99 protein-coding genes and 1 tRNA gene (1 of these 100 running past the window's edge) are annotated in these 115,343 nt (G+C 60.9%); 53 read left to right on the top strand and 47 right to left on the bottom strand.

The window, feature by feature from the left end:
- The 4 genes from AA0535_RS05070 to AA0535_RS05055 all read right to left on the bottom strand — a co-directional run.
- A protein-coding gene (locus AA0535_RS05070; RefSeq protein ID WP_373319280.1) for a TonB-dependent receptor crosses the window boundary here: on the bottom strand, positions 1–1,205 show its 5' portion. It extends 1,027 nt beyond the left edge of the window; only the first 1,205 of its 2,232 coding nucleotides appear in the window; the start codon lies at positions 1,203–1,205; its stop codon lies beyond the left edge, outside the window.
- Positions 1,206–1,501: 296 nt separating this feature from the next.
- Complete coding sequence (locus tag AA0535_RS05065) at positions 1,502–2,263, bottom strand: amino acid ABC transporter ATP-binding protein (protein WP_264814824.1); 762 nt, start codon at positions 2,261–2,263, stop codon at positions 1,502–1,504.
- Complete coding sequence (locus AA0535_RS05060) at positions 2,253–3,839, bottom strand: ABC transporter substrate-binding protein/permease (RefSeq protein WP_264814823.1); 1,587 nt, start codon at positions 3,837–3,839, stop codon at positions 2,253–2,255. Before AA0535_RS05060 ends, AA0535_RS05065 begins: the two co-directional genes overlap by 11 nt.
- Positions 3,833–4,816, bottom strand: a complete 984-nt coding sequence (locus tag AA0535_RS05055; RefSeq protein WP_264814822.1) for a LysR family transcriptional regulator — start codon at positions 4,814–4,816, stop codon at positions 3,833–3,835. Before AA0535_RS05055 ends, AA0535_RS05060 begins: the two co-directional genes overlap by 7 nt.
- A gap of 231 nt (positions 4,817–5,047) precedes the next feature.
- Between AA0535_RS05055 and AA0535_RS05050 the strand changes: the two genes are divergently transcribed.
- From AA0535_RS05050 to AA0535_RS05035, 4 genes are all read left to right on the top strand, one after another.
- Positions 5,048–5,914 (top strand): dimethylarginine dimethylaminohydrolase family protein, encoded by an 867-nt coding sequence (locus tag AA0535_RS05050; protein ID WP_264814821.1) that lies wholly within the window; start codon positions 5,048–5,050, stop codon positions 5,912–5,914.
- A 61-nt stretch (positions 5,915–5,975) separates the two neighbouring features.
- Positions 5,976–6,926 carry a 2-hydroxyacid dehydrogenase gene (locus tag AA0535_RS05045; RefSeq protein ID WP_264814819.1) on the top strand — a complete coding sequence of 317 codons (951 nt, stop codon included), beginning with the start codon at positions 5,976–5,978 and terminating at the stop codon, positions 6,924–6,926.
- An 88-nt stretch (positions 6,927–7,014) separates the two neighbouring features.
- On the top strand, positions 7,015–7,743 hold the full coding sequence (locus AA0535_RS05040; RefSeq protein ID WP_264814818.1) for a glycosyltransferase family 25 protein: 729 nt from the start codon (positions 7,015–7,017) through the stop codon (positions 7,741–7,743).
- A 177-nt stretch (positions 7,744–7,920) separates the two neighbouring features.
- Positions 7,921–8,610: a hypothetical protein gene (locus tag AA0535_RS05035; protein WP_264814817.1), complete on the top strand. Its 690-nt coding sequence runs from the start codon at positions 7,921–7,923 to the stop codon at positions 8,608–8,610.
- A 61-nt stretch (positions 8,611–8,671) separates the two neighbouring features.
- Here the strand turns inward: AA0535_RS05035 and AA0535_RS05030 are convergent, their stop codons facing one another.
- Positions 8,672–9,511 carry a MurR/RpiR family transcriptional regulator gene (locus AA0535_RS05030; protein WP_264814816.1) on the bottom strand — a complete coding sequence of 280 codons (840 nt, stop codon included), beginning with the start codon at positions 9,509–9,511 and terminating at the stop codon, positions 8,672–8,674.
- A gap of 210 nt (positions 9,512–9,721) precedes the next feature.
- Here AA0535_RS05030 and AA0535_RS05025 point away from each other — a divergent pair, with 210 nt between their 5' ends.
- The 10 genes from AA0535_RS05025 (at position 9,722) to AA0535_RS04980 (ending at position 22,154) form a co-directional block, all read left to right on the top strand.
- Positions 9,722–11,647: a bifunctional 5-dehydro-2-deoxygluconokinase/5-dehydro-2-deoxyphosphogluconate aldolase gene (locus tag AA0535_RS05025; RefSeq protein ID WP_264814815.1), complete on the top strand. Its 1,926-nt coding sequence runs from the start codon at positions 9,722–9,724 to the stop codon at positions 11,645–11,647.
- Between the two features lie 22 nt (positions 11,648–11,669).
- Positions 11,670–13,526, top strand: coding sequence for a 3D-(3,5/4)-trihydroxycyclohexane-1,2-dione acylhydrolase (decyclizing) (gene iolD / locus AA0535_RS05020; RefSeq protein ID WP_264814814.1), 1,857 nt, complete (start codon positions 11,670–11,672; stop codon positions 13,524–13,526).
- 37 nt (positions 13,527–13,563) lie between these two features.
- On the top strand, positions 13,564–14,463 hold the full coding sequence (iolE, locus tag AA0535_RS05015; protein ID WP_264814813.1) for a myo-inosose-2 dehydratase: 900 nt from the start codon (positions 13,564–13,566) through the stop codon (positions 14,461–14,463).
- On the top strand, positions 14,460–15,260 hold the full coding sequence (gene iolB / locus AA0535_RS05010; protein ID WP_264814812.1) for a 5-deoxy-glucuronate isomerase: 801 nt from the start codon (positions 14,460–14,462) through the stop codon (positions 15,258–15,260). The genes iolE (AA0535_RS05015) and iolB overlap by 4 nt, the downstream gene beginning before the upstream one ends.
- Positions 15,261–15,284: 24 nt before the next feature.
- Positions 15,285–16,298 carry a Gfo/Idh/MocA family protein gene (locus AA0535_RS05005; protein ID WP_264814811.1) on the top strand — a complete coding sequence of 338 codons (1,014 nt, stop codon included), beginning with the start codon at positions 15,285–15,287 and terminating at the stop codon, positions 16,296–16,298.
- Positions 16,299–16,471: 173 nt separating this feature from the next.
- Positions 16,472–17,938, top strand: coding sequence for a sugar porter family MFS transporter (locus AA0535_RS05000; protein WP_264814810.1), 1,467 nt, complete (start codon positions 16,472–16,474; stop codon positions 17,936–17,938).
- A gap of 16 nt (positions 17,939–17,954) precedes the next feature.
- Positions 17,955–19,076, top strand: coding sequence for a Gfo/Idh/MocA family protein (locus AA0535_RS04995; RefSeq protein WP_264814809.1), 1,122 nt, complete (start codon positions 17,955–17,957; stop codon positions 19,074–19,076).
- A 59-nt stretch (positions 19,077–19,135) separates the two neighbouring features.
- Positions 19,136–19,525 carry a tautomerase family protein gene (locus AA0535_RS04990; protein ID WP_264814808.1) on the top strand — a complete coding sequence of 130 codons (390 nt, stop codon included), beginning with the start codon at positions 19,136–19,138 and terminating at the stop codon, positions 19,523–19,525.
- Between the two features lie 28 nt (positions 19,526–19,553).
- Positions 19,554–20,405, top strand: coding sequence for a TIM barrel protein (locus tag AA0535_RS04985; protein WP_264814807.1), 852 nt, complete (start codon positions 19,554–19,556; stop codon positions 20,403–20,405).
- 288 nt (positions 20,406–20,693) lie between these two features.
- A complete protein-coding gene (locus AA0535_RS04980) occupies positions 20,694–22,154 on the top strand; it encodes a catalase (RefSeq protein WP_264814806.1) in 1,461 nt (486 codons plus the stop codon).
- Between the two features lie 167 nt (positions 22,155–22,321).
- On the opposite strand, the gene AA0535_RS04975 is transcribed toward AA0535_RS04980, so the two are convergent.
- Positions 22,322–23,398, bottom strand: a complete 1,077-nt coding sequence (locus AA0535_RS04975) for a tyrosine-protein phosphatase (RefSeq protein ID WP_264814805.1) — start codon at positions 23,396–23,398, stop codon at positions 22,322–22,324.
- A 528-nt stretch (positions 23,399–23,926) separates the two neighbouring features.
- Positions 23,927–24,967, bottom strand: a complete 1,041-nt coding sequence (locus tag AA0535_RS04970) for a LacI family DNA-binding transcriptional regulator (protein WP_264814804.1) — start codon at positions 24,965–24,967, stop codon at positions 23,927–23,929.
- Positions 24,968–25,216: 249 nt separating this feature from the next.
- Between AA0535_RS04970 and AA0535_RS04965 the strand changes: the two genes are divergently transcribed.
- Genes AA0535_RS04965 through AA0535_RS04955 form a run of 3 tightly spaced genes read left to right on the top strand, consistent with a single transcriptional unit; the run spans position 25,217 to position 28,814 of the window.
- A complete protein-coding gene (locus AA0535_RS04965; protein ID WP_264814803.1) occupies positions 25,217–25,774 on the top strand; it encodes a sorbitol dehydrogenase family protein in 558 nt (185 codons plus the stop codon).
- 7 nt (positions 25,775–25,781) lie between these two features.
- Positions 25,782–27,392: a GMC family oxidoreductase gene (locus AA0535_RS04960; RefSeq protein WP_264814802.1), complete on the top strand. Its 1,611-nt coding sequence runs from the start codon at positions 25,782–25,784 to the stop codon at positions 27,390–27,392.
- Between the two features lie 3 nt (positions 27,393–27,395).
- A complete protein-coding gene (locus AA0535_RS04955; RefSeq protein WP_264814801.1) occupies positions 27,396–28,814 on the top strand; it encodes a cytochrome c in 1,419 nt (472 codons plus the stop codon).
- A gap of 210 nt (positions 28,815–29,024) precedes the next feature.
- Here the strand turns inward: AA0535_RS04955 and AA0535_RS04950 are convergent, their stop codons facing one another.
- Positions 29,025–30,038 carry a LacI family DNA-binding transcriptional regulator gene (locus AA0535_RS04950; RefSeq protein WP_264814799.1) on the bottom strand — a complete coding sequence of 338 codons (1,014 nt, stop codon included), beginning with the start codon at positions 30,036–30,038 and terminating at the stop codon, positions 29,025–29,027.
- Positions 30,039–30,240: 202 nt separating this feature from the next.
- Here AA0535_RS04950 and iolE (AA0535_RS04945) point away from each other — a divergent pair, with 202 nt between their 5' ends.
- From iolE (AA0535_RS04945) to AA0535_RS04935, 3 genes are all read left to right on the top strand, one after another.
- On the top strand, positions 30,241–31,179 hold the full coding sequence (iolE, locus tag AA0535_RS04945; protein ID WP_264814798.1) for a myo-inosose-2 dehydratase: 939 nt from the start codon (positions 30,241–30,243) through the stop codon (positions 31,177–31,179).
- 406 nt (positions 31,180–31,585) lie between these two features.
- On the top strand, positions 31,586–31,921 hold the full coding sequence (locus tag AA0535_RS04940; protein WP_264814797.1) for a carboxymuconolactone decarboxylase family protein: 336 nt from the start codon (positions 31,586–31,588) through the stop codon (positions 31,919–31,921).
- Positions 31,918–32,658, top strand: a complete 741-nt coding sequence (locus AA0535_RS04935) for an SDR family oxidoreductase (protein WP_264814796.1) — start codon at positions 31,918–31,920, stop codon at positions 32,656–32,658. The genes AA0535_RS04940 and AA0535_RS04935 overlap by 4 nt, the downstream gene beginning before the upstream one ends.
- A 48-nt stretch (positions 32,659–32,706) precedes the next feature.
- On the opposite strand, the gene AA0535_RS04930 is transcribed toward AA0535_RS04935, so the two are convergent.
- Positions 32,707–33,600 (bottom strand): LysR family transcriptional regulator, encoded by an 894-nt coding sequence (locus AA0535_RS04930; protein WP_127103332.1) that lies wholly within the window; start codon positions 33,598–33,600, stop codon positions 32,707–32,709.
- 112 nt (positions 33,601–33,712) lie between these two features.
- Between AA0535_RS04930 and AA0535_RS04925 the strand changes: the two genes are divergently transcribed.
- Together AA0535_RS04925 and AA0535_RS04920 are read left to right on the top strand one after the other, a co-directional pair.
- Positions 33,713–34,102, top strand: a complete 390-nt coding sequence (locus AA0535_RS04925) for a (R)-mandelonitrile lyase (RefSeq protein WP_264814795.1) — start codon at positions 33,713–33,715, stop codon at positions 34,100–34,102.
- Between the two features lie 79 nt (positions 34,103–34,181).
- Positions 34,182–35,165 (top strand): aldo/keto reductase, encoded by a 984-nt coding sequence (locus AA0535_RS04920; RefSeq protein ID WP_264814794.1) that lies wholly within the window; start codon positions 34,182–34,184, stop codon positions 35,163–35,165.
- A gap of 52 nt (positions 35,166–35,217) precedes the next feature.
- On the opposite strand, the gene AA0535_RS04915 is transcribed toward AA0535_RS04920, so the two are convergent.
- Positions 35,218–37,629 (bottom strand): TonB-dependent receptor, encoded by a 2,412-nt coding sequence (locus AA0535_RS04915; protein WP_264814792.1) that lies wholly within the window; start codon positions 37,627–37,629, stop codon positions 35,218–35,220.
- 86 nt (positions 37,630–37,715) lie between these two features.
- Positions 37,716–38,144 (bottom strand): winged helix-turn-helix transcriptional regulator, encoded by a 429-nt coding sequence (locus AA0535_RS04910; RefSeq protein ID WP_306310218.1) that lies wholly within the window; start codon positions 38,142–38,144, stop codon positions 37,716–37,718.
- Positions 38,145–38,243: 99 nt separating this feature from the next.
- Here AA0535_RS04910 and AA0535_RS04905 point away from each other — a divergent pair, with 99 nt between their 5' ends.
- The gene (locus tag AA0535_RS04905; RefSeq protein ID WP_264814790.1) at positions 38,244–39,308 is read left to right on the top strand and encodes an SDR family oxidoreductase; all 1,065 of its coding nucleotides are present in this window, start codon (positions 38,244–38,246) and stop codon (positions 39,306–39,308) included.
- A 16-nt stretch (positions 39,309–39,324) separates the two neighbouring features.
- On the opposite strand, the gene AA0535_RS04900 is transcribed toward AA0535_RS04905, so the two are convergent.
- Positions 39,325–40,572 carry a DUF1501 domain-containing protein gene (locus tag AA0535_RS04900; RefSeq protein ID WP_264814789.1) on the bottom strand — a complete coding sequence of 416 codons (1,248 nt, stop codon included), beginning with the start codon at positions 40,570–40,572 and terminating at the stop codon, positions 39,325–39,327.
- Positions 40,573–40,575: 3 nt separating this feature from the next.
- Positions 40,576–41,889, bottom strand: a complete 1,314-nt coding sequence (locus tag AA0535_RS04895) for a DUF1800 domain-containing protein (protein WP_264814788.1) — start codon at positions 41,887–41,889, stop codon at positions 40,576–40,578.
- A gap of 221 nt (positions 41,890–42,110) precedes the next feature.
- On the opposite strand from AA0535_RS04895, the gene gmk reads away from it, so the two are divergent.
- Both gmk and tcuC read left to right on the top strand, forming a co-directional pair.
- Positions 42,111–42,749: a guanylate kinase gene (gene gmk / locus AA0535_RS04890; protein ID WP_264814786.1), complete on the top strand. Its 639-nt coding sequence runs from the start codon at positions 42,111–42,113 to the stop codon at positions 42,747–42,749.
- 185 nt (positions 42,750–42,934) lie between these two features.
- Entirely contained in the window at positions 42,935–44,251 is a 1,317-nt protein-coding gene (gene tcuC / locus AA0535_RS04885; protein ID WP_264814785.1) for a tricarballylate/proton symporter TcuC, read from the top strand.
- 74 nt (positions 44,252–44,325) lie between these two features.
- Here tcuC and AA0535_RS04880 read toward each other — a convergent pair whose 3' ends face one another.
- From AA0535_RS04880 to sdhC, 4 genes are read right to left on the bottom strand one after another with little or no spacing between them, the layout of a single operon-like run.
- A complete protein-coding gene (locus tag AA0535_RS04880) occupies positions 44,326–45,105 on the bottom strand; it encodes a succinate dehydrogenase iron-sulfur subunit (RefSeq protein ID WP_264814783.1) in 780 nt (259 codons plus the stop codon).
- Between the two features lie 11 nt (positions 45,106–45,116).
- Positions 45,117–46,919, bottom strand: coding sequence for a succinate dehydrogenase flavoprotein subunit (gene sdhA / locus AA0535_RS04875; protein WP_264814781.1), 1,803 nt, complete (start codon positions 46,917–46,919; stop codon positions 45,117–45,119).
- Complete coding sequence (gene sdhD, locus AA0535_RS04870) at positions 46,916–47,323, bottom strand: succinate dehydrogenase, hydrophobic membrane anchor protein (protein ID WP_127103624.1); 408 nt, start codon at positions 47,321–47,323, stop codon at positions 46,916–46,918. The genes sdhA and sdhD overlap by 4 nt, the downstream gene beginning before the upstream one ends.
- Positions 47,320–47,781, bottom strand: coding sequence for a succinate dehydrogenase, cytochrome b556 subunit (gene sdhC, locus AA0535_RS04865; protein WP_264814780.1), 462 nt, complete (start codon positions 47,779–47,781; stop codon positions 47,320–47,322). Before sdhC ends, sdhD begins: the two co-directional genes overlap by 4 nt.
- 248 nt (positions 47,782–48,029) lie before the next feature.
- On the opposite strand from sdhC, the gene zapE reads away from it, so the two are divergent.
- Positions 48,030–49,154: a cell division protein ZapE gene (zapE, locus tag AA0535_RS04860; RefSeq protein WP_264814779.1), complete on the top strand. Its 1,125-nt coding sequence runs from the start codon at positions 48,030–48,032 to the stop codon at positions 49,152–49,154.
- Positions 49,155–49,703: 549 nt separating this feature from the next.
- Complete coding sequence (locus tag AA0535_RS04855) at positions 49,704–51,038, top strand: Hint domain-containing protein (RefSeq protein ID WP_264814778.1); 1,335 nt, start codon at positions 49,704–49,706, stop codon at positions 51,036–51,038.
- Between the two features lie 487 nt (positions 51,039–51,525).
- Here the strand turns inward: AA0535_RS04855 and AA0535_RS04850 are convergent, their stop codons facing one another.
- The 11 genes from AA0535_RS04850 to pspA form a co-directional block, all read right to left on the bottom strand.
- Entirely contained in the window at positions 51,526–53,649 is a 2,124-nt protein-coding gene (locus AA0535_RS04850) for a M3 family metallopeptidase (RefSeq protein ID WP_264814777.1), read from the bottom strand.
- 95 nt (positions 53,650–53,744) lie between these two features.
- A complete protein-coding gene (locus AA0535_RS04845) occupies positions 53,745–54,362 on the bottom strand; it encodes an IMPACT family protein (RefSeq protein WP_264814776.1) in 618 nt (205 codons plus the stop codon).
- A 103-nt stretch (positions 54,363–54,465) separates the two neighbouring features.
- Positions 54,466–55,845: a hypothetical protein gene (locus AA0535_RS04840; protein ID WP_264814775.1), complete on the bottom strand. Its 1,380-nt coding sequence runs from the start codon at positions 55,843–55,845 to the stop codon at positions 54,466–54,468.
- Between the two features lie 261 nt (positions 55,846–56,106).
- The gene (gene radA / locus AA0535_RS04835) at positions 56,107–57,489 is read right to left on the bottom strand and encodes a DNA repair protein RadA (RefSeq protein WP_264814774.1); all 1,383 of its coding nucleotides are present in this window, start codon (positions 57,487–57,489) and stop codon (positions 56,107–56,109) included.
- Between the two features lie 209 nt (positions 57,490–57,698).
- Positions 57,699–58,487: an ABC transporter ATP-binding protein gene (locus AA0535_RS04830; RefSeq protein WP_264814772.1), complete on the bottom strand. Its 789-nt coding sequence runs from the start codon at positions 58,485–58,487 to the stop codon at positions 57,699–57,701.
- Complete coding sequence (locus AA0535_RS04825) at positions 58,484–59,269, bottom strand: MlaE family ABC transporter permease (protein ID WP_127103639.1); 786 nt, start codon at positions 59,267–59,269, stop codon at positions 58,484–58,486. The genes AA0535_RS04830 and AA0535_RS04825 overlap by 4 nt, the downstream gene beginning before the upstream one ends.
- Before the next feature lie 231 nt (positions 59,270–59,500).
- The gene (locus tag AA0535_RS04820) at positions 59,501–60,883 is read right to left on the bottom strand and encodes a DUF2807 domain-containing protein (RefSeq protein ID WP_264814771.1); all 1,383 of its coding nucleotides are present in this window, start codon (positions 60,881–60,883) and stop codon (positions 59,501–59,503) included.
- A gap of 72 nt (positions 60,884–60,955) precedes the next feature.
- A complete protein-coding gene (locus AA0535_RS04815) occupies positions 60,956–62,149 on the bottom strand; it encodes a DUF2807 domain-containing protein (RefSeq protein WP_264814870.1) in 1,194 nt (397 codons plus the stop codon).
- Entirely contained in the window at positions 62,149–63,657 is a 1,509-nt protein-coding gene (locus AA0535_RS04810; RefSeq protein ID WP_264814770.1) for a hypothetical protein, read from the bottom strand. The genes AA0535_RS04815 and AA0535_RS04810 overlap by 1 nt, the downstream gene beginning before the upstream one ends.
- Positions 63,654–63,908, bottom strand: coding sequence for an envelope stress response membrane protein PspB (gene pspB, locus AA0535_RS04805; protein WP_122038574.1), 255 nt, complete (start codon positions 63,906–63,908; stop codon positions 63,654–63,656). The genes AA0535_RS04810 and pspB overlap by 4 nt, the downstream gene beginning before the upstream one ends.
- A 40-nt stretch (positions 63,909–63,948) precedes the next feature.
- Positions 63,949–64,635 carry a phage shock protein PspA gene (gene pspA / locus AA0535_RS04800; protein WP_264814768.1) on the bottom strand — a complete coding sequence of 229 codons (687 nt, stop codon included), beginning with the start codon at positions 64,633–64,635 and terminating at the stop codon, positions 63,949–63,951.
- A gap of 133 nt (positions 64,636–64,768) precedes the next feature.
- Here pspA and pspF point away from each other — a divergent pair, with 133 nt between their 5' ends.
- Positions 64,769–65,875, top strand: coding sequence for a phage shock protein operon transcriptional activator (gene pspF / locus AA0535_RS04795; RefSeq protein ID WP_264814767.1), 1,107 nt, complete (start codon positions 64,769–64,771; stop codon positions 65,873–65,875).
- Between the two features lie 400 nt (positions 65,876–66,275).
- Here the strand turns inward: pspF and AA0535_RS04790 are convergent, their stop codons facing one another.
- Together AA0535_RS04790 and AA0535_RS04785 are read right to left on the bottom strand one after the other, a co-directional pair.
- Positions 66,276–67,601, bottom strand: coding sequence for a UDP-glucose dehydrogenase family protein (locus AA0535_RS04790; RefSeq protein ID WP_264814766.1), 1,326 nt, complete (start codon positions 67,599–67,601; stop codon positions 66,276–66,278).
- Positions 67,602–67,703: 102 nt separating this feature from the next.
- The gene (locus AA0535_RS04785) at positions 67,704–68,390 is read right to left on the bottom strand and encodes a hypothetical protein (protein WP_264814765.1); all 687 of its coding nucleotides are present in this window, start codon (positions 68,388–68,390) and stop codon (positions 67,704–67,706) included.
- Positions 68,391–68,814: 424 nt separating this feature from the next.
- On the opposite strand from AA0535_RS04785, the gene AA0535_RS04780 reads away from it, so the two are divergent.
- Positions 68,815–70,065 (top strand): multidrug effflux MFS transporter, encoded by a 1,251-nt coding sequence (locus tag AA0535_RS04780; RefSeq protein ID WP_264814764.1) that lies wholly within the window; start codon positions 68,815–68,817, stop codon positions 70,063–70,065.
- A 27-nt stretch (positions 70,066–70,092) separates the two neighbouring features.
- On the opposite strand, the gene AA0535_RS04775 is transcribed toward AA0535_RS04780, so the two are convergent.
- From AA0535_RS04775 to AA0535_RS04760, 4 genes are all read right to left on the bottom strand, one after another.
- Complete coding sequence (locus AA0535_RS04775) at positions 70,093–71,544, bottom strand: sugar porter family MFS transporter (RefSeq protein WP_264814763.1); 1,452 nt, start codon at positions 71,542–71,544, stop codon at positions 70,093–70,095.
- Between the two features lie 75 nt (positions 71,545–71,619).
- A complete protein-coding gene (gene aroE / locus AA0535_RS04770; protein WP_264814762.1) occupies positions 71,620–72,477 on the bottom strand; it encodes a shikimate dehydrogenase in 858 nt (285 codons plus the stop codon).
- Between the two features lie 97 nt (positions 72,478–72,574).
- A complete protein-coding gene (locus AA0535_RS04765; RefSeq protein ID WP_264814761.1) occupies positions 72,575–73,612 on the bottom strand; it encodes a LacI family DNA-binding transcriptional regulator in 1,038 nt (345 codons plus the stop codon).
- A 48-nt stretch (positions 73,613–73,660) separates the two neighbouring features.
- Positions 73,661–74,140 (bottom strand): cupin domain-containing protein, encoded by a 480-nt coding sequence (locus AA0535_RS04760; RefSeq protein ID WP_264814869.1) that lies wholly within the window; start codon positions 74,138–74,140, stop codon positions 73,661–73,663.
- 141 nt (positions 74,141–74,281) lie between these two features.
- Here AA0535_RS04760 and AA0535_RS04755 point away from each other — a divergent pair, with 141 nt between their 5' ends.
- On the top strand, positions 74,282–75,109 hold the full coding sequence (locus AA0535_RS04755) for an alpha/beta hydrolase (protein ID WP_264814760.1): 828 nt from the start codon (positions 74,282–74,284) through the stop codon (positions 75,107–75,109).
- Between the two features lie 130 nt (positions 75,110–75,239).
- Here the strand turns inward: AA0535_RS04755 and xylB are convergent, their stop codons facing one another.
- Entirely contained in the window at positions 75,240–76,694 is a 1,455-nt protein-coding gene (gene xylB, locus AA0535_RS04750) for a xylulokinase (RefSeq protein WP_264814868.1), read from the bottom strand.
- Positions 76,695–77,067: 373 nt separating this feature from the next.
- Between xylB and odhB the strand changes: the two genes are divergently transcribed.
- Both odhB and lpdA read left to right on the top strand, forming a co-directional pair.
- Positions 77,068–78,396, top strand: coding sequence for a 2-oxoglutarate dehydrogenase complex dihydrolipoyllysine-residue succinyltransferase (gene odhB / locus AA0535_RS04745; RefSeq protein ID WP_264814867.1), 1,329 nt, complete (start codon positions 77,068–77,070; stop codon positions 78,394–78,396).
- Positions 78,389–79,810 (top strand): dihydrolipoyl dehydrogenase, encoded by a 1,422-nt coding sequence (gene lpdA, locus AA0535_RS04740; protein ID WP_373319277.1) that lies wholly within the window; start codon positions 78,389–78,391, stop codon positions 79,808–79,810. Before odhB ends, lpdA begins: the two co-directional genes overlap by 8 nt.
- A gap of 86 nt (positions 79,811–79,896) precedes the next feature.
- On the opposite strand, the gene ampC is transcribed toward lpdA, so the two are convergent.
- The gene (ampC, locus tag AA0535_RS04735) at positions 79,897–81,042 is read right to left on the bottom strand and encodes a class C beta-lactamase (protein ID WP_264814758.1); all 1,146 of its coding nucleotides are present in this window, start codon (positions 81,040–81,042) and stop codon (positions 79,897–79,899) included.
- Between the two features lie 186 nt (positions 81,043–81,228).
- The gene (locus AA0535_RS04730) at positions 81,229–82,611 is read right to left on the bottom strand and encodes a Hint domain-containing protein (RefSeq protein WP_264814757.1); all 1,383 of its coding nucleotides are present in this window, start codon (positions 82,609–82,611) and stop codon (positions 81,229–81,231) included.
- A gap of 243 nt (positions 82,612–82,854) precedes the next feature.
- On the opposite strand from AA0535_RS04730, the gene AA0535_RS04725 reads away from it, so the two are divergent.
- Positions 82,855–83,772, top strand: a complete 918-nt coding sequence (locus AA0535_RS04725; RefSeq protein WP_264814756.1) for a LysR family transcriptional regulator ArgP — start codon at positions 82,855–82,857, stop codon at positions 83,770–83,772.
- Between the two features lie 32 nt (positions 83,773–83,804).
- Here the strand turns inward: AA0535_RS04725 and AA0535_RS04720 are convergent, their stop codons facing one another.
- Together AA0535_RS04720 and AA0535_RS04715 are read right to left on the bottom strand one after the other, a co-directional pair.
- A complete protein-coding gene (locus AA0535_RS04720) occupies positions 83,805–85,259 on the bottom strand; it encodes a Hint domain-containing protein (protein ID WP_264814755.1) in 1,455 nt (484 codons plus the stop codon).
- Positions 85,260–85,317: 58 nt separating this feature from the next.
- Positions 85,318–85,935, bottom strand: a complete 618-nt coding sequence (locus AA0535_RS04715) for a LysE/ArgO family amino acid transporter (protein ID WP_264814754.1) — start codon at positions 85,933–85,935, stop codon at positions 85,318–85,320.
- Positions 85,936–86,032: 97 nt separating this feature from the next.
- Between AA0535_RS04715 and AA0535_RS04710 the strand changes: the two genes are divergently transcribed.
- Complete coding sequence (locus AA0535_RS04710) at positions 86,033–86,929, top strand: LysR family transcriptional regulator ArgP (protein ID WP_264814753.1); 897 nt, start codon at positions 86,033–86,035, stop codon at positions 86,927–86,929.
- A gap of 267 nt (positions 86,930–87,196) precedes the next feature.
- Here AA0535_RS04710 and AA0535_RS04705 read toward each other — a convergent pair whose 3' ends face one another.
- The gene (locus tag AA0535_RS04705) at positions 87,197–90,082 is read right to left on the bottom strand and encodes a 2-oxoglutarate dehydrogenase E1 component (RefSeq protein ID WP_264814752.1); all 2,886 of its coding nucleotides are present in this window, start codon (positions 90,080–90,082) and stop codon (positions 87,197–87,199) included.
- A 272-nt stretch (positions 90,083–90,354) separates the two neighbouring features.
- On the opposite strand from AA0535_RS04705, the gene AA0535_RS04700 reads away from it, so the two are divergent.
- The 9 genes from AA0535_RS04700 (at position 90,355) to AA0535_RS04660 (ending at position 97,189) form a co-directional block, all read left to right on the top strand.
- Positions 90,355–90,699 carry a hypothetical protein gene (locus AA0535_RS04700; protein WP_264814751.1) on the top strand — a complete coding sequence of 115 codons (345 nt, stop codon included), beginning with the start codon at positions 90,355–90,357 and terminating at the stop codon, positions 90,697–90,699.
- 45 nt (positions 90,700–90,744) lie between these two features.
- Positions 90,745–91,383, top strand: a complete 639-nt coding sequence (locus AA0535_RS04695; RefSeq protein ID WP_264814750.1) for a 2OG-Fe(II) oxygenase family protein — start codon at positions 90,745–90,747, stop codon at positions 91,381–91,383.
- 30 nt (positions 91,384–91,413) lie between these two features.
- Positions 91,414–92,439 carry an aspartate-semialdehyde dehydrogenase gene (locus AA0535_RS04690; protein ID WP_264814749.1) on the top strand — a complete coding sequence of 342 codons (1,026 nt, stop codon included), beginning with the start codon at positions 91,414–91,416 and terminating at the stop codon, positions 92,437–92,439.
- Positions 92,440–92,566: 127 nt separating this feature from the next.
- On the top strand, positions 92,567–92,689 hold the full coding sequence (locus AA0535_RS04685; RefSeq protein ID WP_264814748.1) for a hypothetical protein: 123 nt from the start codon (positions 92,567–92,569) through the stop codon (positions 92,687–92,689).
- Between the two features lie 42 nt (positions 92,690–92,731).
- Entirely contained in the window at positions 92,732–93,778 is a 1,047-nt protein-coding gene (gene hemH, locus AA0535_RS04680) for a ferrochelatase (protein ID WP_264814747.1), read from the top strand.
- 74 nt (positions 93,779–93,852) lie between these two features.
- Positions 93,853–94,953 (top strand): DNA polymerase IV, encoded by a 1,101-nt coding sequence (gene dinB, locus AA0535_RS04675; RefSeq protein WP_264814746.1) that lies wholly within the window; start codon positions 93,853–93,855, stop codon positions 94,951–94,953.
- Positions 94,954–95,202: 249 nt separating this feature from the next.
- Positions 95,203–96,402, top strand: coding sequence for an MFS transporter (locus AA0535_RS04670; RefSeq protein WP_264814745.1), 1,200 nt, complete (start codon positions 95,203–95,205; stop codon positions 96,400–96,402).
- A gap of 73 nt (positions 96,403–96,475) precedes the next feature.
- The gene (locus AA0535_RS04665; RefSeq protein ID WP_264814744.1) at positions 96,476–97,057 is read left to right on the top strand and encodes an LOG family protein; all 582 of its coding nucleotides are present in this window, start codon (positions 96,476–96,478) and stop codon (positions 97,055–97,057) included.
- A gap of 55 nt (positions 97,058–97,112) precedes the next feature.
- Positions 97,113–97,189: transfer RNA gene (locus AA0535_RS04660), tRNA-Pro, on the top strand.
- Between the two features lie 107 nt (positions 97,190–97,296).
- Here the strand turns inward: AA0535_RS04660 and AA0535_RS04655 are convergent.
- On the bottom strand, positions 97,297–98,016 hold the full coding sequence (locus AA0535_RS04655; protein ID WP_264814743.1) for a dihydrofolate reductase family protein: 720 nt from the start codon (positions 98,014–98,016) through the stop codon (positions 97,297–97,299).
- A 279-nt stretch (positions 98,017–98,295) separates the two neighbouring features.
- Between AA0535_RS04655 and AA0535_RS04650 the strand changes: the two genes are divergently transcribed.
- From AA0535_RS04650 to AA0535_RS04640, 3 genes are read left to right on the top strand one after another with little or no spacing between them, the layout of a single operon-like run.
- Complete coding sequence (locus tag AA0535_RS04650; RefSeq protein ID WP_264814742.1) at positions 98,296–99,282, top strand: FecCD family ABC transporter permease; 987 nt, start codon at positions 98,296–98,298, stop codon at positions 99,280–99,282.
- A gap of 1 nt (position 99,283) precedes the next feature.
- Positions 99,284–100,051: an ABC transporter ATP-binding protein gene (locus AA0535_RS04645; protein WP_264814741.1), complete on the top strand. Its 768-nt coding sequence runs from the start codon at positions 99,284–99,286 to the stop codon at positions 100,049–100,051.
- 3 nt (positions 100,052–100,054) lie between these two features.
- Positions 100,055–101,059 (top strand): ABC transporter substrate-binding protein, encoded by a 1,005-nt coding sequence (locus AA0535_RS04640; RefSeq protein WP_264814740.1) that lies wholly within the window; start codon positions 100,055–100,057, stop codon positions 101,057–101,059.
- Positions 101,060–101,065: 6 nt separating this feature from the next.
- Here the strand turns inward: AA0535_RS04640 and AA0535_RS04635 are convergent, their stop codons facing one another.
- Positions 101,066–101,650 (bottom strand): YqgE/AlgH family protein, encoded by a 585-nt coding sequence (locus AA0535_RS04635; protein WP_127101001.1) that lies wholly within the window; start codon positions 101,648–101,650, stop codon positions 101,066–101,068.
- A gap of 125 nt (positions 101,651–101,775) precedes the next feature.
- Here AA0535_RS04635 and AA0535_RS04630 point away from each other — a divergent pair, with 125 nt between their 5' ends.
- On the top strand, positions 101,776–102,528 hold the full coding sequence (locus tag AA0535_RS04630) for an SDR family NAD(P)-dependent oxidoreductase (RefSeq protein WP_264814739.1): 753 nt from the start codon (positions 101,776–101,778) through the stop codon (positions 102,526–102,528).
- On the top strand, positions 102,521–103,423 hold the full coding sequence (locus AA0535_RS04625) for a PPK2 family polyphosphate kinase (protein WP_264814738.1): 903 nt from the start codon (positions 102,521–102,523) through the stop codon (positions 103,421–103,423). Before AA0535_RS04630 ends, AA0535_RS04625 begins: the two co-directional genes overlap by 8 nt.
- Positions 103,424–103,569: 146 nt before the next feature.
- On the opposite strand, the gene AA0535_RS04620 is transcribed toward AA0535_RS04625, so the two are convergent.
- Positions 103,570–104,340, bottom strand: a complete 771-nt coding sequence (locus AA0535_RS04620; protein WP_264814737.1) for a DsbA family protein — start codon at positions 104,338–104,340, stop codon at positions 103,570–103,572.
- Between the two features lie 201 nt (positions 104,341–104,541).
- Here AA0535_RS04620 and AA0535_RS04615 point away from each other — a divergent pair, with 201 nt between their 5' ends.
- On the top strand, positions 104,542–105,975 hold the full coding sequence (locus AA0535_RS04615; RefSeq protein WP_264814736.1) for a gamma-glutamyltransferase: 1,434 nt from the start codon (positions 104,542–104,544) through the stop codon (positions 105,973–105,975).
- A gap of 182 nt (positions 105,976–106,157) precedes the next feature.
- Positions 106,158–107,201, top strand: coding sequence for a recombinase RecA (gene recA / locus AA0535_RS04610; protein WP_264814735.1), 1,044 nt, complete (start codon positions 106,158–106,160; stop codon positions 107,199–107,201).
- 397 nt (positions 107,202–107,598) lie between these two features.
- Here recA and AA0535_RS04605 read toward each other — a convergent pair whose 3' ends face one another.
- Both AA0535_RS04605 and AA0535_RS04600 read right to left on the bottom strand, forming a co-directional pair.
- On the bottom strand, positions 107,599–108,630 hold the full coding sequence (locus AA0535_RS04605) for an alpha-E domain-containing protein (protein WP_264814866.1): 1,032 nt from the start codon (positions 108,628–108,630) through the stop codon (positions 107,599–107,601).
- Positions 108,627–110,093, bottom strand: a complete 1,467-nt coding sequence (locus tag AA0535_RS04600) for a circularly permuted type 2 ATP-grasp protein (protein WP_264814734.1) — start codon at positions 110,091–110,093, stop codon at positions 108,627–108,629. Before AA0535_RS04600 ends, AA0535_RS04605 begins: the two co-directional genes overlap by 4 nt.
- A gap of 266 nt (positions 110,094–110,359) precedes the next feature.
- Here AA0535_RS04600 and AA0535_RS04595 point away from each other — a divergent pair, with 266 nt between their 5' ends.
- Positions 110,360–111,223 (top strand): transglutaminase family protein, encoded by an 864-nt coding sequence (locus tag AA0535_RS04595; protein WP_264814733.1) that lies wholly within the window; start codon positions 110,360–110,362, stop codon positions 111,221–111,223.
- Between the two features lie 41 nt (positions 111,224–111,264).
- Positions 111,265–112,350 carry a zinc-binding metallopeptidase family protein gene (locus AA0535_RS04590; protein WP_264814732.1) on the top strand — a complete coding sequence of 362 codons (1,086 nt, stop codon included), beginning with the start codon at positions 111,265–111,267 and terminating at the stop codon, positions 112,348–112,350.
- Positions 112,351–112,394: 44 nt separating this feature from the next.
- On the opposite strand, the gene AA0535_RS04585 is transcribed toward AA0535_RS04590, so the two are convergent.
- Together AA0535_RS04585 and folD are read right to left on the bottom strand one after the other, a co-directional pair.
- Positions 112,395–113,141 carry a methylenetetrahydrofolate reductase gene (locus tag AA0535_RS04585; RefSeq protein ID WP_264814731.1) on the bottom strand — a complete coding sequence of 249 codons (747 nt, stop codon included), beginning with the start codon at positions 113,139–113,141 and terminating at the stop codon, positions 112,395–112,397.
- On the bottom strand, positions 113,138–114,049 hold the full coding sequence (gene folD / locus AA0535_RS04580) for a bifunctional methylenetetrahydrofolate dehydrogenase/methenyltetrahydrofolate cyclohydrolase FolD (protein WP_264814730.1): 912 nt from the start codon (positions 114,047–114,049) through the stop codon (positions 113,138–113,140). The genes AA0535_RS04585 and folD overlap by 4 nt, the downstream gene beginning before the upstream one ends.
- Positions 114,050–114,127: 78 nt before the next feature.
- On the opposite strand from folD, the gene AA0535_RS04575 reads away from it, so the two are divergent.
- Positions 114,128–115,174 (top strand): threonine aldolase family protein, encoded by a 1,047-nt coding sequence (locus AA0535_RS04575; RefSeq protein WP_264814729.1) that lies wholly within the window; start codon positions 114,128–114,130, stop codon positions 115,172–115,174.
- Positions 115,175–115,343: the final 169 nt, after the last annotated feature.

Genomic DNA, 115,343 nt, shown 5'->3' with positions numbered 1-115,343 from the left:
AGCAGAAAGGAGCGGTAACTCGTATAGGCCCCGTTGATCTTATCCCAGGATTCGTAGACGCCCACCGTCAGGTGGAAGCGCTTTGCCAGATCCATCCTGAGATGCATGTCATGGGACTGGGCGAGGGACGTGTCGTTCCAATGATAATCACCGACGTTGATTGATTCACCATCGTAATTATCATAATCGCTGCGACGGAAGGCGTCGAACGCAGTGGTCGAAACAAACTGCCCCCAGTTGAAATCATGCGTGTAATTGATCGAGACGCCGCCGCCATTCTCGTTGCGGCCCACACGGTTCGTGCCCACATTGACCGCGTTATAGGCGGCGTTCGGCCCCACACCCACCGTTCCGGTCGGAAAGCCGTTGACCGCATCGCCATCCGTATCCTGCGGCGACATCGAAATACCCTTGTCGCGCGTGTAATGGATGTTCAGCAGCAGGCTAGAACGGTCATCAATCAGAAAGCGCGTGAGATTGCGCAAGCCGAGCTGATCCTGCGAGCCATAGCGTTTGTTCGTGTGGATATCGCGCTGCCAGCCATCGCCATTGATATAGGAAAAGGCGGTGCGGTTCTGGATACGGTCGGTAATTGGCACATTGACCGCTGCACTCGCCGTGTTGGTACCATAGCTGCTATAGCCCCAATCCACATAGCCGCCGAATTTGCCATCGGGCTTGACCGTCTCGACCGCAATGTTCCCGCCCGTGGAACTGCGCCCGTAATCGAAACCCTGCGGCCCCTTCTCGACGGCGACGGACTGGGTGTCGAACATCTGCCCCGTATAGAATACAGGATAGGGGGCAAAGACGCCGTCCTGATAGATGCCGATCCCGCCCATATTATTGCCGGTATAATCGTCCAGCCCGATCCCGCGGATCGAGAAGACAGGCGTGCTGCCCGAAGTGGCATTCACCGCGGTAAGGCCGGGCGTATAGGCGGCAATATCCTTGGGGCTGGTGATGTGCAGTTCCTGCAATTCGCGGCCACTCAGCACATTGACCGTCGCGGCCGTGGTCAGGAAGCGCTGCGCCCGCGAGCCCGTGACCTGAATGGCCTCCGGGTCGGAATGGGGCGCTGCATGACGCCGTGAACGAATGCCACTGCGCGACGCCTGACCGACCCGGGACGACACCGCGCGATGAGTGGCATTCTTCTGGGCCGCGACACTTGGCGCGGTGGCTGCATGGGCCACACCGCCCATACAGGGCGCGTTCAATCCCGAGCCAACCAGCACGATTCCGGCGGAGAGCGAAAGCGCCGTGCTGGTCAGGCGGCGAAATCCTTTGGGCAGGCGCGTCATCATGAAAAGGACTCCCGTCAGTGGCTTCCCTGTCATTGAAGAGGCGAAACGACATCATGGTCGATTGGAAAAAACCAAACCTCACTTTGTCAGATCATTACCCATTTCGCGCCTTCCTTGAAATTTGACGCAAGAGCGCACGAGCTCTCCCGTTCTCCTGGGGCGGAGAGGAGGAAGCCTGAATCTCGTGCCTTGGTTCAGGCGTGATGGATCATCTGGTCCAGAAACTGGCGTGCACGCGCGCTTTGCGGAGCCGTGAAGAATTGCTCGGGCGGCGAGGCTTCGAGTACGACGCCCTTGTCCATGAAGACGACGCGATCGGCGATGTGACGGGCAAAGCCCATCTCATGGGTGACACAGATGGTGGTGATCCGGCGCTCGGCCAGACTATCGATGATCCCGATCACACCCTTGATGGCCTCGGGATCCAGAGCAGCGGTGGGCTCGTCGAAGAGGATGATATCGGGGGCCATGCACAAGGCGCGTGCAATGGCGACGCGTTGCTGCTGACCGCCTGAAAGCTGGATCGGGTATTTATCGGCCTGTTCGCCGATACCGACCTGATCCAGATAGGCACGCGCGAGGCTTTCGGTCGCATCGCGATGGGCCTTGCGCACTAGACGCGGGGCCAGAATGCAGTTTTCCAGCACGGTCAGATGCGGGAACAGATTGTAGTTCTGGAATACCATGCCCACCGCCCCGCGCAGCAAAGGCAGGCTGGTCTTGTCGTCAATCACCTCGCCATCGATCATCAGCACACCGCTATCATGCGGCTCGATCCGGTTGAGCGTGCGGATGAAGGTCGATTTTCCCGAGCCCGAAGGGCCAAGCACGACGATCTTCTCCCCATGGGCGATATCGAGGCTGATCCGGTCCAGAGCCAGAAACTCGCCATAGAATTTGCTGAGCTTGCGCAGGCTGAGCGCGCAATCCGGATCGGGAGGCAGATTATGCAGCATGGCGCGACGCCTCCGTTCCGTCTGTTGGGCTCTCGATACGCGGTCCTGTCTTTCCTCCGGCACTGGCGCGACTGGCCCAGACGAAGCGGGTCTCGATGCGTTTTTGCAGATGCAGGAAGGCGAAGACCATAGCCAGATAATAGACCAGTGCCGCCGCGTAATACTCGGTGAACTCGAAGCTGCGCGCCACCTGGACCTGGGTAATGAAAAGCAGTTCCTGCAGGGAGATGACCGAGGCCAGCGAGGTGGTCTTGAGCAGGGAGATGAACTCGTTGATGGTGGGCGGCAGGGCCACGCGCAATGCCTGCGGAAAGATCACATGGCGGTAGATTTGCGACGGACTCATGCCCAAAGCCTGCCCGCCTGCCAGTTGCCCGGGGTCGATGGCGCTCAACGCGGCACGGTTGATCTCGACCTGATAGGCCGATTCATTGATCGACAGGCAGATCCAGGTGGCAAGAAACGGCGAGAACCATCCTTCACGAAATATGGGAAAGAATTGCGGCAGGGCATTCCAGATGAACAGTAATTGCAGCAGGGTCGGCGCGCCCCGGAATACGGCGACATAGGCGCGCAGGAAGGGATGCCAGAGGGAGCGCGGCGCGTTGAGCTTGAGCGCGATGGGAATGGAAATCACGATGGCGGCGGCATGGGAGGCCAACGCAATGACCAGTGTCATCACGGCGCCTTTGAGAAATGCCATGGAAAACAGCGCCGAAAAGAAAGTGGCGGTATTGAAACGCGGCCTTTCGCTCGTCACGCCGAGGGCGGCGCGCGCGGCTTTACCCACATTCCATTTCTTCTCGAGGGCCGTGATTTTGCCTTGTCTCTTCAGCGTGTCGATGGCAGCGGCCAGAAGCGCCTTGTCCTGACCGGAGCGGCGCAGATAGAGCGCGAACTCGGAATAGCCCGGCAGGCTGGGACTGAAGATCACGTGGAGCTTCCCGCCAAGCTGGGCCTGACGATAGAAAAGCTCGACATCCTGACTGAGGAAATTCTGCGAGCGCCCGACAAGCACCTGCTGCACCACCTGATCCTCGCTCGGATATTGCTGCAAGGCGATGGGGGGCTTGCCGCGCGAGATCAGGGTCCGGTTGATCTCCTCGATACGGGCCGCATAGCTGGTCCCGGATTCGACGGCGAGGCTCTGGCCGGCCAGAGCCTCGAAACTCGTAACCGGCGCAATCTGGCTCGGGGCCACGATAACCGGTGAGGTGTCGAGATAGGCAACGGCGTCGAAAAGATGCTCGCGTGCCGCCTGCTTCAGCACCCCGCTGATGACCAAGCTGCACCGCCCGGCGGCCAGACTCGGGAACAGCCCCGTAAAATCCATGGTCTTGAAGGTGACCGGCACATGCCACAGCGCACCGAGCTCCCTGGCCAGTGCGATATCGAACCCGTCAATCGCCGAGAGATCCGCCCCATTGACAAAGGTCATGGGCGGCAGGGTCGGGTTGGTGCACACACTCAGCGTGTTGTTCTCGATGAAGGAGGGGCGCTCCTGCGCCCTGACAGACGCGCTCGACAGAAGAGCTGCGAGGCAGAGGAGCAGGCAGGTCAGAAGCCGCATCAGCATGTCTCTTCGAGAATGGAGCGGAATGTTTCGGCCATGAGACCGTTTTCCGGCGTGGGGCGTATCAGGAAATAGAAGTGATTGACCAGATGCAGGTCATTGAAACGGATATGACGCAACCGGTCCTGCTGGACCATCTGGGTGACGAACAGCTCAGGCAGGAACCCGACATACATGCCTGACAGGATCAGCAGCGCGCGGGAATCGATGTTCTCGGCTTTCGCGGCGAAATTCATGGCGGGGCGTAATTCGTCCCAGCGCGGGGACGAAGCGGCATCGCTCACGCTGATCATGCGTGCCTGCGCCAGAGCCGCGATATCGATAGCCTCTTCCGGCACTTCGAAAAGCGGATGACGTGGGCCGCAATAGAGATTGGACCGCTCGCTGAACAACGCGGTCGCTTCCATTTCCGGCTGCTGATGGGGGTAGAGCGTGATCCCTGCGGTTGCCGTGCCGTTGCGAACGGCGAACTCGACATCGCGTGTCGAGGCGGAGCGCACATCCAGTTCGACCGCCGGATAACGGCTGGTAAAGATCTGTATGGCGCGCAAAAGCGCCGTCTCCCCATGGAACTGGATGTTATCGGGCAGATAGAGGCAGAAACGGCCTGACAGCGTGCCGCTCACGTCATTGATTCGCTGCTGAAACAGATCGAGATCGTTGAACAGACGCGTCGTGGCATCGAGCACGCCTTCCCCCTCGCTCGTGAGCGCAAATCCTGCCCGACCGCGATGGCAAAGCACCATGCTGAGGCGGTTTTCGAGCGCGGCAATATCGATGCTGATGGAGGATTTGCTCTTGCCCAGCGCAAGCTCGGCCGCGGCAAACCCGCCATGTTGCGCCACGCAGGCAAAGACCCGCAGCAACCGCAGATCGACCTCCGCAATGCGGCCCTGAAATCCGCTGGCACGGGGGAGGCGTCGAGGCTGGTTGGGCGTACGCGCACGGGACAAGGGCAGGAATCCTGATTCAGACAGCATGATATGATATCCCCCCTGTCATCGTGATCAACCTGCCCTTTTCGATTGCCCATGCTGTGGGATGACGGTTTCTTCGAGCAGTATGACGGGGTTTGTCGCGTCTTTTAATTTATGAAACGCCAAACCAAACTCCATCTCATTATGATTGAGCAATGGCGTGCGGCCCCCTAGCGTTCTTTCAGCCCGTTCGAGGCCTTTCATTCCTGCCTGATAGATCAAGGGGAGCCGCGCATGACCGCCAATCGCTGGTTTGTCGATAGTGAAACCGGAACGCTGACGGATGTGCTGCTCTGCCCACCCGATTTCTATAGCTGGAACCCCAGCAACGATATCGCCATACGCAGCCTTGCCAGTGGCGCACGCCCCGACCCGGCAAAGCTGCGCGCCCAATTCGATGGTCTTGTGGCCGTGCTGAAGGAGGCAGGCGTCCATTGTCACTTCCTGACGCCTAGGGAAGGGCAGATCTATCAGGTCTATACCCGCGATTCCTCCCAGACCACGCCATGGGGCACGGTGGTCACCCGCCTGATGCGCCCCGAGCGCCAGCCTGAAAGCGAGGGGATCGAGGCATTTTACGGCGAGGATGAAATCATCGGTCGTTGCACCCAAGGCTATGTCGAGGGTGGGGATATCCATATCATCCGCCCGGGCCTGGTCGTGGTCGGCGTGAGCGGGGGACGCACCGACGTGACGGGCGCACAGGAATTCCTGAAGCCTTTCGAAGCGGCGGGATGGACCTGCCGCATGATCCATTTCCCCGAGCATTTCCTGCATCTGGATGTGATCTTCACCATGGTGTCCGAAGGGCTGGCGATTGGCGTGACCGATGTGCTCGAGGATGAAGACCTGGCCTGGTTCGAGGCGCAGGGCATCCGGATCTTGCCGGTAAGCTACAAGGAAGCCATGCGGGATATGGCCTGCAACGTTCTGGCTCTGGGTGACGGCCGCGTGGTCAGCCCCCGTCATTCGCGCCGGGTCAACGCGCTGCTGCGCGATCATGGGCTGACGGTTTATGAGCCCGAACTCGACCAGTTTTCCCAGGGCGGCGGCAGCATTCATTGCATGACGATGCCGCTCAGACGTGCCAGTCTGGCCTGATCCGCCACAAGGTCTCCGGGCCGGAAACCCGGTGCGATTCCGGGAACAGGAGAGACAGATCATGGCCCCAAGGTTGATAATCAGTGCGGATGGACCCGAGGCTTATGCGGGGTGGCGCGATTCCTTCGCGCAGCATGCCCCGGAAATCGACGTCGTCTCCTGGTTCGATACCCAGACCCCGCGAGAAGAGGCGCAATATGCGCTGGTCTGGGAAGCCGATGATCATGATCTGCGGGCCATGCATCACATGCGGGGCATTCTCTGCACTGGCGCTGGCGTGAACCATCTGGTGAGCAGTCCCGATTTTCCCCACCATGTGCCTCTGGTGCGTATGGGTGGCGGCGATACCGGAACGCTCATGGCCGATTACGTGCTCTGGGCCTGCATGACCCTTCTGCGCGATGCACGCACCTGGGCATTGCAGCAGGAGCGTCATGTCTGGGCGCGCAACCTAGTCTCGCGCACCTCTGCCAGCACGCATGTGACAGTGCTGGGCTATGGGCAGATCGGCTCGGTCGTGGCGCAAAGACTGGCGCGGGCAGGGTTTCAGGTTACGGCCTGGCGTCGCGCTTCGGGTGAGACCCGCGATGGCGAGGTTCGGCTCCTCGGCGGTGAGGAGGGGTTTGCTTCCGCTCTGGCTGGCACCGATCTACTGGTCAATCTGCTGCCAAGCACGCCCCAGACCCGCCAGATCCTGAACCGCGGAAGCCTGTCTCTGCTCAAGCGCGGAGCGGGGCTTATCAATGTCGGGCGCGGCGATCATCTGGTCGAGGCCGATCTTCTGGCTCTGCTGGAGGCGGGACATCTCGCCGGGGCCGTGCTCGATGTCGTTGCGCAGGAACCGCTCTCACCAGTCTCGCCTCTCTGGGATCATCCTGCCATCACGCTCACGCCCCATGTCGCCTCTGAAGCGTCAAGAGAGGCTCAGGTGCGCTATCTGGCCCAGAGTATCGCCCAGCTTGAACGCGGCGAGATGCCTGCGCTTCTTTTCGACCATCGGCGCGGTTACTGAAACGCTGCGCTTCGCCCTCACGGCCTGTTTTGCAGTAGAAAAGCCCGGATGTGATAAGCCATCTCGCCGAACAGGAGGGGGGGAGATCATGCGTAAACTGGTCATCAACAGGGCCTGCGATACGGCGCGTCTGAGCGCATTCATGGCCAGCAATGCCCATATTGCGTCGATCAAGCGCGTGGAGGGTACGGAGGGCGCAAGCGTTCCGCTGGCGAGCCTCGTTGAGCGCGGCATGGCCGATCCGGGGCTGGTCTATACGCCGGGCGCCATCGGGGCGGCCCTGTCTCATCTTGGCCTGTGGAGCCGGGCGGTACAGCAGGGCGAGCCCTTGATGATTTTCGAAGATGACGCCTTGCTCTGCCAGAATTTCGAGACAGAGAGCGCGAGGCTGATCGCGACCTTGCCCCCGGATTGGGACATCGCGCTGCTGGGCTATAATTTCAACGCGCCCATCACGCTGGATGCGCTCCCTGGCGTCACCAGAAGCGTCGTGACGCTGGATGAAAAGCGCATGCAGAAAAACGCCGCTTTCTTCCCCTTGCAGGACCGCCACGCAAGTTTCTTCCGGCTGTTGCAGGGGTTCGGGCTTTGCGCCTACGCCATTTCACCCAAAGGCGCGCGCCGTCTTCTGGAATGCTGCCTGCCATTACGCGCACAGGAATATCAGCAACTCGGTCTGGACCGTATGGTGCGCAATGTCGGTATAGACGTCGTGACGTCCTATTATTTCAGCCAGATCGACGCCTATGGCGCTTTTCCGCCACTTGCTATCTCGCCGAATGACAAGACCCTCTCGACCATCAGCCGGGCTTCGTAAGGCGACACGTCCAGAGCGCAAAGGACCATGGCACAACAGGCTTGCCCAGTGACCGGGTGGCCCCAACGAGCGGGCGAGCGTTTTTACTCGGGCACGCTGTAACCCTTTGCGCTCCGGCGTCGAAGAGCCGTGCAGGGACGCGCCCTCCTGGTGGCGGCCTGAGAGGAAACAAACATCATGCGTATACTGGCCCTGGGCTCCTGCCTTGCCATCACTCTCCTGTCTCTCCCCGGTATTGCTCTGGCAGGCGCCCCCCAGCGTATCCGTGGCGTCATCACCTCAGTCAGTGGAAACGAGGCGGTCATCAGCACCTTCATGGGACCTGTCACCGCGCATCTCACCGCCACAACCGGCTATGCGGGAGTCAAACCGGCGCATCTGGACGATATCCACCCTGACAGCTTCATCGGCACGGCGGCCGTTCCCTCAGGCGACGGCCGTCTCCGCGCTCTGGAGGTCACGATCTTCCCCAATTCCATGAGGGGCATGGGGGAAGGCAATTATCCCTGGGATTTGGGAAAAGCGGGTTCGATGACCAACGGCGCAGTCACTTCCATGACCAACGGGACGGTGGCGCCGGCCAGACCGGCCGGGTCGATGACCAATGGCGTGGTCGGCGCCATGGGGCCAGGGAACGGCATGGGGAGGGACCGTCAGATCACGGTCACCTATAAGGGCGGTTCGCAGAGTGTGACGTTGCCCACGACAATACCGGTGGTCATGCTCGAACCGGGTGACAAGTCTCTCCTCACCCCCGGTGCAAAGGTCGTGGCGTTCGGCCCGGTTTCAGGCAACGCAAAGGGGGAAAACGAGATTGAGGCCATGCGCATTGTCGTGGGCGAAGGCGGGATAAAGCCACCCATGTGAGAGGCCACCCGAACAATCCGCGTGCGGTTCTCCCACCACGGGATGGGCAGCAGGGGGCGTTTCAGCCCCGCCTCTCCGCGATGGCGGCGGCCAGGGTCGAGACGAGCACCATCGAGGCGGCATTGGATCGGAAACCCTGAAAATCCGCCTCATGCACTTCGAGCCACAGCCCCGATTGCGGGATGACAGGGCTCGCTGCATTGTCTGTCATGCTGATAACTGGCACGTGGCGCGCTTCGAGCGCCTGAAACAGTTCGATCGTCCGGGGGGCGTAGGCCGTATAGCTCAGCACGAGTGCCGCATCCTGCGCTCCGGCATGGGCAAAGCTTTCCTCTTCCATTCCGGTTTCCAGCCCGATGATCTGATGGCGTATATCGAGCTTCGCCAGAAGGTAGGACAGATACCGTATGACCGGCATGGAGCGGCGTAGCCCCAGCAGATAGAGGCATTGCGCCTGGGCCAGTGTCGTGACCGCCGCTTCCAGCCTATCGGGTAGAAGATGCGCCTGCAGGGCGCGCAGGGAGTCCAGAGCAGCCTCATAGAAACCGTTGAAAATAACCGATGCTTCGAGCGGCTCCCCATCCACACGATGCAGCGCGTTGACCCGATCGCGATAGGCGACATTGCGTACACGCAGCCTGTCCCGGAACACTGCCTGCATGTCCGAAAAACCCGCAAACCCAAGCGTGCGCGCGAAACGCACCACCGTCGAAGGCTGCACTCCGGCTTGTCCGGCCAAAGAGCTCACGGTTCCGAGCGCCACCTCATCAGGCGAGGCCGTTACAAAATCGGCAAGCTGAACCAGGCGCTTGGGCAAATCGGCATAGCAGCCGCGCAGACGCTGGTGAAACGCATCGAAATCCGTTTGGGGGGGCGAGGCGTCTTCGGGAAACTCGGTCAAGGCAGCGCAATCCAGAAAGGGAATGAATATTCCATACCAAAGCGGGGCGTCTCCGCGAAGAGGCCCGAGCCGCAAGGGCGGGTCACCCGAAGCTTAATCACATCCCCGTGCGAAATTAAAGAATATTAGGGAATGTACGTTCTATGACGTGACCAAGAACAGAATGTATGTTCTTATCATGGGCAACGTAACATGCTGCAGGAGTCGGGGATGCGCGGACAGGATCTCGATATCATCGCAATAGGACGTTCTTCGGTCGATCTGTACGGACAACAGATTGGCGGCCGTCTGGAAGACATGGCGAGTTTCAGCAAGGCCGTGGGCGGATGTCCCGCCAATATCGCCATCGGCACCTCACGCCTCGGTCTGAAATCCGGGATCATCACCCGGGTGGGTCACGAGCATTTCGGCCGCTTCATCACCGAGCAGTTGCAGCGTGAAGGGGTTTGTACCGATGGCGTGCGCGTCGATCCCGATCGCTTTACGGCGCTCGCCATTCTCGGCGTACGCGATCGGGAGAATTTCCCGCTCCTGTTCTATCGCACCGATTGTGCCGATGCCGCCCTAGACGAGGATGATATCGACCCGGCACTGATTGCGCGCACCAGAGCGGTCGTCGTAACCGGCACGCATTTCTCGCGCCCGGCCTCGGCCAGGGCACAGCGCAAGGCAATGGATCTCGTGCATGAGCATGGCGGCAAGGTCGTGTTCGATGTGGATTATCGCCCCAATCTCTGGGGGCTTGCCGGTATCGGGGACGGGGAATCACGCTATGTGAAATCCGATAACGTCACCCGTCATCTCATGACGATCCTGCCTCATTGCGACCTGATCGTGGGTACGGAAGAAGAACTGCATATAGCGGGTGGGAGCGAGGACACGCTTGAGGCTATCCGCGCCATCAGGGCTGTCTCGGATGGGACCATCGTCTGCAAGCGCGGCCCCATGGGCTGTGTCGTGTTCGAAGGGCCTATTCCGCAATCGCTGGAAGACGGTATTTCTGGCCCCGGTTTTCCGGTCGAGGTCTATAACACGCTGGGCGCGGGCGATGCTTTCATGTCCGGCTTCCTGCGGGGCTGGGTGCGCGGCGAGAAGATTGTCGAATGCTGCCGCTTCGCCAATGCCTGCGGTGCTTTTGCGGTGTCGCGTCTTCTCTGCTCGTCTGAAATCCCGACCTGGGAAGAGCTGAGCTATTTCCTCCAAAAGGGTAGCACCCATCGCGCCCTCCGCCGTGACGAGGCCATCAACCATCTTCACTGGGTCACGACACGTCGCGCACAGACCACGCCCATCATGGCGCTCGCCTGCGATCACCGTCTCCAGCTCGAGGAAATTGCAACGGCCGTCGGCGCTTCTTTCGACCGTATCCCGAAATTCAAGACGCTGGCAGTTGCAGCCGCGAAATCCGTGGCGCAGGGACGCCCGGGTTTTGGCGTGTTCATGGATGGGCGCTACGGTCAGGATGCCTTGTTCGAAGCGTCCCATGCCGGGCTCTGGACCGCCCGTCCGATCGAGAAGACGGGGTCGCGCCCGCTCGATTTCGAATGTGGTGGCTCCCTTGGCGCGCATCTGGTGGAATGGCCCAGCGAACAGGTCATCAAATGCCTGTGCTTCTACCATCCCGATGATTCCGAGGAGCTCAAGCAGCGTCAGGAGCGTGAACTGGTCCGCGCGCAGGATGCCTGCCGCAAGCTCGGCAAGGAAATTCTGATCGAGATTATCGCGGGCAAGAACGGCACCCTGACCTCCGAGACCGTCTCGTCCATTCTCTCGCGTCTCTACGATGTCGGGCTGCGTCCAGATTGGTGGAAGCTCGAGGGCCAGCGCGACCCCAAGGCCTGGGAAAAGATCGGCGCCGTCATCGAGGCACGGGACCCGCATTGCCGTGGGGTCGTGATTTTGGGGCTCGATGCCCCGGCGGAAGAGCTGATGGAGGCTTTCAGGGCCTCGGCAGCCACACCCTGGGTCAAGGGCTTCGCCATTGGTCGCACGATCTTTGCCCAGCCCGCACGGGACTGGCTGGCCGGCAAGACCAGCGACGAGCAAGCCGTGGCCGAGATGGCCCGCCGGTTCCAAGCCTTCGTAAATGCCTGGGAGTCCCGCGATCAGGCGGTGCTCTCCGGGGCCAGCGTGTGACGTCAGGGAAGAGTATACGGATATGAAAACCATTCGTCTGACCATGAGCCAGGCTCTTATACGGGCCATGATCGCGCAGAAGACCGAGATCGAGGGGCGTATCGAGCCCTTCTTTGCGGGGGTCTGGGCTATTTTCGGCCATGGTAATGTGGCGGGTATCGGCGAGGCCCTGCACGGCGCACGCGATACTCTGCCAACCCTGCGCGGGCATAACGAGCAGGGCATGGTTCATGCGGCGACAGCCTTTGCCAAGGCATCGCGCCGCCGTCAGGTGATGGCCTGCACGAGTTCGATCGGACCGGGCGCGCTGAACATGGTGACAGGCGCTGCCGTTGCGCATGTCAACCGCCTGCCGGTTCTGCTTCTGCCGGGTGATGTGTTCGCCAATCGTATCCCCGATCCCGTGCTGCAACAGGTCGAGGACTTCGGCGATGGCACGGTGAGTGCGAGCGATGCGTTCCGCTCGGTCTCGCGCTATTTCGATCGGATCACCCGGCCGGAGCAGATCATTCCGGCCTTCCAGCGCGCCATGGCGGTTCTGACCGACCCGGCCGAATGCGGCCCTGTCACCTTATCGCTGTGTCAGGACGTGCAGGCCGAGGCCTTCGATTACCCCGAGAGCTTGTTCGCCGAGCGTATCCATCGCGTTCGTCGCCCGGGTGCCGATGAACGTGAGCTGGAAGAGGCGATTGCCCTTATCAGCCAGTCGCGCAAGCCGATGGTCATTGCCGGGGGCGGGGTGCTCTATGCCGGGATCGAAAAGCAGCTTGCGGCTTTTTGTGCGGCCAAGGGTATCCCGGTAGGCGAGACGCAGGCCGGGCGCTCCTCCCTGCCGACCTCAAACAGCCTGAATATGGGCGGGATTGGCGTCAGTGGCAGCTCGGCGGCCAATGAGATGGCGGCTGAGGCCGATCTGGTGATTGCGGTGGGCACGCGCCTGGCCGATTTCACGACCGGGTCTTGGGGGCTGTTCTCCAATCCTGACATGAAGATCGTCTCGCTTAACGTGCAGCCCTTCGATGCGACCAAGCATCAGGCCCTTGCCGTGGTGGGCGACGCAGGCAAGTCCCTTTCTGCGCTCGAAGCCGGCCTGACAGGCTGGAAGGCCGAGAGCAGCTGGACCGGCAAGGCCGAACGTGCCTATCGCCACTGGATGGAGATCTCAGCCCGTTATCAGGCGCTGCCCGATGGCAGCCAGACGGGACTGCCGACCGATGCACAGGTTATCGGGGCCGTACAGCGCACAGGGCGGCCCACCGATACGGTGGTCTGTGCGGCGGGCGGTCTGCCTGCCGAACTCCAGAAGCATTGGCAGGCCGAGCAGCCGGGCGGCTACCATATGGAATACGGTTTTTCCTGCATGGGCTACGAGTTGGCGGGTGCGCTGGGCGTCAAGATGGCCTGCCCCGATCGCGAGGTGATCGTGATGCTGGGCGACGGGTCCTGGCTCATGCTCAATACCGAGATCGCCACCTCCGTATTGCTCGACCGGAAGCTGATCGTCGTGCTTCTCGACAATCACGGCTATGGCTGCATCAACCGCCTGCAGCAGGAATGTGGTGGCGCGCCGTTCAATAATCTCTGGGAAGATTGCCGCCAGGTTCGTCCCTTCAAGATCGATTTCGTGCAACTGGCCCATGGGCTGGGCGCGCATGCCGAAAAAGTGCCTGATCTCCCCTCCCTGACGGAGGCAGTCGAACGTGCCCGCTCTGCCGACCGCACCACGGTCATCGTGATCGATACCGATCCCGCTCCCACCACGACCGATGGTGGCGCCTGGTGGGATGTGGCCGTACCGGAGGTTTCGGAGCGCGCCCAGGTTACGACAGCACGCGAAGGCTATGAGCGCCAGCGCGGCACGCAGCGCATCGGCAACTAGAACAATCTGGCGAATTCCCCTGTTTCAGGAGGCAGACATGACCATCAAGATCGGCGCCAACCCCATCATCTGGTCGAATGACGACATGCAGTCGGTGGGGGCAACCACCACGCTCGAAATGTGCCTTGCCCAGGCTAAGAAGGCCGGTATTCAGGGCATGGAGCTGGGGCATAAATTCCCCCGGACCGTGTCCGGGATGAAGGCCGCGCTTGAGCCGTTCGGAATGGAATTCATCTCCGGGTGGTGGTCCACCGAATTGCTCACCCGCAGTGCGGATGAGGAAATTGCTGCACTCAAGCCTCGTCTCGAACTGCTCAAGGGCATGGGATGCAAGGTCTGCATCGCCGCCGAAACCTCGAATGCCATTCACGGGCAGATCGACACACCGCTATCGGCGCGTCCCTATCTTCAGGCCAGCGAATGGACTGAATTTGCCAAGCGCATGACAGTGGTTGCGGGCTTCCTGGCCGATCACGGCATCGACCTCGTTTACCACCATCACATGGGCACGGTCGTACAGTCGCGTGAGGATATTGCGCGTTTCATGGATCTGACAGGCCCCTCGGTGAAGCTGCTGCTCGATACCGGCCATGCGCTCTGGGGCGGCTCGGACCCTGCTGAACTGGCGCGCTCCTATCGTGAGCGTATTCGCCATGTTCATGGCAAGGATATCCGTCCTTTCAAGCGCGCCCAGGCCGACGTTTATGACTGGAGCTTCCTGCGCAGCGTCTTGTCGGGCGTTTTCACCGTGCCCGGCGATGGCTGCATCGATTATGCCCGGGTGATGCGCGAATTGCCGGATTATGCCGGCTGGATCGTGCTGGAAGCCGAGCAGGATCCCGAACTCGCCAATCCGCTCGTCTATGCCCGTATGGGCCGCAATTATCTGGTGGATACGCTGATTGCGACCGGCCATATCAAAGGGGCCGTGTCATGAGTTCGAAGCTTCTGGTTCATTCGCATCAGCGCGATGACTCGAAATGTACCGTCTCCGTCACGCCGGAGAGCGCGGGCTGGGGCTATATCGGTTTCAATGTGCGAGCGCTCGAGGCAGGAGAACGGATATCCGATCGTACCGGGCCGAATGAGGTCTGCCTTGTGCTTGTCAGCGGCAAGGCGCGTATCATCGGCGCCGGAGAGGATTTCGGTGTTCTGGGCGAGCGCATGGACCCTTTCAGCGGCGCGCCCTGGTCGGTCTATCTGCCCTCCGGTGCAGAATGGCGCGTCGAGGCCGAAACCGCGGTGGAACTTGCCGTTTGCGCCTCACCTGCAAAAGGAAAATACCCCGCCCGCGTGATCCGCCCCGAGGATGTAGGGGAACTGACGCGCGGCACGGGTACGAATCAGCGCTTTGTGCGCAATATCCTGCCCGATACGGCAGAGGCCGAAACGCTTCTGGTGGTCGAGGTGATTACGCCCGGCGGCCACTGGTCCAGCTATCCGCCGCACAAGCACGACACGGATGATTTTCCGAACGAGACCTATCTGGAAGAGACCTATTACCACCGCCTGAAACGCGGCAGCGGGTTCGCGCTTCAGCGGGTCTACACCAAGGAAGGGTCGCTCGATGAGGCCATGGCCGTGGCCGATCGCGACGTGGTGCTGGTGCCCAAGGGCTATCACCCTGTCGGCGCGCCACACGGGTTTGATCTTTATTATCTCAACGTTATGGCGGGTCCGCGCCGGGCATGGAAATTCTCCATGGATCCCGACCAGGCCCATCTTCCCTACTGATCCGGAAAAGCGGAGTGCGCTGACATGACCCTCAAGATTGGTGTTATCGGCACGGGTGCCATCGGTGAAGACCATATTCGCCGCTGTATGCAGGCCCTCTCGGGCGCGCAGATCGTGGCCGTGACCGACGTGAATCTGGATCGCGCCCGGCAAGTGGCCGATCAATACGCGCCCGGTGCGAAAGTGCCCGAAGATGGGGAGTCCCTGATTGCCCTCCCCGAGGTCGAGGCGGTGATTGTCACCTCCTGGGGTGGTACGCATGCGCGCTATGTGCTCGAGGCGATCAGACACGGCAAATATGTTTTCTGTGAAAAGCCGCTGGCAACGACAGCCGCAGATTGTCTGAAGATCGTCGAGGCCGAGGCCGCCCATGGCAAGCGCCTTGTGCAGGTCGGGTTCATGCGCCCCTATGATGCAGGGTATCGCGCCCTCAAGGCCCTGATCGACAAGGGTGAGATCGGCGAAGTGCTGATGATTCATGCTGCCCATCGCAATCAGCGCGTGGGGGCCAATTACAAGACCGATATGGGCATCACCGATACGCTGGTGCACGAGCTCGATGTATTCCGCTGGATGCTGGGCGATGACTATGTCAGCGCGCAGGTCATTTTCCCACGGCGCAGCGGTATGGCCATGGAGCATATGCGCGATCCGCAGATCGTGCTGCTCGAGACGAAAAAAGGCATCCGTATCGATGTCGAAATATTCGTGAACTGTCAGTACGGCTATGACATCAAATGCGCAGTGGTCGGTGAACTGGGCGAGGCAAGCCTGCCCATGCCGCCCGCCGTCGAATTACGCAAATCTGCCGCGCTTTCCACTGAAATCATGACGGACTGGAAGGAGCGTTTCATCGCAGCCTATGACGTCGAGCTTCAGGATTTCATCAATGGCGTGAAGGCAGGCAAGCTCAACGGCGCAACGTCATGGGACGGTTATTGTGCTTCGGTGGCCGCCGATGCCTGCGTGAAGGCGCAGGAAAGCGGTCGGATCGAGCCGATCGAAATGTCGGCCCGTCCGGCCCTCTACACGGTCTGACCTTTCCGGAAAAAGGAGAGTCAGACCCGAAATCGAGCCGAACGGATCTGCCGCGTCATACAGGGAGCGGCCCGCTTGCAGCACAGGGCGCACAGGATCCGGCAAGGGCTCATCTCACCCCGTTCAATGAATATCCCGCCCGGCGATGAAGCGCCGGGGAAGGAGAATCTTCGATGAGAAGAGTAAAAGACGTGGTCATGGTGTCTTCGGAGCGCCATGATGTGGGCTATGTGCTGCGTATCTGCGCCATCGCTGCCCTGGGCGGTATCCTTTTCGGTTACGATACCTCGGTGATCTCGGGGGCGATTTCCCCCCTGCAGGAATATTTTCACCTCTCTCCCGCACAGACTGGCTGGGCGGTGTCCAACGTTGTCATCGGCTGCATGGTCGGTGCGATGATCTCGGGCACCATGGCCGATCGTCTGGGTCGGCGCATGACCCTTTTCATCTGCGCCCTTCTGTTCAGCCTGCAATCCGTGGGAACGGCGCTCGCGACCGATTTCACATGGTTCGTGGTCTATCGCATGCTGGGCGGTATCGCCGTCGGCGTCGCCTCGGCGGTTTCCCCCATGTACATGTCCGAGGTTTCGCCCAAGGACATGCGTGGCCGTGCGCTCAGCATGGAGCAGTTCGCGATCGTGTTCGGTCAGGTCGTGGTGTTCATCGTCAATTACCTGATCGCGCGCTCTGCCACGCCGGAATGGCTGCTCGATATGGGGTGGCGCTGGATGTTCGGCTCGGAAATCGTGCCCTGTATTCTGTTCTGCGCCACGATCTTCTTCATTCCGGAGTCACCGCGCTGGCATGTGCTCAAGGGACGGCATGACGAGGCACTGAAGACGCTCACCCGTATCTCCAACGAGCATCACGCCCGTAACCTCCACGCCGAAATCAAGCAGTCCCTGGGTGCCGTCGCGCAATCCTCGCTTGGCTTTACCAAGGTTCTGGGCGATGCGCGTGCACGCTGGATCATTTTCGTGGGTGCCAGCATTGCTGCGCTGCAGCAGGTCACGGGCATCAACGTCATGATGTACTACGCCCCGATGGTGCTGAAATCGACCAGCGGCAGTCTTCAGGCCGCTCTGTTCCAGACGATCTGGATCGGTTTCGCCCTGCTGGCCGGCTGCATTATCGGTGCCTGGATTGTCGATCGTCATGGCCGCAAGCCGCTCATGCTCTGGGGCTCGATTGGCATGGTGCTCGGTCTGCTTGTGGTGTCCTGGGGGCTTTACACCCAGTCCACCGGGCTCATGGCGCTCTCGGGCATGCTCGTCTTCATGCTCATGTTCGGCCTTTCCTGGGGCCCTGTATGCTGGATCCTGATTTCCGAGATCTTCCCCAATCGTTTCCGGGCCGTCGGCATCAGCCTGGCCGTGACATCGCAATGGGGCATGAATTTCGTGGTCAGCCAGTTCTTCCCGATGCTGAGCGAGAATAAATATCTCTCCGAGCAGTTTCATGGCGCCTTCTCGATGTGGCTGTTCGCAATCCTTGGCTTGTTCGCCCTGTGGTTCGTGATGAAGTTCGTGCCCGAAACCAAGGGCGTTGCGCTGGAAAAGATCGAGGACACGATGATCAATCATCGCACGCTCTCTGCGGCATCCTCCTCGGTTGCCCGCAATTCCACCCGTCACGTCTGAGCAGGAGAACAGGATCATGCGCAAATCTCTTCGCGTCGGTCTGATCGGCACCGGTTTCATGGGCAAGGCACATGCCTTGTCCTATCAGGCCGCCGGCAGTGTCTTCGATGATATTTCCAGACCCGTTCTGCATGCGGTGGCCGATATCGACGGTGCCCGGGCCGAGCAGTTCAGGAACCAGTTCGGCTTCCAGAAAGCCATGACGGAATGGCGGGATCTGGTTGCGGACCCAGAGATCGATATCGTCTCGATCACCACTCCGACCCTGTTCCATAAGGAAATGGCGCTTGCCGCCATCGCCGCAGGCAAGCATGTGCATTGTGAAAAGCCGCTGGCGGTCAGCGCCGCCGATGCACAGGACATGATGCTTGCTGCCGAGAAGGCGGGGGTGCGGACCGCCAGCGGGTTCAATTACCTCAAGAACCCTCTGCTCAAATATGCGCGCGAGATGATTGCTTCGGGGGAACTGGGCGAAATCACCGATTTCAATGGGATCCATGCCGAGGGTTTCATGGCCGATCCTGAAACGCCCTGGTCATGGCGCTGTGACCCGGCGGGCGGGCAGGGGGCGATAGCCGATGTGGGCAGCCATATCATCGCCATCGCACGCTTTCTGCTCGGACCGGTTTCGCAGGTTTTCGCCCAGCTCGACACGCCCTTCAAGACGCGACCGGTGAGGCAGGGGGCTGCCGAGCGCAAGGAGGTGGGGGTGGATGACATTGCCCGCATGATCGTGTCGTTCGAGCGCGGGTGCTCGGGAACGCTGCAGGCCAACTGGCTGGCGACAGGACGCAACATGCAACTCGCCTTCCAGATTTCCGGTAGCAAGGGAACGCTCGCCTTCAGTCAGGAGCGCATGAACGAGCTGCACTACTACAAGGTTGGCGAGAACTCCCGCAGCAACGGGTTCCGGGTCATCGAGTCCGGTCCGCAGCATGCGCCCTACGGCGCCTTCTGTGTCGCGGGTGGCCATCATCTGGGCTTCAACGATCTCAAGACGATCGAAATGGCAGAGTTCATCCGCGCCATCGATCAGAACCGCGCGGCAAGCCCGGATTTCCGGGAAGCCTGGGAGGTGCAGCGCCTGATCGATGCGGCCGTGATGTCCCATAAGGACCGTAGCTGGCTCACGCTCTGAGCGACGCCTCACCCCCGTGCACGGCACGGGGGCATGAATTCTGAAAACAGGGAAACACAATGCCACTTCTGCATTTCCATGTCGTCGAAGGGCGCAACGAGAGCGATATCAAGGCCATGCTCGATGCAGCGCATGAAGCCATGCTAGAAACCTTCGAGGTCCCCCGAGGGGATCGCTATCAGATCGTCTCGGAGCACAAAAAGACCCATCTGATTGTCGAGGATACCGGGCTGGATATACCGAGAACCGAGAAAGTATTACTTCTGCAGATGTTCACACGCCCACGTGGCGATCAGAAGAACGCCGAATTCTACAGGAATTTGACCGATCGTCTGCAGGCAAGCTGTGCTATGGAGCCTTCTGACGTCATGGTCTCGGTTGTCGAGAATAACGATGCGCACTGGTCGTTCGGCCATGGACGCGCTCAGTTTCTGACGGGCGAGCTGTGAGAGTTCTCCAGCAGGAAACATAGTCCCTATGTCGTCTAACACCCGCCTCGATCCTGTTCCTTCATTTGTGCACAGCACGGAGCGCTATTTCGCTCTCGCGGTATGTGCCGAGATGCAGTTTCTCGACCTGCCCTTCATAGAGCGCGTGAGGCACATCGCCCGGGAAGGATTCATGGTCGAGATCTGGGACTGGACCCGGCACGATCTGAAACGACTTGCCGCGACAGGGGCCATGTTCTCCTCAATGACCGGTTATGTACGCGGTACACTGGCCGATCGTGACGGTGCCTCGGAAATGGTGCGAACCGCCATGCAATCCATCCATGCTGCGAAGGAACTGGGGGTTCCAAGGCTCAATCTGCACGGTACGGGGCTGGGTCCTGATGGATTGCCCGTCCTGCCCTGCATGGGGCCCGCCACAGGGGCCATGTGGATGACTGCGCGCGACACGTTATGCCGCCTCGCGGATCTGGGAGCGAAGCATGATGTCATGTTCGTTCTCGAGAACCTCAATGCGCAGGTCGATCATCCCGGGGTACCGTTCGGGCGCGCGGAGGACTGCCTCTCTCTGGTTCAGAGCGTCGATCATCCCGCGCTCCGCCTGATGCTCGACCTGTATCACGCCCAGATTGGCGAGGGGAACCTGATTGCCCTGATCGAGAAGGCCCTGCCCTTTATCGGCGAGATCCAGGTAGCCGATGTTCCGGGCCGTTGCGAACCGGGGACAGGCGAAATCAATTACAGGGCCGTAGCGCGTGCGCTGCAGCGCCTCGATTATCGTGGAGTGATCGGTCTGGAATCCTGGGCGGCAGATGGCAGCAGCGAGAGGGCACTCCAGCGTTTTGCCGCAAGCTTCGAACTGGACGAGATCGACCCCTGACCTTAGAGATGATTGCCTTATGGCCAGCCTCGAGTGCTGATTCCGGAAGAATCGCCGCCTGACACCTGCGCAAAAACCCGCAACTGCAAGTAAAGCCCAGCGTTGACAGGGGGCAACGAAACGCAGCGCGACAACAGATGATAGTAATAACCATTATCAACTGACTTAATGCAGTGACTGGTGCTCCCTGTCAGGACTTCGTTCATAAATATTCCCGATAAACGAGCTTCGGAACCTGATACGCGCAGGCTTCTTATAGCTGCATGTATCCATCACCGGAGAACGCCGATGTCTGACGATCAGATCAAGACCGCCACCACCGATTCTGGCGCACCCGTCGCCAGTACCGATTACTCGCTCAGCGTCGGGGCAGACGGCCCGATCCTTCTGCATGATCACTACCTGATCGAGCAGATGGCGACCTTCAATCGTGAGATGATCCCTGATCGTCAGCCTCACGCGAAGGGCGGTGGCGCGTTCGGTCATTTCGAGGTCACTCATGACGTCAGCGCCTATACCAAGGCGAAATTCCTGCAGAAGGGTCAGAAGACCGAAACGGTCGTTCGTTTCTCCACGGTGGCAGGTGAGTCGGGCAGTCCGGACACATGGCGCGACCCGCGTGGCTTCTCGGTGAAGTTCTATACCGAGGAAGGCAATTTCGACATGGTGGGTAATAACACGCCCGTCTTCTTCGTGCGCGACCCGATGAAATTCCAGCACTTCATCCATTCGCAGAAGCGCCGAGCCGATAACGGTCTGCGCGACAACGACATGCAGTGGGATTTCTGGACGCTCAGCCCGGAATCCGCCCATCAGGTCACCTGGCTCATGGGCGATCGCGGTATTCCCGCGAGCTGGCGTCACATGGACGGGTTCTCAAGCCATACCTATCTCTGGGTCAATGAGGCGGGTGAGCGCTTCTGGGTCAAGTATCACTTCAAGACCGATCAGGGCATCAAATGCCTGACGCAGGATCAGGCTGACAAGCTGGCTGGCAGCGATGCGGATTATCACCGTCGCGATCTGTACGAGGCAATCAAGCGCGGTGAAAACCCGAGCTGGACGCTCAAGATGCAGATCATGCCCTATGAAGATGCCAAGACCTATCATATCAATCCCTTCGACCTGACCAAGGTTTGGCCTCAGGGCGAATACCCGCTTATCGAAGTGGGCAAGCTCACTCTGGACCGTAACCCGACGGATTTCTTCGCGCAGATCGAGCAGGTGGCTTTCGAGCCGAACAACCATGTTCCCGGCACGGGTCTGTCTCCGGACAAGATGCTCCTGGCTCGCTCTTTCGCCTATGCCGATGCACATCGTGCGCGCCTCGGGGTGAACTACAAGCAGATCCCGGTGAACGCGCCGAAATGCCCGGTTCATTCCTACTCCAAGGGCGGGACCATGCGCTCACATAACGCGTCCGATCCGGTCTATGTGCCCAACTCAAAGGGTGGTCCGGTGGCGGACGCCGAACGTTTCCCCGAAAATGCGGTCTGGGCGGCCGATGGTGAGTTCGTGCGTGCAGCTTATACGCTGCGCCCCGATGATGACGATTTCAGCCAGGCCAATGCCTTGGTGAACAAGGTTATGGACGACGCGGCCCGTGAGCGTCTGGTCCAGAATGCTGCAGGTCATATCTCTGGCGGTGTGGAAGAGCCGGTTCTGTCGCGCGTCTTCGACTACTGGAGCAAGGTGGACGAAAAAATCGGTCAGCGCATCCGCGATGCGGTGCTTGCCCAGAAGGGCTGAGCCACGCCACCGAAATGAGGTGCGCAGGAGGGGAGAGCCGTTTCTGGCTCTCCCCTTTTTCATGCCTTGCGCCCTGCCATGCAGTGGCGCCTGCCTGACAAGCGGGTCGGGAACATGATGCAAACCGGCGCTGCTCCATGGTCATGGCATGACGCGGCGCGGAACGCTCAATCGAGATAGAGACGGCGCAACGTGGCCACTTCCTGCGGGCCTACGCCAATTTCCTGAGCCATATAGGCGTCGATCGATCCGTAATGCTGCCTGATCGAAGCGAACGCCGCCTTGAGATAATCGGGGTCGGAATTCAGCATCGCGCGCATGGAGGGCGAGGCGGCCATAGCGCCTCCATTCTGATGATCGGCCATGGCCGCCCTGAAGCTTGGCGTCAGATGGGCCCGCAGCAGATCACCGCTCATGGCGTAATCACGGAGGATCGTCTCCTCCGGCACGCCCAGCGCGTAAAGGATTAGCGCCGAGGCGAAACCGGTGCGATCCTTGCCAGCAGTGCAATGGGTTAGTGTGGGCGTCTGATGCGCCAGAAGACGGGCGAAGATCCCTTTGAGCTCGGGTGCGTAGAGCGAGGGCATCTTTGTATAGAAGCTCTCCATCAGCGCCTTCGCGCGGGGCTCATCAAGCGTCGCGAGCTTTGAGCGGTCGGTCATGTCAGCGGGCAGGGTCGGTTTGTCCGAGGGAAAGAAAGCAGGAGACGCCCCCTGCCAATGGGTCGGCTGTTTCTGTTGTTCGGCCTGGGTGCGCAGATCGGTCACGCTCTTGATGCCGAGCGTATCGACGAAAGCGTAATCCGCCGGTGTAAGGCCGCTCGGCGCTGCAGAACGGTAGAATTCTCCCCAGCGGACATGATGATGATCGGCTGTCTCATAGCCGCCCATATCGCGGAAATTCGCCACGCCCTCGAGCGGAAGAACGCGGTTCGCTATCCATTCTCCGCCTTTGCCAGAAACCGGTTTGATGAAGAAATAGACGCGATGCGTTCCTTGGAAAGGGGCGGTGACCTGAGCAGTCTGGGCTGTCACATGGTGCTGTACCGGTTTCATTGCGGAAGCATCGGGTGTCAGCGAGGCAAAAATATCGACAGTACCGAGCGATGCAGGCCAGGTGAGCGTGTAGCGCGGGACCATCTCCAACTGCACGGAGGTCGTGCCCGGCGTTTCGGCGCGGGCCATGGCAATGCAGCTCAACGTGGTCATCGACAGCAGGGCGAGGGTCGTTTTCTTCAGAAACATGCTCTCTTGATTCTCTCATAGGCCGTAAAAATCAGGCCAGGTGAACGGGCTTGCTATGAGCGCGGCCGGAGACAGAGCCGAAAAATGAGGCGTCGCTCCGCGGCTTCTATTCACTCGGCCAGTAAGGCGGCCCAAAGCGGATTTGGGGCGTTGGGCCACTCCCATAACTATCGGACAAGACGCGGGAGCGGTCTGAATGCGCCGTTTCGCCTGTCATTCAACAATTGCTTGGGGGGCGGATCCTGAATAGTGAAATTTTTCTTGCAGCGCTTCATGAGCATTGGGAGATAAAGAGAATGACATTTTTTGTCATCATCGTGAGAGCCAAGCCGACCTGAAAGGTGCCTCAAGATTACTTGATGCGCCTCATGTCTTCAGCCTGCTTTTCGGCAGTCATTTCCTACGCAGGGCTGCAGCCTTGCATTTTCCAATACTGTCCTGCGACCGGACTTATGCGGAGGACGCTGTCCGCCCCGCGCGGTTGATCCTCTTGGAGAGAGGTCACAGTTTCGGGCAGAGGGTGTTGTCTCAGTCGAGATTTTCCGAGGTCACCAGGCGGAATTTCGGCGGATCGAACCCGATCAGGGAAGGGATGATCCCGAGCTTCTGCAAACAAAGGTGCAAGGCGAGCCCCGCCTGTGTTTCCGGGGTCTGGTCGATGGCAAAATCCATTGTGCCGTCAATCAGGCAGCCGCGCGTGATCGGATTGACCTCATGCCCGATCCAGCAAAGACGGCGTGTGGCATGTCGACGCAGAACGTCGCCGATACGCAGGTTATCGCCACCGGCCGTATAGACCCCGACCAGATCGGGACGGTCGCGTATGGCCTGATGCAAAAGGCGGGCTGCCTCTTCCGGGTCGTCACGATCAAAGAGGACTTCGCTCAGTTCGGGGTGGGGTGAGGGCGCGTTCGCGAGATATTCGGAAAATCCCTCGATACGCTCGCGATGATTGGCATAGGCCATGGAATGACACAGCGCGATCACCGACCCGGGACGCTGCCTCAGACTGCGTGTCATGCACAGAGCCGCCGTACGTCCCGCCGCGCGATTATCGATCCCGACATAGGGCAGGCTCGCCAGATTGCGTGACACGAGCTGGATCACAGGCATGTCCTGATCGGCCACGCGCGTGAGGGCATCGAGAATGACCGGATGGGAGGGGCAGGCAAGGATGAGGGCGGAACGCGGATAGGGTGCTTGCTGGATCCGCGCGGCAAAAGCCTCGACATCGCTCTCCGGTACGAAGCTGCGATGGATCTGGATATCCTTGCCGAGTGAGGCGGCGAGTTTCTCGAAAGACTGGCTCATCCGCGAGTAGAAAAGCGTGTCGGGACGCACCAGCAGAACATCGACCCTCAGGACACCCTGATGCAGGCTTGGCAGGGTAGGAAAATAATCGAGATCACGCGCGATACCGAGAATACGGCGACAGGTGTCCGGGCGCACATTGCCTCGATTATTCAGAGCCCGCTCGACCGTTGCCGTGCCTACGCCGGCCAGGGCTGCGATATCCCGCAATGTCGCACGTTTTCGTCGGCCATTTTCCGGGGTGATCTTGTCCAGCATATGTCCCCGTCCCACCGTGATGATGAGATCAGATCATCACAATGATCGTTCGCGTCCCACCCGTACGGATAGAGTAACGCCGATTAGCGCGGGCGCCTGATCAAACAGGTGTGACGACGGGTGAGGCCTTTTCCTCAGGCCGACCTGACCATCGGCAAAGGGCATGAGAAACCGTTTCAGGCGGTTTCCCGACCAAAGCCGTCCCGCAGGAGAACGGGCTCCAATCGGAGCGTCATGGCAGGACTTCTCATGGTAAACACAACGAGACGGGGGTTTCTGGGCTGTGGTGTGGCGGCGCTGCCGTTCCTTGCCTTTCCCGCCCTGACAAGAGCCGCATCTGAGGCGCGCTCAGACGCGCTCTCTGAGGCGCTGCCTGGAGCGGGAGCCTGTCCGCCTGACTTTCACGCGGTATCGATGGCGCTGACTGGCCATGAGGATCTTGATGAGGCCCTCGTTCCCCGCGTCTGGGTGGCGCTTCTGGCCAGACATCCCGAATTCCCCGCGCGCTATCGCCTTCTGGCAGAGGCCATGAGGCAGCGCGGCATCCATCGCTCGCAGGATTATGCGGCTTCCGGGCTCCGGGCCGAAAAAGCCCTCCACGAGGTCTCGGTCGAGATTGTCGCAGCCTGGTATCTGGGGCGGGTGGGGCCGATGCTCCCCCGCTCCGAGGCCGGGACGCCAGCCTTCATTACCTATGAAGGGGCAATGATGTGGCGGCCCACCTCTGACGTGACCGTGCTCCCGACCTATGCACGGGGCGGTCCCGGTTTCTGGGCGCAGCCGCCCCTGTCACTCGAAACGGATTGATATTCTGATGGCACAGCAAGAATACGATGCGGATGTCATCGTCGTGGGGTCGGGCGTCATCGGGAGCCTCGCCGCGCATCACCTCGCCCGCAATGGCAAGTCGGTCATCATTCTCGAAGCTGGCACACATGTGCCGCGCTGGAAGATCCTCGACAGTTTTCGCGAATGCGGCAATGTCAGCACCGATGCGGGCAATCGCAATCAGCCCTACCCCAACGAGCCCTGGGCACCGAGTTCTTTCGTGCCCGATTACATTACCAACCACGGGCCCATCGAGTACGTGCCCGGCATGCTCCGTATGGTGGGTGGCACCACCTGGCACTGGGGCGGCGCCTGCTGGCGGCTTCTGCCCAATGATTTCAGGCTGAAAACGCTCTACGGCGTGGGACGTGACTGGCCGATCTCCTATGACGATCTGGAACCGTTCTACCATCAGGCCGAGATCGAAATGGGTGTTTCGGGGGACGATACCGCCGATTACAGTGGCAAGAACGGCGCACCCTATCCCCCGCGTCAGGCGCCCTTTCCGGTGCGCCCTCAGGCATTCAGCTATTTCAATCAGCGTTTTCGGGAGCGCGTGGCCGTGGGGGGGTATCCCTTCACCTACCAACCCAACGGGCGCGCAACGGACCCCTATGAGGATCGACCCGCCTGCGTGGGCAACAATAACTGCTCGCCCATTTGTCCCATCGGCGCGCAATATAGCGGTGACCGCCACGCCACCAAGGCCGAGCGTGCCGGCGCCAGACTGATCAGCGATGCCACGGTTTATCGCCTCGAAAAATCGCCCGACGGCAAGCGTATCGCTGCCGTGCATTATTACACGCCGGAGCGGAGATCCATTCGTCTGACCGCGCGCATGGTGCTGGTAGCCGCCCACGCGCTGGAGACCCCGCGTCTCATGCTGCTTTCCGATGTCGGCAATTCCTCAGGCATGGTCGGTCGCAATCTGATGGACCACAATGCGTTCTCGCTCATGATGATCGCGGATGAGCCGATGTGGTCCGGACGCGGCCCTGTGCAGCAGGGTGATGTGCTGAAATGGCGTGACGGTGATTTCCGTCGACAGCATGGCTGTATCCGTCACGAGGTGGGCAATTTCGTCGGCAATGTGCAGATTACCGAGCGGCTTATCGCCCAGGGCGTGATCGGCCCCGAGCTGGATGCGAAGATACGCCATATGGCAGCCCGCTGGGTGTTTATGGGCACCAATGTCGAGATGCTGCCGGAGCCGACAAACCGCATGTCGCTCAGCGCCAGCAAACGCGATTTCTACGGCCTGCCCCTCATGGATATCTATTACGACGTCAATGATTACGCCCGCGCAGCGCGCGCCGTCATCGAAAGCGACTACACCGATTTTCTCAGGCTTCTCGGCGGCGAAATCTTCGAACAGAATCTCTCCGTCTGGGAAAACCGCGACCACCCCATGGGGACTGTGATCATGGGGAGCGATCCGCGTGACTCGGTGGTCACCCATGAGGGGCGCAGCCACGACCACGAGAATCTTTTCATCGCCACCACGGGCGTCATGCCTGCGGCCTCGGTCGTGAACCCGACCCTGACCGGCTGCGCCTTGTCCCTTCGCTCGGCCTCCATCATGCTGAAGGAGATCTGAGACATGGCTGTTTCGCTCTTCTCTGCGGCACAAAGCCTTTTTAGGGCGCGTCGGGTCTGCTCCCTCGGCCTGTCCATCATTGCCTCAGGGTGCATCGTTCCGTTTGTCAGCGTCGCATGGGCCGCAAGCGCGGGAGATAGCCGAGCCACGATCGATCGTGGCGCCTATATTGCGCGCGCGGCTGATTGCGTAGCCTGTCATACAAAGCCGGGCGGCGTAGCCTTCGCCGGGGGATACGGTATCCAGTCCCCGATGGGCGTGATCTATTCGAACAATATCACGCCTTCCATGACCCATGGCATTGGCGGCTGGTCGGAGGCCGCCTTTGCGCGCGCCGTGCGCGAAGGTGTGTCGCCCAATGGGACGCGTCTTTACCCGGCTATGCCGTACGATTCCTACGCCGGTATGACCGATGAGGATATCCACGCGCTCTATGTCTATCTTCAGGGCGCTATCGCGCCGGTCGATACACCTGTCGGGCCTGTGACCAGGCTCCGTTTTCCCTATAACATGCGCAACCTGATGCGCGTATGGAACTGGCTTTATCTCGATCGCACCCGCTTTGCGCCCCGCCCCGGCGAGACCGTCGCTCAGGCGCGAGGACGCTATCTGGTTGAGTCCGTGGCCCATTGCGGCACCTGCCATACGCCGCGCAACTTCATGATGGCCGCAAAAGCCGGCCATAAACTCGAAGGGGCTCAGGTGGGCGGCTGGTACGCCCCCGATATCGCCGCCGGTACGCATGGTCCGCTCGGCTCATGGCGCGACGACGAAATCGAAGCCTATCTGCGCGACGGCCACGCGCGCGACAGAGGCGTCGCCGCAGGCCCCATGGGCGAAGCCGTCGAGCATTCCCTGCGTTACCTGACCGAGTCCGACCTTCAGGCTATCACCGCCTATCTGCGTCAGCAGAATCGCTCCGATTCCAGCGGTCGACCCGTTCGCCCAACTACGGATCCAGCCCGTGCGTATCAGCTCGACTCACCCGATGATCGTCTGATCCGCCACGCCGCGCGTGCAGAGCGTAACGCCACTCCGGGCCTTTACGCCGATCGGCGCAATTACCGCGATATCGACGGCGGGGCCGCCCTCTACATGGCGGCTTGCGCCAGTTGCCATCAGATCGACGGGCGCGGCACGCGGGATGATTTCTACCCTTCGCTCCGACAGAGCAGCGCCGTGCAGGCCTCGCGACCGAATAATCTCATCATGACCATCCTTGCGGGTGTGCATCGCGACGGCGCCGATGGCGCGGCCCGTATGCCCGCGTTCCGTCATGACCTTACTGACCAGCAAATCGCTGTATTGGTGCATTTCGTCACCGACCGCTTCGGCTCTACCCCCTTGACCCCAAGCGCTACCGATGTCGCGACCTTGCGCCGCTTCGACACTGCCGATCTCCCTGCCGAAGCGCGTCCGTGAAAAATGGGTACGGGGCGGAGCCCCACGGGGGAGGTTCGTGCGGCAGGGAGCCTTCGCGGGGCACTGCCCCGCTCCCCGGAAACGGGCGTGCCCCTTTCATCCCGGATTAGTCAAACAGGTTTCCAAAGGACGACCGTCCTTTGGCGGGGTATGGGGCGGAGCCCCATGGAGGGAGGTTCTTGCAGCAGGGAGCCTTCGCAGGGCGCGGGGTCAGACCGTCTCGCGTGTATGCACTGAGAGGGGGATAAGGGGGCCGTCGAGGGGGGCGGGGCTGCGGCCGAGATGGTGGCTGAGAGTTGAGAGCGCGGTACGGGCTTCGAGCATAGGATTCTGGTCCAGGATCAGGTCGATCATGCCGGAGCGCAGCAGGCTGGCGCGATGGGGGGTGAGCTCGTGTGTGATGAAGATCAGCTTGTCGGCCATGCCCAGTTTTTCGAGGAGGCTTGCGATGGCGTCGGCGCCGGTAGAGAAATGGTAGATGCCCACTATGTCGCGATGCTCATGAAGCAAGGCGTGCACGGCGTCGGCGGCGCGGTCGTCGTTTTCAAGGCATTCCAGGGCGGGGGTGGCGCTCAGGGCGGCATAGCGTTCGTCTAGGGCTTCCATGAAGCCGGCATAGCGCTGTTGATGGCCGATATAATGCATCGTGCCGGCAATCAGCGCGACCCGCCCTGAGCGGGGGCCGAGCAACCGCCCCATCATGTCGGCAGCAATCCGGCCTGCACGATGGTTATCCGAGCCGATATAGGCGAGACGCTCGGAGGCGGTGATGTCGGAGGCAATGGTGATGATCGGAAGTTTGCGACCGGTATCGGTCACGGCCTGACGGATCGAGGGATGGTCGGGCAGACAGAGGATCAGCCCGTCATAATCGCGTGCAAGCGCGCGAATGAGGGAAGCGGCGCGTTCCGGCTGGCTGATGGCGGCATGGTGCTCGAAACAGGCGATGTTCTGCTCGCGATAGGCGGGCATGATGGTGCGAAAGGCCTCCTGCAAGGCCGCATGAAACGGGTTGCCGGGGGGTTGGGTCACAACGGCAATGCGGGCCAGCCGGGCGTGGAGCGCTACCAGACGACGCCCGTCTCCAAGCTCCCTTGCCGCTTCGAGGACGACACGCTCCTTGTCGAGTCGTACGCCACCGCGTCCGTTGATGACGCGGTCGACCGTGGCGGTCGAGACACCGGAGTAACGGGCAATATCCTGTATCGTGGCACGCTGCGACATGACGCTCCCAACGGGAATGTGATCTTCTTCATGTGATCTATCTCATTCCATTGATGCGAACACATCAATTCTGTGCGCGCTCCCTGCCTCTTCCCTTCATAGCGTCGCTTCAGGACAGACGGCGCGGCCGTCCGGTCGGCGTGGCAGCGACAGGTGCCAGACGAGGATGTCGCGCGAGACCCGGATGCGGGGCAGGAGTGAAATGATGGGATCGAGAACCGGAAAGGGTGGGATGCCCGAGGGTGTGAGGCTGGGGTGCAGTCCGCTCTCCTGGACGAATGACGTTCTGGAGGATTTGGGGGACGATACACCCCTGGCGCGTTGCCTGAGCGAGATGGCGGAAGCCGGATATGAGGGAACGGAGCTTGGCCGGAAATATCCGCGCACGGTTTCGGAACTGGCGCCCATTCTTGAGGCGCATCACCTCTCTCTGGCCTCGGGCTGGTATTCAGGCCGCCTTGCGGAGCGGAGCGTCGAGGAAGAGTGGGAAGATGTGGCAAGCCACGCCCAGCTTCTGCGCGCATTGGGATGCCAGACCATGGTGTATGGCGAGTGCGGGGCCATGACGCCGTCTGCGGCCCCCCTGGATGAGCCGATGTCGCGACGGGCGGTACTGGATCGCGAGGCAATGAAAACCTATGCGCATCGGCTGAGCGCGTTCGATGCCCTGCTGCGGGCCCGATATGGGGTGAGACTGGCGTATCATCACCATCTGATGATGGTGGCCGAGAATTTGCAGGAGATCCGTGCACTTTTCGATGCGCTGTCGGTCGAGACGGGGCTGCTTCTGGACACAGGTCATGCCATGGCCGCCGGGTTCGATTACCGACGGCTGATCGACCGCTACGGGGCACGTATCTGCCATATCCATCTGAAGGATGTGCGCCCGGCCATTCTGGAGCGGGTACGGGGCCAGGACATGAGTTTCAACGCTGCCGTGCGCGCTGGCATGTTCACGGTGCCGGGTGATGGATGCATCGACTTTTCGCCCCTCGCGCAATTCGTGGTTCAGAGTGGTTATCGGGGCTGGATGGTCGTCGAGGCTGAACAGGACCCGGCACTGGCACCACCTCTGGCTGCCGTCACGCGAGGGCGCGCGGCAATCCAGTCGTGTTTCGCCGGAGTGTTGGCTTCCGTCTGAGGGCTGATGCTTGAGTGGCTGAGACTATCCTTCACGTCCCGTCCGCCCCTCCAAGACGCCTCGCGCGTTTTGAGATGTATCCTGCAACCGGCTGCGGCGATTGGGGCTGGGAACGAATAACCAGAGGTGTCGAAATGAAAGCCGGGGCAATGGCAGTTTTTTCTCTACGCGCGACACCCTTGTCCTGTCGGTACTGACCGAGGGCAAGCAACCGTGTCTTCCCTTGGTCTCAGGGCATAAGCCGGGAGAGGTGGATACTGGTGACGGAGCATATCTGCCCTTAATCGGCACGAGGGGTTTCATGAATGCCCCGCATAAGCCCATGCTGAATTCATGATCTAATCGGGTGCGTCCGGCCGAGGCTATGGTCCTTCACGTTCCACAGAAAGAGGGGAAGGGCCTGATCATGGCTGAACCATCCACCACGGCACGTCAGGCGTTCGGCGATATCGCCCCGGATCTGGCCCGCTATACCGATACGGTGCTTTTCGATGAGGTCTGGGCCCGGCCTGGCCTGTCCCAGCGCGATCGTTGCATGATCACCATAACCTGTCTGATTGTGCTTTATCGCGGCAATGAGCTCGGTTTTCATCTGCGCAAGGCTCTCGATACCGGTGTGACCCGGGAGGAAATCATCGAGATCATCACCCATCTCGCATTTTATTCCGGCTGGCCCACAGCGTCTTCGGCGCTCGCGCTCGCCAGACAGATTTTCGAGGACAGGAAGGACGCAGCATCATGAGCGCACAGATTGCAGGGAAAGTGGTGGTTGTAACCGGCGCAAGCAGCGGGCTGGGCAAGGCGGTTGCGCGTCGTCTTGCGGCTGAAGGGGCGAAGCTCGTTCTCGGTGCGCGTCGTCTCGACCGTCTCGAGACACTCGCCGATGATCTGTCGATCGGGCGTGATGCCGTCAGGAAGACCGATGTCAGCGACAGCGCGCAGGTGCAGGCGCTCGTCGATCACGCCATCGCCCTGCATGGAAGGGTGGACGTGCTGATCAACAATGCCGGACTCATGCCGCATTCTCCGCTCGAAAAGCGCCGTATCGAGGATTGGGATCGCATGATCGACGTCAATCTCAAGGGTACGCTCTATGGCATTGCCGCCGTCCTTCCCCAGATGCAGAAGCAGAAGAGCGGTCATATCATCAATGTCTCTTCCGTGGCGGGGCACAAGGTCGGGCCGGGCGGCGCTGTCTATTCAGCAACGAAGAGTGCTGTGCGCGTCGTGTCCGAGGGGCTGAGACAGGAAGTCAAACCCTATAATATCCGCACGACCATCATCTCCCCGGGGGCGGTCGCAACGGAACTCCCCAACAGCGTGACCGATGAGGACACGGCCCGCTCGATGAAGGAATTCTACGAGAATTATGCGATCCCGCCTGAATCCTTTGCGTCCTGCGTGGTGTTCGCCATGAGCCAGCCGGAGGAGGTTGATATCAACGAAATCCTCTTCCGCCCCACGGCACAGCAATACTGATCTCGGTCCCCCGATCCTCATTCCACGTTTGGGGCGATGGGACGGGGATCAGCCGCGATAGCGCAGGGCCTCAACGAGAATGCGAAACGCGGCCGAGGCATTGCGTCGGCTCGGGTAATAGAGATGGTAACCGGGGAAGGGGGGGCACCAATCCTCCAGCACGCGCACGAGCCTTCCAGCCGCCACATGGTCCATGATCTGGTCTTCCATCACGCAGGCAAGACCAAATCCATCGAGCGCGGCCTGGCGAAGCATGGCGGCATTATTGATTGTCAGGGGGCCTTCAGGACGTACGCGCAGACTGCGTCGTCCTTTTTCCAGTTCCCAGGCATAGATGGCGCCAGAACTGGACATGCGCAGCTTGAGGCACTGATGGGCGGAAAGGTCCTGCGGCGACCGTGGGCACGGGTAGCGTGCAAAATAGTCGGGCGCGCCCACGACCGCCATGCGTAGCGGCGGTCCAATCGGCACGGCGATCATGTCCCTCGCGATCGTCTCCTCCAGCCTTACCCCCGCATCGAAACGTTCTGCCACGATATCGGTCAGGCCTGAATCGATGGCGAGTTCGACCTCGATATCGGGGTAATCCGGCAAGAGGCGTTTCAACGCGGGCCAGATCAGGGTCTGTGCAGCATGTTCGGAGGCGGTCAGTCTGATCGTCCCTGACGGACGCTCGGAGAGTTCGCTCAGCGAGGCGATTTCACCCGCAATGCTGTCCAGCGCGGGAACCAGGGTCTGAAGCAGGCGCTCACCGGCCTCGGTTGCCGAGACGCGTCGCGTGGTGCGGGTCAGCAGGCGCACGCCAAGACGGGTTTCAAGGCGTCTGACGGTATGACTCAGGGCTGATTGCGAGGTGCCGAGCCGGGCCGCGGCGCGGGTGAAACTCTGCTCCTCCGCAACGGCAAGAAAGGCGTTCAGATCGACCAGCTCGTCGCGGCGCATTGATGAATTCCCGATATGGCTGCGTGCCGAATATAGGCGCTTATCGCAGAATGGCGAGAATGGTTTTGTAGGAAAAACGGCCCTTTGGGCCGGAGCAACAGGAGTGACGACGATGAAAATCACACGCGCAGGAAGCACGGCCTCGGTTCAGGGCAAGGAAGAATGGTTCACTGGCAGGGTCCGCATCGATGCGCCCTTTACCGGCAGTGGGGCGTTGGCCTGCGCCACGGTCACATTCGAGCCTGGCGCACGCACGGCATGGCACAGTCATCCGGCCGGGCAGACCATTCTCATCGTCTCCGGACTGGGATGGGTGCAGCGCGACGGTGAGGCAATCAACGAAGTGCGTCCCGGTGATATCGTTTTTTTCGAACCGGGAGAAAAGCACTGGCATGGCGCTTCGAGCCAGTGCGCGATGAGCCATATCGCCATCACCGAGAGCGTGGAGGGTGTTTCGACCACCTGGTTGGAGAAGGTGAGCGACACGGAATACAGCCGCTGAGCGCGACGCCGTAGCCAGCGATCAGAGAGGCCGGGTGCCCCGTGCCTCTCCCAAAGAACCCGTGAGACGGAGACAGGACATGGAAAAGCGTATTCTGGGACAAGGCGGACTCGAGGTTTCGGCGCTCGGTCTGGGCTGCATGGGGCTCAGCTTCGGCTACGGGCCGGCCGAGGAGCATGACCGCGCCGTGGCTTTCCTGCGGGGGGCCTATGAGCGTGGCGTGACGTTCTTCGACACGGCCGAGGCCTATGGGCCGGGTGACAATGAAACCCTGCTGGGTGAGGCGCTGGCGCCTTTTCGCAAGGAGGTGGTGATTGCCACCAAATTCGGGTTTCGCAACGGGCGTCCCGCTGACGGGCTGGACAGCCACCCATCGCGCATCCGACAGGTGGCAGAGGAGTCCCTCAAGCGCCTGCGTACCGATGTGATCGATCTGTTCTATCAGCATCGCGTCGATCCCGACGTGCCGATGGAAGACGTGGCCGGTGCCGTCAAGGAGCTTATCTGGGAGGGCAAGGTCCGTCATTTCGGCCTGTCCGAAGCCGGGGCGGGGTCCATCCGCAAGGCGCATGCGGTGCAGCCCGTGGCGGCGCTGCAAAGCGAGTATTCGCTCTGGTGGCGCGAGCCGGAGCAGGAAATCCTGCCGCTGCTCGAGGAACTCGGGATTGGGTTCGTGCCGTTCAGCCCGCTGGGCAAGGGGTTCCTGACCGGCAAGATCGATACTGCCACGCAATTCAGCGACGAGGATTTTCGCAAGCGTGTGCCACGCTTTGCGCCTGAAGCGCTGGAGGCCAATCGCGCTCTGATCGCTCAGCTCGAAACCATTGCGGCTGAGCGTCAGGCCACGCCGGCACAGATCGCCCTGGCATGGTTGCTGGCGCAGAAACCCTGGATCGTGCCGATCCCCGGTACACGCAGTCTGACACGGCTGGAGGAAAATCTGGGCGGAGCGGCCCATCCGCTCACCTCTGATGAGCGCACTGCGATCGATGAAGCTCTCGCCCGGATCGATGTGGTGGGTGACCGCTACCCCGCCAGTCTCATGGCGTTGGTCGGGCGCTGACTTTCTGTTCTCGGGACCGGGCATGCCGGTCCCGATAGCGCCGGACCGGCGCTTAGAAATGCCCTGTGAACGTCAGGAAAAACTGTCTTGGCGCCTGCGGGTAGGCGGTGAACTGCTTGGAGGCGTTGGTGGCCAGAATGGTCGACCAGTTGCGCGTATTCGTCAGATTGGTGATCGTGAACTGAACGCTGGCATCGCGCAGAACCGGCAGATGATGCAGCGTGTAGCCGCTGCTGAAGCCGAACAGGGTCATGGGCGTGACCGAGAGATCGTTCAGATAGGTGGCATAGCGCCTGCCGATATAGTCGCCCGTCAACTGGGCATAAAACCCGTCATGACTATAGGCGAAGATGAACTTGTTCATCCATTCCGGCACTGCCACCACATATTTGCCCGCTGTTGCCACGACGGCACTGCCGGACTGGTAGTTATTGTCATAGGTCGAGCGGTTATAGGAGGCGGCGTCGTAGAGTGAGAGATGCCAGGGCAGATGCAGGGTGAATTCGGCATCGGCGCCATTGGTGGTCACGCCGCCCACATTTTCCAGAAGCGATGCCGCACCGGTCAGGCTCGTGATCTGTGGCGAGGAACTGACCGTGAGCAGACGGTTCGAGAAATCCACATGGTAATAGGAGAGCTGGCCATCGATGCTGAGGGCGGGCGAGCGGGTGAGCGGATGATTGAAACGCCAACCCGTTTCATAGGTCCATGACGTCTCGGGGTGTCCCGTACGCCGGAAGTTCTCGAAACCGGCCTGGCTCGGGATGCCCCAGGGCGTGGCATAGCCATAGCCCAGCGCCTGATAGCCCCGCATGTTTTTCTGGATATTGGCGAAAAGCTGGTCATGCGGCCCGAGGCGCCAGACGGCTCCGAAGCTTGGCAGGAATGCCTCTGTCGCGTCGATCTGGCCGCCTGACGCCGTTGTCGAGCCAGCAGGAGACAGAGAGGCGGGAAGCCCCGGCACGGTAAGACGCCCATTGGTATATTGCAGGCTCGATTTGAACCCGGCCTGAAGGCTCAACGCTCGCGTGACGGCCCAGCGATCCTGGATATGGGTCTGGAATGTGTTGGTCTGGAAATCATTGGCAAACTGATTGATCAGCGGGTCAGTGGGTCTTTTGTACGGCGAGAGCGGGTTCGTCGCCGAGAAGGGATACCAGCGCCGTTCGAACGTGTTCACATTGCGCTCGTACCAGCCGCCAAGCTCGATGTCATGATGGCCAAGATGATAGGCGAGGGCCGTCATCGCGCCTTCACGCGTGATGCCGTATTCGGTAGTGCGATTGGTATAGCCGGACCCGCCGAACAGGCTGCGTATGTCCTGACCCGGATAATAGGCGGTCAGGATTTTCGAAATGCCGGAAGCGCCGACCGGCGTCGTGACCACACCCGCCGAGGCGTCCCGGTGGCCATACACTGTCGTGGTGAGCGTCAGGCGGTCGGAAAAATGGTGCTCGTCGCGAATATAGCCGAGGAAATCCTGACGCAGCGCGGTGCTGGCGTAATCGCGGAAATTGAGCCCTGCTGCCTTGGGAGGGGTGCCACTGGCATCGAGATACGCCATGGCCTGGTCGAGATCGGGATAGAAAGAGGGGCGTGTATAGAGCGTGGAGGGAAGCACCACGGCATCTTCATTGCCTTCTGCCTTGTCCATCCAGTCCAGATAGACCGTGATCCGATCGCGCTTGCCATCATGCAGGAACTTCAGATTGACCTGCTGGCCGCCCTGATGCTCGTGATAATCCCAGGCGCGGGCATCCTGACGCAGATAGCTGATATAGGCCCGGTTCTCATGGCCGAACGTCCCGGTATCGAGGCGCACGAAGGTGCGAAACGCCGCATAGCTGCCGAAGCTCTGCTCGATCTGGCCGCCTCGCTGTTTTTCCGGATCGCTCGACAGGGTCTGGATCGTCCCTCCCAGATTGCTGGTCGAGGCCGTGCTAAGATCGCCCGCACCCGAGGAGAGAGAAACGCGCGAGACGTTTTCACTGGCGATGGCGCGCTGGGGAGAGAGGCCATTATAGTTGTTATAGGTCTGATCGCCCAGCGGGATACCATCCATGGTGAAGCCGAGCTGGCTCTGCGCGAAACCGTGGATATAGAGTGCGGCGTTCTGTTCCGTCGCGCCCCACGGATCGGCCGTCGTATAGACCACGCCCGGCAGGATCTGCAGGGCCTGAAGCGGTGAGGTACCCGGCAGTTGGCGGCTGATCGCGGTCTGACCCACGCTTAGCTGGGAGCGCGAGCGTTTCTCCGCGACGACGATGGACTCACTGTTTGGTTTCGAGGCGGCGTCGGTCTCACGGAGAGCCGATGGCGCGCGGGGGGTATGAGAGGCTGGCTTTTTCGTCGCCTTGCCGGAGGGGGTGGAGGAAACGCTTTGTGCAAGCGCCCTCTCGCCGCGCGCGGAAAGGACGGCGAGCGCGATGAAGCAGGGCAGGGCAAGCCTGGAAGGACGAAGCATGAAACGACAAGGCCCGGATCGTTGTGAAGGTCGAACGGGTCTTTATCGTTACGCGGTCAGAAACAATGTGAAACTTCCGAGAAACCTTAGTCGAGCTTGTCCAGCAGCTCCGCATGATGGGCGCCCCACCGATAAAGCAGCTCGATCGGCTCGATGAAGCGTTGGCCGAGCGGGGTCAGGCGGTATTCGACGCGGGGGGGCATGATTTCGAGCACCACGCGTGCGATCAGCCCGCGCTCCTGCAATTCACGCAGGGTCTGTGTCATCATCTTTTTCGACAGGCCAGGGATGTTGCGCTGTAGCGCGCCGGGCCGGGCGCTGCCCCCCATCAGATGGATGGCGTGCAGGATCATGGTGATCCATTTGCCGGAGAAGAGGCGCAGAAGGCGGCGTGGCGCGCAATCTTCGGTGAAAGGGGCCTGTTTCAGAGCTTCAGGCAGAGCGGGCAGGTCCGATGACGCGACGATGGGATCATCGGCGTCGGTTTCGGCAGGCAGGATGCAATCGGCCATCATGGTTCCCTTTTGGTACCCAGGGCACAAAATAGTGCCGGATTGTCCTTTCTGAGCGGTTATGGCCAGCTTCACCAGCACAATTGAGACAAGGAGGCCACCATGCCCCAGACTGCCCTGATCATCGGTGCGACGGGTCTCGTCGGACAAAATCTCGCCAACCGGTTGCTGGCGGAAGGCTGGACCGTTCACGGGCTCGCGCGCCGTGTGGAATCGCTGCCTGATACGATCCTGCCGGTGCAGGCCGACACGCTCGATCCTGCCTCGCTGCGTGAGGCGCTGGCCGGGCTGACGCCGAGCCATGTGTTCTTCACCACCTGGACGCGGCGCAGCACCGAACGCGAGAACTGCATCGCCAATGCGGCCATGCTGGCCAACGTGTTCGAGGCCTTGCCCCATCCAGAAAAGCTGGTCCATGCCAGCCTCGTCACCGGTCTCAAGCATTATCTCGGCCCGTTCGACGCCTATGCCAAAGGGGCGCCGCCGGTCACGCCGTTCCGGGAAAGCATGGGTCGTCTGGACGGTGAGAATTTCTACTACGCCCAGGAGGATGTGCTGTTCGACGCGGCGGCGCGTCACGGTTTTGCCTGGTCGGTCCATCGGCCCCATACGATCATCGGCTTTGCTCTGGGCAATCTGATGAATATGGGCACGACCCTGGCCGTCTATGCGTCGCTCTGCCGCGAAACCGGCATGCCCTTCGTGTTTCCGGGCTCGCCCGTCCAATGGTCCGCCCTGACCGATGTGACCGATGCGCGTCAGCTGGCGAGTCAGATTCACTGGGCCGCAACCAGCCCCGCGGGGCGAAACGAGGCGTTCAATATCGTCAATGGCGATGTGTTCCGCTGGAGTACGCTCTGGTCTGAGATCGCTGCCTGGTTCGGCATCGAGGCCGCGCCCTATCCGGGCCAGGCGAGCTCACTCGAGGCCATGCTGGCCGGGAAAGAGGGAGTCTGGGCCGAGTTGGCGCAGCGTCATGGTCTTGCAGAAAGCGATCTCGGCCGTGTGGCGTCACCCTGGCATACCGATGCCGATCTGGGGCGACCCATCGAATGCGTGACCGATATGAGCAAAAGTCGTGCATTCGGCTTTACGGGATATCGTGACACGCGGGTCTCGTTTGGCGATCTCTTCTCCCTGCTGCGTGCGCGCAAGATCATCCCCTGATCGTCACGGGCGTTCTTCAGGCGGCGACCAGACCCGCCTGAGGCGACGGGGCGCCGTCGGGGAAGACCCTGCCCAAGGCAGAGCGCGGCATATGCAGGTGATCGCAGAGCACCGAGGCGATCACACTCCGCAGATCGGTGGTGGGGGCAAGGTCGCGATTGTCGAATAGCTGGCTTTGGCGCAGCCCTGGCCAGGTCCCGGCTACGCGTCCCCCTTTCACCGCGCCACCCGCGAGAAACGCCACGGCGCCTGTGCCATGGTCGGTGCCGCCTGTGCCGTTCATGCGCGCCGTGCGCCCGAATTCGGTCATGGCCAGAACCACGCTGTGCGACCACGCATCGCCAAGCCCGTCACGGAGCGCCGCGATACCGGCATCGAGGCGCGAGAGCGGCGAGCGCAGGGCAGCGATCTGCCCGGCATGGGTGTCCCAGCCGCCGATCTCCAGCGCCGCCACGCGCGGTCCGTCGGGCTGCGCGAGCATCACCCCCGCTGCCGAGGCGAGGCGGGTAAACCCATCCTGCCTATTATTAGCCTGCCCCATGGAAGGTGCGCCGCCCGGCCCGGGAGCGCCCGTCATGGTGGCATTCTCGCCCGGTGCTGTCGCCAGAGCCGTGTCCGAAAAGCCGCGTGCCTGCAACCCGTTACGAAAGGCAGGACCGGTCAGGGGGTCATGCGTGTTGAGCTGGGCGATCTGCTGGTACAGCGCATCGCTCGGGTGCTGGCTTCCAGCCGGGGCATAGCTGCCGATCCGCGCCGGGCCGCGCAGGAGAAGCGGCACATCGAGACCGAGCGCCAGACCCAGCCCTTCCGGACGGGCATTCTGCCCCGGCAGGGCCGACACGGCGCGGTTGAGCCAGCCGCTCGTCAGACGATGATCGGCCCCGCTCTCCAGATAATCCTGCGCGTCGAAATGCGAGCGCGTGCGATAGGGCGCGGCCACCGCATGGACGGGCAGCATCTGCCCCTGGCCATAGAGCGCATGCAGCCCCGCCAATGCAGGGTGCAGACCGAAATACCCGCCCAGATCGAGCAGCCCTCCTTCCTGACCGGGCTCGGGCAGGACGAGGGCGCGCCTCAGGGCCATGAGCCCCGGATCGCCATAGGGCGTGACCGCAGCCATGCCATCCAGTGCGCCGCGCATCAGGATGACCACGAAGCGCGGATCGTCCCGGCGCAGGGAGGGAGCGGCCAGTGCAAGGGAAGAGCGACCGAGGGTCCAGCTTGCAGCCAGACCGAGCAGGGCAGAGCGACGACGAAGCATCATGGGTCAACGCCTCTGGAATTCGGGTGAGGAGAAAAGCAAAGTGAGTGCATCGCGCCGCGAGCCGGCATGCTGCATGGCCAGCCGCGTGGCGGGGCGGAGTGCGCTGCCAAGAGCGGTCTGAGCCAGTTCTTCGGGATTGGCGTCATGCAGTCCGCCCGCCAGACGATAGGCCCAGTCGGTGCGCGCCAGCATGTCAGAGGGTGCCGACCAGTCCGAGGCGAGATCGCTCCATCCATTGGGCATGGGAGCGGTCCAGACGGGCTGGCCCAACGCGCCGCAGGCCGAAGCCAGAGCCAAAGCGGGCGGGTGCGGGGCATTGGCGGCCTGACCATCCAGAGTGCTCCCGATTCCGGATGCCCGCAGTGCCGCCGCCGCATATTCCATGGGGGTGCGCAGCTTCGTCCCGGCCGGTACGGTGGCCGCGCAATCGATCAGCGCATGGGTGGCGGCGAGAAGACTGCCGTCGCTACGCTGCAATGCCGCGACAAGCAGGGCGATCTGTCCGGGGCTGGGCGTATCGGTCAGGAAGTGGCGCAGCATCTGCGTCGCGATGTGACGATAGGTGGCAGGGTGGGTGCCGAGGAAGGCCAGCGCCGCCACGCCGCCTTCCTCACCCTCGGGAAAACTTTGTCCCATGAGGGATTTGTCACCCGGCTGGTGGGCGCGCGGATTGAAGCGGAAGCCAGGGGTGTCGGCCTTCATGTCCACGCCCCATCCGGTCAGGATTGCGGCAAACGAGGTGACATCCGCTTGGGTATACCCGGACGCGGGCGACACCGTGTGCAGCTCCAGACACTCACGCGCGAGGTTTTCATTGAGACCCCGGTTCTGACGCAGGCCGGCCGGGCTCTGCGGCCCGACCGAGGCGACGTTGTCGAGATACATCAGCATGGCGGGATGGCGCATCACAGCCACAAGCATATCGACGAAACGCCCTGTGACATGGGGGCGTATGGCCTCACGCATATAGGCCCCCGCGACGGATTTGACCCTGTCCTGTTTCAGGCTGACCGTGAAGTGGTTGAACCAGAACCAGGCCAGTCTCTCGCGAAAAGGCTGCGGGCTTTCCAGCACGGCGCTAAGCTGTGCGATCAGTTCCGCCTGGAGTATGGGCTTGACCAGCGGGTTGCCACGCAGCTTGTCCTGTCTCTGGCTGCGCAAGGCTATCAGGCCTTCGGCACTTGGGCCGACTCCCTCAAACAGGACTCGGTCCGGCCCTTCGATCTGCCCGGCAAGCCATGCACGCCATTCACGGGGAGGGGCTTCATCGAGGCGGGCGCCCCAGCCAAACCTGTTCTGCACATCGACGACCTGCATGATGCCTCCGCCTCACTGGCATGGGTGGCGCAACCGGGGATCGAGGCTCGAAGGGCCCTGATCGTGTCAAACTGTGTAGGCGCTTTATGGCGGAAAGAGAGCCGGGATGTAACGTTAATTGGCGCCCATCTTCCGTAAGGCCCCGCCGCTCCCATGTTCCCAAATGCGGCCCGACCCGTTATGGCTCAGCGCAGTCGATCAAGCCTGAATGGGAGAGTGACATGACGACCGTAGCAAGACGTGGCGTCTGCCTCGTGATTTCGGCCCCCTCCGGCGCTGGGAAATCGACCATCGCCAATGCGCTGCGCGCCGGTGATTCAAGTCTTGTTCATTCCGTGTCGGTCACCACGCGCGCGCCGCGCCCCGGCGAGAAAGAGGGCGTGCACTACCATTTCCGCACCATGGAGCAGTTTCGTGACATGGCTGCGGCAGGTGAATTGCTGGAATGGGCCGAAGTCTTCGGTCGCGGCTATGGCACGCCGCGTGCGCCGGTCGAGGCGGCCCTCGCCGCCGGGCGGGACATGGTGTTCGATATCGATTGGCAGGGGCACAGACTGCTGCGTGATGCTTTGCCCGACGATGTCGTAAGCCTGTTCGTACTGCCCCCTTCGATGAAGGAACTCGACAGGCGTCTGCGTTCACGGGCTTCCGATGCGGAGTCGGAAATCGACAAGCGTATGGGTGCGGCTCTGGCCGAGATCTCGCATTGGAGCGAATTTGATCATGTGATCATCAATGCTGAACTGGACCGCGCCGTGCGCGAGGCGCAGGCAATTCTCGTGGCTGCTCGGCTCAAGACGAAGCGCCAGCATGGTCTGGCGGCGTTAATGACCGAATATGAGGCGCACAAGCCGCTCTAGTGTGGGACAATCCCGTTTCTGTTGTTCTGCTTTATCACCTCTATGCTGGCGATAACATGACCTTGCTGTTGGCGATGCTCTTTCGGCTTCCGTTCGATTGCCTGTAGTGTCGGCTCCATCATGATTCCGTTCCAATGGAATAACGGGGTGTCCCGTGGCAGGTAACGAGAGGGCGAGAACACAACATGGATACGCGACAGGGCAATATTGCGCAGGCCACGCCACCCGATTCAAAGCCCGTGAGTCTTGCAAGGGCCGTCGGGCAGGTGGCGAGCGGCAACATGCTCGAAATGTACGATTTCATGGTGTTCGGCTATTACGCGATCGATATCGGCAAAGCGTTTTTTCCGATAGCCGACGCGCAGATCCAGATGATGGCTTCCTTCGCGACATTTGGTGCGGGATTTGTGATGCGTCCCCTCGGCGCGCTGGTGCTGGGCGCCTATGTTGATCGTATCGGGCGTCGCAAAGGGCTCATTTTGACCCTTACACTCATGGCGATCGGCACCATGACTCTCGCCCTGACGCCCAGCTACAAGAGGATCGGCATGCTGGCGCCCGTGCTGGTGCTGCTCGGGCGTCTGATACAGGGATTTTCTGCCGGGGTCGAAGTCGGATCGAGCTCCGTCTATCTGTCCGAAATCGCCACGGAGAAAAATCGCGGGTTCATCGTGGCGTTCCAGTCCGCCTCCATCCAGCTCGCTGTCGTGCTGGCTGCGGCGATCGGCTTCGGGCTGACATCCGTTCTGGGCGGTCATACCATGTCGGTCTGGGGATGGCGTATTCCGCTCGTCTTCGGCTGCATGATCGTGCCTGTCCTGATCGTCCTGCGACGCAATCTGCAGGAGACGGAGGCTTTTGCCTCCCAGACGACCCATCCCGGTATCTGGGAGATTGCCGTGTCTCTGGTCCGCAACTGGTATGTGGGACTGATCGGTATTCTCACCGGGGTCATGAGCACGGTCTCGTTTTATGTGATTACCGCCTATTGCCCCGCCTTCGGTACTCAGGTGCTTCACCTGGGACGACAGGATGCGCTTCTGGTCACGCTCTGCGCGGGATTGGCCAATCTCGTACTGGTGCCGATCTTCGGTTTCGCTTCAGACAGGATTGGCCGCAAGAAACTCCTGATCGGCGCAACGATGCTTGTTCTGTGTCTGGCCTGGCCGATGATGAAATGGCTGGACACCGCGCCGAGCTTCGGCAGGCTGCTCTGTGTCGAGCTGATGCTGGCGGTCCTTTACAGCGCCTATAACGGGGCTGCGATCGTCTGGCTGACCGAGATCGTGCCGACGCGTATTCGCACGACGGGTTTCTCCCTGGCCTATAGTCTGGCCACCTGCATCGGCGGGTTCAGCCCGGTCGTGTGCACCTGGCTGATTGCCTTCACGCATGACAGGGCCATGCCCGCCCTGTGGCTTTCCGCAGCGGCAGCGTGCGGGTTGCTCGCCGCCATCGTGTCGCGCCCTTATGTCGAGCGCAACTCACGCCTGGCCGAATAGACGCATGGGAACAGAAAAGGCCGGGAAAAAATCCCGGCCTTTTCTTTATCCTGATCTGCACGCGGAGAGAGTGTCTATTCGCGCTCGACCTGCAATTTCTTGATGTTGGCAATGGCCTTGGCGGGGTTCAGACCCTTGGGGCAGGTCTGGGTGCAGTTCATGATAGTGCGGCAGCCATAGAGCTTCATGGAATCGTCGAGGGCCTCCAGACGTTCGCCTGTATGGTCGTCGCGGCTGTCCATGATCCAGCGATTGGCGGCCAGCAATGTGGCCGGGCCGAGATAGCGGTCCCCATTCCACCAATAAGACGGGCAGGACGTGCTGCAGCAGAAGCAGAGAATGCACTCCCACATGCCATCGAGCTTTTCGCGCTCCTCCACGCTCTGCAGGCGTTCGGTATCGGGCGGCGGTGGGGTGTCGCTCTTCAGCCAGGGCTGGATAGATTCAAGCTGGGCATAGGCGCCGTTCAGATTGGGCACCAGATCCTTCACCACGGGCATATGCGGCAGCGGATTGATCTTGACCGTTCCCTTGATCGAACTGATGGGCTTGAGGCAGGCCAGCGTGTTCTCGCCATCGATATTCATGGCGCATGACCCGCAGATCCCCTCACGGCAGGAGCGCCGGAAGGTCAGCGTCGCGTCGATATGGTCCTTGATATAGAGCAGCGCATCCAGAACCATCGGCCCGACCTTGTCGAGATCGAGTTCATAGCTGTCGAGGCTCGGATTGGACTCGTCATCGGGCGACCAGCGATAGACCTGAAATGTCGCCTTGCGCGTGGCGTCTTTCGGCGCCGGATAGAATTTGCCGGGGCGGGTCGTGCTGTTTTTGGGCAGGCGGAGTTCAACCATGGTGAGGCTCCTCAGTAAACACGTTTCTTGGGCGGGAAGACCTCGACATCATCGGTCAGGGTCTGCATCCGCACCGGCCGGTAGAGCAGGCTCACCGCACCATCCTTATCGAGATAGGAGACGGTATGTTTCATCCAGTGCTCGTCATCTCGTTCGGGGTAATCGTCATGCGCATGGGCGCCGCGTGTTTCATGACGCGCATGGGCACTTTCGATGGTGACCGTGGCATTGGCTAGCAAATTCGAGAATTCGAGCGCTTCCATTAGGTCGCTGTTCCAGATCAGAGAGCGATCGGCCAGCCCCATATGCTGGGCGTCTTTCCAGAGCTCGCGGATCTTGTCACAGCCCTCCGCAAGGGATTTGGTGTTGCGGAAGACGGCTGCGTGGCTCTGCATGATGCGCTGCAGACGCTCGCGCAGCTCTGCCACCGTGAATTTTCCCGAAGCCTCACGTGTCTTGTCGAAGCCTTTGAGAATGGCCTCACCGGCATTTTTCGGCAAAGGCGGCACGGGCACGTTCGGGTCGATGATCTCGGCGGCGCGCTTGCCCGCTGCGCGACCGAACACGATGAGATCGAGCAATGAATTTGTGCCGAGACGGTTGGCACCATGCACGGAAACGCAGGCGGCTTCGCCCACGGCCATGAGGCCGGGTACCACGGCTTCGGGATTCTCGGCCGTGGGGCGGAGCACTTCGCCATGCAGATTAGTCGGCACGCCGCCCATATTGTAATGGACCGTCGGCAGCACCGGTGCGGGCTCCTTGGTCACATCGACGCCTGCGAAGATACGCGCGGTTTCTGAGATGCCGGGCAGGCGCTGATGCAGCAATTCCGGGCCAAGATGCTCCAGATGCAGCATGATATGGTCCTTTTTGGGACCACAGCCACGGCCTTCATTGATCTCGATGGTCATGGCGCGTGACACGACATCGCGCGAGGCCAGATCCTTGGCGGTCGGCGCGTAGCGCTCCATGAAGCGCTCGCCCTCGGAGTTGGTCAGATAGCCGCCTTCACCGCGACAGCCCTCGGTGAGCAGACACCCTGCCGGGAAAATACCGGTGGGGTGGAATTGCACGAATTCCATGTCCTGGGTCGGCACACCGGCGCGCATGGCCAGCCCGCCGCCATCACCCGTGCAGGAATGGGCCGAGGTGCAGCTCTGGAAGGCACGCCCGTAACCGCCGGTTGCAAGCACGACCATCTTGGCGCTGAAGCGATGAATGGAGCCGTCATCGAGGCACCAGGCCACGATGCCGCGACAGGCGCCCGCCTCGTCCATGATCAGGTCGAGTACGTAATACTCGACGTAGAAGTCGACCCGATGCTTCAGGCATTGCTGATACAGCGTGTGCAGGATGGCGTGGCCGGTACGGTCGGCGGCGGCGCAGGCGCGAGCCACAGGGGCCTTGCCATATTCGCTCATATGGCCGCCGAAGGGACGCTGATAGATCTTGCCGTCTTCGGTACGCGAAAAGGGGACGCCGAAATGCTCGAGCTCCATCACGGCGCTTTCGGCCTCGCGGCACATGAACTCGATCGCGTCCTGATCGCCCAGCCAGTCAGACCCCTTGACGGTGTCGTACATGTGCCAGCGCCAGTTATCCTCGGACATGTTGCCCAGCGAGGCACCGATACCGCCCTGCGCCGCCACGGTGTGGCTGCGTGTGGGGAAGACCTTGGTGACGCAGGCCGTGCGCAGACCGCCTGCGCCCATGCCCAGCGTGGCGCGCAGACCCGAGCCCCCGGCACCGACCACCACGACATCATAGGCGTGATCGACGATGCGGTATTTCTTGGCGGATTCCGCGCTCATGAGCGTCCCTCCTTCGGGCGGGTGATGAGGATACGGGCGAGCGAGGCACAGCCGAGCGCCACGAAAAGAAGGGTGCTGAGACGAATGACCAGGCGCAGGCCGAAACGCCGCCAGCCTCGTGAGTAATCGGAGGCCACCACCTCAAGCCCAAGCTGGGCATGGCGCGCAGTCAGTGCGATCAGCAGGCCCAGAGGGGCGGCATTCTGAACGCGTCCCGCCCAGGCCAGAATGGCCTCGCGGTCTCGCCCGGCGAGACGCAGGATCTGGGCGACACCCCAGATGGAAAGTGGGCCGAGAAGTACCGCCGAGATGCGCTCGGCCGTCCAGTGTTCGGCACCATCGGCCATGCCCCCAAGCCCTTTGGCGCGCGCCAGGGGCGTGCGCATGTCGGAAGAGCGGTTCATGCGCGTGTTCCCTTGCTGCGGCGACGGGAGAGGGCGACAAAAGCGGTGGCCAGCGTGAGCGACAGCCCGGCGGTCACGAAGACCGAGCGTTTGCCATCCTCGTCGATTTCCTTTTTCTCGAAGCGCGCACCGCTATCCCAGATCAGATGACGGATGCTGGCGACGAAATGATAGAGCGTGGCAACGCCCCAGCCCAAAAAGACCAGACGACCGAGCGGGTGCGTGGCCACACGTTGGGCACGCGCAAAGGCGCGCGGACCCTGGGCGAGGGCGGCCAGCCAGGCGACGGCCAGACCGGCGCCGAGAGACGAGGCGACGCCCGCCATGCGATTGCCGATCGAAAGCGCCATGGACAGGCGGAAACGATAGATATCCAGATGCGGTGACATTGGACGTCGAATGGCCCGCCCATCAGTGTCGGTGCCGTGATAGAACGCTTCGCGTCCGTCGGAAGCCATGGCGATACCTCGGAATTCTGTGCTTCGGGCTATGCGATACATAACCCACATAGTCTCATTCCTATGGCGCGTCATGTGCATATTGATGTGAGAATTGGCACCGTTTTCGTCTTGTATATCCGGCGTTTGCGTCATTTTGGGGGAATATTGTCTCACCAAGGCGTGACCCTGTTTCAGGGGCGCGTTACACGCCTGCACGTGTTAGGACATCGATGGCTGATCCCTGACGCGTGTCCAAAGAGAGTTCGATGTCTGACGTGAGTCTCCTCCCGCTCCATTCCACATCTCAAGGTGTGCTCGGAACCTATCAGCGACTGATCGATCAGGGACAGATCGAGGCGGATGCGGCGCAAAAGCAGGCAGCACTGGCCCTGGAGCATCTCGCCCAGGCCCTGCAGGCGCGGCACGAAGTGAAGCCAGGCCTGCTGTCCCGATTGTCCAAGAGGCGTCCGGCCCCTGTGAAAGGGCTCTACCTTGTCGGGCAGGTCGGGCGGGGCAAGACCATGCTGATGGATCTCTTCTGCCGCGAGATAACGGTGACGAAGAAACGCCGCATCCATTTTCATGTCTTCATGCAGGAGGTGCTGCGGGCCTTGCACAAGGGGCAGAGTCGTAGCGAGCGCAAGGAAGATCCCGTGCGCGAACTGGCGCAGAAAGTGCATGACCAGTACGATCTGCTCTGCTTTGACGAATTCCAGATCAATGACATGTCCGATGCGGTGCTGGTGCTGCGCCTGCTGGACATGGTAATGGAACTGGGAACGGTGGTGGTGGCGACCTCGAACACGGCTCCTGCCGATCTGATGAAGCATCAGGCGCAGAACCGCGCCACCATGCGCCCGTATCTTGAGGCTTTCGCCGCTCATATCACGGTTCTTCCCCTGGATTCGGCGCGCGATTATCGTCGGGGGCGCGAGATCGACGTTCTGAGATGGCTGGTGCCTGACTTAGAGGAAAACCGCGCGCATCTGCGTCAGCTCTTCGAAACGGTGACCGGCGGCATGGCCGAACCGGGATTTCTTGCCATAGGGTCACGACGCATCGCTGTGCCCTCCTGCAAGGAGGACACAGCCTGGTTCACCTTCGAGACGCTTTGCGGTCAAGCGCTCGGCCCGGCAGATTATCTGGCGATTGCCGCACGGTTCAGAACGCTCTTCATCGAGGGTATCCCGGCCCTGGTGCCGGACCAGTATGACAAGGCCCGGCGCTTCATCACACTGATCGATGTCCTGTACGAACATCATACGGCGCTTTTTGCCACTGCGGCTGCCGAGCCAGAGGCCCTCTATCAGACCGGGGAAAACGCCAGGGCTTTCGAACGTACAGCGTCGCGCTTGGATGAAATGCGGTCGAGTGGCTGGATGGCGCAATAGTTCGGGTCTGCCCGGATATCAGTCTGCTTATCTCCTCGCCGTCTCATCTCGTTCGCCCCTTACCTGGTGACGGTGTTTTGATTGACCTTTGCTGCACGTATCCTTCTCGGCGTCATGACCGGCCTGCACCGGGACAAGCTTTGGGTTGTCTGCCTCTTATACCGGCGATCCTGTTTTCCCGAGGCAATGTCACGCATCGCGTGTCCACTGACAGGCCAGCCTTGGGGCTGAGAGTGGTTTCAGGAATAACGACCTTCATCTATCTACATTGCGTAACAGATATGAATGCGAATTAGATCTGTATTATCAAAGTTTTCCTGATCAGATGCGATAATCAGAAGTGATTACCGGTAAGATCTATTATATGGAAATATATAGGAGAACTATATAACAATTCGGTGGGGGATTTCCAAAATCATGATGGAATATCACTATTTTTCTACGGAATTACGTTCCAGCAGTTTTGAACCAAGCGCATGGTCTGCAATCAACATCTACACTGGGACGAGTCCTGATGCAGTGTTGATCCTTGACGGGTGCAGCAGGAGGTTGCTGGATGCCCCGTGGGGAGACGTCCAATCTGGCACGGCTATGGTGAATAATCCCGTCTATGTCGTGGGTCAGTTCTCGATCAAGGTAAACCCAGCCGAAAACAGTGCGTCCACAATCACCTATACAGGGTCGGGTGGTACCTTAATAAACCTCATACCGAACGGTGAGGATCACGGTGTCATCATCAGGATCACGGCAAATTATTTCGATATCCCCAATCAGTATCTCAATCAGCCGATACCACTTGCCAGCATCACCGATTACATGGGGCCTTATGCGAGTGAGATAGACCTCGAAGCGTGCTATCTTCCCGGGACGCTTATTGAGACACCCTCCGGCGATATGCCGATCGAGCGACTGAAAGCCGGAGACGAGGTTATCGTTCATGATGAGCTGACTTCCGGCGTGCGAACGATACGTGCGGTCGGGTGCGGGCAGGCCAACGTCATGGCAAACCTGCCAGATGATATCGCCGGGTGGCCAATACGCGTGCGAAAGAGCGCTCTGGCAGACAATGTGCCCTTCAAGGATATGCTCCTGACAGCAGAGCATTGCCTCTACCTGCAAGGCGCATTCGTGCCGGTTCGAATGCTCGTAAACGGGCGGTCGATTTACTACGATAAAACCATCAGATCCTATAATTATTATCATTTGGAGACCGAACCGCACAGTATTATCCGCGCAGACGGGGCATTGAGCGAAACGCTCATGGATGCAGGTCACGGTGGCAGGCTCTATAATGCGTCACTGACTCTGCCACCGCGCCTCACGACCGACTGGAGCCAGGCCGCAGCACCTTTGAGAACATCCAGAAAGTTTGTCGAGCCTCTCCATCAACAATTCGAGGACCGCGCCGCGTCCTTCAGCGACACAGTCGATCGTTTGTCAACCGAAACAACCGAAGATAATGGCCTCTATCTACTTACTGAAAAGGGGAGGCGAATTGACGGCTACGGAGGCAAGGGTGCGTTCATCCACTTCTCATTGCCCAATGACGTGCAGTCTCTTTATCTAATGAGCCGGGCCAGCAGACCATGCGATGCGATTGGGCCCTTCATTGATGATCGGCGTCTTCTGGGCGTACTTGTCGGCTCTGTCACTCTCGATGAGGGAGGTGTGTCCACGCGCCTGACGACGCATCTCGAGTCAGAAACGCTGCCCGGATGGGAGAAGGAAATCGCGGGCACGATGCGTTGGACACGGGGCAATGCGCTGCTTCCACTGCCTGCGCGCGTGCATGAGGGTATCCGTCGTCTGTCTGTCGAGATTCTCGATGGGGGTCCTTACGTAGTCCATAATGACCTTCCCGTTGTCAGAGGGCGATGTGCGTGAGGACGTTGAAGGGTGATCGCGTTATCACATTGAAACGCCCGGTTCATCTTAAGGCGCAGGGCCTGGGGGAGGGACTCCAGCGTCGCGAAAGGCTCAAATGCGAGCAGAATTTCCCTGCGGTTCGGCCGTTTTTCGTGGGGTCAGCCGATTTCCCGTATTTAATCCGAGCGCGCCTTGAGCCTTGGCTAGTGAAGTAATTTCGCGTCCGTATCGACTCGCAGGCAAAGGCTACGGGTTCGGGGCGAGAGACGGGTTCTTACAGATCTGCCATTGCTAGGTCAGTTATCAGTCTTCTCCGCAACAACTGAACGGCGGTCGTCACCAGAGCGTATGAGATTTTTTGAGGGTGGAGCGGTGGCAGAATAATCGCCTCCACCGAATCACCTGCCCTGCCCTGAGAGAACAGCGAGACGTCGTCCCCGCAGGACAGTGAGTCGATGAAAGATAACTCCCTCAGTACGGACAAACGTACTGAGGGGCAGTACCGTTACTTCCCGTCGGGGAGCAGACCACGATGGGAGAGCATGGGACCAATCTCAGGGTCCTTGCCGTAGAAGGCCTTGAACATCGGGCCGTAATCCATGGTGTGTCCCTTCGACAGGATCATGTCGCGGAAGCGCTGGCCGTTCTCGCGGGTTAGGCCACCATGGGACTGGAACCAGGAAAACACGTCCTGATCGAGCATTTCGGTCCAGAGATACGCGTAATAACCAGCCGAGTAGCCATTGCCCCAGATATGCAGGAAGTAGCTCGAGCGATAGCGCGGGGGCACATCGGCGACATCGAGACCCGTCTCATTGAGCGCCTTGGCTTCGAACTGATCGACATCTTGACGCGGCGCATCGGCGGACAGGCCATGCCAGGACATGTCGAGCTGGGCCGCGGCCACGATTTCACCCAGCGCATAGCCCTGATTGAAATGCGCGGCTTTCTTGATCTTCGCGACCAGCTCGGCCGGCATCGGGGCACCGGTCTTGTAGTGGCGGGCGTAATGGGCGAACACCTTCGGGTCCATCGCCCAGTTCTCGTTGAACTGCGAGGGGAATTCCACGAAATCGCGTGCTACGGCCGTGCCCGAAAGTGTCGGATAGGTCTGGCTTGCAAACAGACCGTGCAGTGCATGTCCGAATTCGTGGAACATGGTCGTCACGTCGTCTGACGTGATCAGCTGCGGCTGGCCAGGGGCGGCCTTGGTGAAGTTCGCCACGTTGTAGATGACGGGACGCGTCTTCAGCAGGTCGCTCTGACCCACGAAATTCGACATCCAGGCGCCGCCCGATTTATTGTCGCGCTTGAAATAGTCGAAATACATCAGGCCCAGCGGCGAGCCATCCTTGTCCTTGACCTCGAAGACCATGACATCGGGATTATAGACCGGGATGTCCTTGCGGGGCTCGAAGGTGATTCCGTAGAGCTGGTTCGCGGCATAGAACACGCCATCGGTCAGCACGGTATGTAGCTCGAAATACGGCTTCACGTCGTTCTGGTTGAGGTCGAATTTCTGCTTGCGCACGCGTTCGGCGTAGTAGTTCCAGTCCCAGGGCTTGAGCGTGAAATTCTGGTGGTCGTCGCTGATCGCCTTTTGCAACTCGGCGGCTTCACGATGCTGTTCGGCGGCAGTCGCCGGAACGAGCTGACGAATGAAGCTGTTCACAGCAGAGGGCGTCTTGGCCATCTGGTCATACAGCGTATAGGCGGCATAATTCGGATAGCCGAAGAGCGCGGCCTTTTCTGCGCGCAGCTGCGCGATTTCGGCAATGGTCTGGCGGGTGTCGTTCGCGTCGCCCTTCTCGGCGCGCGTCCAGCTCTGATTGAACAGCGCCTCACGCGTGTTACGGTCGCTCAGCGAGGCGAGGTCGGGCTGCTGGGTGGTGTTCTGCAGCGGCAGGACATATTTGCCGGATAGCTTGCGACCTTCGGCAGCCTTCTGGGCGGATGCAATCGCTCCGTCATCGAGCCCTGCCAGTGATTCCTTCTTGTCCACGACCAGAGCCCCGGCCTTGGTGCTGGCGATCAGCTTCTGGTTATAGGCCGTCTCGAGCTTGGAAAGCTGCGTGTTGATGGCGCGGAGCTTCTGCTGGTCAGCATGGTTCAGCTCGGCACCGGAATGCACGAATTGCTGGTAATAGACCTCCAGCAACATGGCCTGCTCGGTGTTCAAATTCAGCTTGGCACGATTATCGTACAGCGTCTTGATGCGGTGGAAAAGCTTGGGATTGAGATAGATCTCATCCTGATGCTGGCTGAGCTTGGGCGCTTCCTTGCTGTCGATAGCGTCCATGGCGTCGTCCTTGTCCGCCGAATAGACGCCGTAAAATACGCTTTGCGCGCGGTTCAGAAGCTGGCCGGAACGCTCCATCGCCACAATGGTGTTGTCGAATGTCGGCGCGGCCTTGTTATTGGCTATCGCCTGCATTTCCTTCAGCTGATCGGCCATGCCCTTCTCGAAGGCCGGCACATAGTCGCTGTCCTTGATCTTGTCGAAAGGCGGCGCCTGATAGGGCAGGGGGCTCGCCTGGAACAGGGGATTGGCCGGGGCTGCCAGCGCCGTGGAAGAAAGAAGGGGAAGAGCAACAGCTGCAAGAGCCGCAGCATGTCTGAAAACGGGCATGAACAAGGATCCTACGATCGTAACATGATATGTTACCGTAGGAAGGAAACGGGAAAGCGTCAAACCATCTGCTTCATGGTGCGGGAGCGTATCGATCAGGCCCTTTCTCCAAGGTCCTCTCCCGATGTCTCGACCAGTCGCCGTACGATGCCGCCGCGCAACATATCCTGCAGAGCGCCCTGAACGGCGTCCGAACGGGAGAGGGGGACGTCGAGGGTCAGAACCGCCCCGCTTTCATCGAATGTACACTCGTCCTGGGCGGCCTCCCATTCCGTCAGGCGGGCCTGAATAAGCGGTAACAGGCTGAAGGACGCATGAAACTGGAGACGCTGCCTCGGAACGATTTCGACGGCGTCACCCTGTTTAAGACAGGAGGAAGCTGCGCCGCCATAGGCGCGCACCAGTCCGCCCGCCCCCAGCTTGATTCCGCCGAACCAGCGTATGACGATCACCGCAACACGATCGAACTCCTGTGAGTCGATGGCCTGCAAGATGGGCCGCCCTGCCGTCCCGCCCGGCTCGCCGTCATCGAAGCTGCGATACCGACCGCCTATACGCCACGCCCAGCAATTATGGGTGGCGTCGGGGTCGCGTACGCGCTCGAAGAATGCCTGCGCGGCCGCCTCGTCGGAGATGGGGCAGGCGTGAACACGAAACAGGCTTTTCTTGACCACCGTGTCATGCTGCGTTTCTGCCACCAGTGTTCGGCTCATCTTTCCCTTCCTGCCCTTTGCGGGTTCTTGCGGCGTATTCAGGCCACGCAGCGTTCAAGAAGCAGGGTGCAGCCAGTCATGCAAGGGCGAAGGCCGCGCCGGCTCATCGCTCCAGCAAATAGGCATCCACATCGCGCCGGACCCTATCGGCGTAGCCGAGATCGGGGAAGATGGTTTTCAGGTAGCACTCATCGTGCTGGCCTGGATGCCAGGACTGCACCGACTTACGCAGCGTATCGGCGGCACGGAACCCCGCGAAACCCGAGACACCCTGAAAGAGCACCAGCAGCGACGCAAAGCCGAGACCGATTCTGAGGTCCGTCATGCGTCCCGAAAGAGGGTGACGACGAAGCCAGAGCAAGAACCGCATGACAAGACCGGCATAGAGCAGCAGCACGTAGAGGGCGTAGCGGGCAGGGGCAATCAGCGCTTCTTCCTCATTCGCTCGGCCGAGCGCCGCCATGCAGGCGACACCAATCCCGGTAAGAAGCAGCCCCGTCGAGACGAGAGAGGCTCTGGTTGAGGGTGCGCGCGTCACACAATCCCGCAGGAGGAGTGCGATCGTTACCCCGGCGAGGCCCAGTCCAAGGACCATGGAGGGAACGGCCAGGGCGGGAATGCGGGAAAAAGGAAGCCCCAGGAATATGCCCGCATAAGCGACGATGCGGGCGAGGGAGGAGGCAGCATGTCCCGCTGACAGGCCACTCGCCGACGCATGGCTGCCCGGCATGTTGTTCCAGAGATAGAGTAGGCTCTCTGCGCCACCGATCAGCAGCACGCATAAGAGCAGGGCGGGGGCGAGGCGCCCACGCAGGCCGAGCCAGAGGAGGACCGGCCACACCGCGAGCCCGGTCATGTTGCCATAAGGGGCGAGCGACGCACATATTATGGCGCCGATGAACAGCCGTGTTGCGGAGGCAGGAGCGACGATGGCTCCCGAGAACAGGACGAGCGCGCCGACGAGGAAAGCGAGTGAAAGGGGATAGACGCAGTTGATCGGGAGACCGACGTCGAGTGCGGCAGTGCTGCTCAGGACGAGCATGGGGACGATCAGGGCGAGCGCCCTGTCCTGTCTCCGGGCATTATCGGCCATCACGCGCCAGAGCCCCCACGCCATCATCAGAACGGCGAACAGCGTTACGACAATGAAAATGAGCTGGTTTCCACCGCCCAGAGTCAGGTCGAAAAGGGTCATCAATCTGACGAGAGCGAGCCGATGTTCATTGTGGGGATGAAGCAGATGCGCCCACCATCCGGAAACGGTATTCGTCCTGAGGGCGATCAGCGCGTCGTGCTGCCAGGTGAGCATGTCCAGATAGGGCGTGGTGATGGCAATCTTCCAGACCACGATCGCAAACACGACCAGCTGTACGGCAAAGAGAAGCCTCAGGGCGGCGATTGGCCGCCTCTTGTCCAGATCGAGCGATGACAGAGCGGGGCCGGGCGACCGAAACCTGACCGGACTGGATGAGATGGCGTCCATTGAAAGGCGCTTCCCCTATCGTAATGACAGAGCGAGGGGAGCGTCCCCCTGGCTCGTCCTGCGGTGTTGAGCAGATAAACGATACGAGAGGGCCCGGTGCAGACTCGGTTATTGCAATCTCTATCGTCGGACCAACTTTTTGCACCTCAGAAATGCTCTTGCAATACGATCGGTCCGTCGGAATTATTTATTTCTTTGTGTTTTATAATCGGTGAAAAACTTAATCACCCTTAGAAAAATACCGGAGCCTCCGGCGCGTATTCAGTCATCAAGGGCCTGAAACAGCTCCACCAGATCGTTCAGATGCCCGATCTCTTTCAGCGCCAGACCTTCCGGGGGCTTGGGTCGGGCGCCGCCGCTGGCGACGCGTCGGGGCAGAATGGCCTGCACGAAACCGAGCTTCTGCGCTTCCTTCAGGCGCAGATCGGTCTGGGATACCTGTCGTACCTCTCCCGAGAGGCCGACCTCGCCGAAATAGGTGGCCCCCGCCGAGGTCGGCACGCCCGTTGCCGCCGAAATCAACGCCGCCGCCACCGCCATGTCGCAGGCGGGCTCGCTGATACGCAGGCCCCCGGCAATGTTCAGATGGACGTCCATCCCCGCCATCTTGAGGCCGCATCGCGCCTCAAGCACGGCCAGCAGCATGTTGAGGCGTGCTGTTTCCCATCCGACCACCGCACGTCTTGCCGCGCCCTCGCCCGCCTTGGGAGAGACGAGGGCCTGAATTTCCAGAAGCACGGGTCGTGTGCCTTCCATGCCCGCAAAAACGGCCGAGCCCGCAATATTGCCGCGTCGTTCTGCGAGGAAAAGCGCGGAAGGGTTGGGCACTTCCGTCAGTCCTGTATCTGTCATCGCGAACACGCCGATCTCGTCCGTGGCGCCGAAACGGTTCTTGGCCGCGCGCAGAATGCGGAACTGGTGGCCGCGATCACCTTCAAAATACATGACGGCATCCACCATATGTTCCAGCACACGTGGCCCCGCCAGCGCGCCCTCCTTGGTCACATGGCCCACCAGAACGAGCGAGAACCCGACCGTTTTGGCTAGACGGATCAGTTCGAAGGCGCACGCCCGGACCTGGGCGACAGAGCCAGGGGCGCTCTCGATGGTTTCCAGCCACATGGTCTGGATGGAGTCGATGACCACCACATGATGCTCGCGGTCCTGCTCCAGCGATCCGGCAATCTCGGACACGTTGATGCTGGCAGCCAGATCGAGCGTTGGTGCATCGAGCTTCAGGCGGCGGGCGCGCAGACGAATCTGATCCACCGCTTCTTCGCCGGACACATATAGAACGCGTCGTCCGGCCTGAGCGAGAGCGCAGGTGGCCTGCAACAGCAGCGTGGACTTGCCGATACCCGGATCGCCGCCCACCAGAACGACAGAGGCCGGAACGAGCCCACCACCGAGCACACGGTCGAACTCGGCAATCGAGGTCTGGATGCGCGGTGGCGGTGTTAGATCGCCGTCCAGATGCATGAGCGTCAGGCGCCCGGCGCGCTTGCGTGTCTCGCGATTGGTCGGTTCGACCGCTTCCTCGACAATGGTGTTCCATTCCCCGCAGCTATCGCAGCGGCCCGACCATTTACTGGTGACGGCGCCGCAGGCCTGACACACGAAACGGGCTGTGGGACGCTTGGCCATGGGGGAGATCTTCCGGTCTGGGGTTCAGAGCGGAAGATAGGGCAGGTGTGGAAACATAACAAGAACAGGTGGGGTTCTTCTTTTTCTGGAGAAAAAGAAGCAAAAAGGCTCCTGACTTGTCAGAGGACTGAGAACCGGTACGGTCCGAGGTGTTTTGCTAGGGAGAGTTTTTTGGTTCTTTTTTGCAAAAAAGAACGTCCTTCTATCCGCTAACGCCGCAATTCCATCCCGATCGGCCCATCCTTGCGGCCATGGGTAAACTGATCGACCATGGCGTTGCCGCTATCCATCAGTTCCGACGCCAGGCCCTGCCAGACGAGCTTGCCGTGATAGAGCATGGCCGCACGGTCGCCGATACGCCGTGCGGAGAGCATGTCATGGGTGATGGCAATAGCTGTCGAGCCTAGGCGCTTGACGCAATCCACGATCAACCCGTCGATCACGGCGCCCATGATGGGATCGAGCCCGGTCGTCGGTTCATCGAAAAACAGGATATTGGGCGTCCCGGCGATCGCGCGCGCCAGACCGACACGCTTCTGCATGCCGCCTGAAAGTTCCGAAGGGGCCAATGCGCCAACAGACGGGTCGAGACCGACCTGCTTGAGAATATCGCCCGCCTGTTCACGCGCCTGAGCCGTGCTCAGGCGATGGGCCTTGCCGCGACCCTTTGCGCGAAGACCGAACACGATGTTGTCGGCCACGCTCATGCTGTCGAAGAGAGCGCCATTCTGGAACAACATGCCGATCTGCTCGACCAGCGCGTTGCGTCGTGCGGGCGAGGCGGTGAGCACGTTCTCGCCGTCGATCTCGATCGTCCCGGAATCCGGGGTGATCAGACCGAGAATACAACGCAGCAGCACGGATTTTCCGCTACCCGAGCCTCCGATGATCACCATGGAGGTGCCGGCCTCGACATCGAGATCGATCCCGTCCAGCACCGTTTTGGAGCCGAAGGATTTGGTCAGGCCGCGAATGCGGATCTTGGGCAGGGCGCTCATTGGGCGAAGAACAGATCCGTCAGAAGGTAATCGAAAGCCAGAAGCAGGATCGAAGCCGCGACCACAGCCGCTGTCGTGGCCGAGCCGACACCCTCTGCACCGCCACGGCTGGTATAACCATGGTAGCAGCCCATCAGGCTGATGATGAAGCCGAACACGGCGGCTTTTGAAAGCCCGACCAGCACGTCGAGCGGCTTGAGCGCGTTGAAGGTGGCGATGATGTAGTTTTGCGGGTCGAAACCGAGCTTGGAAACCGAGACGGTAAATCCGCCAAGCACACCCAGAATATCGGCCACCAGCACCAGGAAGGGCAGGGCCAGCGTACCGGCCACCAGCCGTGGGGTGACCAGATATTTCATCGGGTCGGTCGAAAGGGTACGCAGCGCATCGATCTGGTCGGTCACGCGCATGGTGCCGATCTCTGCCGACATGGCGGCGCCGACGCGGCCCGCCACCATCAGACCGGCCAGAACAGGGCCGAGCTCACGCACCACGGCCAGTACCACAATGCCCGCAATGGCGCTTTGGACGTGATACTGGGCAAAGCCCGCATAGGACTGAAGGGCAATCACGCCGCCCGAGAAAATGGCAGTGAGCGCGACAACGGGCAGCGAATAGAAGGCGATCTCGATCAGGCTGTTGAAGAAGACACCCCAGTAGAAGGGGGGGCGCAACAGATGGGACAGTCCGGCCAGGGCAAACAGCGCCAGAGCACCGGCCTTGCGCACGATGCCGAGAAAGGCACGCCCGATGGCTGCGACAGGATCGAGGATTAAATTCACGGTCAGCAGCCGCCATCAGGGGAATTCATGCATCAAGCCCTAGCCTGACTGGCGTCTCACGTCAAAGCCCTCGTCGGTGCGACAGGGCCTGGGGGTGACTCGCCACCTCATGCGTCGCAGGGTGAGCGGGACATCCCGTCTTCTCCCCGACCGCATGACGGAGAGCGCCTGTACCGTCCAGTCGCTAACGATGCGATAACGCTCAGGGTTCACATGAGGGCGTCCGTGCCCTCAGTGTCGGTCCTGTCGGCGGTCCAGATCGCGAAACTGGGTGTGCAGGTGGAAATCACGCGAGGTCACACAGGTTTCGACCGCGCCCACGCGCCGGTCCAGTTTCTTCAGACGTTCCGTGAGATCGAGCAGCTGCGGCAACTGGGTCTGTGGCATGGGTGCAGTCACCTTTGTCATCAGGGACAGCAGAAACGGTTCAACGCGCCGGGCGAAAGCCGGGTTGTGGCGGTGTAGCACGGGCAGAAGTTTCGGGATGATTCGACGGCGCATCAAGGCGATGCCGAGCACAAGAAGCACCACCAGCCCCGAAACGACATTGCCCCCGGAATCGGCTTTTATTGTCGTCGTGACTTTGGGGGGGCTGGCGGCATGATGATCGACACTCTGCTTGGCGCTGCTAGGCGGCTCGGGTGGTTCAGGCGGCTCGGGCGGCTCAGGGGGTTCCGGAGGTTCTGGCGGGGAGGCATGAACCGCTTCGCTGCTCATGCGCCGCAACGCGTCGAAATCGACGATTGTGCCATCCGGCTTGATCAGGCGATGGCTGTTGATGCGTGTCCCGTCCGGTAGCTGCAGATCGCCGTCTGTGGCGCTCATGCTGCCTGTGCTGGCGCGACTGGTGGCGCTGGAAGAGCGCTGCGCAATCGTGATGGTGCCGCTGGCGCTCGAATGGGCGTGTTCTTCGCCCAATACTTGATGCACGCGTATGTCACCCGACGCGCTGGTGCGCAGCATGGCATTGCTGGCGACGCCATCGAATATGGCGTCGCCGGGGCCAGACAGGGTCACGGCAAGCTGGTCGATTGCACCGCCGCGTATCACGACATCGCCGGGTCCGGTCGTACCGATCACCACCGAAGGGGCTGTGACGCTGTCGATATGGGCATCGCCCGGGCCGGACATGGCGAAAATTGCCGGGCCCGTAAGGGTCCCCATGACGAGATCGCCCGGGCCGCTTCCACGGAACAGCAGGGCGGTCGCAAGGTCAACGGTGATGTTGCCCCGTCCCTGACGCAGGGAAACAGGCCCATTGACCCAATTGATCTCGAGCTTGTCATAGCTCATGGCGGTGGAGACGATAGCGGCTCCTGCGCGCAGCTGGATCGTCGCATCCTCGCCGCAGGCATTGCCGGTCAGCCAAGCATCATGGCTGCCCGCCTCGAACGAGAGTCCGGCGGGCACTTCCTGCATGTCGGCATTTTGCAGAAGTCCGCCTGCGCCCTGAACATGAATATGGGCAGCGCACCCGGTGTCGATATGCAGGGTATAAGGCGCCGCCGCGAGTGCGGCCTCCGGGCTCGAGGTCGCGCTCGTGGGGGTGGTGGCCTCGGCATAGGCAGGGGAGATCGTCAGAACGAGCGCAAAGCCCAGGCTGAAACGGCTCATGGCGTCTCTCCTACTGGTTTTTCGAGGGGGCAGGGGCGAGCCACGACAAGGCCGAAGGGCAAGAGGACGGTCTCACCCGTGGCGACGTGCAAGGTCATGAAACTGGCGATGCAGATGGAAATCACGCGAGGTCACACATTGTTCGACGGCGCCCAGACGCGCGTCGAGGCGGCTCAGGCGCGCGCGCAGATCGACGATCTCGGTATTGTCGCAGGGCGCCGATGGGTCGAACGCTCTGCCTGTCCGCCGCATCAGCCCCATGAAAAGGCCGGAGAGCCGGACTCTCTGCCGGTAAACAATATAGAAGACCGCCATATAGGCCAGTGCCCAGATCAGGCGATGATGGGAGCGATGCGCAGGGACGTTATCATCGGCGTCATCCCCGTCGTCGAAACTGACTACCGTTCCGTCCGGGCGGATCAGGCTATGGGCAGTAATGACTGTCCCGTCAGGCAGGCTCAGGATCGGATGGGTCGTCGCGGCCATCCGCCGCCGTGACGTGCTGCGTTGCACCGAAATTGTTGCCGGGGAATGGGCTTCCTGATGCATCTCGCCGGTGACATTATTGAGGCTGATGCCCCCATAGCCGCTTGCCACCAGATCGGCATCGCGTACCGTGCCGTCAAACCGCAGATGACCCGAGCCGCTGAGTCGGGCGTCAAGCGTGTCGATCGTGCCCGCCTGTATCGTCGTGGACCCATATCCGCTCAGCGTGGCCTTGACTTCAGGGGCATCGATGCGCCCGATCGTGACAGTTCCGCTTCCGCCGGAGACAAGTATTGCCGGGCCGTTCAGCCAGCCGAGCTTGAACGACCCATAGCCATGCGTGTTCAGAATGAGCGCCGTTGCCTGATCGAGCGTGACCGTATTGCTGCCCCCCTGGTCGAGGGAAACCGGACCGTTCACGCCGCTGATATGCAGGGCCCCATAGCCACGCATCGTGGCTTCGATGGCCGTGCCGGGAGCGACATGCAGCGTGGCCGGGGATTCGCAACGTTCGCCGGTCAGGACAGCGTCGTTTCCCGATACCGAGAGCGAGAGACCCGAAGGGGAGTCGTCACTGGATGGGTCGAGAATGGCCGGCGCGTTCTGCCCGGAAGCGCCTTCGATTGTGAGGGTCGAGGCGCAGGGGGCGTCAAGGCGGAGTTTGTACGGGGCGGCTTCCATCACAGCCTGAGGCGACGTGGCTCGTGCCTGCGCTTCGATGGGCAGGGCCAGGGCGGCACTTGCCCCCAGAGCGATCGCAAGGTTCAGGCTGAGGCGCATCACGGGTTATGGTCTCCCTGGGGTCCGATACCATTTGCCCCATCGGAGGCAGCCGTGCCGCCGGGCGCCGTGGAGGAACCGGCGGGGGAGGTGGTGGAGGCGGGGGTTGTCTGGGTTCCAGCCTGAACCGCGCCGTTTCCACTCTGGGCAGAGGGTGAGGCAGAAGGTGTAACCGGACGGCCCACAGAACGGTCCGTGGGCAGCGGCTGGGATTGCGGCGGCGCCGGAGGCGAGGCGGATGACCGGGACGCCGGGACAGGAACAGGGGGAGCCGGAGGGGCCGAATTTGTCCGGACAGGTGCACTCTCAACGGGCGCGGTTTGCGTCGGCAGATTCTGCACGTTCAGTCCGTCACGCGGAATGCCTGAGCCATCGGTGCCGGGAGCCGATGGGGATGTCCCCGCATTGGCCCGACCAGGTATGTTCTGAGCCGGAACTCCCTGAGCCGGAACCGCCTGGGCCGGTATCCCCTGAGTGGAGTTACCCTGAGGGGAAATATCCTGATCTGGAACGCCCTGGGTCTGGCCGTTGCCAAGGGGCGTACCCGGTGTCTGACCGGGGATACCGCTTGCGGACGGGATGGCGGGTGATGACGGCATAGCGGGTGCAGATTGCCCACCGGGCGGCGCGCTGATGGATGGCGCCGGAGGCGGAGGCGGCGATGCCACCGCCGCCGGGGGAGGTGTTGGCGGGGCGGACACGGCTTGCGCGCTGGCGCCGGGGCCGATCTGCACATTGCCTGTGCGTGTCAGTGCGCCACTCACAGTCGGTATGGCGACCAGTCCCGTCCCGGTCGCGGAGACGGTGGCCGTGTTGACCGATCCGCCAAGCCGGACGCTGGCCGCGTTTTCAACCATGAGGGTCAGGACGTCGAAGCGGCCATCAGTCACACTCAGATGGCTCGTTTCGGAAAGCTGGGCCGAGAAGGCGTCGAGATCGGCCTGATCCACGACAAGCCCCGAAGCGCCGGTTTCCACGACCTGCGCGGCCCGGTTCAGATGGGCGATATGCACCTGTTCGGTTCCGCGAAGACTGAGATCGAGCGACTGGATGGTATCGGCATCGAGCTGCCCGGCTTCCAGGCTCGCTTCGAGCGAGGCCAGTGTGCCGTGAATGACGATATGGGTGTCGTGGCTGTCATGAATCATCACCCCGACATTGGGGGCGACCAGAATGGACACCCGTGCATTGGGCGCACAGGCCTTGCTGGTGATCAGAACCTTGGACGATCCTTGGGTCTTGCCCGTGCGCATGGTCAGATGCGCCCCGTTTGACGGCGCGCTGTCGATCGATACGCCATCGCTCATTGCCGGATCGACCATGATCTCGAAGCGTCCCAGACAGGGAACGCTCAGATCCAGATCTTCCGCATCCACCACCTGGGGTGCAGCATGCAGCGAAGGCGCTCCGGCCAGGCCGCAAAGCAGCAGGGCGGCCAGAGCGACGCGTCGCAAAGGCCGATGAACAGGACGATGCATGGGGCGGCCCAGGAGACGGTCAGACATCATGAGAAGCTCCGCGTTCTCCAGCCGGGAACATCCTCATCCAGAATACGCTCGAGCTGGTCCACGCGCTCCTCCAGGCGGCGCGCCTGAACATGCGCCATGTTCAGCGCGGCAAGGTCGGATTCCTGGAGCTTGCTCGCCGTCGCCTTCGACCGGGCGCGGATGGTCACGATATACATGACCATGACGAAAGGCATCACAACCGCGGCGAGGCCGATCAGATCACCCAGATCGGTTCCGGAACCATGACTCATGACGGCCTATCCTTGCTTGCAACGCGTCTCATATCTGTGTTCATCCCTGGCGGCTCTTGATCCTGGCACGCAGCGCCTCGAGTTCGTTCTCGACCGCCATGTCGGTTTCGAGTCCGGCCAGCTCTTCCTGCAGGCTCGGCTTGCGCGTCCCGCCCGGGCCGCGACCCAGATCATAGGCTTCGGCCTTCCCCTCAAGGGCGTCAAGCGCGCGCTCGACCTGCTCGAACCGGTTGAAGGCATTTTCGACGCGCGTATCGTACAGGCGCTCGCGCGTCTTGATGCGATTGGTTGCCGCCTTGTGGCGCAGCGCAAGGGATTTCTCGCGTGATTTGGCATCGGCCAGCTTGGCCTGCAGCTTGCCGATATCGTCATGCTGCTGATCGAGGCTCTCATTGACCTGCGCAATCTGCTGCTCCAGCGATTTGCGCGACTGTTCGATGGTGGATTTGGCAGCAAGAGCGCCCTTGGCCAGATCCTCACGATCACGGGTCAGGGCCAGTTCGGCCTTGCGCAGCCATTCATCCTCTTCCTGCACCATGGCGCGCGCGCGGCGCTCAAGCCCCTTGCGCTCGGCAATCATGGTGACGGCCTGGCTGCGTACCTCGACCAGCGTATCTTCCATTTCCTGGATGATGAGCCGGATCATTTTCTCAGGATCTTCGGCGCTGGCCAGAATGGCATTGAGGTTGGAATTCACGATATCCGCAAGGCGGGAGAAGATACCCATGTGATGCTCTTTCTATGCTGGGACGAATTTAACAGGAAATCGGGGCAGGAGAACACAGGCTTCTCTTGCAAGCGTAACGATCCGGGGTGAAAGATAGGTTTTCTGCAACACCCCTGATGAGACTGGCCAGAACATGGCGCGATCTGCCAGAAACGATGAAAATCCGACACCGATCGGCCAGTCCCCGGCATTTCTGGAGATGCTCGATCACATCTCCCGTCTTGCGCCGCTCGACCGTCCGGCTCTGATCATCGGTGAGCGCGGCACAGGCAAGGAGCTTGTGGCTGCGCGACTGGCCCTGCTCTCGCCGCGCTGGGACAGGCCGCTGATCAAGCTTAACTGCGCGGCCCTGCCCGATACGCTGCTCGATAGCGAGTTGTTCGGCCATGAGGCCGGGGCCTTTACCGGTGCCCAGCGTCGCAGACTCTCGCGTTTCGAGCAGGCCCATGGCGGCACGCTGTTCCTCGATGAGATCGCTTCGGCCTCCATGGCCGTTCAGGAAAAGCTCCTGCGCGTCATCGAGTATGGCAGCTTCGAGCGTGTGGGTGGCAATGAGACCATCCACGTCGATGTGCGCATCATCGGCGCCACCAATGCCGATCTGCCCGACATGGCCCGCAAGGGTGATTTTCGCGCCGATCTGCTCGATCGTCTGGCGTTCGATGTGGTGATGCTGCCGCCGCTTCGCGCGCGTCAGGAGGATATCCTGATCCTGTGCGAGCATTTCGCTACCCGCATGACCGCAAGCCTCGGGCGCAAGCTCTTCGCCGGGTTCACAGACCGCGCCCGGGACCGGCTGATGCGCTATGACTGGCCCGGCAACGTGCGCGAATTGCGCAACGTCGTCGAGCGCAGCGTTTACCGCATGGAACGCCCCGAGCGTCCGCTCGACGATATCGTGTTCGACCCCTTCCGCAACGGGCCCGACTGGTTGCGCCCTCTCGCCAGCGAGGCGGCTGGGCTGGCCCCTGTTTCCGTCACGGCCGAGCCCACCACGCTTCCCGCGCGTGAAGCCCCATCCTCGACCCCGTCCGTCACTTTGCCGGAGGGGACGAGTTTCACCGAGGCCACCCGAGCTTATGAGCATGCCCTGCTCGACCGCGCCTTGCGTGACGCCCGTTTCAACCAGAAGCAGGCCGCGCTCGCGCTCGGGCTCACCTACTACCAGCTGCGTCATCTGCTGCGGCAGCACGGACTCGCCGAGCGGAATGCCAGGCGCAATGCTGAAGCTGAGGGGTGAGGCGGGTGAGATCTCGTTCATGAGGAGGGTCCTGCAAGAACCGTGCCAAGACTGCGTTCATGACCAGTCTCAGGGAGTGGTCGTAGCTGTAGTGGCGTAAATTGCCATTAAGTGTGGATTTGCGTCATGGGGAATTGCAGGGCTCTGCCCTGCACCCGCCAAAGGATAGTCATCCTTTGGAAACCTGTTTGAAGGGGCAAGAGGAGGCTTCTTCCGACGGACAGCGGAGTGCCCCTGTCGCAGTCGAGGCAGCGACCTCATCTTGGAAGTAGGCAGACTGAGCACCGGGCTCTGGCCCGCATCCGCTGGAGAATAGTGAGCGTTTTGAAATCGGCTACAGGGAAGGAAAGGGGCCGCGCCCCTTCCCGAAATCCTCGTGTTGCTTCGCGCATCCCGTGATTCAGGGGCGTCCAATCGAACGATAGGTGAACCCGGCATCGCGCAAGGCGGCGGGGTCCCAAATATTGCGAAAATCGGCGATGGCCGTGCCGCGCATGGCGGCTTTCAGCTTGGCGGGGGCAATAGCGCGGAATTCGTTCCACTCGGTCAACACGACGAGGGCATCCGCCTCGGTGGCGGCTTCCTGCGCGGAGCTTGCGTAGATCACGGCTTCGGGCAGGAGGGGGCGGGCGGCTCTCATGCCTTCGGGGTCGAAGGCCTTGATATGAGCCCCTTCCCCGATCAGGCGATGGATGAGCGGCAGCGAAGAGGCTTCGCGCATGTCATCGGTATCGGGTTTGAAGGTCAGGCCCAGAATGGCGATGGTCTTGCCGCGCACCGTGCCGTCGCAGAGGGCGATGACGCGTTCGGCCATGGCGGATTTCCGGTCCTCGTTGATGGCGACCGTGGCCTCGACCAGACGCGAAGGCGCGCCTGCATCGCGGGCGATGGCGGTAAGGGCGCGGGTATCCTTGGGGAAACATGACCCGCCATAGCCGGGCCCGGCATGAAGGAATTTGCGACCGATGCGCTGGTCCAGCCCCATGCCGCGCGCCACGTCGTGGATGTTGCCGCCGACTGCCTCGCAGAGATCGGCCATTTCGTTGATGAAGGTGACTTTCATGGCCAGAAAGGCATTGGCGGCGTATTTGGTGAGCTCGGCGGTTTCCAGCCCCGTCATGACGATGGGCGTCTCGATCAGATAGAGTGGCCGGTAGAGCTGGCGCATGAGCGCGCTGGCATGAGCACCCTGATCGGGCGCGCTGTCATCGATGCCGATGATCACGCGATCGGGGCGCATGAAATCGCCGATGGCGTTGCCCTCACGCAGAAATTCCGGATTCGAGGCCACGCTGAACGCAAGTTCGGGACGCTCTTCGCGCAAAATGCGGGCGACCTCGCGTCCCGTGCCGACGGGCACGGTCGATTTGGTCACGACCAGCAGGCCCTTGCTGGCATGGCGCGCAATCTGGCGTGTGGCTTCATAGACATAGGTCAGGTCGGCATGGCCGTCGCCGCGACGTGTGGGTGTGCCGACGGCAATGAACACCGCATCCACACTGTCGATGACGCCAGCCAGATCGTCGGTAAAGGCAAGACGCCCGGCTGCGGTATTGGCCGAGACGATCTTGTCGAGCCCGGGCTCATAGATCGGAATGCTGCCGGCACGCAGGGCGGCGAGTTTGTCGTGATCGGCCTCGACAATCACCACATCGGTGCCGAACTCGGCAAAACAGGCGCCGGAAACCAGTCCGACATAACCGCCGCCAATCATCGCTATGCGCATGTGATCTCTTATCCTGTGCGAAACCTGAATGTGCAGGGCGTAGCTCAAACCACGCGCGGGATAAAGCGTGCGGGGTGGATGGCAGGCGTCGATGGGCGGTGATCACCTGATATAAATGGAGCCGAGGCCCTTCAGCGATGGTGCCTGATAGATACCGAAGATGATGAAATCGTAGCCGGTACGTCTGTCGACCCATAGACTGACAAGCCCCGAAGGTGAATCGGGTGAGCCCAAAAAAGCGAAGCCTTTGATGGGTCTGGCTCTGGAGACGATGAGCGGAATGCGCCGGAAGGGGGGAGTATTTTTTTCGACGAAAATGACAGACCGATCGGGGGCCCGTTCTATGCAGATATCGGCTGTTGTCGAGAGATGGCTGCAGCGCCTTCGCTCCCCGTGATCGTAGAACGAGGGGTCAACACTGCGCGCGGTGCCTCCACGGATAAGCCCTCGTGGCTGCAGCTCGAAAAGCTGGGCGTCGCGCGTCTGGAACATTCCAATGATATGTCTGAGGATGTCTGGGATGCAGGTCACGAAATCAAGGTGGAAAACCGGACTCGTCTTGAACCCTCTGAACTCGCTCTGCCAATCGAAATATCCGTCCATTGTTCCGACGCTCAGCCGGGTTCCCGAAAGGACATCATCGGGCGTGCGACAGAGAGGAAGTTCGGCAGCCTGTGCGCATCCACATACCAGGGCCATGATCATGGCCGTTACAGGGATTGTTCTGTTTAGACATATTCTTGTTTTCATTTCTTTATAATTCCAATAATGATCTTGTTCCTCAATCAAAATATAGTATTTTCTAAGTTATATTTGAATAAATCGACCATCTTGTCTTGTGGCGATCCGAGGCGCCTGGCGTCGTCAGAGGACGGTGGTTCGGCGTCCGGTTGCGGCATGAGCCGACAGGCCTGAGGGGTGTATTCTGTCGATCACGGGAGCAGGCCGAGGAGGGTAGCTTGCTTCGAGGCAAAGAACCGGTCTGGGTTCCTGTCACACAAACCCGTTACATGATACGCGTGTGAAGGCGAGTTGCAAAAACCCCGGTTGCCTTTCAGGCGGATGAGGCAGAGAAGTGTCGTAGATGTCTGACGGACACGACTCCCCGACGAAACTGGATTCTTCTCTTTCCAGATTTTCACCGGAGCGCTTTTCGCGTTGCCGGTTGCTCTTCGTGTTCTGAGGGCCAAGACTGATTGGACCCGGTTTTCCCGTGCTGACCTCATCGCCTCATCCCGCCATACGCTTCTCAACCGGGCAGATTGTTCTGCTCGGTCTTGTCAGCACCATCGGTCCGATCTCGACCGATATGTATCTGCCGGCCTTCCCCCAGCTCGAGCGCGATCTGGGGCAGGGGCCGGGCTCGGCACAGCTCACTTTGGCGGCGTGGTTCATCGGCCTGGCTATCGGGCAGTTCTGCCTCGGTCCGCTTTCGGACCGGTTCGGGCGACACAAGCCCATGGTTGTGGGGCTTGCCATCTATGTGGCAGCGACGATCGCCCTGGCCACCACGGAGTCTTACTGGTCGTTCTGCCTGCTGCGCCTCGTGGCGGCGCTGGGTGGGGCCATCACCAGCGTCATACCCCGCGCCATTGTGCGCGATGTGGCGACAGGACATGAGGCCGTGCGGCTCATGTCCCAGTTGACGCTCGTTTTCGGTGTCGGGCCCATCCTTGCCCCGACTCTGGGCAGCGCATTTCTTGCCTTCGGAAGCTGGCGGCTGATTTTCTGGGCCGGGGCGGTGGCGGCCACGGTTCTTGCCGCGCTCTGGCTCATGGTCATGCCCGAGACCCTGCCGGTCGAGCGACGCTATGCCCTGCCTCCGGTCGAGATCCTGCGGCGCTATGTGAGTCTCGTGCGCGAGCCCGTTTTCATGTCCTCGGCCACGCTGTCGAGTTTCAGCACCTTCGTGATGTTTGCCTATCTCTCGAACGCGCCGCTGCTTTTCGAGCATCTTCTGGGGTTCTCGCCCCGGGCCTTTGCGATCTTTTTCGGAATCAATGCAGGCGGGTTCATTCTGGCCACGCAGATCAATGGCAAGCTGTCCCATCGCTACAAATTCACGTCGGTCATGCAGGGTGGACTGGCAGCGTGTCTGGCATCCGGGCTCGTGCTTCTGGCCGTGAGCGCCAGCCATATCGTCGGGCAGAACGACCCCTGGCCGCTCTGCGCGCTGATTATCACCACCACCTTCACCCTTGGCTTTATCGGGCCGAATGCCAACGTGCTGGCGCTCACCCATCATGGGCATCAGGCAGGGGCGGCCTCTGCATTGCTGGGAACCATGGCCTTCGCCATTGGCGGGTCGAGCGGCATCCTCATGGCGCTTCTGCCGCCGACACGGCTGAGTTCGACGGCTTTTGGCATGCTGGCCGGTATTGCAGGCATGGTGCTGTGCAATTTCTGGCGCCGCTCTGCCGAGAGGCGTCAGACTCAGAACACGGGCGAGGCTGCGCGTATCTGAGCGCAGCTCTGCTTGCGCCTCTACACGTCAGGGGCGGAAGGTACCGTTGCGCAGGCTGTTCTCGATCTCCTCCAGCGTCGTGTTTTTTGTTTCCGGCACCCAGCGCAGAACAAAAAAGAATGCCAAGGCGTTGATCGCCCCGAACAGCCAGAATGTCCCGCTGCGCCCAAGATCGTGCACCAGAGTGAGGGTGAACAGCGACACGAGCGTATCCGAGAGCCAGACCGTTGCGCTCGCCAGCCCCATGGCCTTGCTGCGTATGATCAGGGGAAAAACCTCGGAGGCAACCAGCCAGACCGCGACCGAGAGTGAGCCGAAATTGAAGAAGATATAGGCGAGCAGAGCCAGCACCACGAAAACGAGTCTCATCCCCTCCAGTGGGGCGGTGCCGGCAAGGAGTGTCCCGAGGGCAAAAAGTGCTAGTGCCGCAAAAGGCAGCATCGCCAGCAACATGCGTCGCCGTCCGACGCGATCGATCAGCATGATTCCCATAAACGTGGTGATTGTGGAGGTCACGCCAACCCCGACCGAGGTCAGCAGGGCAGCCGAGTGACCGAGCCCTGCCTCGGATAGGATGATCGGCGCGTAATACACGATCACGTTCGGCCCGGAGAGCTGGGAAAGCGCCGCGAGCCCGATCGCCGCGATCAGGGCCGGGCGCAGCCAGGATGTGCGCAAGGCCGACCATCCGGGCGTATCCGACGCCTGATCCTGCGCTTCGCGCAGCGCATCGAGTTCCTGACGTATCGGTTCGTGATGGCCGCGCAGGCGATACAGCACCTGAACGGCTTGCGCGGTTCTGCCCTGCTCGAGCAGCCATCTCGGGCTTTCAGGCAGGAATACCATACCCAGAGCGAGAAACAGGGCCGGGATGACGCCAAGCCCGAACATCAGGCGCCAGCATTCCGGCGGCCCGGCCAGGGCGTAGCCAACGGCAAAAGCAACGAGCAGCCCCAGAGAGAAGACAAGCTGAAACAGCGAGACCAGTCCGCCGCGACGCTCTGCCGGGGCAAGTTCGGCCACATAGACCGGCACGATCTGTGTGGTTGCGCCGATGGCCCACCCCAGAACGAACCGTGCCAGAATGAGCATGGTCTGCGATGGGGCCAGCGCGCAGCCCAGAGAGGCAAGGGTAAAAACGAGCGCCGCCACCATGACAGACGGGCGACGTCCCAGCCGGTCGGAGAGCGGGCCGCTCATGATGGCCCCGAACACCGCGCCAAGATTGAGCGCGGCCGCAATTCCTTGTTGGCCTGTACTGTCCAGCGCGAAACTATGGGTAATATAGATCAGGGCAGAGGCGATGATCCCGGTATCGTAACCGAAGAGCAGCCCCCCTGTTGCCGCAACCGAGGCGGCCAGAGCGACCATGCGGTGAGCGCTGTCCCGCCTGTCAGGCGCGGCTTCGAGCCTGCGTAGCTCGATGTCGAGTTCTGTCGTAAGGCGTGCGTCGGCGGGGCGGGGGGCGTTATCCGGCATGACGGGACTCCTTGCATGGCGCGACGCGCGTGCCGGATGCGTACCCTGGGACAGGCGCGCCCCGGAGAGAAAGGCTCAGTCCTGCACGCCGAAAATAACGGCCAGGGTCTTTTCCATGATCTCCGCGGAGAGCTTCACGCCCAGAACGAGTTCCGCACCGATAATGCCCTGATTGACCAGCATGCCGAGCCCGTCGAGCGTCTGACAGCCTTGCTCCTTCGCGCTGCGCAACAGCTTCGTCATGGGCGGGTTCGGGATCACATCTGCCACGATGCGCGCATGGGCCAGGGTTTCAATCTCGACCGAAGGCATCGCCTCTGCATCGCCAAGACCGATCGAGGTCGCATTGATCAGCACATCCACGCCTTCGGGCACAGCCAAATTGCCCGACCAGTCCAGTGTCTTTGCCTCACACCCGGTATTTTCCTTGAGAAGGCGCACGATGGAATCGGCCTTGTCCGCGCTGCGATTGGCCACGGTGATCGATTTTGCGCCAGCAAGAGCGAGTTCCACTGCGATGGCGCGCGCTGCTCCTCCGGCCCCCAGGATGAGGATGGTTTTGTCCTTCGGGTCGGTCAGCTTGCGCAGCGAGGCCAGAAAGCCTTTGCCATCGGTATTGTTGCCCGTCAGCTTGCCGTGGCGGATCTGCACGCAATTGACCGCCCCGATGATTCTGGCGGACTCCGCGAGAGAATCGAGATGGTCGAGCACCGCGATCTTGTGGGGGATGGAACAGTTGAATCCGGCCCATTCCATGGCCTTAGCTCCGGCGATGGCAGCAGCGAGATTTTCGGGCTTTACGTCGCAATTGATATAGCGGGCGTCGAGCCCGGCCTTGGCATATCCGGCTTCCATCATCGCGACGGTAGGGTTTTTGGCGCATGGGGTCGAGAAAGACCCGGTCAGGATCGAGCGAAAGGAACGGTCTGTCATGAGGGGCTCTCCAGAGCGCGCAATGGGTCGCGCTTAAACTTGCATAGCTATGCAGAAAAGCGACGAACACAGCAAGGGTTGCACCATGAAGACGGTTTTAAGGAGCGAGCGTGCGGGACGTGCTGCGTCGCAGCACGAGATCGGCCTCGATCACATGGGTTTCCGACAGGCGCTCATCCGGAGCTGACAGTGAGCGGGCAAGGATATCAAGCGAGGCTGCAACCAGTGCGTCGGGGCGCTGATCGAAGCTGCTGAGCTGATAGGAATGCCAGGCGGCTTGCGGGATGTTGTCATAACCGACCACCACCACATCCTCGGGGCAACTCATGCCGCCTGTATCCTTGAGCGCATCCAGCGCGCCACAGCCCATCAAGTCATTGCTGCAGAATAATCCGTCGGGTCTGTGTCCCGCGCGCAGGGCTTCGGAAACGGCGCTGAACGCAGAGTCGTAATGGTCATCGCCCTGGAGTTCGGTCACGCTCAGTTTTTTCGCCCCCCAGCCTTCCAGAAACCCTGCCCGACGGGCACGTGACGCGGCATTGACGACCGGACCCGCCAGCCAGTAGGGGCGCTCGACCCCCCATTCCTGCATGAGGGCTGCAACGCGTCGTCCTGAGTCGAAGTTATTGGAGCGTACCGACGAAATTCCCGGACCGATGAGGGCCGAGTTGAAGCAGATCACCGGGATATTCAGAGCCGAGAGCGCGGCAGCCGTGTCTTCCGAGCCGATCGCCAATGCGGTGATCAGCGCATCCACGCGATATCCTGCAAGAGTGTCCAGCGCCATTTCGAGCGTGACCGTGTCCATGACCTGGACCAGGAGCACCTGAAAGCCAGCCTCGCGTATTCCCGCCGATAATTGCTCGAGCGCCGAGCCGTAAAGCGGGTTGCGCAGCCCACCCACGATGATGCCGATCATGCCCGAACGCCCTGTCAGCATGATCGAGGGGATACGGTTGGGCTTGTAATTGAGCGCTTCTGCCGCCTTGAACACCTTCTCCCGCGTGGCGGGAGAAATGCTGGCGGTGGTGGAAAAGGCACGGGAGACGGCCGACTGGGACACCCCAGCAAGGCGGGCAACATCGATCGAGGTGATCACACGCTTGGTCATGACGCGCTTATGCCATGAAGTCATGGCGTGACGCGATACGGCGTCGTGCGGCTGGAGGCAGAGCGCGCGCGATCAGTGATAACGGCAGGGTTTGTTGCGTTCGGGCGGATTGGCGGACTGGATGACCAGAAGCGTCACTTCGTCGTCGCCCACATTGCCCGCATCATGGCCTTTCTTGCCCTTATAAGGGCCATCGGTCATGGGGCGCACGTCCTGATCCTCGCCGAACAGGATATCTCCCGGGCCCATCTCCACACGCGTTCCGTCCATTGCGCGCACCCACCAGCGGCCCTTGAGCGGAATGATCCATTGCGGCTTGGGGTCGGGATGCCATGCTCCATTCCAGTGGCGCGGCTGAACGGTCATCATCACCGTGGCGGTCTGGGGCTCCATGGGGTCTTGCCATTGCGGTCCCGCCGGTGGCGACATGCTTTTGAGAAAGAAATTCGAGACCGGGCATCGCGCGACATGGCTTATGCCATTCGTATCGGTCCAGAGATGCTGATAGCTGCGCAAAGGCTTCGTCGGGTTGTTGTCCGCTGCCTGCGCCATGACTGCCGCTGCCAGAAATGCCAAGAGAAGCGGTATGGGCCATAAATATTTCATTGATCTGGCTCTCGACAATCGGGTTACGGAAGCGTCACATCTTCTTGACTACGCGTCTACGCCAAAAACGTTCCGAGACCCTTAACCTTGATCAGATACCTCGCGATTGCCTTCGGCCTTGCCATCGCTCTTTATCTCGCGCTCGCAGCCTTTCTGTATCTGCGGCAGGACCGTCTGGTTTTTCCGGCCGAATCGACGCCGCTTGCGAATCCATCTTCCCTGATCCCGGGTACGACTTTCGTGACGCTCCGCACAGCTGATGGTTTGGCGCTTGAAGCCTATTACCATGCGCCTGCCCAGGACGGGCCGGTCATTGTCTACTTGCACGGCAATGCAGGATCGATCACGTCCCGCGCCCATCGCTTCGTCTTGATGACCCAGGGGGATGCGCAGCGGGATACGGGCCTGCTTGCGGTCGAATATCGCGGCTATGCAGGCAATCCAGGCAAACCCAGCGAGGCGGGGCTGGTGCTCGATGCCGCCTCAGCCATGCGGTTTCTTGCGGCTGAAGGCATCGCCCCTGACCGGATCATTCTTTATGGCGAGTCCCTGGGGACGAACATCGCCCTGCGTACGGCGCTGGATTTTCCCGCAGCGGGGCTAGTGCTGGATGCACCCTATACCAGCATCGCCGATGTCGCGGCGTCGCGTTATCCCTACATGCCGGTCCATCTGCTGCTCAGAAACCCGTTCGACACGCTGAGCCGCATTCCCGGCCTCAAGATGCCGCTTCTTGTCATGCGCACGCTGCAGGACAAGACGGTTCCTCCGTCCGAAAGCCTTGCGGTATTCGACGCTGCCCCTGAGCCCAAGCAGATCTGGACGACACAGCAGGGATCGCATTCCACCCTGATCGAGAATGGTGGCCTCGCAGTGCTCGACCGCTTCATCAAGCGCGTCAGCCCTGCACCCTGAGCGGTTGAGGGTCTGACCTGGTGCTTCATGAATGTCGCTCGCCGGGCCAGGCCGGGGCTGCAAGGCGCCTCGTCTTTCCTTCGAAGGATACGGCCGTTCTCACTCCCGTGGTTTCCAGGCAGTCGCTTGGTCAGGGAATGGATTTCAGGGCCGGATAAAGAGCGCGATACCGCGCATAGGCCTGACGATAGGGCCCGCTCAGACGATCATCCGGGGCAATGGAGGCCACGCGCTCGGGGGGCAGGCAGACTTCCGCAACAGCTTCGCCGGTGACGGCAAGCCGGGCGAGACGGGCTGCTCCGAATGCACCGCCCTGCTCGCCATTGGCCAACCGGTGCAGGGTGATCCCAAGCACACTTGCCAGAATCGACGTCCAGAGAGGGCTGCGCGATCCGCCGCCAATCACATCGGCCTGCGTGATGACAGTGCCGGACTCTGCCAGACCCTCAAGGGCATCGCGGAAAGAGAACGCCACGCCCTCGAGAACGGCCTGCGTCATCTGGGCACGGGTCGTGTCCTGGGTCAGCCCCATGAATCCGCCGCGTACTGTGCCGTCATTATGGGGGGTTCGTTCGCCGGAGAGATAAGGCGCGAACAGCACCGGGGAGGGGGCCTCAGGAGCTTGTGGCAACTCGGCGAGGAGCGATTTCTCATCCATGCCTGTCACGCGCGACCACCAGGCGAGAGAGGCCGCCGCCGAGAGCGTGACCCCCATCTGATGCCACTGATCCGGCACGGCATGGCAGAATGAATGGATGGCATGATTGCCGCCGGGATGAAAACTATCGGTCGTCACCCACACAACACCGGATGTGCCGAGGGACAGGAAAGCGTCGCCCGTATGAATCGCCCCAAGCCCGACCGCGCCCGCAGCATTATCACCCGCGCCTCCGGCAAAGATCGGGGATTCCGTCATGCCCCAGCGTGTGGCCAGGTCAGGATTGAGTTGCCCGGCGGGGGCAGAGCCTTCGCAGAGTTCGGGCATGGCGGCGAGACGCAGATTGGACGCTTCGAGCGCGGCATCCGACCAGAGGCGGCGCCCTGTATCGAGCCAGAGTGAGCCGGAGGCATCGGACATGTCCTCGATCAGCGCGCCTGTCATGCGAAAACGCAGCCAGGCCTTGGGCAACACCACATGGGTGACATGCGCAAAGATCTCCGGCTCGTGACGCGCCACCCAGAGAACCTTGGGGGCCGTGAAGCCCGGCATGGCGATATTGCCGGTAATCTGGCGGCATAATGGAAAGCGATGCTCGAAAAGGGAGCATTCGGTCTCGGCGCGTGTGTCGTTCCAGAGCAGGCATGGGCGCAGAACCTCGCCGCCTTCGCCCAGAAGTACAGCGCCGTGTTGCTGTCCGGACAGGCCTATGCCACGCACCGCAGAGAGTTCGGCCGGGTGGGTTTCACGCAGGGCATCCAGCGCGCGCAATGTCGCCTCGTACCAGTCCTCGGGGTTCTGTTCGCTCCATCCCGGATGTGGGCGGCTGACCTCCAGTTTTTCGGTATGGGCCGCAACGACTTTCTGCGTGGAATCGACCAGCACCGCCTTGATGCCGGAAGTGCCGAGATCGATACCGAGATACATGCCAGAAACCATGGATTAACGGACCTTATGGAAGAGCGTGATGAGCGTCTTAACGAACCGGAAGGAAAAAGGACGCCGGAGAGAGGCGATGCCCGGAGAGGATGCCGGTCAGACCTGGATTTCAGGCGTATCGAGGTGCCGATGAAAGCGCCGGGCCTGACAAGCTGTCGCGTCACAATCGGGTGAAACCCCATTGAAGAAACCTGTTTGTATGGGGGATGACCTGACAAAACGGCGTCGCCCTCTCTATTTCTGCAGTCCGGCCATGAATGCAGGCGGAGTAGGCATGGCCACTGTTCCTGTCTATGGTCGCCTGTCTATAGTCGGTCGCACAGACGCACGACAGAAGTCCTAACGGGCAAAGGGAGAGATGATGTCGGTCGAGATCAGGGTGCCGGTACTCGGTGAGAGTGTCACCTCGGCAACAATAACCCGTTGGCTCAAGCAACCCGGTCAGGCAGTGTCGGCAGATGAGCCGGTGGTCGAACTGGAAACCGACAAGATCAGCGTGGAGGTGCCCGCCCCGCAGGCAGGCGTTCTGGGTGGTGATCTAATGGCAGCGGGTGCGGAAGTTGCCGTGGGCAGTGTGCTTGGCACGCTCGACCCCAAGGGAACGCCCAGTGCGTCCACTCCGTCGAAGGCAGAAAGCGCCCCGACCCCGAAGCCCGAGACCCCGCCAGCTGCACCATCAACGTCGCATGACCCGATGCCTGCTGCGACGCGCCTGATGGCTGAGGCCCATATCGCACCCGACACCGTGACTCAGGGCACGGGTCTCGACGGGCGCGTGACCAAGGGCGACGTGATGGCGAAAATGGCGCGGTCGGCAGCAGCTGCTCCTCGCAACGAAGAGGTTTCCTCTGCCGCCGCACCCCGACCGGAGCCCGTTGCGTCTGCCCCTGCGCTCTCGGCCCCGCAAACGCCGGCAACAGGGCAGGCGGCCTCGCCCCCTCCCGCCATGGCCGCTGCTCTGGCCGCGCTGCTGGGCAAGGGCGAGCAGGACAGCCGCGAACAGCGCGTGCCCATGACGCGTCTGCGCCAGACTATCGCGCGCCGCCTCAAGGATGCTCAGAACACGGCCGCCATCCTGACCACCTTCAACGAGGTGGATATGAGCGCTGCCAAGGCGCTGCGGGCTGAATATCGCGAGATTTTCGAGAAGAAGCATGGCGTGAAGCTGGGTTTCATGTCCATTTTTGCGCGTGCCTGCATCAAGGCGCTGCAGGAATTCCCGGCCATCAACGCGACAATCGAGGGCGAGGAGATCATCTATCGCCGCTTCGTGAATCTGGGCATTGCCGTGGGCAGCGAGCGCGGTCTTGTCGTGCCGGTGCTGCATGATGCCGACCAGATGAGCTTTGCCGAACTTGAGCGTAATATCAATGACTACGGTACGCGGGCGCGTGCCGGAACGCTGAAGCTCGACGAACTCTCGCGCGGTACGTTCTCCATCACCAATGGCGGGGTGTTCGGGTCGCTTCTCTCCACCCCCATTCTCAACCCGCCGCAATCGGGCATTCTGGGCATGCATGCCATTCAGGACCGCCCCGTAGCCGTGGATGGCCAGGTGGTGATCCGTCCCATGATGTATGTTGCGCTCTCCTATGACCATCGCATGGTCGATGGCCGCGAGGCTGTGAGCTTCCTGGTGCGCATCAAGCAGTATGTGGAAGACCCCCGTCGCCTGCTTCTCGATGTCTGAAACGAAAGAGACCGCCATGTCGGAGACTCATGAATTCGATCTGGCCGTCATTGGCGCGGGCCCTGGCGGTTATGTCTGTGCGATCAAGGCGGCACAGCGCGGGCTGAAGGTGCTCTGCGTCGACCGTCGTGAAACGCCGGGCGGCACATGTCTGAATGTCGGGTGTATTCCCTCCAAGGCCCTGCTGCACAGTTCCGAGCGTCTGCATGAGGCCGAGACGGAATTCGCCGGGCTGGGGATCGACAACGTCAAGCCAGTGCTCAATCTCGGCCAGATGATGGCCCGCAAGGAGCGCGTGGTAGGCGATACCGTGAAAGGGATCGGCTTCCTTTTCCGCAAGAACAAGGTCACCTTCCGTGTGGGTGAGGCGGCACTCACCGGGCCGCACAGCCTCACGATCAACGGAGAGACGGTCACGGCAGGTTCCATCGTGATCGCAACGGGCAGCGCACCTGCGGCCCTGCCGGGTCTTGCCTTCGACGAAAAACGTGTGGTGTCCTCGACCGGTGCACTCAGCCTTGAGGCCGTGCCGAAGCGTCTGGCGGTCATCGGGGCCGGGGTGATCGGGCTCGAACTTGGCAGCGTCTGGAAGCGTCTCGGCAGCGAGGTGACGGTGATCGAATATGGCGATCATATCGCGCCCGGTTTCGATCGCGGTCTGGGCCGTCAGTTCCAGCGTGCGCTGGAGAAGTTGGGGCTGAAATTCCGTCTCTCCACCCGCGTCACCCGGGTGGAAACCGGCTCCGACGCGCTTTCCCTGACCGTGCAGAAAGTCGGCAAGGAAGAGACCGAGACGCTCGAAGCCGATGTCGTTCTGGTTGCGATCGGTCGCAAGCCCTACACACAGGGGCTCGACCTGGGCGCGGTCGGCATCGATACGGATGAGGCCGGTCGCATCCCCGTGGACGGACATTTCAGGACGTCCTGCCCCAGCATCTATGCGATTGGCGATGTGATCGCCGGGCCCATGCTGGCCCACAAGGCCGAGGAGGAGGGGCTGGCTCTGGCTGAGCAACTGGCCGGAAAAATCGGGCACGTGCCGTATGACGCCATTCCTTCGGTCATCTATACCCAGCCGGAATTCGCGATGGTCGGCAAGACCGAGGAGCAGCTCAAGCAGGAGGGCGTTGCTTACAAGAGCGGCAGCTTCCCCTTCATGGCGAGCGCACGCGCCCGGGCCATCGCAGCAACGGATGGCGGCGTCAAGGTTCTGACCGATGCCAAGACGGATCGCCTCCTTGGCGTCCATATTCTGGGGGCCTGCGCGGGCGAACTCATTGCCGAAGCCACGCTGGCCATGACGTTCAAGGCGAGCGCCGAGGATGTGGCGCTGGCGTGTCATGCCCATCCGACGCTCTCGGAAGCACTGAAGGAAGCCGCTCTGGGCGCCTTCGATCAGGCCTTGCATCTCTGAGGGCCTTCATTCGCTGCTGAGTGGATCCCGTCCGGTTTCAGGTTCTCAGCCTTTGCTCTGGGGCGTCTGGCGCTGCCCCGGATCATCTATTTCCTGAGAAGCGCCCGGAGCAATGTGTAGGTAGCCTGAACGCGTGCCTCGTTCGGGGTATTCCTGTTCGCCAGCATGATGATGCCGATCCTGCGGCTGGGAATCATGACGATATACCCGCCGAACCCGTCCGTCGAACCGGTCTTGTTGAAGATCACGGCGTTGTTCTGCGGCGTGTCCAGGCTCAGTACCTTGACCGGCTGCGGCTTGAGGATGAAATCATAGCCATTCCCGAGCATCATCGGCTGCAGGGGCGTCGGCCAGGGGTAATGCTCCCAGATCATATCCTGTGTGAAAAACGCGGTCAGGAAGCGCCCTTTCTGGGTGAGCGCCACCGCCCTGCCAATTTCGGCGGGCGGATGGCCCAGCCCGAGTTCGACATCCAGAAGCGCCAGCATGTCGCGCGCTGTCGATTTCACGCCATAGGCTTCATCGGCGAGAACGCCGGGGTGTACACGGATGGCCGCATCCGTCTTGCGGTCATACCCGTACGCATAGTGCCCCATGTCGTCATGGGGCACTTGGATCCATGTATGGTGGAGATTCAGGGCGGGGAACAGGATCGTCTGGGCAGCCTCGGCATAAGGCAGACCGAGCGACTGCCCGGAGATGAAGCCCAGCAGGCCGATGCTGACATTCGAATAGCTACGCGCTCCGGGCTCTGGCGGCTGCCAGGTTTTCAGCCAGGCGATCAGACCGTTGATATCGTGGATTGTCTCGGGCACCTGCAGAGGCAAGCCGCCTGAATGATGCGTCGCCAGATCGAGCAGGGTCAGGTCGTTACCGATCCTGCATTGGTCGTTGCATAGATGATGCGCCACTGTGTCGCCTAGCGCCATCTTCCCCCGTTCCACGGCCAGGGCCGCGAGGGTTGCCGTAAAGATCTTGCTCATGGAGCCGAGTTCGAAGAGCGTATCTGGCGTTACGGGGCGCTTGTCAGCGCGTGAGGCGAGGCCTGTCGCATAGAAATGATGCACGCCGTCTTGCGTGACGCCGATGACCAGGCCGGGCACATCATAGCGGCTGACGAGAGGGGCGAAGGCGGTTTCGATCCTGTCATCCAGCGTGTCTGCCCGTGTCGACGCTATCGGAGAAAGGGCCAGCAGGCTCAGGGACAGCCAGGGGCGTATCATGCGTCTCATCGGAATCTCGTTTCGTTAAAAGAATGGATACGGCGTCTCGCCCCGGTTGTCTTGTCCCCGGTTGTCTTGCCAACGGTGTCGAGGGGAGGAAGACAACCTCCGATCATCAGTGCGCGCTGATCGCCGTGACAGGGAGAAGCGGCCATTCGCCGGGATGGAGCGGGTAAAGCCGTGCCTCACCCACCCTCACCGAGAGGATGACGTCGCCCAGACCCTCAAAAGCCGTCTCATCCAGTCTGAGTTCGGCATCGCCGGTCGTCCATACCCCGTCATTTCGGCGCTCACGATGCCAGCCGTCATGCGATGCGGCGCAGTCATCGAGAGAAAGCAGGGTTGTGCCTGTGCCGGTCCAGAGCATGAGAGACGAGACCAGCACGCCGAATTCACGACGGTCATCAAGGAATGGGCCGGTCTCGTCGCAGGGACGGGTGTGACGCGAGCGCAGACGATACGTGCCAGGGGGGCGGTCAGCCTGAAGAGATAGGTCTGACCATTACGACGATAAGGAGCGAGGACCGTCCCATCCTTGCGTGCCAGATGGAGCGCGGGATCGGTGGTAGTGGGTCGGGCCGGGACGGATATTTTGGGCGAAGCAGGCGCAAATCGCTCCCAGAGGCCCCGAACGAAACCCGGCTCGACATTCAGGGGTGCACAGGCATGTATTGCCCAGGAGAGCGTTTCGGGCAGGCGCCGGAGTGTTGGGCCCTCGATTGCGCTCTGTGCGAACACGAGGCGGTTACCTGTATCGAGATAGGTTTCGCTCTCGACGCCATTGGCCAGGATGATGCCATGCGTTTCGAGTTCGATATGAAAATAATCGAAGCGCGATTTCGATCTGTCGTAGGCGATGGTGTCGCCATTGACCAGCATGCGCGCAGGGACAAAACAGCCGTCGAGATAAAGGCAATGCTCCGCCGTGATATACAGATCGCGATGCGGCAGGCCTATGCCGAGGGCGTGTGCACGCAGGCGCACCGGGTATCCGGCGCGATCATCATGAGTCTCATGCGCATCGACATCTTGATGCGCCGACCCAACCCAACGGATCGTCTCTGGTCGTGCCGTCCCCGCGCGTCTCACAAGAACCTCATCCCCGGGCTGCAGGGTTTCGATGGCCCGTTCGCCCAAAGGAGTCAGGATCAGGGTACCCGCCAGATAGCATATGGCGGCTACCGGCTCACCCTTGGACGAGGGGGTATAGTAGAACGTGTCGGAGGAGCTTTTGAGAAGGGGGCCGCTCAACACGGTCTGGCTGGAAACCCATACCATGTCAGCGGTTCCACTGGCAGGATAAGCGAGATAACCGTCCGCAAAGGAGGCATTATCGCCAAAGAGGTAGTAGTTCTTGCCGATATAGAAGCCGAACATCCCTTTGGCTTGATAGATGGAGCCGCTGAGCAGGGCCTTATAGGGTCCGCTGATGGTGCTGCCATCCGCGAGGTTGATCTGGAACTGCTTCTTATCGAAGTCGATGTAAACTGTGACCTCACCCAGGGAGGTAATTGGGGTTCGATTGCCGGTAAGCGTGCAAGAATATCCCGGCACCGTCCACTTCTGAATGTTTGACATGATTCCTACCCGAAAATGATTTACCGGCGAGCGGTCTGTACCCAACATTATTTTGTGGTAACGATTCTAAATCCCATATCATGGGATGTAATGGCGATATATGTTTGCCGGGAAAGGTGAGATATTTCCGAGACTGGAGTATCGATCGGTACCTTCACCCCCGCGACATGCTGGGAAACTAGGCGATACTTTGCCTTAAGAAAAGCTTGTCTTTCTTATGGGTCTTAAGCATAACTTACGCCCATGCTTGATTATGCGGCACTAAATGCGGTTGTGGCGGTGATCCGTGAGGGGTCTTTCGAGGGCGCAGCCCGTGCCTTGCGGATAACGGCGTCTGCCGTGTCCCAGCGTGTACGCAGCTTTGAAGAACGTCTGGGCGCGCTGGTCATCGTGCGCGGGTCGCCATGCCGCGCGACGGATCTCGGCCAGATGCTCTGCGCCCATGTCGACAAGGTCAAGCTGCTCGAGGCCGAGATCAGCCAGCAGACAGGTGCAGCGCTGTTTCAGAGTGGCGAGAAGACCACCCTGCGGCTTGCAGTCAATATTGACAGCCTCGCAACCTGGTTGCCCGATATCTTGACGGGTTACGCGAACAAGGCTGAGATCTGCATCACATTGATTGTCGAGGATGTGGCCCAGACGGCCGATCTTCTGCGTTCTGGCGATGTGATGGCTGCTGTGACCACGCGCAATGATCTGCTGCCAGGATGCAGGACAGTCTATCTCGGGGCGATGCATTATGCGGCCTGTGCCAGACCGGATTTTGTAGCGCGGTATTTTCCGGAAGGTCTGACGGGCGAGGCCATCGATGTGGCGCCCTGTATCTGCCTGAATGCCCAGGACAGCCTGCAGCGGCAATGGCTCGACCATGCCGGCCGTACGCATCTCTCCGCACTGACACATTATGTCCCGTCGAGCCGGGGCGTTCTCGATTTTACCCTGAGCGGTCTCGGATGGGGGTTGCAACCGACAACGCTCGCCGCGCCCCATCTGGCCTCGGGCAGGCTTGTGGAGCTCGATCCTGACAACAGGCTCGAGGTGCCGCTCTATCTGATCCTGCCGCGGCTCAAAAGTGCGGTTCTGGACGATCTGACCCGTCATCTGACGCAGGAATGCGCTGCGCATCCTGCCTTGTGCCCACCATCGCCACAGGACCACTGATCGGCGCCGCGCCAGAATGGCCCGAGCCGGTATCAGGGGAGCGGGTGCATGTGATGCGTAGGTTTTTCCGTGAAGTGAACGGGGTAGAGACGCGTCGCAGCAAGCGTAATCGACAGGATGATCGCTTCGTCCCCATCGAAGCATTCCTCACCCAGCGCGAGGGGAGACGCACCATCGGTCCAGTATCCCTGTTTTCCCTCCGCTTCGTACCAGCCCTCCTGCGCACCCATCAGACGATCGAGCATGAGTGGGGTCACGCGCGCACTCGTCCAGAGAGTCGCGTTAGACACGAGAACGCCATATCTGCGCCTGTCATTGATGAAAGGCCCTGTCTCATCGCAGGGACGGACCTGACGCGAACAGAGCGACCAGCGCCGTTGTGTCCCCCGAAGGTAAAAGAGATAGGTCCTGCCCCGTCTGCGATAAGGATAGATCCTGGAGCCATCGACCTGGCGCAAATGGAGATCGGGCTCGTGGGTCGTGCGACGCCAGGACAGGAAGGTCCGGGCACTGACCGGTGAGAGGCGCTCCCAGAGGGCCTGCACGAAATGGCGCTCCACATTCAGCGGTGCGCAGGCTTCATGCGACCAGATAAGGGGTCGCGTCCGCTCAGCCTCGAAACTCGGGTCTGCCTGGTCTTTCTGGAACACGAGATGAGTGCCCGTCGTGAGCCAGCTTTCGCCGGCCATCCCCTCAGCCTCGATGAGACCGTGTCGGGCAAGGCGGAGGTGATGACCGGTATAGGACGAGATCGTGCGATCGTAGAGAATGGTCACCCCGTTTACGAGCATGTGCACCGGTACGACGCAGTTTTCGACATGGACGCAATGCCCGCCATGGACATGCAGATCACGCGTCGGCGTGCCTGCACCCAGGGCATTCTTTCGGATACAGACAGGATATCCGGCTTCGTCCTCGCAGGATTGCATGCGATCGACCTCATACGTCACGCTCCCCGTCCGGACGATCTCCTCGCTTTGCGCCTTTCCCTCGCGCCACACGATGATTCTCTCGCCAACCGTGAGGGTTTCAACCGCACGCGCACCCGAAGGCGTCGCGATCATCGTCCCGCTCAGATAGGCCATCGGGGCATCACGCCTGCCCTCTGCCAATCCCTCCGGCAGTTCTGGCGTCCGGCTCGCGCGAAGCAAAGGACCGCTTTTCCCTGTCTCCGCCAGCCAGACCAGATCCCCGGTATTCTCCCGCGTGCCCCATAGGCGGCCCGGGTAGAACGTCTCGTTCTCGCCAAAGACGAAAACCGTGTCCTGGCTGCTGAAACCGAACATCCCGTAGGACTGATAGATCCGGCCCGCGTAGTATCGATGGATCACGCCCCTCAGCACCTCGCCGCCCTGCAAGGTGATGGCGTAGTGTCGCCTCGCAAAATCAAGAGTGAGTATTGCGCGCCCCAGGGCGACGAGCACGGCCGGGCAATCCAACGCGCCGCGCCGGTAGAGGGGCACGTTCCATGTCATGATGCTGGTCATGGATGCCTGCCGCTGCCAGGCCGTATGATCAGAGAGGGGAGCGTCATGATGGGCGAAATCACCCCGCGCCTTGAAAGGCGGGTCCGAGCCCCTGACGCGCAAGCCTGATGGCAAACAGGATCAGGGCGCTTCCTGTCACAATATCGATTATCTGACGGGCGGTCGTGGACTGGAGAGCTGGACGCAATAATCGGGCGCCATAGCCAAGGCCGGTAAACCAGACGAAGCTCGCCGTGATCGCCCCTGCTGCAAAACAGATCCTCAGGCTATCGGGCACGCCGAGAGAGGCAGTGCCAATGATGAACACCGTATCGAGATAGACATGGGGATTGAGCCAGGTCAGGGCGGCAAGCGTGGTCAGTGTGGTGCGTCTTGAGGGCGGTGCGTTTGCCGTCAGTGTGGCGGTGTCCTCTCTCCAGGCCTGACGTAAAGCCTGTATCCCGTTGCTGAGCAGAAAAGCCGCGCCGAGCAAAACGAAAACCCGGCTGACGACGGGCGTGAGGGTCAGGGCCGACCCGGCAAGGGCAATGCCGGCGATGATGAGAACGCTATCGGACAGACCACAAAACAGCACGACCATACCGGTATGGGTCTTCTCAAACCCTTTGCGCAAAACGTAGAGATTTTGCGCGCCTATCGCACCGATGAGCGAGGCAAACAAAGTGAAGCCAGCCATGAACGAGGCGAGACAGGTCGACGTGCCCCCCTCATAGGTAGGGCAGCAGGCTAAGAAAAACTTGTTCTTCTAAGGCCGATGAAGCAAAGCTTAAATCATGCTCGATTATGCTTCGCTGAGTGCCGTGAGCGCCGTCATCCGTGAGGGATCTTTCGAAGCGGCGGCCCGCGCTCTGCGCGTCACGCCCTCGGCCATTTCCCAGCGCGTGCGCAGTTTCGAGGAGCGTCTGGGCGCGCACCTCATCATACGTGGACAGCCTTGCACGGCAACGGAACTGGGCGCGCTGCTCGCTGCCCATGTCGATAAGGTTCGCGAACTGGAAGACGGCATCATGTCTCATGCCGGATTGCCTTCTCGCGAGGGGACACCGGTCACGACTCTGCGCCTTGCCGTGAATGCCGATAGTCTCGCGACCTGGGTGCCCGATATTGCCACCCGTTTTGCCCAGGAGCGCAATATTCGCCTCGACCTGGTTGTGGAGGACGAGAGTCTGACCGTGGATCGTCTCCGATCGGGCGAGGTGGCCGCTGCCGTCACCGCACAGGACGAGAATGTGGCGGGATGTCGCAGCGTGCGGCTCGGGACCCTCCGTTATATTGCGTGTGCGACCCCGCTTTTTCGTGATCGGTATTTTTCGCAGGGGCTTTCGCCAGAGGCGCTTCAGGCCGCCCCCTGTATCTGCTTCGATCAGCATGACAGCTTGCAACGCCGGTGGCTGGCCTGTCACGGCAACCCTCCCTTGCCGGCATGGACGCATCATGTGCCCTCTACCGAAGCCTTGCTGCATTTCACGCTCGAAGGACTGGGATGGGCCCTTCACCCGATGTCTCTCGCGCTGGACGCGCTCGCAAATGGCAGTCTGGTCGAGATCGATCCGTCAAACCGGATCGCCGTGAATCTCTATTGGATACGTCCTCGCATCAGGAACGCCGTGCTCGAAGAGTTTACCCATCATCTCATGAAAGCCTGCGCCGCTCATCCGGCCCTCAGATGAGGCAAGGTTTTTTCGCGCAGGCTGTCTGAAGATCACTCCCTCAGCCATTCCAGGGTGTCTCGCACTGGTTCCCAGAGGACGACTGACTCGTGGCGGGGTGCGAGGCGGAGCCCGATGAAGGCAGCATCTCGACAGGTGATGCGTTCTCTGGGCGCCGCCCCGCACCCCGCAAAGGGGCATGTCCCTTTTATCCCCGCGTGATCAGACAGGTTTGTGAAGGCTGACTGCCCTTTCGCGGGGTTATGGGGGCGACTTCGGAGGGACGTTCTAGCCGGAGGCCTGGCCAAGGGCCTCCCTCACCAGCGCCGCCTGCTCGGCCAGATGCTCGCTCGCGAGGCCTGTGGCTGGAGAGGCGGAAGCCTTGCGACCACTATAGATTGGGCGAGAATGGGCGTGGTTGCACCGCTCGGCCGAGTTCTCGATGCGTCGATCGACAAACGCCCAGGCGCCGCCATTCTGCGACTCTTCCTGGCACCATACGATCCGCGCATTCGGATAGCGGGCGAGCTGCTGCGACAGCACATCGCGCGGGAAGGGATAGAGCTGCTCGAGGCGGATGATTGCAACATCCTGACGATTGCTGTCACGACGCGCGGCGCGCAGGTCGTAATAGACCTTGCCAGAGCAGAGAACCACGCGGGTGATGTCCTGATCCGGCAGCAAGGCGTCGGTTTCGGGGAGGATGGTGCGAAAGCGCGTTTCCGGACCAAAATCAGCCAGCTCGGAGACAGCCTCCTTGTGACGCAGGAGGGATTTCGGCGTCATGATGATCAGGGGCTTGCGGCATTCCCGCGCGATCTGACGGCGCAGGGCGTGGAAGTAATTGGCCGGCGTGGTGATGTTGCACACGCGCAGGTTGTTCTCGGCGCAGAGCTGGAGATAACGTTCCAGACGCGCGGAGGAATGCTCGGGACCCTGACCCTCATACCCATGGGGCAGCAGCATCACGAGGCCGGAGGTGCGCAGCCATTTGGTTTCGCCGGAGGCGATGAACTGATCGATGATGACCTGAGCACCATTCGCGAAATCGCCGAATTGGGCTTCCCACAGGACGAGCGAATTCGGGGCAGCCAGCGTGTACCCATATTCGAAGCCGAGGACACCGAACTCGGAGAGCAGGGAGTTATAGACCTCGATCCTGGCCTGACCATCGGCGATATTGTTCAGCGGAACATAATCGCTCTGATTGAGCTGATCGACGAGCACAGCATGGCGCTGGCTGAACGTGCCGCGCTGGCAATCTTCACCCGACAAGCGTACGGGGTGATGCTGCAGCAGCAAGGAGCCAAAGGCCAGGGCTTCGCCCAGCGCCCAGTCGATGCCGCTGCCGGTCTCGATTGCCTGACCGCGGGCCTGAATCACACGACGCAGGCGGGGATGCAGGGCGAAGTCCTCGGGGATGCGCGTCAGGGCAGCGCCAACGCGCTGCAAGCCGGAAATGCTGATCCCGGTGACGGGCTGTTCGCGCAGGGGCTCATCGGACAGGCGCGACGGATCCTGATTGCATTCGAGCCAGTCCTCTCGGCTCGGCTCGTAGGATTTTGCAGCTTCGAACTGTTCCTGAAGATGATCCTGGAAGTACTGGAACTGGTCATCGGCCGTCTCGGCATCGATGATTTTTTCGCGGGCCAGCTTCTTGGCATAGAGCGCACGCGTTGTCGGACGCGCCGCGATGGCCTTGTACATGGTGGGCTGCGTGAAAGCGGGTTCGTCGGCCTCGTTATGGCCATGGCGTCGATAGCAGACGAGATCGATCACCACATCAGCCGCGAATTCGCGACGGTAATCGGCTGCAAGCCGCGCGCAATAGGCGGCGGCCTCGGGCTCATCACCATTCACATGCAGGATTGGCGCGTGGACCGCCTTGGCAATATCGGTGCAGTAGAAGCCCGAATGCGCATGGGCCGAGATGGTGGTGAACCCGATCTGGTTATTGGTGACCACATGAATGGTCCCGCCCGTGCGGTAGCCAATCAACTGCGACATCGCCATGGTTTCGTAAACGATGCCCTGTCCGGCAAAGGCGGCATCGCCATGGATCAGGAGCCCGAGATGGCGATAGCGGTTTTCCAGCCCGACGCAGCCCTCGGAGTCCTGGATGGCGCGGACACGCCCCACCACGACCGGATCGACGGCCTCGAGATGAGACGGGTTGGGCAGAAGGGTGACGCGCACCTTTTCATTTGAGACATGTAGCGTGGCGGCAGTCCCCAGATGGTACTTCACGTCGCCTGACCCCTGCACATCGGTCGGCTTGAACGAGGCACCGGCGAATTCTGAGAAGATGGCAGCGAAAGGCTTTTGCACCACATTCGCCATCACGTTCAGACGGCCGCGATGGGCCATGCCGACAGAGACGCTGCGCGTGCCATGCTGCACCGACTGCTCGATGATGGCGTGCAGGGCAGGGATGGTGACTTCGCTTCCTTCGAGACCGAAGCGCTTGGTTCCGGTAAAGCGCTTCTGACAGAAGCTCTCGAATCCTTCAGCCTCGGTGAGCTGGTTCAGAATGGTCTTCTTTTCCGTGGCGGAGAACATGTGACGCCAGTCATCGCCCTCCAGGCGGTGCTGCAGCCACAGGCGCTGGGCGGCGTCCTGGATGTGCATGTATTCCACACCGATCGGACCGCAATAGGTCTGGCGCAGGGCCGCGAGAAGTTCGTTGATCGTGGCGCTTGCGCGTTCCGGCAGGAGCGAGCTGACCATCTGACCAAGATAGATCGGGCGGTCGCGGTCCTGGGGGCCAAAGCCATAAGTGGCGGGGTCGAGTTCGGTATAGGATTTCGGCACCTGCAGACCCAGCGGATCGAGCCGCGATTCCAGATGGCCGCGCACGCGATAGGCGCGAACGAGCTGGATGGCGCGCACACTGTCATCCACGCTTGAAAGCAGATCGGTGGCGGAGAACTCGGTTCCGAGCCGTGATGCAGGGGCGCTCTTGCCGCGAGCTTCCAGGAGCGATGCCTGCTCGCCCCAGGCCGCACGGTCTGCACCGCAAAGGGCGGCGGCCTGTTCAGCGTCGAGCGCCTTGAACAGATCGGCGAAGGAAGGGTCCACGCTGCGGGGATCTGCGGCCCATTTGGCATGTAAATCAGCCAGATAGACGGTATTGGCCCCGTTCAACGCTGTTGGTAACGAACCGATCTCACCCATGCTTGCAGCCCTCCCCGGCTGTCTCGTCCGGATTTGGATATCGACTTAAAATGGCACCCTCATGGCGGCAACAACCATGAAACTCTTGCCGATCAGCAACAAGCATAAAACTTTTCCGAACGATTTCAGTTCACAATCGTACGTTCTGAAGACGGGGCGAGAAAGAGTCGAAACTTTCATTCCGCGGCCTCGTCTATAGACTCCGCACCAGAGCGTTTCGTGGTCTAGCTCAATGCGAAGCGTTCCGATATTGCAGTTTGGAGGGGTCTGTCATGCGTTGCATGCCCGCACTCGCGGTGGTCACGATTTTGCTACTGGTCCAGGCCATGCCCTGCGCCCACGCGACTCCTGAGCGCCCTGTTGAACAGCAAGGTCGTCATCTGGACTTCGACAGCCGTGCGCCGCTGCGCTGCTCCACAGCGCCTCATCTGGTTCGCACAGCCTATGAACCGGGTCAGAATACAGGCTCGCCGGTAGCGCAGGTTGAGGAAAACGGCGCGGGCAGGACTGTTTCACTGCGCTCCTGCTTCAGCGACACCGATCGTATCGGGGCGGGTTATACCCAGTTCGTGCGCAACAGTGCTGTGCGTCACCCCCATCACCGCATGAAGGGGTGAGAAGCATCTTGTGTGCGCAGGTGAGCAGGAATAGGCTCGCCATCCATGTCACAGATCGCTCTTCAATATGAAGCCCTTGAACGGACCCCGATCAGCGAGGCCCCGTTCAGACATGTGGTCGTTCCGAACTTCGTCCGCGAAGAGGACCTCCAGACCCTTATCAATCTGATGCCGGCCATGCGCTCGGGAGGATCGTTTCCGCCCGAGGGCCTCAGCCTGCACCCCACAGTCAAGGCGCTAACCAGGGAGCTTCAGGGGCCAAAGCTCAAGAAGATCGTGGCGGATAAATTCGGCCTGGAGATCGAAAAATCTCCCTCGATGCTGACACTGCGCGGACGCACGCGCGAGAAGGACGGGCGCATTCATCGTGACTCCGAAGCGAAGCTCGTCACAATCCTGCTCTACCTCAACCCGGAAAGCGCGGCCTGGTCAGCTCAGGAAGGATGTCTGCGCCTGCTGAACGGCCCCGATGACATTGAGGATTATGATGTCGAGGTGAAGCCCGCCCACGGGACACTGCTGATTTTCCCCAACGGCCCCAAAACCTGGCACGGGCACCGTCAATATGTCGGGCCGCGCTACACTATACAGCTGAATTACATGGCCACGAATAACAAGGCGCGCTATGAACTGCGCCGTCATCGCCTGTCGGCACTGTTCAAGCGCCTGTCTTTCGCGCGGTGACCGTCTAAGTCTGACTGGGGTAAAGAGATAATGGGTTACCGCGTTGCGGTCGTAGGTGCGACTGGTGCAGTTGGTCGTGAACTCCTGCGCATTCTTGCCGAGAGAGATTTTCCTGTTTCAGAAGTAGCGGCGCTCGCTTCTGCCCGTTCGACGGGACAGGACGTGTCCTTCGGTGACAAGAAAGTCCTCAAAATCCAGAACCTCGAGACCTTCGATTTTACCGGCTGGGATATTGCCCTTTTCTCGCCCGGCGCATCGATCTCGGCCGTTCATGCCCCGCGCGCCGCAGCTGCGGGCTGCATCGTGATCGACAACACCTCGCATTTCCGCATGGATCCGGATGTGCCGCTGGTCGTGCCCGAGGTGAACGCCAACGCGCTGAAGAAGATGAAGCGTAACATCATCGCCAATCCGAATTGCTCGACGGCTCAGATGGTTGTGGCGCTCAAGCCGTTGCATGACCTGTTCACCATCAAGCGTATCGTGGTCTCGACCTATCAGGCGGTTTCGGGCGCGGGCAAGGATGGCATGGATGAGCTGTTCGCCCAGTGCAAGGGCAGCTTCGTGGGTGATCCGCCGACGATTGCCCAGTTCACCAAGCAGATCGCCTTCAACGTCATCCCGCATATCGACAGCTTCATGCAGGATGGCTCCACCAAGGAAGAGTGGAAGATGGCGGTCGAGACGCGCAAGATTCTCGATCCCGATATCAAGGTCGCCGCAACCTGCGTGCGCGTCCCGGTGTTCATCGGTCATTCGGAAGCGATCAACATCGAATGCGAGGAGCCGGTCGATCTGGCCCGCGCCCGCGAGGCCCTGCGTGAGGCTGATGGCGTGATCCTGCGCGACGAACGTGATGACGGTGGCTACGTCACCCCCATCGAGTGTGTCGGCGAGGATGCGACCTATGTGTCGCGTCTGCGTATCGATGACACAGTGGAGAATGGACTCGCCCTGTGGTGCGTGTCCGACAATCTGCGTAAGGGCGCAGCCCTGAATGCCGTTCAGATCGCGGAGGCGCTGATTGCGCTCGATCTGATCAAGTCGAGAGCCTGATACGGCCGCGAAAGATTACATCTCTGTCATCAGAGCAAGTTTGGCATTGCTTGTGCAACGCGCAGTGCCAAACTCTGTTCAAGGGTGAATGCGGGATTCTCCCGCAAGGGCCTGAACGGAGATGACAATGCCTGTTATCGACACGCTTGCCGCCGGTTTCCTGGCGCTCCTGGCCCTGGGAGCGCTTCGCTCTGCTCCGGCGCCCCGCATGGTGCCGGTACGGGTCAAACGGAAACCGGATCACCGCTGAACGGTTCTTTGTCTCTCCTCTTCACCGATCTGATCGAGAGACATGGCGTTCATCAACAAGACCCCCACCCAACCGGTCCCGTCCCAGGGCAGAACCGGCGTTCTGATTGCCAATCTGGGTACGCCTGATGGTACGGACTTCTTCTCAGTCCGGCGCTACCTTGGTGAATTCCTGTCAGATCGTCGTGTCATCGAGGCGCCTCCGGCCCTCTGGCAGCCCATTCTACAGGGCGTTGTTCTGACGACACGTCCCTCCAAGAGCGGCGAAGCCTATGCGCGTATCTGGGACAGGACGGAAGATGCCAGCCCGCTGCGCGTCTATACACGCTCTCAGGCTGACAAGCTGGCCATCAGGCTCGGCACCGGATTCCCGGTCGCATGGGGAATGCGCTACGGCAAGCCGTCCATCGCGGAAGCCGTTGAAGAACTGATGGATCAGGGATGCGACCGTATCCTTTTCCTGCCCCTTTATCCTCAATACAGCGCAACGACCACGGCGACCGCCAATGACCAGCTTTTCCGGTCGCTCATGAAGCTGCGCCGTCAGCCTTCGGTCCAGACCATTCCGGCGTTTCCGGATCATCCGGCCTATATCGCCGGTCTGGAGAAGAGCGTACGCGAGCATCTGGCGAGCTTGTCCTGGAAACCGCAGCGCCTTGTGGCGTCATTCCATGGTTTGCCCAAGCTCTGTGTCGATAAGGGCGATTATTATCCGGCCGATTGCGAGCGAACCCTGGCGGCTCTGCGCAAGGCACTCGATCTCAGCGACGAGCAGATGCCGATCACCTACCAGTCACGCTTCGGGCCTATGGAATGGGTCCAGCCTTACACGGCGCCATTCGTCACGGCCCTGCCCGAACAGGGAATCACGCGCATTGCGGTGATCATGCCGGGGTTCATCAGCGATTGTATCGAAACACTCGACGAAATCGGCAACGAACTGCGTCACGAGTTCATCGAGGCCGGGGGAGAAGAACTCACCCTCGTTCCCTGTCTGAATGACAGCGATCCGGCGATCGATCTTCTGGACACGCTGATCCGGGAAGCCTGTCCGCCTTCCTGGAACCCGGAGACAGCAGGACCAGTCTGAAGTTCCCGACTGGCAAAGGAGAGATCGGTTGCGCGATCTTGTTTTGTTCCTGATACCGGTGGCATAAAGGGGGCATGTCAGGGGATGATCCTTACGGGAATGCGCGCCGGATCATCCATATCGATATGGATGCCTTCTACGCGTCGGTAGAACAGCGCGATGCTCCCCATCTCAGAGGGCGTCCCGTTGCCGTGGGGCGGGGCGAAGGCCGTGGTGTGGTGGCTGCCGCCAGCTACGAGGCGCGACGTTTTGGCGTACGGTCCGCCATGCCGTCACGAACTGCCCTGCGGCATTGCCCCGAACTCGTCTTCGTTCCGCCGCGCTTTGAGGTCTATCGGGCAGTTTCGCGCCAGATCCACGCGATATTCTCGCGTTACACCCCGCTCATCCAGCCGCTCTCTCTCGATGAAGCCTATCTCGATGTGACCCACTGCTATGAGGATCATGGCTCAGCCACCGATATTGCCCGCCAGATCAGGGGCGCGATTGCGGAAGAAACCGGGCTAACCGCCTCGGCCGGCATTTCCTATAACAAGTTCCTCGCCAAGCTTGCCTCGGATTATCGCAAACCGAATGGCCAGTTCGTCATTACGCCCGCCATGGGGCCGGACTTCGCTGCCTCGCTGCGCGTCGAGCAGTTTCATGGCATAGGTCCCGCCACGCGCGCGCGAATGAACAAACTCGGTATCTTCACCGGTGCCGACCTGCGCAGCATTCCGCTCGATGTTCTCACCCGGCATTTTGGCAAGAGCGCCGCTTTCTACGCGTGCATCGCCCGCGGTATCGATGAGCGTCCGGTGGTGCCTGACCGCATACGCAAATCTATCGGCACGGAAACGACTTTCGAGAGCGATGTGAGTGCCCTTCCCCAGGCACGGCAAATCCTCGAAGGACTGTGCCGCAAGCTCTGGGCCCAATGCGCGGCTAACGGCATTTCGGGTCGTACCCTGGTGCTCAAACTCAAGTATAATGATTTCCAGATCACCACGCGGACGAGGTCCAACCCGACCGTCTTCGATCGAGAGGAAGCCATGCATCAGCAGGCCAATGGCCTGCTTGCAGGATTGTTTCCTCTGGAACGCCCGATAAGGCTCATGGGCGTGGCCTTGACCGGATTGTCGGAGGAGGAAGAAGGCGAAAAAAAGGCGCAGCTGACACTTTTTGGTGAGTCCTAAAGCAGCTTTTTCCATTGCCGGGGCGTTGGAGGAGTCCATCCCCTCCGGCCGAAGGATCTGCCGTCATGCTCTCAGTATTTTCGTCTTCCACCCTCTGGCTGGGCGCTCTTTTCTCCATCGTGATCTGTGCTTTGGGAGCAGGGTGAACCACACCGACCGGTATTGATTACAAACACGCAAGGTGACAGCCCTCGCTTGGGCTGGCAAAGCTGAGCCGTTCAGTATCCGATCAATTTCAAGGAAATCGTGATGGAAGCGGGGCAGGCTCAGGCACTGCGTTCCACGACCAGACGCATCATGCCGGTCGTCTCCCTCAATTTGATCATCTATGTCGTGATCGGCCTGCCCATGGCCGTGATCCCGATCTTTGTGCACGATGTCCTGCATTGTAATACGGTCATCGCAGGGTTTGCGGTCTCTCTGCAGTATTTTGCGACATTCGCCTCCCGCGCTTCTGCGGGCAGGCGTATCGACACCCAAGGGCCCAAGCCGGTCGCGGTTCTCGGTCTCGCTCTCGGTATCGGTTCGGGGCTCCTGCTTCTCGTTGCGGGGCTGAGCGCCGCCCTGATCCCTGTATCGCTCCTGTGCCTGTTCATCAGTCGTCTTGCCCTTGGCTGGGCAGAAAGCTGGGCCTCGACTGCGGCCATCGTGTGGAATATTCGCCGGGTTGGGTCCGCCAATACCGCGCAGGTCATCTCCTGGAACGGCATTACCTCTTATGGCGGCATTGCATTGGGTGCCACGATTGGCGAGCAGCTCTCTCATCTCGGGGGTGGCTGGGGCGGGCTGGTGACGCTGGGCATCGTTTCCACGGTTCTGCCTGCCATCGGGACAGCACTCGCGCGGGCCTACCCCGCCGTCGCCCCGATCAAGCACGATGCACCGGCCATGCCGTTTTCCAAGGTGTTCCGCCTTGTCCTGCCCCATGGCTGCGCACTGGCCGCAGGTTCCGTCGGGTTCGGCGCAATTTCATCCTGCCTTGCGCTCTATTTCGCTGCAGAGCGCTGGCCCGATGCGGCGCAGGCTCTCGCCGTATTCGGTATGGTCTTCGTGATTGTTCGCTTCGTCTTTGCCCGTCAGATCGGTCGTATCGGCGGGACAAACGTAGCACTCATCTCACTGGGGGTGGAAACCCTGGGGCTACTGATCCTGGCCTTTCTTCCTTCTGCGGAAGCAGCCACGCTTGGGGCGGCGGTCACCGGGGCCGGGTTCTCCCTCGTCTTTCCGGCGCTGGGTGTTCTGGCAGTAGACCGCGCAGGGGCGCAGAATCGTGGTGCTGCGCTTGGAGCGTTCTCGGTCTTTCTCGACCTCGCCATCGGTATATCAGGACCGCTTCTGGGCCTGGTCATTCATTCGGCAGGCTATATGGCGCTGTTCATCTTCACGGCTTGCGTCACATTTCTCGGGATTGTTCAGGTCCTCCGGCTGAAGCGCGCCGCCAGAGCCTGATCTATATCCCCTTGTGAGGGGGCAAGCCTTCCCTCAGGATGGCACTCAGTCAATTCGTAAGGAAGAAGTTCATATGACGACCGCTGCCGCCGCTGTGTTTTGCGGCTCGCGCCACGGTTCTGTGCCTGCCTTTGGCGAGGCCGCTCGTGAAATGGGGGCTGGGCTGGCCGAGAGAAACATCCATCTGGTCTATGGCGGCGGCGCGGTAGGGCTCATGGGGGTGGTGGCGGACGCAGCGCTCAGGAAAGGTGGCGAGGTAACGGGTATCATCCCGACTTTCCTGCATGATCGTGAAGTCATGAATGACAAGGTGACGGACCTGATCGTCACGGAGTCGATGCACGAGCGCAAGCGCCTGATGTTTGCGAAAGCCGACGCCTTTCTGATTCTACCGGGCGGGCTGGGGACTTTTGACGAACTCATGGAGATCATGACCTGGCGTCAACTCTCCCTGCACGACAAACCCATCGTGATCGTGAATATCGCCAACTGGGCCGTGCATGTCGTGGCAGCGCTGGAGGCAGCAATCGAGCAGGGGCTGGCTGATCCTTCAGCGCGCGGGCTTTATCAGGTGGTGCAGAGCGTGCCCGAGGCGTTGGCCGTGCTCGGCCGAGAGAAAAAGCGCGAGGAAAAAGCGCAAACCCATCGACTTTGAGCGCTCACCCCCTTGCGGTGGGGCGCTTCAGGCAGTATAGCCCCATCCATCGGTTCGGAGTGTAGCTCAGCCTGGTAGAGCACTGTGTTCGGGACGCAGGGGCCGGAGGTTCGAATCCTCTCACTCCGACCAGATCTTCCTTCAAGGTCAGGTCTTTCCAGCGCCGCAATCGGTAATATTATCCGATTACAAGCGGTGCTTTTCCGCAAAAAAATGTCAGTGGCGCGATCCCGTTTCGTTTAGCTCGGGCCGTGCACGCTGTAGCGTAGCCAGACGACCCCGGCGTCTCGGGTTTCCACATGATCGAGACGCAGGCTCAGGCCTTGCGCCGGTTGTGCCGAGGCAGTGCCGTTGTAATCGAAGACACTGGCAATGCCAGCTTGTCCATCCAGACCGGGATAGATCAGCAGGCTGATCGCATCGACCAGCCCTGCTTCCAGAAACGCACCATTAATCCGCCCACCGCCCTCGAGCAGAAGCCGCCGACGCCCGAAATCGCGATGAAGGGCGCGCATTGCGGCCGGCAGGTCGTGACCGTCCTCCCCGGCAAAGCAATAGGACACCCCCACCTTACGCAGATGCTCCAGATAGGCATCGGCCACGCTCTCGGCCAGAATGGCCACGACGGGATCTCCGTCCAGATCGGCGCGCTCATGACGAAGCTTGCCGGAAGGATCGATCAGGATCGCCAGTTTTTTCTCGAGTGCCGCGGCGATATGGGACATTCGGGGCAGCAGGCGCGCGCCCTGGGGTATCGGATCGTCCGTCTTGAGAAAATGGGCCGACGCTGTAGTCCGGCCAATCATCCATCCATCGGCGTCGAAGCTCTCTTCCAGCGCGAAATACTGGTTGACCAGCGTGTCGCGCGCCTGACCGTCAGCCGGAAGCGTCCATCGGTCAGTGTCGATCCGTCCATCGATGCTGCTCATCATATGGCAAAGAATATCGGGGCGGTTCATGCAGACCTCTTTTTTCGACACGTGTTCCTGCGGCATGAGCGTGGAAAAAGCTTCTCTCCGCTTCACGCCTGCCGTTCAGAACCTAGACCAGGGGTGAGCGCGCGATTAGTGGGTGCCTTCGGTAAGGCGTTATGCCTGCGTTTCATGAAACCCCTTCTTCAGCGCGGCGATGCTGTTCCCTGTGCGGCATTCAGACCGTCCGCTGCTTTGGCTCTCGCCAAGACGGCCAAGGCCCTTTATCGCTGGAACGAGGTCTGAGGGGCGGAAGGACAGGAGCGCGTGAGTTATCGGTTTTATCTGCTCGCGGCGCTTATAGGGCTCGGCATTCTGTGCTGCGCAAGCTTGATGATTGGCCGTTATCCCGTCTCGTTTTCCGCGCTTCTTCAATTCTGCATCGGGAAGGGAGATGCCTCGACGCATCTGGTTCTGATACAGGCAAGAATGCCGCGCATTATCGGCGCTATCGTGATCGGGGCGGCACTCTCCGTGTCGGGCGGCGCGTTTCAGGCCGTGTTTCGTAATCCGCTGGTCTCACCCGATCTGCTGGGCGTGCTCAGCGGGGCGGCTTTCGGGGCGGCTGGAGCCATCCTGCTTCATGCCACAGGCCCATTCATCGGGCTGGCCAGTTTCTGCGGCGGATGCTGCGCCGTGGCCTGCGGTTTTGCCATTGCCCGTCTGGTCGGGCAGGCGGGGGTACTGCCTCTTCTGCTGGGGGGGCTGATCAGTAGCGCCCTGTTCACCGCGCTGCTTTCCCTGCTCAAATACGTGGCCGATCCCTATGATCAGTTACCCGCCATCATTTACTGGTTGCTGGGCAGTCTGGCCCGTACGAGCTGGACGGAGCTGGCGGTGGTCGTGCCGGTGCTCTGCCTTGGCATGGCACTTCTCTGGATAGGGGCACAGGTGCTCGACACGCTCTCTTTGAGCGATGATGAGGCGCGCAGCCTCGGTTTGCCGGTGGGCGTGTTGCGTATGGTCGTCCTGGTGCTGGCCACGTCCCTCGGAGCCCTCACCGTTTCGATGGCGGGAATTATCGGCTGGGTCGGACTGATTATCCCTCATATGGCACGGATCATGGTGGGTCCCTCTCACCGTATCCTGCTGCCTCTTGCGGGTCTGCTCGGGGCATCCTGCCTGCTTCTGGCCGATACGGCCTCGCGGAGCCTTTCCGCTTCCGAGATACCGCTCGGAATGATGACCGAGCTTTTCGGGGCACTGGGCTTCATTCTGGTGCTCAGGCAGCTCCGCCGCGAAGGACGTCTCTAGGATGCCCCATCTGAGGCTCGAAAAACTGGGTTTCACCCGTCAGGGAAGGGTCATTCTGCGGGATCTGTCACTCTCCTTCGCGCCGGGCCAGCTGGTTTGTCTGATGGGCGCAAACGGGGCAGGGAAAACCACGCTGCTGCGCCTGATTCTCGGGCTCCTGCGGGCGAGTGACGGAGAGATCATGCTTGACGGGCGTGCCGTGCATGATTTCGGGCGACGCGATCTGGCCCGTATTCTGGCTTATGTCCCGCAGAACCGCGAAACCCCGCCGCCTTACAGCGTCGACCAGATCGTGGCGATGGGGCGTCTGCCCTATAAGGGGCTCATGCGGGAAAGTCGGCCTGAGGACCAGGGCATTGTGACGCGCATCCTGACCCGGCTTGGGCTGAATGCGCTGCGCGACCGACCCTGCACATCCCTTTCGGGCGGAGAGTATCAGCGCGTGCTTCTGGCGCGCGCCCTCGTGCAGGAAACACCGGTCCTTGTGCTGGATGAGCCGCTTTCGGGACTGGATTTCGGTCATCAGATCCGGCTCATGGCGTTGCTCGGGGCGCTTGGAAAAGCGGGACGGCTGGTCCTCATGACGGCGCACCAACCCGATCTGGTCTATCGTTATGCCACACATGTGGTGCTGCTCGAGCATGGCAGGGTTCTCGCGCAGGGCACACCTGATGTCATTCTGGACGCCGGGCGTCTCAGCGCGTTCTATGAGACCCCGCTCACCCACCACGATATTGCGGATGATCGTTTCTTTGCGGGGGAGACTTAAATTATGACTGTCGTCTCTTTGGGGCGCTCTGCGCTGTTATGCGCTCTTCTGGCGTTCGGAGCATCCGGAATTACCCCGGCGCAGTCCGCTCCCCTGAAGGGTGCGCCCGCGCGCATCGTCGATGGCTGGTACGCCCATAATGCCACGCTCATCATGCTGGGCGCGGTCGACAGGGTCGTTGGCAGTGTGATCACTCCCGCCCGTTTCCCCTGGATGGTTTGCGTGGCGCCTTCCCTGAGACAGGCGCGGATATTCGACAGCATGGCGCTCAATGCCGAGGCGGTTCTGGCACTTCATCCCGATCTGGTTTTCGTCACGCGCGATTCCGGGGTGGCCCCCTCACTCGAGGCTGTAGGACTGGATGTTGCCCCTGTGGGGTTTACCGATTTCGGGGGGATGCTGAAAACGATCGATGACACCGCGTCGCGGCTCGGCACGAAACTGGCGAGAGATCAGGCCGCAGCCTATCGTGCCGATTTCGAGAAAGTTCTGGCTCAAGGGGCGAGTGCTTCCGCAGCCTCGCGGCCCCGTATCCTGCATATCGCGTCGCTCGATCCCCTGACGGTCGATGGCGATCGCAGTATCGTGGATGAATGGATACGCGATGCCGGGGGCATCAATGCGGCGCAGAATGTGCATGGCAACAAGCGCCCTGTTTCCATGGAACAGATCCTGAGCTGGAACCCTGAGATAATTATCCTGGGGGCCGATGCGGGATCGGTGGACGTATTGAACGGTGATGCTCTCTGGGCCCGTCTGGTGGCTGTGCAGAGCCATCATGTTTTTCGCAACCCTGCCGGGGTGTTCAACTGGGATCGCTACAGCCCGGAACTCATGCTGCAACTGATCTGGGCGCGTCAGATCATCCGCGACGGTCATATCGACCGGGGCGCGATGATTGGTCAGATCCAGAGCTTCTACGGGAAATTCTACCGCCACCCGATCGATAAAAACGAGGCGGCGCGTATTCTGGATGCGCAGCCACCTATGGCCGAAAAATGCCGTTAAGGCGCCTTAGGCGTGCCCAACAAGATTGGACAGTGAAAGCGGGTCGATATTGATCGTGGCAAGCGCCTTGCGCCATTTGGACAGGTGATTGATCCCGTAGATCAGATCATCCGATGCCGGGGCACTCAGCCAGGCATTCTGACGGATGATCTCGTCTTCCAGCTGCCCCGGCTCCCATGAGGCGTGACCCAGCGCAAGCAGGGCCTGTCGAGGGCCTTCGCCCTTGGCGATCTCGTGCAGGATGTCCAGGCTCGCGGTCAGGCAATTCTCGTTATTCACCACCAGACTATCGTCGCGCTGCCAGTCTGCCGAGTGCAGCACAAAGCCACGCGTCGGTTCTACCGGACCACCGGCGCAGAGATTGATGCGTCGCTTAGGCGGGGAGGGGGTGATTTCGAGCTGGTCGAACAGGGTCTCGAGCGTCGGATGCGGCACGCGCTTGTTGATGATCAGCCCCATAGCGCCATCCTTCTCGGAATGAGCGCAGAGATAGATCACGCTTCTGGCAAAGTCTGAATCGCCGAGGACGGGGCTCGAAATGAGGAGGCGCCCCGTCAGCGCATCGGTGGACGTTGTGAAATCAGAAGCCATGGGGGAAAATGTCGGCCATCGGATGGGGTTTTGCAAGTCCGGGGCAATTCGGCAACCATCATGGACGTGACCCGTCAGAACGGGAGCGAGATCCGCATGACCCCGAGGCAGAGAGGAAAAAGACGATGGCAGTTATTCTTGTGACAGGTGCGACGGCCGGTTTCGGTCGGGCTATTGCCGTGCGTCTGGTGAAGGAAGGGCATCGTGTGATCGGCACCGGCCGTCGCGCCGACCGTCTGGAAGCCCTGCATCGTGAACTGGGCGATGCGTTTCTGCCCCAGGTTCTTGACGTGACGGACGCAGGAAAGGTGGCTGCATTGCCTGAAACCCTGCCCACAGACTGGCGCAAGGTCGATGTGCTGATCAACAATGCCGGGCTCGCCCTCGGGGTCGGTAAAGCCCAGGATTCCAAGCTGGAAGACTGGAAAACGATGATTGACACGAATGTGACGGGTGTTGTCGAGGTCACTCGCGCGTTTCTTCCACAAATGATCGAACGCAACCACGGCTATATCATCACCCTTGGCAGTATTGCCGGCACCTACCCCTATGTCGGGGGTAATGTGTACGGTGCGACCAAGGCGTTCGTTGCCCAATTCATGCGTAATCTACGCACGGATCTTCTGGGAACGCTTATCCGTGCGAGCACGATCGAACCTGGTCTGTGCGGTGGCAGTGAGTTCAGCAATGTCCGGCTTCGCGACAACCAGAAGGCTGCGGATGTGTACAAAGGTACCGATCCGCTGACGCCCGAGGATATTGCGGGAACGGTTTCATGGCTTCTCAGCCTGCCGCCCCATGTGAATATCAACGCCATCGAAATGATGCCTGTCTGTCAGGCGGCCGGTGGTCTTGCAGTGGATAGAAAAAGTGACTGAACTCACTCTCAGCGTGGCCCGCAAGCTCCCCGGGCACTACCTCGTCAGGGATGGCCGCGATTTCGAACTGAAATCGGTAAATCCCGGAGATCATGCCGGCCTTCACAAGGGGCATGTCGAGGCGTGGCTGAGCAAGAGACGGGCCCATCTGGGAGAATTGCAGGAGCGGCTTGCCTCGGAGCATCGTCATTCCCTGCTGGTGGTGCTGCAGGGAATGGATGGGGCTGGCAAGGACAGCCTCATCCTGAACGTCATGACAGGCATGAATCCCCAAGGCACCAAGGTCGTGTCGTTCAAGAAGCCGAGCGATATCGAGCTGTCTCATGACTTTCTCTGGCGCGTTCACATGGCGATTCCCGGCCGTGGTCAGGTTGGGGTATTCAATCGCAGCCATTACGAGGATGTGCTGGTTGCGCGCGTTCATGCCGATACGCTGAACACCAACGGCATGAGAGGCGATCCGAAAAAGCCCGAATTCTGGGACCACCGTCTACAGGATATCTGCGATTTCGAGGCTTATCTGAGCCGTCAGGGCATCCATATCCTGAAGGTCATGCTGCATATGTCTGCGGATTGCCAACAGGAGCGGCTGCTGCGTCGTTTGCATCGGCCAGATAAACGCTGGAAATTCGATGAGAGCGATCTCGCAGAGCGACAATTCTGGCCCGATTATCAGTCAGCCTACGAGAAGGCAATCCGGGCTACAGCGTGCGAACATGCCCCATGGCTTGTCGTGCCCTCGAACAAGAAATGGTTCTCGCGTCTGGTCGTCATGGAAGCCCTCATCGAGAAGCTTGAGAGCCTGAGCCCGGAACCACCGCCGCCTTCGCCAGAGATTCTCGAAAATCTCGGACGCCTCGAAGCCAAGATCAAGGCTTCCAAAATTCCCGACTAGTCGGGAGGTGGGGTCAGGCTCTGCACACTGACGGGAGATACGCTTCCTATGGGAGCCAATCCCGTCAGCATGCCGGGGAGAAGGGACCTGCCTTTTGTCTGATCCCGGCATAGCCGGGTCATGCTCGATCTTCTGTTATGTAAGGCTTATCGGGCTGCGCTGCGCGCGGTCTTGATCTGGCTGCGCATTTCCTCGGCGGAGATTGCGCCCGGGATAATCGCGCTGGTACCGAAAACGAAGGTGGGTGTGCCGTCCAGGCCGATCAGACGGGCTTCCGCCAGGTTTTCGTTGATCTGCGCGGCAACGCTCGAAGCGTGCATATCGGTCACGAGCTTGTCGGCGTTCAGGCCATTGGCTGTAGCAAGCTGGCGAATACGGTCCAGGGTGGGCGGTGTCGTATCCTGCATCAGCGCGCGCTTCATCTTTTCATAGCCGCCTTGCAGGGCTGCGGCGAAGATGGCCTGGGTATCGAGCACGCTCTTTTCACTCAGGACGGGGACGAGCTTCTCGACAAGGCGCAGCTTAGTGTCCGATTTCAGCAAGGCGTCGACGACGGGCACCATGCTGCGGCAATAGCCGCAACGCGGATCGAGGAATTCCACGATCGTCAGATCGCCCTCGGGGTTGCCGCGGATTGTGTAGTCGGGCCCCTTCTGCAGGCGCTCGCGATCCGATTTCACATGGGTCAGCGCGTCATCGGCAGCTTTCTGCTGGGCGCCCTGGCGCAAGGCGACGATGGCGTCACTCAGAATGCTCGGGTCGTTCTTAAGGGCGTCGCGCAAGATCGAGACGATCTCGGCGCGCTGCTGGGGCGAGAAGCTGCTCGCGGGTTCGGCCAAAGCGGGGATGCTGGTCGAGGCGCTCAGACCGAGGGCCAGAAGGGCGCCGGCGAGCTTGGTGCGGGTCGGGCGGGTCATGGGGTCGATCCTGCGAGGCATAAGACAAGGAGGTCCTGAATAGGACAGGGCGGGCAATTTCGCAAAACCATCACGATGCTGGCAGGTTGCCCATCGTCCGGATCACGGTTAGATGCGTTAACGAACCCAATTTCCTGTCGGTTGCTGCTTCGACCCCGGAGACATCCTGACTGGACCAGAAGAGAGAAGGCTTGCCGGGTCATGGAGACACAGCACGTGGCGCATCGTCGGACGACCGCCTCCCGGACGACCGCTCCCCGGCCGATGGCAGGACGTCTTACGCGCACGGCCTGCGCCATGTCGGCAGCCGTGCTGCTTGCCGGGTGCAGTGATGTCTCGCATATCGGTCACAGCCTGTTCGGCAAGACCACGCCCATCGTGACCGGCTATATCGGCACCGTGGTGGCCGATGAGCCGCGCGCCGCCCTGGTCGGGCGCGACGTGCTGGTTCATGGCGGCAATGCCGCCGATGCCGCGGCTGCTGTGGGTATGGCGCTTTCCGTGACACTGCCGTCGCGCGCCTCGCTTGGCGGTGGCGGTGCGTGTCTGGTCAGCCGCGGCAGCGAGGCGCCGCAGGCGTTCGTCTTCCTGCCCGCTGCGCCGCCGGTGGCAGCATCCGCCTCGCGACAGGCGGCGATCCCGATGACGCCGCGCGGGCTGTTCACGATGCAGCTGCGCTATGGCTCGGTCGAATTCGCCGATCTGCTTGGGCCGTCCGTGCGTCTGGCCCGCAGCGGCACCACGGTCAGTCGTGTTCTCGCACAGGATATCGCGGCCGTTTACACACCGCTTTCCGCCGACGAAGCCGCGCGGACAATCTTCAGCCGTCCCGATGGGTCGCCATTGCAGAATGGCGACGCACTGGTGCAGCCGCAGCTGGCGAGCTTCCTCGAGCGCATGACCAATCTGGGTGTGGGCGATCTCTACAACGGCGCGCTGGGTGGTATTTTTGTCGATGGCGCCAACCGCGCCGGAGCCGGTCTGACCACCGCGTCGATGCGCACGGCCATGCCGATGCAGCTTGCGGCCCTTCAGGTCGAACAGGATGGCTACACAGCGTCGTTTCTGCCCCCGCCCGCCGATGGTGGTATCGGTGCGGCAGCGGCCTTCCATTCTGGGGCTTCGGCTCAGGGCGTCGTGGGCACATGGCGCGGCGAAGACCGACACGGCCTGAGCGGAGACGCGCTGCTGAGCGCCGCCCAGACGCTGGTCAATGCGGGATCGAGCCGCTCCGGGGCTCTGCCCGCGCTGCCCGCTTCGACCTCCTATGTCGTGACCGATAACAAGGGCGGCGCGGTTGCCTGCGCCCTGACCGACAATAATCTGTTCGGCACCGGGCGTATTGCCGATGGCACGGGCGTTCTGCTGGCAGCGGCACCGGGGCGCTACCCGGCGCCGCTGCTGTCGGCAGCGATCCTGCAGCGCCGGGGCTCCTTGGTTGCGGCATTGGCCGCATCCGGCCAGAACGATGCCGCCGATGCGCTGGCACAGGCTGCTCATGCGGCAGTATCCGGCACGACGGTACCGCATGAGGGCCAGGGCCGCGTCAATGCCTCGCTCTGCCATGGCGGCACCTGCCAGGGCGATACGGATCCCCGTGGGGGCGGCCTGTCGGTCGGGAGCGTCAACAACTGAATATGACCCCCGGAAATGCCCCCTCCTCAAGGGGGCATTTTCGCTTCTATCCCCCTTGTGCAAGAGGGGTTTGATCATGATATGTTCCCCAGAACAAAAGTGAACGATCAACACGAATCGCCTCGTGGCTGATTGCCGATCCCGCAGGTTTCGGCGAGACTGACGAGAGCGGAGGACAAGAGATGAGCGTGGACAGGACGAAAGCACTCGAGGGTGCGCTGAGCCAGATCGAACGTGCTTTCGGCAAGGGTTCGATCATGCGTATGGGGCAGCGCCCCAAAGAGCAGGCCGATGTGATCTCGACGGGGTCCCTGGGCCTCGATATCGGGCTTGGCATCGGAGGGCTGCCGCGTGGACGTATCATCGAGATCTATGGTCCGGAAAGCTCGGGCAAGACCACGCTCGCCTTGCATGCCATCGCCGAAGCTCAGAAAAAAGGGGGGACCTGCGCCTTCATCGACGCCGAACATGCGCTCGATCCTGGTTATGCCCGCAAGCTGGGCGTTGATGTTGACAATCTGCTCCTGAGCCAGCCCGATGCCGGCGAACAGGCACTTGAGATCGCCGATACGCTGGTACGATCGGGCGCAGTCGATGTTCTCGTGGTCGATTCCGTTGCCGCCCTCGTGCCCCGCGCCGAGCTTGAGGGCGATATGGGCGACAGTCATGTGGGCCTGCATGCCCGTCTGATGAGCCAGGCCCTGCGCAAGCTGACCGGCACTGTCTCGCGCTCGAACACGATGGTTATCTTCCTGAACCAGATCCGCATGAAGATCGGCGTGATGTTTGGGAATCCCGAAACCACCACGGGCGGTAACGCCCTGAAGTTCTATGCCTCGGTGCGTCTCGATATCCGTCGTATCGGTTCGATCAAGGACCGCGACGAGGTGGTGGGCAACCAGACCCGCGTGAAAGTGGTCAAGAACAAGATGGCTCCGCCTTTCCGTCAGGTCGAGTTCGACATCATGTATGGCGAGGGGATCAGCAAGGTCGGTGAACTGATCGATCTGGGCGTCAAAGCGAATATCGTCGAGAAATCTGGCGCCTGGTTCTCCTATGACAGCACCCGCGTTGGCCAGGGCCGCGAGAACGCCAAGCAGTTCCTGCGCGATCACCCTGAGATGGCGGCTGATATCGAACGACGCATCCGCGAACAGGCTGGTGTGGTGGCCGAGGCTCTGATGACCTCGCCCGACGAGCAGCAGGACGACGACAGCGAAGCCTGAGGCCGCTTACCAGATGGCCCCCCCTCTCTTCACGAGGGGACGGTCCGCTAACGAAGTCCTGAGTGATGGGGGTTTCTTCTGATGGCGGTCTTCTCCACACGCTTGCGTAAAGGGCGATCACCCTTCGTAAGCGGTGTCGCAGGGGGCAGGGGATACGCCCTTTTTCGAGGGGTGAACAACGACCCGCAAAGGCGGCTGATCGGTCGCCTTTGCGCTAGCGGACCGTGGCTCTGCGTCCCTGCAGGAAGACATATGCGCTTGTTCAGCCCGTTTCCGGTCTCGGAAATGACGGGCCCTTCAGCCGCACAATAAAACAACCGACACTGGATGGGTGCCCGTCAGATACGATGCAGAATATTTCCCAACGCGTTGGGCTGTCTGCTCGTATCTACCCAGTCTATTGCCCTTGGCTCATTGCCTGAGCGGGTGCGAGGTCGGGTTGCGGCCAGTAAGCTGCTGCAAGCTCGTTCTGACAGGTTTCGATCTGCTCCTGTATCCAGTGCATACACTCGTGAAGCCCACGAATGATGATTTCCTCGGCGGTCTGGTCTTCGAGCATGGCGCGCAGTTCGGCCAAGCGCTCCTGCACGGCCGAGCTCTGCCGCCGAAGATTGTAATGAGAAGAGAGCGTTCCAAGCACAGAATCGGCGTGTCGCAGGTTCAGCGCGAGAGAACGGGGAAAGCCCTCATTCTTGAGCAGAAACCCGACAACATTGGCCGGGGTTGTCGTAACGGGTTTCAGACGCCTGAAGGCATGATAGGCTGCGGCAGAGCGAAGCACTGACGCCCATTGGGTCATGTCGATCTCGGAGCCGACTTCTGCCGCATCCGGCAACAGGGTGTGATAGCGTGTGTCGATCAGGCGAGTAATCTGGTCGCTGCGTTCGAGATGGCGTCCCAACAGATAAAAGAGCCACGCCTGATCGCGATACAAGGTGCCCTCTGTGACCCCTGCATGGGATTGGCATTCCTGCTTGATGCGGTTGCACAGGGTGGAAAGCCCGGTTCGTCTGATATCCGAGGCTGTCAGATCGAGCATCCAGCGCGTGAAGACATTCAATTGCATCCACATTTCGGTGGAGATCAGGGGACGGGCAGAGCGGGCATTTTCCCGCACACTATGCGCCATGGCCTTGATCGAGCTCGGATTGGCGCAATCAGTGATGTAAAATTGCAGGTAGTTATCTTCGGTCGCCGAGGGATAAAGGGCGCGGAACCTCTCCTCATCACTGTTGATCTGAACGATCGACTCCCAGACCGGACGCCCATCCGCCCCACGGACGAAGGCTTCGGTGACCTCGAGCACGCGGGCCAGATTTTCGATCCGCTCCATATAGCGGGCGAGCCACATCATGTTCTCGGCATAGCGCGAGAGGAGAGTGTTCAGGTCGGGTTGAATACCCGTCACATGGGGATTGAAACGGCTCATGCTGACATCACCCATGTATCCTTGGACCCACCCCCCTGAGAGGAATTGACGACCAGAGAGCCTTTGCGCAGCGCGACCCGCGACAAGCCGCCAGGAAGAACCCAGGTCGATTTTCCGGTAACGGCAAAAGGTCGAAGATCGACATGGCGCGCCTCGACCCCGGCCGGGCAGAGCGTCGGGACGACTGAAAGATCTATGACGGGCTGACTGATATAGTTGGACGGGTTCTCGATGAGTTTGTCGCGAAACGCCTTCAGTTCATCCGGCGTGGCGTGGGGACCGATGATCAATCCATATCCACCGGAATCGCCAACCGGTTTCACGACCAGATTGGCCAGATTATCGAGGGTGTGGGCCAAGCCCTCGGGCTCTGCACAGATGTGGGTGTCCACGCTGTCGAGGATCGGGTCCTCGTTCAGATAATAACGGATGATACGCGGCATATAGGCGTAGATCGCCTTGTCATCCGCAACACCTGTACCAAGGGCATTGGCCAGTGTGACATTGCCTCTGCAATAGGCATCAACAAGCCCCGGTACACCCAGAAGGCTCTCGGGATTGAAAGCCTGCGGGTCGAGAAAGGCGTCATCGATGCGTCGGTAGATCGAGTGAACGGGTCGAAGTCCCGCCACAGTACGCATGTAGACATGGTGGTTCTCGACGACGAGATCACGCCCTTCCACAAGGGGAACACCCATCTCACGAGCGAGAAACACGTGCTCGAAATAGGCCGAATTGTACATTCCAGGGGACAGAAGAACGACCTGCGGATCGACCACCCCTTCGGGCGCCACGTCGCAGAGCGCCCGGTGGAGTCTGATCCCGTAATCCTCGACAGAGCGCACGGCGATCCCGGAAGCCAGATCGGGCAGGAGGCGCAGCATCATGTGCCGGTTCTCGATGACATAGGACACCCCTGAAGGCGTGCGCGCATTGTCCTCGAGTACCAGAAACCGTCCAGAGCGGTCACGTATCAGATCGGTCCCGTTGATATGAACATAGACGCCGCCCGGCACGTCAACGCCGATCATGGCCTTGCAGTAATTGGCATTGTTCAGAACGAGATCCGAAGGAACAATGCCATCATTGAGGATATGGCGGTCGTGATAGATGTCCCACAGAAAGAGGTTGATGGCCTTGACGCGCTGTTGGACACCTTTCTCGACGAAAGCCCATTCCTCGGCGGTCAGCAGGCGGGGAATCATGTCGAACGGCAGGATACGATCGATCGCTTCGCGCTCTGTGTAGACAGTGAAAGTAATCCCCAGACGCCAAAGCAGGTTCTCGGCGTCGGTTGTCCTTTCCCGCAGATCGGTCAGCGTGAGATGGGCCAGACGCTCTTGCACCTTGCGCAGGGCTTCGGGCAGCGCGCCGCCGCGATTCATCAGCTCGCAATAGAAAGGTGAGACATCGTAGGTGGAAAAAATACCGGCTTCATGAATTGGCGAGGCGTCGAGCGCCATATTTTCTCACCTTCTTGCTTGGGATGGTTCATCCTGAGGCGAAACGTTACGTTGTTTTATTAAACTACCATAGTCCTCAGGTTGCCAAGTGGTAAAAGAAAAGTTGTGTGAGCCGGGTTGTGCGGTTCATCATGCGACAACAGAAAAGCGGCGTATTGGTTGCGTCACGCCCGGACCATGCTACGAGGGTCCGTTATCGGAGCCGCCGGGATGATCCCGGCAGGCGGGGGAAGAATGATCAGTTCAGGCCATGCGGGAGGAGTACGATGAGCAGACCGGTCCTGCTCAACCATCGCACATCCTACAGGTATGACCGGCCGGTTTCTCTGGGGCCCCAGACCATCAGGCTGCGACCGCCTCTGCGGATGCGTAATGCCATGACGACCTATGCCATGACGATCGGCCCCGACCATGCGGGTCTGACCTGGGGGCAGGATTCACACGGCAATATGATCTCCGAGGTCGTCTTCAACTCCCGGATGTCGCAATTCGTTGTCGATGTCAGCATGATCGTGGATCTTGCGCCGTTCGACCCTCTGCATCCCGGCTCCGGCGCGGGACCATCCCCGTTGTTGCATGAGCCGGAGTACCGGCGTCCCGTCGTCGATCCTGCCGTGCTGCTGCCCTTCCTCGCGGCGGATGATCCATCACCCGGGGAAACACATCTGTCCCGTCTGCGTACGCTGGCGCGCCGGATTGCAACGCGACTTCATTACATGCGACGGATGGAACCCGGCGTCTGGGCTCCCCAGGAAACCCTCGCGCGTGAGGCAGGGTCGTGTCGTGACAGCGCATGGCTGCTGATCGCGATGGCACGCCATCTCGGCTACGCGGCCCGTTTCGTTTCAGGCTATCTGATCGAACCTTCAGCCCTTCAGGTCGATCCGGACCGTCTGGTATGCGATCTGCATGCCTGGGCGGAAATATGGGTTCCTGATCATGGCTGGGTAGGTTTCGACACAACCTCAGGCCTGATTGCCGCCCAGCATCACATTCCTCTGGCGGCTTCCGACACGCCCGACAAGGCGGCTCCTGTTTCGGGTCTGCTCGATCATTGCGAGGCTGAGTTCGATGTCCTGATGCAGGCTCATTTTCTGCACAGGGATCGGGGAGGGGAACCAAAGCCCTGACAGGAAGTTCCGGCTGACTACGTCATCGGGATGATTGTGTCTTGAAGCTTTTTTCGTGCGAATGCTGCGCCCAGCCCCTGTTCTTCGAGAATACGCGCTGCGAGTCCTGCCATCATGAGGTGGGGTATCTCCACAAGGTATCGGATCTGAGCGCGCTTGAGCCAGGCCAGAAGCCGGGAGAATGGCTGCCTTACGAGGCCGGGTTCGACAAGACACCGCATGTGTTCTGCGCCAACCGCGCCTATGATGCGTGCAACTGGCTGCTCGATCCGGAGGAACAGGCCCAGGGGCCATACTGCTTCGCCTGCCAGTTCAACCGGACAATTCCCGATCTGAATGACCCCAAGAATCTTGAGCGCTGGCGCAAGATCGAGATTGCGAAGCATCGCCTGTTCCATGCTCTGATCAGGCTCAGACTGCCATTGATCAGCCGGAGGGAAGACCCGGAAAACGGTCTTGCCTTCGACTTCCTCGATGACGGGCCGGATGGATCATCACCCGTCATGACGGGCCATGACAATGGCCTCATCACCCTGGCGGTTCGTGAGGCTGATGACGACCAGCGTGAGCATATGCGCGTCGAGATGGGAGAGTATTACCGCACACTGCTCGGTCATTTCCGCCATGAAGTCGGCCATTACTACTGGAATGTCCTTATACGCGATGGCGGCAGGCTCGAGAGCTGCCGCGCCGTGTTCGGTGATGACCGTATCGATTATCAGAAGGCTCTCGAGGCGCATTACGCCAATCCCCCGTCCGATTCATGGCGTGAAACCCATGTTAGTGTCTATGCGGCCTCACACCCCTGGGAAGATTTCGCGGAGACCTGGGCGCATTATCTGCATATCGTGTCTACACTCGAGACGGCGTGGCTCTACGGCATTGCCATTGCGCCCCGCACGCCTGAGTCAGCCCAGTATTCCAGCCCGGCCCTCAGTGCGGACCCCTACCTCGAGTTGGGCTTCGATGAGATCATGAATGCCTGGCTGCCCCTGAGCATGGCCGTCAACAGCCTGAACCGGTCGATGGGCCTTCAGGATTTCTATCCGTTCGTGCTCACGCCCGCCATACGGCACAAGCTCGCTTTCATTCATGAGGTGATCAGGGAGACCCAGGCGAAACTCTGACCGCCTCATCCGGAGAGAGATCTGTCTCTCTCCCAAGGGAGGACTCAGGCCGTCAGAAGGTCGCGCAACGGGGTCAGATAGGCATCAAGTGAGACGCGCAAAGGCATGAGATACGCGTTATCGCCGCGTTCGCGCACAAGAGACAGGATCTCGCGCGCGAAGGCGATATTGGCCTCCAGCTTCGGCTCGAAATCGGTTGGGAAAACCACATGATTCACGCGCTCCCAATAGGCGCGGGATTTAGGGCCGATGACCGGTGAGAGACCCCAGAACACTGTGTCCTGTTCCAGCCATGCAGCACTGAGTTCGAAAAAGCGGCGGTCGAAAAGCGGCTGTGTGAAAAATCCGGCGGCACCGGCATCGCGCTTTCGCTTGATGTCTTCCAGTTCCTGCCACGGCGCGCGACGATAGGGATCAAAAGCCGCGTAGACCTTGAGATGCGGTGCTTCGCGGCGATAACGGGCGATGATATCGGCGCTGTTATTGGGCCAAGTGCGATGGGTGTCGTCTGGCGGCGGGTCACCCGCAATGACCAGAACCTCGCTGATCCCCTCCTGCTCGGCGCAGGGTAGAGGGGCATCCGGGGCGAGATCGATCGCCCGTATATGGGGAATGGCGCCATATCCAGCCTGTCGGGCAAGGGCGGCTCCCTGCCATGAACGCAGGGGCAAACGCAGCAGGTCGGGCAGATTGATTGTCGTGATGTCAGGCGCGATGCTTTTGACGCTGGACAGGCCGTCGCCAAGGCTTTCGGTATCGCGGGGTATGAGTTCGATGGCGATACGGCTCATGACGCTTTGTGATCCGGGGAGGCATGATCGAGAATGGCGCGCGCCGCCTGCAGCGTATTGTGCAGCAAGCAGGCGATGGTCATGGGGCCGACGCCGCCCGGCACCGGGGTGATATGTCCGGCAACCGGAGCCGCTTCATCAAAGGCCACATCTCCGACCAGTCGCGTCTTTCCATCCGGCAGGGCGATCCGTGTGATTCCTACATCGATCACTGTGGCACCGGGTTTGACCCAGTCGCCACGCACCAGACCATTCTTGCCTGTCGCCACCACAAGGATATCGCCCTCCCGCGCCAGCCCCCTGGGGTCACGCGTGTCGATATGACCGACCGATACGGTGCAGCCCTCCTTGAGCAGAAGCTGCGCCATCGGTTTGCCCACAAGATTGGACGCACCGATGATCACGGCGTGAAGTCCGCGCAGATCGGGCAGGGTCTCCTTCAGCAGCATCAGGCATCCCAGAGGTGTGCAGGGTACCAGCCCGTCAATGCCCAAGCTGAGTCGACCCGCATTGACTTCGCCCAGTCCGTCCACATCCTTGTGGGGGGCAATGGCATTGGTAACCAGGATGGGGTCGATCTGGCGTGGCAGCGGCAGCTGGACCAGAATACCATGTATCTGGGGATCGGCATTCAGGCGCTCGATCAGCTCGAGCAACTCGTCCTGCGACGTGGTTTCGGGCAGCATGTGCATGAAGGAGCGCATGCCCGCGCGATGGGTCTGGATTGCCTTGTTCTTGACATACACCTCACTCGCCGGGTCGTCGCCAACCAGCACCACGGCAAGGCCCGGAATCTTGCCGGTACGTTCACGCAGCGCCTCGGCCTCGGCCTTGACCCGATCCGTGAGGCGGCGTGCAATCGCCTTGCCGTCGATGAGCTTTCCTGAAAGCGCCGGATCGTGTTTCATGGCAGGACTTCCTTTAGCGGGGTGGCCGAGGCGGGCAGCGGCTCGTGTGACGGCTTCTAATAAGAGCGGGGTACGGTCGTGACCGAGGCAATACGCAAGAACTTTGCAAGTGACAACATCGCACCTGTCTGTCCGGAGGTGATGGCCGCGCTGGCGCGGGTCAATGAAGGCAGTGCAGCGTCCTATGGCGAGGACAGTGAAACATCGGCTCTTGCTGTCAGGATGGCAGATCTCTTCGAATGCCGGACTTGGGTCTTTCCTGTCGCCACGGGAACGGCCGCCAATAGCCTGGCGCTTTCCGCCGCCACAGCACCGTTTGGCGCCGTGATCTGCGACCAGAGCGCACATATCAACAATGACGAAGCCGGGGCGCCGGAGTTCTTCATGCACGGGGCGCGTCTCATGCCGCTGCCGTCACCGGATGGACGGATGGATCCGGGCGCGCTCGATACCGCGCTGACGCTCAATGCCGGAGGCGGCGTTCATACCAGTCCGGTTCAGACCCTGTCTCTGACACAGAGCACGGAGTGGGGAACCGTTTATTCACTCGATCAACTCGACGCCCTGACGGGGCGGGCACGAGCTGTCGGGCTGACCACCCATCTGGATGGCGCGCGACTGGGCAATGCCATTGCCGCGCTTGGCTGCAGCCCTGCCGAGGCAACATGGAAAGCCGGGTTCGACATGGTGAGCCTTGGTGGCACAAAGAACGGCGCAATGGCTGCCGAAGCGGTGCTGATTTTCGAAGAGGATCTGGCACAGAATTTCCTGCGTCGGATCAAGCGCAGCGGGCATTTATGGTCGAAGCAGCGTTATCTCAGCGCCCAGTTGATGGCCCTGTTCGAAGACGGATTATGGTTGCGCCACGCGGTACAGGCCAATCTAATGGCGCAGCGTCTGGCGCATGGATTAAGGCGTCATCCGGCAGCATCCCTGCCATTCGACGTGCAGAGCAACGAAGTGTTCGTGGTCTTGCCTGAGAGAAGCGTCGCAGCACTGGAAGCACTGGGATTTGGCTTCTATCGCTGGACAACACCTCCGGGGGTGGATGGCGTTCTGATCCGCCTTGTCACCTGCTGGGCAACCGAGGCCCGCGATGTCGATAACCTGTTGGACGCGCTCTAAGCAGACCGGCAAACAGGGCAGCGCCGCGCCAATGGGGGAGGCGGCCTTGCTGATACGAGCATCGACAGGGGGCGGGGGAGTTTTCCCACCCCCTTATTTGTCAGAATCCGATCATGGCGTCGCCGCCGAAAGTGAACATGCCTGTATTGCGGTTATCGTTGAAGGGTGA

The sequence above is a fragment of the Asaia krungthepensis NRIC 0535 genome, assembly GCF_025995175.1.
GTDB classification, from domain to species: domain Bacteria; phylum Pseudomonadota; class Alphaproteobacteria; order Acetobacterales; family Acetobacteraceae; genus Asaia; species Asaia krungthepensis.
This window is presented reverse-complemented; position numbering and strand designations above follow the sequence as displayed.

What these genes read in the sequence shown, in the direction of transcription:
- AA0535_RS04910 (WP_306310218.1), bottom strand. Translation starts at nt 38,144, where the DNA reads ATGATGGCCGATTGCATCCTGCCTGCCGAAACCGACGCCGATGATCCC.
- AA0535_RS04915 (WP_264814792.1), bottom strand. Translation starts at nt 37,629, where the DNA reads ATGCTTCGTCCTTCCAGGCTTGCCCTGCCCTGCTTCATCGCGCTCGCC.
- gmk (WP_264814786.1), top strand. Translation starts at nt 42,111, where the DNA reads ATGACGACCGTAGCAAGACGTGGCGTCTGCCTCGTGATTTCGGCCCCC.
- AA0535_RS04970 (WP_264814804.1), bottom strand. Translation starts at nt 24,967, where the DNA reads ATGCTGGACAAGATCACCCCGGAAAATGGCCGACGAAAACGTGCGACA.
- AA0535_RS04685 (WP_264814748.1), top strand. Translation starts at nt 92,567, where the DNA reads ATGCCTGTTATCGACACGCTTGCCGCCGGTTTCCTGGCGCTCCTGGCC.
- AA0535_RS04725 (WP_264814756.1), top strand. Translation starts at nt 82,855, where the DNA reads ATGCTTGATTATGCGGCACTAAATGCGGTTGTGGCGGTGATCCGTGAG.
- AA0535_RS04920 (WP_264814794.1), top strand. Translation starts at nt 34,182, where the DNA reads ATGGAAAAGCGTATTCTGGGACAAGGCGGACTCGAGGTTTCGGCGCTC.
- AA0535_RS04960 (WP_264814802.1), top strand. Translation starts at nt 25,782, where the DNA reads ATGGCACAGCAAGAATACGATGCGGATGTCATCGTCGTGGGGTCGGGC.
- AA0535_RS04645 (WP_264814741.1), top strand. Translation starts at nt 99,284, where the DNA reads ATGCCCCATCTGAGGCTCGAAAAACTGGGTTTCACCCGTCAGGGAAGG.
- AA0535_RS04830 (WP_264814772.1), bottom strand. Translation starts at nt 58,487, where the DNA reads ATGAGCGCCCTGCCCAAGATCCGCATTCGCGGCCTGACCAAATCCTTC.
- AA0535_RS04665 (WP_264814744.1), top strand. Translation starts at nt 96,476, where the DNA reads ATGACGACCGCTGCCGCCGCTGTGTTTTGCGGCTCGCGCCACGGTTCT.
- AA0535_RS04595 (WP_264814733.1), top strand. Translation starts at nt 110,360, where the DNA reads ATGAGCAGACCGGTCCTGCTCAACCATCGCACATCCTACAGGTATGAC.
- AA0535_RS04655 (WP_264814743.1), bottom strand. Translation starts at nt 98,016, where the DNA reads ATGAACCGCCCCGATATTCTTTGCCATATGATGAGCAGCATCGATGGA.
- AA0535_RS04840 (WP_264814775.1), bottom strand. Translation starts at nt 55,845, where the DNA reads ATGGACGCCATCTCATCCAGTCCGGTCAGGTTTCGGTCGCCCGGCCCC.
- AA0535_RS04720 (WP_264814755.1), bottom strand. Translation starts at nt 85,259, where the DNA reads ATGACCAGCATCATGACATGGAACGTGCCCCTCTACCGGCGCGGCGCG.
- AA0535_RS05055 (WP_264814822.1), bottom strand. Translation starts at nt 4,816, where the DNA reads ATGCTGTCTGAATCAGGATTCCTGCCCTTGTCCCGTGCGCGTACGCCC.
- recA (WP_264814735.1), top strand. Translation starts at nt 106,158, where the DNA reads ATGAGCGTGGACAGGACGAAAGCACTCGAGGGTGCGCTGAGCCAGATC.
- AA0535_RS05045 (WP_264814819.1), top strand. Translation starts at nt 5,976, where the DNA reads ATGGCCCCAAGGTTGATAATCAGTGCGGATGGACCCGAGGCTTATGCG.
- AA0535_RS04690 (WP_264814749.1), top strand. Translation starts at nt 91,414, where the DNA reads ATGGGTTACCGCGTTGCGGTCGTAGGTGCGACTGGTGCAGTTGGTCGT.
- AA0535_RS05050 (WP_264814821.1), top strand. Translation starts at nt 5,048, where the DNA reads ATGACCGCCAATCGCTGGTTTGTCGATAGTGAAACCGGAACGCTGACG.
- AA0535_RS04905 (WP_264814790.1), top strand. Translation starts at nt 38,244, where the DNA reads ATGCCCCAGACTGCCCTGATCATCGGTGCGACGGGTCTCGTCGGACAA.
- AA0535_RS04895 (WP_264814788.1), bottom strand. Translation starts at nt 41,889, where the DNA reads ATGCAGGTCGTCGATGTGCAGAACAGGTTTGGCTGGGGCGCCCGCCTC.
- AA0535_RS04935 (WP_264814796.1), top strand. Translation starts at nt 31,918, where the DNA reads ATGAGCGCACAGATTGCAGGGAAAGTGGTGGTTGTAACCGGCGCAAGC.
- AA0535_RS04615 (WP_264814736.1), top strand. Translation starts at nt 104,542, where the DNA reads ATGGAGACACAGCACGTGGCGCATCGTCGGACGACCGCCTCCCGGACG.
- AA0535_RS04790 (WP_264814766.1), bottom strand. Translation starts at nt 67,601, where the DNA reads ATGCGCATAGCGATGATTGGCGGCGGTTATGTCGGACTGGTTTCCGGC.
- AA0535_RS04670 (WP_264814745.1), top strand. Translation starts at nt 95,203, where the DNA reads ATGGAAGCGGGGCAGGCTCAGGCACTGCGTTCCACGACCAGACGCATC.
- AA0535_RS04995 (WP_264814809.1), top strand. Translation starts at nt 17,955, where the DNA reads ATGCGCAAATCTCTTCGCGTCGGTCTGATCGGCACCGGTTTCATGGGC.
- AA0535_RS04605 (WP_264814866.1), bottom strand. Translation starts at nt 108,630, where the DNA reads ATGAGCCGTTTCAATCCCCATGTGACGGGTATTCAACCCGACCTGAAC.
- iolB (WP_264814812.1), top strand. Translation starts at nt 14,460, where the DNA reads ATGAGTTCGAAGCTTCTGGTTCATTCGCATCAGCGCGATGACTCGAAA.
- AA0535_RS04950 (WP_264814799.1), bottom strand. Translation starts at nt 30,038, where the DNA reads ATGTCGCAGCGTGCCACGATACAGGATATTGCCCGTTACTCCGGTGTC.
- AA0535_RS04585 (WP_264814731.1), bottom strand. Translation starts at nt 113,141, where the DNA reads ATGAGCCGTATCGCCATCGAACTCATACCCCGCGATACCGAAAGCCTT.
- AA0535_RS04980 (WP_264814806.1), top strand. Translation starts at nt 20,694, where the DNA reads ATGTCTGACGATCAGATCAAGACCGCCACCACCGATTCTGGCGCACCC.
- AA0535_RS04900 (WP_264814789.1), bottom strand. Translation starts at nt 40,572, where the DNA reads ATGATGCTTCGTCGTCGCTCTGCCCTGCTCGGTCTGGCTGCAAGCTGG.
- AA0535_RS04925 (WP_264814795.1), top strand. Translation starts at nt 33,713, where the DNA reads ATGAAAATCACACGCGCAGGAAGCACGGCCTCGGTTCAGGGCAAGGAA.
- AA0535_RS04630 (WP_264814739.1), top strand. Translation starts at nt 101,776, where the DNA reads ATGGCAGTTATTCTTGTGACAGGTGCGACGGCCGGTTTCGGTCGGGCT.
- AA0535_RS04965 (WP_264814803.1), top strand. Translation starts at nt 25,217, where the DNA reads ATGGTAAACACAACGAGACGGGGGTTTCTGGGCTGTGGTGTGGCGGCG.
- hemH (WP_264814747.1), top strand. Translation starts at nt 92,732, where the DNA reads ATGGCGTTCATCAACAAGACCCCCACCCAACCGGTCCCGTCCCAGGGC.
- AA0535_RS05035 (WP_264814817.1), top strand. Translation starts at nt 7,921, where the DNA reads ATGCGTATACTGGCCCTGGGCTCCTGCCTTGCCATCACTCTCCTGTCT.
- AA0535_RS05005 (WP_264814811.1), top strand. Translation starts at nt 15,285, where the DNA reads ATGACCCTCAAGATTGGTGTTATCGGCACGGGTGCCATCGGTGAAGAC.
- AA0535_RS04940 (WP_264814797.1), top strand. Translation starts at nt 31,586, where the DNA reads ATGGCTGAACCATCCACCACGGCACGTCAGGCGTTCGGCGATATCGCC.
- pspA (WP_264814768.1), bottom strand. Translation starts at nt 64,635, where the DNA reads ATGGGTATCTTCTCCCGCCTTGCGGATATCGTGAATTCCAACCTCAAT.
- AA0535_RS04715 (WP_264814754.1), bottom strand. Translation starts at nt 85,935, where the DNA reads ATGGCTGGCTTCACTTTGTTTGCCTCGCTCATCGGTGCGATAGGCGCG.
- AA0535_RS04810 (WP_264814770.1), bottom strand. Translation starts at nt 63,657, where the DNA reads ATGATGTCTGACCGTCTCCTGGGCCGCCCCATGCATCGTCCTGTTCAT.
- AA0535_RS04930 (WP_127103332.1), bottom strand. Translation starts at nt 33,600, where the DNA reads ATGCGCCGCGACGAGCTGGTCGATCTGAACGCCTTTCTTGCCGTTGCG.
- AA0535_RS04880 (WP_264814783.1), bottom strand. Translation starts at nt 45,105, where the DNA reads ATGGTTGAACTCCGCCTGCCCAAAAACAGCACGACCCGCCCCGGCAAA.
- AA0535_RS04640 (WP_264814740.1), top strand. Translation starts at nt 100,055, where the DNA reads ATGACTGTCGTCTCTTTGGGGCGCTCTGCGCTGTTATGCGCTCTTCTG.
- folD (WP_264814730.1), bottom strand. Translation starts at nt 114,049, where the DNA reads ATGAAACACGATCCGGCGCTTTCAGGAAAGCTCATCGACGGCAAGGCG.
- sdhC (WP_264814780.1), bottom strand. Translation starts at nt 47,781, where the DNA reads ATGGCTTCCGACGGACGCGAAGCGTTCTATCACGGCACCGACACTGAT.
- AA0535_RS04975 (WP_264814805.1), bottom strand. Translation starts at nt 23,398, where the DNA reads ATGTTTCTGAAGAAAACGACCCTCGCCCTGCTGTCGATGACCACGTTG.
- lpdA (WP_373319277.1), top strand. Translation starts at nt 78,389, where the DNA reads ATGTCTGAAACGAAAGAGACCGCCATGTCGGAGACTCATGAATTCGAT.
- radA (WP_264814774.1), bottom strand. Translation starts at nt 57,489, where the DNA reads ATGGCCAAGCGTCCCACAGCCCGTTTCGTGTGTCAGGCCTGCGGCGCC.
- AA0535_RS04620 (WP_264814737.1), bottom strand. Translation starts at nt 104,340, where the DNA reads ATGACCCGCCCGACCCGCACCAAGCTCGCCGGCGCCCTTCTGGCCCTC.
- iolE (WP_264814798.1), top strand. Translation starts at nt 30,241, where the DNA reads ATGATGGGATCGAGAACCGGAAAGGGTGGGATGCCCGAGGGTGTGAGG.
- zapE (WP_264814779.1), top strand. Translation starts at nt 48,030, where the DNA reads ATGTCTGACGTGAGTCTCCTCCCGCTCCATTCCACATCTCAAGGTGTG.
- xylB (WP_264814868.1), bottom strand. Translation starts at nt 76,694, where the DNA reads ATGTATCTCGGTATCGATCTCGGCACTTCCGGCATCAAGGCGGTGCTG.
- AA0535_RS04985 (WP_264814807.1), top strand. Translation starts at nt 19,554, where the DNA reads ATGTCGTCTAACACCCGCCTCGATCCTGTTCCTTCATTTGTGCACAGC.
- AA0535_RS04730 (WP_264814757.1), bottom strand. Translation starts at nt 82,611, where the DNA reads ATGTCAAACATTCAGAAGTGGACGGTGCCGGGATATTCTTGCACGCTT.
- pspF (WP_264814767.1), top strand. Translation starts at nt 64,769, where the DNA reads ATGGCGCGATCTGCCAGAAACGATGAAAATCCGACACCGATCGGCCAG.
- AA0535_RS04760 (WP_264814869.1), bottom strand. Translation starts at nt 74,140, where the DNA reads ATGGCGCAGGCAGCGGACAACAACCCGACGAAGCCTTTGCGCAGCTAT.
- AA0535_RS05040 (WP_264814818.1), top strand. Translation starts at nt 7,015, where the DNA reads ATGCGTAAACTGGTCATCAACAGGGCCTGCGATACGGCGCGTCTGAGC.
- AA0535_RS04635 (WP_127101001.1), bottom strand. Translation starts at nt 101,650, where the DNA reads ATGGCTTCTGATTTCACAACGTCCACCGATGCGCTGACGGGGCGCCTC.
- sdhD (WP_127103624.1), bottom strand. Translation starts at nt 47,323, where the DNA reads ATGAACCGCTCTTCCGACATGCGCACGCCCCTGGCGCGCGCCAAAGGG.
- AA0535_RS04775 (WP_264814763.1), bottom strand. Translation starts at nt 71,544, where the DNA reads ATGCCGGATAACGCCCCCCGCCCCGCCGACGCACGCCTTACGACAGAA.
- ampC (WP_264814758.1), bottom strand. Translation starts at nt 81,042, where the DNA reads ATGAGACGCATGATACGCCCCTGGCTGTCCCTGAGCCTGCTGGCCCTT.
- sdhA (WP_264814781.1), bottom strand. Translation starts at nt 46,919, where the DNA reads ATGAGCGCGGAATCCGCCAAGAAATACCGCATCGTCGATCACGCCTAT.
- AA0535_RS04695 (WP_264814750.1), top strand. Translation starts at nt 90,745, where the DNA reads ATGTCACAGATCGCTCTTCAATATGAAGCCCTTGAACGGACCCCGATC.
- AA0535_RS04815 (WP_264814870.1), bottom strand. Translation starts at nt 62,149, where the DNA reads ATGCGCCTCAGCCTGAACCTTGCGATCGCTCTGGGGGCAAGTGCCGCC.
- AA0535_RS05000 (WP_264814810.1), top strand. Translation starts at nt 16,472, where the DNA reads ATGAGAAGAGTAAAAGACGTGGTCATGGTGTCTTCGGAGCGCCATGAT.
- pspB (WP_122038574.1), bottom strand. Translation starts at nt 63,908, where the DNA reads ATGAGTCATGGTTCCGGAACCGATCTGGGTGATCTGATCGGCCTCGCC.
- iolE (WP_264814813.1), top strand. Translation starts at nt 13,564, where the DNA reads ATGACCATCAAGATCGGCGCCAACCCCATCATCTGGTCGAATGACGAC.
- AA0535_RS04955 (WP_264814801.1), top strand. Translation starts at nt 27,396, where the DNA reads ATGGCTGTTTCGCTCTTCTCTGCGGCACAAAGCCTTTTTAGGGCGCGT.
- AA0535_RS04845 (WP_264814776.1), bottom strand. Translation starts at nt 54,362, where the DNA reads ATGAGCCGAACACTGGTGGCAGAAACGCAGCATGACACGGTGGTCAAG.
- AA0535_RS04600 (WP_264814734.1), bottom strand. Translation starts at nt 110,093, where the DNA reads ATGGCGCTCGACGCCTCGCCAATTCATGAAGCCGGTATTTTTTCCACC.
- AA0535_RS05065 (WP_264814824.1), bottom strand. Translation starts at nt 2,263, where the DNA reads ATGCTGCATAATCTGCCTCCCGATCCGGATTGCGCGCTCAGCCTGCGC.
- AA0535_RS05025 (WP_264814815.1), top strand. Translation starts at nt 9,722, where the DNA reads ATGCGCGGACAGGATCTCGATATCATCGCAATAGGACGTTCTTCGGTC.
- AA0535_RS04765 (WP_264814761.1), bottom strand. Translation starts at nt 73,612, where the DNA reads ATGACTTCATGGCATAAGCGCGTCATGACCAAGCGTGTGATCACCTCG.
- iolD (WP_264814814.1), top strand. Translation starts at nt 11,670, where the DNA reads ATGAAAACCATTCGTCTGACCATGAGCCAGGCTCTTATACGGGCCATG.
- AA0535_RS04710 (WP_264814753.1), top strand. Translation starts at nt 86,033, where the DNA reads ATGCTCGATTATGCTTCGCTGAGTGCCGTGAGCGCCGTCATCCGTGAG.
- AA0535_RS04820 (WP_264814771.1), bottom strand. Translation starts at nt 60,883, where the DNA reads ATGAGCCGTTTCAGCCTGGGCTTTGCGCTCGTTCTGACGATCTCCCCT.
- AA0535_RS04990 (WP_264814808.1), top strand. Translation starts at nt 19,136, where the DNA reads ATGCCACTTCTGCATTTCCATGTCGTCGAAGGGCGCAACGAGAGCGAT.
- AA0535_RS04700 (WP_264814751.1), top strand. Translation starts at nt 90,355, where the DNA reads ATGCGTTGCATGCCCGCACTCGCGGTGGTCACGATTTTGCTACTGGTC.
- AA0535_RS04705 (WP_264814752.1), bottom strand. Translation starts at nt 90,082, where the DNA reads ATGGGTGAGATCGGTTCGTTACCAACAGCGTTGAACGGGGCCAATACC.
- dinB (WP_264814746.1), top strand. Translation starts at nt 93,853, where the DNA reads ATGTCAGGGGATGATCCTTACGGGAATGCGCGCCGGATCATCCATATC.
- AA0535_RS04850 (WP_264814777.1), bottom strand. Translation starts at nt 53,649, where the DNA reads ATGCCCGTTTTCAGACATGCTGCGGCTCTTGCAGCTGTTGCTCTTCCC.
- tcuC (WP_264814785.1), top strand. Translation starts at nt 42,935, where the DNA reads ATGGATACGCGACAGGGCAATATTGCGCAGGCCACGCCACCCGATTCA.
- odhB (WP_264814867.1), top strand. Translation starts at nt 77,068, where the DNA reads ATGTCGGTCGAGATCAGGGTGCCGGTACTCGGTGAGAGTGTCACCTCG.
- aroE (WP_264814762.1), bottom strand. Translation starts at nt 72,477, where the DNA reads ATGACAGACCGTTCCTTTCGCTCGATCCTGACCGGGTCTTTCTCGACC.
- AA0535_RS05060 (WP_264814823.1), bottom strand. Translation starts at nt 3,839, where the DNA reads ATGCTGATGCGGCTTCTGACCTGCCTGCTCCTCTGCCTCGCAGCTCTT.